The sequence below is a fragment of the Kitasatospora sp. NPDC036993 genome (assembly GCF_055607525.1).
Map to the genome: position 1 here is coordinate 453,154 of NZ_JBVJRP010000006.1, position 89,537 is coordinate 542,690.

65 protein-coding genes, 1 pseudogene and 1 riboswitch (1 of these 67 running past the window's edge) are annotated in these 89,537 nt (G+C 72.5%); of the genes and pseudogenes, 44 read left to right on the plus strand and 22 right to left on the minus strand.

Features of this window, described 5'->3' with window-relative positions; genetic code table 11:
- From glgB to ACZ7C5_RS15945, 4 genes are all read right to left on the minus strand, one after another.
- Positions 1-685, minus strand: partial view of a 1,4-alpha-glucan branching enzyme gene (gene glgB / locus ACZ7C5_RS15930; RefSeq protein WP_470322756.1) — the beginning only. The gene continues 1,751 nt to the left of window position 1, outside the view; 685 of the gene's 2,436 nt are visible here — the first part of the coding sequence; its start codon is at positions 683-685; the stop codon falls past the left edge of the window.
- Between the two features lie 138 nt (positions 686-823).
- Positions 824-2,314 carry a maltokinase N-terminal cap-like domain-containing protein gene (locus ACZ7C5_RS15935; RefSeq protein ID WP_188298304.1) on the minus strand — a complete coding sequence of 497 codons (1,491 nt, stop codon included), beginning with the start codon at positions 2,312-2,314 and terminating at the stop codon, positions 824-826.
- Positions 2,315-2,569: 255 nt separating this feature from the next.
- Positions 2,570-4,294, minus strand: a complete 1,725-nt coding sequence (gene treS, locus ACZ7C5_RS15940; RefSeq protein ID WP_401083625.1) for a maltose alpha-D-glucosyltransferase — start codon at positions 4,292-4,294, stop codon at positions 2,570-2,572.
- Complete coding sequence (locus ACZ7C5_RS15945) at positions 4,291-6,261, minus strand: alpha-1,4-glucan--maltose-1-phosphate maltosyltransferase (RefSeq protein WP_470322757.1); 1,971 nt, start codon at positions 6,259-6,261, stop codon at positions 4,291-4,293. Before ACZ7C5_RS15945 ends, treS begins: the two co-directional genes overlap by 4 nt.
- A gap of 1,129 nt (positions 6,262-7,390) precedes the next feature.
- On the opposite strand from ACZ7C5_RS15945, the gene glgP reads away from it, so the two are divergent.
- Entirely contained in the window at positions 7,391-10,057 is a 2,667-nt protein-coding gene (gene glgP / locus ACZ7C5_RS15950; protein WP_470322758.1) for an alpha-glucan family phosphorylase, read from the plus strand.
- Between the two features lie 157 nt (positions 10,058-10,214).
- Here glgP and ACZ7C5_RS15955 read toward each other — a convergent pair whose 3' ends face one another.
- Both ACZ7C5_RS15955 and ACZ7C5_RS15960 read right to left on the minus strand, forming a co-directional pair.
- The gene (locus ACZ7C5_RS15955; RefSeq protein ID WP_401083629.1) at positions 10,215-12,062 is read right to left on the minus strand and encodes an ABC transporter ATP-binding protein; all 1,848 of its coding nucleotides are present in this window, start codon (positions 12,060-12,062) and stop codon (positions 10,215-10,217) included.
- Positions 12,059-13,963, minus strand: a complete 1,905-nt coding sequence (locus tag ACZ7C5_RS15960) for an ABC transporter ATP-binding protein (protein WP_401083631.1) — start codon at positions 13,961-13,963, stop codon at positions 12,059-12,061. Before ACZ7C5_RS15960 ends, ACZ7C5_RS15955 begins: the two co-directional genes overlap by 4 nt.
- Positions 13,964-14,197: 234 nt before the next feature.
- On the opposite strand from ACZ7C5_RS15960, the gene ACZ7C5_RS15965 reads away from it, so the two are divergent.
- Positions 14,198-15,625, plus strand: a complete 1,428-nt coding sequence (locus tag ACZ7C5_RS15965; RefSeq protein ID WP_401083633.1) for a family 2B encapsulin nanocompartment shell protein — start codon at positions 14,198-14,200, stop codon at positions 15,623-15,625.
- A 29-nt stretch (positions 15,626-15,654) separates the two neighbouring features.
- On the opposite strand, the gene glgX is transcribed toward ACZ7C5_RS15965, so the two are convergent.
- Positions 15,655-17,907: a glycogen debranching protein GlgX gene (gene glgX, locus ACZ7C5_RS15970; RefSeq protein ID WP_470322759.1), complete on the minus strand. Its 2,253-nt coding sequence runs from the start codon at positions 17,905-17,907 to the stop codon at positions 15,655-15,657.
- Between the two features lie 350 nt (positions 17,908-18,257).
- On the opposite strand from glgX, the gene ACZ7C5_RS15975 reads away from it, so the two are divergent.
- The 4 genes from ACZ7C5_RS15975 (at position 18,258) to ACZ7C5_RS15990 (ending at position 22,912) form a co-directional block, all read left to right on the plus strand.
- Positions 18,258-19,334, plus strand: a complete 1,077-nt coding sequence (locus ACZ7C5_RS15975) for a L,D-transpeptidase (RefSeq protein ID WP_401083637.1) — start codon at positions 18,258-18,260, stop codon at positions 19,332-19,334.
- A 194-nt stretch (positions 19,335-19,528) separates the two neighbouring features.
- Positions 19,529-20,785 carry a L,D-transpeptidase gene (locus tag ACZ7C5_RS15980; RefSeq protein WP_401083639.1) on the plus strand — a complete coding sequence of 419 codons (1,257 nt, stop codon included), beginning with the start codon at positions 19,529-19,531 and terminating at the stop codon, positions 20,783-20,785.
- Between the two features lie 214 nt (positions 20,786-20,999).
- A complete protein-coding gene (locus ACZ7C5_RS15985; protein ID WP_470322760.1) occupies positions 21,000-22,217 on the plus strand; it encodes a L,D-transpeptidase in 1,218 nt (405 codons plus the stop codon).
- Between the two features lie 209 nt (positions 22,218-22,426).
- Complete coding sequence (locus tag ACZ7C5_RS15990) at positions 22,427-22,912, plus strand: ATP-binding protein (protein ID WP_470322761.1); 486 nt, start codon at positions 22,427-22,429, stop codon at positions 22,910-22,912.
- A 433-nt stretch (positions 22,913-23,345) separates the two neighbouring features.
- Here ACZ7C5_RS15990 and ACZ7C5_RS15995 read toward each other — a convergent pair whose 3' ends face one another.
- From ACZ7C5_RS15995 to ACZ7C5_RS16005, 3 genes are all read right to left on the minus strand, one after another.
- The gene (locus tag ACZ7C5_RS15995) at positions 23,346-24,215 is read right to left on the minus strand and encodes a hypothetical protein (protein WP_470322762.1); all 870 of its coding nucleotides are present in this window, start codon (positions 24,213-24,215) and stop codon (positions 23,346-23,348) included.
- 211 nt (positions 24,216-24,426) lie between these two features.
- Complete coding sequence (locus ACZ7C5_RS16000; RefSeq protein WP_470322763.1) at positions 24,427-24,675, minus strand: DUF397 domain-containing protein; 249 nt, start codon at positions 24,673-24,675, stop codon at positions 24,427-24,429.
- Positions 24,672-25,484 carry a helix-turn-helix domain-containing protein gene (locus ACZ7C5_RS16005; RefSeq protein WP_470322764.1) on the minus strand — a complete coding sequence of 271 codons (813 nt, stop codon included), beginning with the start codon at positions 25,482-25,484 and terminating at the stop codon, positions 24,672-24,674. Before ACZ7C5_RS16005 ends, ACZ7C5_RS16000 begins: the two co-directional genes overlap by 4 nt.
- A 161-nt stretch (positions 25,485-25,645) precedes the next feature.
- Here ACZ7C5_RS16005 and ACZ7C5_RS16010 point away from each other — a divergent pair, with 161 nt between their 5' ends.
- On the plus strand, positions 25,646-26,080 hold the full coding sequence (locus tag ACZ7C5_RS16010; protein WP_470322765.1) for an ATP-binding protein: 435 nt from the start codon (positions 25,646-25,648) through the stop codon (positions 26,078-26,080).
- A gap of 115 nt (positions 26,081-26,195) precedes the next feature.
- Here the strand turns inward: ACZ7C5_RS16010 and ACZ7C5_RS16015 are convergent, their stop codons facing one another.
- The gene (locus ACZ7C5_RS16015) at positions 26,196-26,720 is read right to left on the minus strand and encodes a MepB family protein (RefSeq protein ID WP_470322766.1); all 525 of its coding nucleotides are present in this window, start codon (positions 26,718-26,720) and stop codon (positions 26,196-26,198) included.
- A gap of 290 nt (positions 26,721-27,010) precedes the next feature.
- Here ACZ7C5_RS16015 and ACZ7C5_RS16020 point away from each other — a divergent pair, with 290 nt between their 5' ends.
- Positions 27,011-28,177 carry a methyltransferase domain-containing protein gene (locus ACZ7C5_RS16020; RefSeq protein ID WP_401083653.1) on the plus strand — a complete coding sequence of 389 codons (1,167 nt, stop codon included), beginning with the start codon at positions 27,011-27,013 and terminating at the stop codon, positions 28,175-28,177.
- Positions 28,178-28,427: 250 nt separating this feature from the next.
- On the opposite strand, the gene ACZ7C5_RS16025 is transcribed toward ACZ7C5_RS16020, so the two are convergent.
- Entirely contained in the window at positions 28,428-29,678 is a 1,251-nt protein-coding gene (locus ACZ7C5_RS16025) for a chymotrypsin family serine protease (protein WP_401083655.1), read from the minus strand.
- A gap of 424 nt (positions 29,679-30,102) precedes the next feature.
- Between ACZ7C5_RS16025 and ACZ7C5_RS16030 the strand changes: the two genes are divergently transcribed.
- Positions 30,103-31,038: a DMT family transporter gene (locus ACZ7C5_RS16030; RefSeq protein WP_470322767.1), complete on the plus strand. Its 936-nt coding sequence runs from the start codon at positions 30,103-30,105 to the stop codon at positions 31,036-31,038.
- 73 nt (positions 31,039-31,111) lie between these two features.
- Here the strand turns inward: ACZ7C5_RS16030 and ACZ7C5_RS16035 are convergent, their stop codons facing one another.
- Together ACZ7C5_RS16035 and ACZ7C5_RS16040 are read right to left on the minus strand one after the other, a co-directional pair.
- On the minus strand, positions 31,112-31,294 hold the full coding sequence (locus tag ACZ7C5_RS16035; RefSeq protein WP_401083659.1) for a hypothetical protein: 183 nt from the start codon (positions 31,292-31,294) through the stop codon (positions 31,112-31,114).
- A gap of 57 nt (positions 31,295-31,351) precedes the next feature.
- Positions 31,352-32,092 carry a TetR/AcrR family transcriptional regulator gene (locus ACZ7C5_RS16040; RefSeq protein ID WP_401083661.1) on the minus strand — a complete coding sequence of 247 codons (741 nt, stop codon included), beginning with the start codon at positions 32,090-32,092 and terminating at the stop codon, positions 31,352-31,354.
- A gap of 147 nt (positions 32,093-32,239) precedes the next feature.
- Here ACZ7C5_RS16040 and ACZ7C5_RS16045 point away from each other — a divergent pair, with 147 nt between their 5' ends.
- Both ACZ7C5_RS16045 and ACZ7C5_RS16050 read left to right on the plus strand, forming a co-directional pair.
- Positions 32,240-32,860, plus strand: a complete 621-nt coding sequence (locus ACZ7C5_RS16045) for an NADPH-dependent FMN reductase (RefSeq protein ID WP_470322768.1) — start codon at positions 32,240-32,242, stop codon at positions 32,858-32,860.
- A 32-nt stretch (positions 32,861-32,892) separates the two neighbouring features.
- Complete coding sequence (locus ACZ7C5_RS16050; protein ID WP_470322769.1) at positions 32,893-34,437, plus strand: MFS transporter; 1,545 nt, start codon at positions 32,893-32,895, stop codon at positions 34,435-34,437.
- 129 nt (positions 34,438-34,566) lie between these two features.
- Here ACZ7C5_RS16050 and ACZ7C5_RS16055 read toward each other — a convergent pair whose 3' ends face one another.
- The 4 genes from ACZ7C5_RS16055 to gcvT form a co-directional block, all read right to left on the minus strand.
- Positions 34,567-35,934 (minus strand): L-serine ammonia-lyase, encoded by a 1,368-nt coding sequence (locus ACZ7C5_RS16055; RefSeq protein WP_401083667.1) that lies wholly within the window; start codon positions 35,932-35,934, stop codon positions 34,567-34,569.
- Between the two features lie 161 nt (positions 35,935-36,095).
- The gene (gene glyA, locus ACZ7C5_RS16060; protein ID WP_401083669.1) at positions 36,096-37,364 is read right to left on the minus strand and encodes a serine hydroxymethyltransferase; all 1,269 of its coding nucleotides are present in this window, start codon (positions 37,362-37,364) and stop codon (positions 36,096-36,098) included.
- Between the two features lie 77 nt (positions 37,365-37,441).
- Positions 37,442-37,825, minus strand: coding sequence for a glycine cleavage system protein GcvH (gcvH, locus tag ACZ7C5_RS16065; RefSeq protein ID WP_401083670.1), 384 nt, complete (start codon positions 37,823-37,825; stop codon positions 37,442-37,444).
- A gap of 98 nt (positions 37,826-37,923) precedes the next feature.
- A complete protein-coding gene (gene gcvT, locus ACZ7C5_RS16070) occupies positions 37,924-39,045 on the minus strand; it encodes a glycine cleavage system aminomethyltransferase GcvT (RefSeq protein WP_401083672.1) in 1,122 nt (373 codons plus the stop codon).
- 246 nt (positions 39,046-39,291) lie between these two features.
- Positions 39,292-39,393, minus strand: a riboswitch (glycine riboswitch).
- Positions 39,394-39,602: 209 nt separating this feature from the next.
- On the opposite strand from gcvT, the gene ACZ7C5_RS16075 reads away from it, so the two are divergent.
- The 7 genes from ACZ7C5_RS16075 to ACZ7C5_RS16105 all read left to right on the plus strand — a co-directional run bounded on the left by ACZ7C5_RS16075 (position 39,603) and on the right by ACZ7C5_RS16105 (position 48,027).
- Complete coding sequence (locus ACZ7C5_RS16075) at positions 39,603-40,406, plus strand: enhanced serine sensitivity protein SseB C-terminal domain-containing protein (RefSeq protein WP_401083674.1); 804 nt, start codon at positions 39,603-39,605, stop codon at positions 40,404-40,406.
- Positions 40,407-40,522: 116 nt separating this feature from the next.
- On the plus strand, positions 40,523-41,458 hold the full coding sequence (locus ACZ7C5_RS16080; protein WP_401083676.1) for an enhanced serine sensitivity protein SseB C-terminal domain-containing protein: 936 nt from the start codon (positions 40,523-40,525) through the stop codon (positions 41,456-41,458).
- A gap of 446 nt (positions 41,459-41,904) precedes the next feature.
- Complete coding sequence (locus ACZ7C5_RS16085) at positions 41,905-42,894, plus strand: ABC transporter permease (RefSeq protein WP_188298332.1); 990 nt, start codon at positions 41,905-41,907, stop codon at positions 42,892-42,894.
- Between the two features lie 103 nt (positions 42,895-42,997).
- Complete coding sequence (locus tag ACZ7C5_RS16090; RefSeq protein WP_401083679.1) at positions 42,998-44,770, plus strand: ABC transporter substrate-binding protein; 1,773 nt, start codon at positions 42,998-43,000, stop codon at positions 44,768-44,770.
- 98 nt (positions 44,771-44,868) lie between these two features.
- Positions 44,869-45,879 (plus strand): ABC transporter permease, encoded by a 1,011-nt coding sequence (locus ACZ7C5_RS16095; RefSeq protein ID WP_401083681.1) that lies wholly within the window; start codon positions 44,869-44,871, stop codon positions 45,877-45,879.
- Positions 45,876-46,946, plus strand: a complete 1,071-nt coding sequence (locus ACZ7C5_RS16100) for an ABC transporter ATP-binding protein (protein ID WP_401083683.1) — start codon at positions 45,876-45,878, stop codon at positions 46,944-46,946. Before ACZ7C5_RS16095 ends, ACZ7C5_RS16100 begins: the two co-directional genes overlap by 4 nt.
- 34 nt (positions 46,947-46,980) lie before the next feature.
- Positions 46,981-48,027, plus strand: a complete 1,047-nt coding sequence (locus ACZ7C5_RS16105; protein WP_470322770.1) for an ABC transporter ATP-binding protein — start codon at positions 46,981-46,983, stop codon at positions 48,025-48,027.
- A gap of 181 nt (positions 48,028-48,208) precedes the next feature.
- On the opposite strand, the gene ACZ7C5_RS16110 is transcribed toward ACZ7C5_RS16105, so the two are convergent.
- Positions 48,209-49,531 (minus strand): acyltransferase family protein, encoded by a 1,323-nt coding sequence (locus ACZ7C5_RS16110; RefSeq protein WP_401083687.1) that lies wholly within the window; start codon positions 49,529-49,531, stop codon positions 48,209-48,211.
- A 170-nt stretch (positions 49,532-49,701) separates the two neighbouring features.
- On the opposite strand from ACZ7C5_RS16110, the gene ACZ7C5_RS16115 reads away from it, so the two are divergent.
- A complete protein-coding gene (locus tag ACZ7C5_RS16115; protein WP_188298343.1) occupies positions 49,702-50,361 on the plus strand; it encodes a trimeric intracellular cation channel family protein in 660 nt (219 codons plus the stop codon).
- On the opposite strand, the gene ACZ7C5_RS16120 is transcribed toward ACZ7C5_RS16115, so the two are convergent.
- Entirely contained in the window at positions 50,267-51,055 is a 789-nt protein-coding gene (locus ACZ7C5_RS16120) for an IclR family transcriptional regulator (protein ID WP_401083689.1), read from the minus strand. The two genes, ACZ7C5_RS16115 and ACZ7C5_RS16120, sit on opposite strands and share 95 nt — an antisense overlap.
- A gap of 229 nt (positions 51,056-51,284) precedes the next feature.
- Here ACZ7C5_RS16120 and ACZ7C5_RS16125 point away from each other — a divergent pair, with 229 nt between their 5' ends.
- The 4 genes from ACZ7C5_RS16125 to ACZ7C5_RS16140 all read left to right on the plus strand — a co-directional run bounded on the left by ACZ7C5_RS16125 (position 51,285) and on the right by ACZ7C5_RS16140 (position 55,002).
- Positions 51,285-52,466, plus strand: a complete 1,182-nt coding sequence (locus ACZ7C5_RS16125) for a cysteine desulfurase family protein (protein ID WP_401083691.1) — start codon at positions 51,285-51,287, stop codon at positions 52,464-52,466.
- A 50-nt stretch (positions 52,467-52,516) separates the two neighbouring features.
- Positions 52,517-53,653 carry a tRNA 2-thiouridine(34) synthase MnmA gene (gene mnmA, locus ACZ7C5_RS16130; RefSeq protein WP_401083693.1) on the plus strand — a complete coding sequence of 379 codons (1,137 nt, stop codon included), beginning with the start codon at positions 52,517-52,519 and terminating at the stop codon, positions 53,651-53,653.
- Between the two features lie 121 nt (positions 53,654-53,774).
- On the plus strand, positions 53,775-54,299 hold the full coding sequence (locus ACZ7C5_RS16135) for an LOG family protein (protein ID WP_401083695.1): 525 nt from the start codon (positions 53,775-53,777) through the stop codon (positions 54,297-54,299).
- A 13-nt stretch (positions 54,300-54,312) separates the two neighbouring features.
- Positions 54,313-55,002 carry an SDR family oxidoreductase gene (locus ACZ7C5_RS16140; RefSeq protein ID WP_401083697.1) on the plus strand — a complete coding sequence of 230 codons (690 nt, stop codon included), beginning with the start codon at positions 54,313-54,315 and terminating at the stop codon, positions 55,000-55,002.
- 509 nt (positions 55,003-55,511) lie between these two features.
- Here ACZ7C5_RS16140 and ACZ7C5_RS16145 read toward each other — a convergent pair.
- Positions 55,512-55,637: a hypothetical protein gene (locus ACZ7C5_RS16145; RefSeq protein WP_401083699.1), complete on the minus strand. Its 126-nt coding sequence runs from the start codon at positions 55,635-55,637 to the stop codon at positions 55,512-55,514.
- A 7-nt stretch (positions 55,638-55,644) separates the two neighbouring features.
- Here ACZ7C5_RS16145 and ACZ7C5_RS16150 point away from each other — a divergent pair, with 7 nt between their 5' ends.
- The 21 genes from ACZ7C5_RS16150 (at position 55,645) to cimA (ending at position 89,355) form a co-directional block, all read left to right on the plus strand.
- Complete coding sequence (locus ACZ7C5_RS16150) at positions 55,645-57,570, plus strand: right-handed parallel beta-helix repeat-containing protein (protein WP_470322771.1); 1,926 nt, start codon at positions 55,645-55,647, stop codon at positions 57,568-57,570.
- A gap of 98 nt (positions 57,571-57,668) precedes the next feature.
- Positions 57,669-58,679, plus strand: a complete 1,011-nt coding sequence (locus ACZ7C5_RS16155; RefSeq protein WP_470322772.1) for a methionine synthase — start codon at positions 57,669-57,671, stop codon at positions 58,677-58,679.
- A 19-nt stretch (positions 58,680-58,698) separates the two neighbouring features.
- Entirely contained in the window at positions 58,699-60,987 is a 2,289-nt protein-coding gene (ligA, locus tag ACZ7C5_RS16160; RefSeq protein ID WP_470322773.1) for an NAD-dependent DNA ligase LigA, read from the plus strand.
- A gap of 311 nt (positions 60,988-61,298) precedes the next feature.
- Positions 61,299-63,122 (plus strand): putative bifunctional diguanylate cyclase/phosphodiesterase, encoded by a 1,824-nt coding sequence (locus tag ACZ7C5_RS16165; protein ID WP_470322774.1) that lies wholly within the window; start codon positions 61,299-61,301, stop codon positions 63,120-63,122.
- Between the two features lie 275 nt (positions 63,123-63,397).
- On the plus strand, positions 63,398-63,694 hold the full coding sequence (gatC, locus tag ACZ7C5_RS16170; protein WP_030057414.1) for an Asp-tRNA(Asn)/Glu-tRNA(Gln) amidotransferase subunit GatC: 297 nt from the start codon (positions 63,398-63,400) through the stop codon (positions 63,692-63,694).
- A 5-nt stretch (positions 63,695-63,699) separates the two neighbouring features.
- Positions 63,700-65,208 (plus strand): Asp-tRNA(Asn)/Glu-tRNA(Gln) amidotransferase subunit GatA, encoded by a 1,509-nt coding sequence (gene gatA, locus ACZ7C5_RS16175; RefSeq protein ID WP_188298354.1) that lies wholly within the window; start codon positions 63,700-63,702, stop codon positions 65,206-65,208.
- Entirely contained in the window at positions 65,205-65,465 is a 261-nt protein-coding gene (locus ACZ7C5_RS16180) for a hypothetical protein (protein ID WP_401083709.1), read from the plus strand. The genes gatA and ACZ7C5_RS16180 overlap by 4 nt, the downstream gene beginning before the upstream one ends.
- A 171-nt stretch (positions 65,466-65,636) precedes the next feature.
- The gene (gatB, locus tag ACZ7C5_RS16185; RefSeq protein WP_401083766.1) at positions 65,637-67,139 is read left to right on the plus strand and encodes an Asp-tRNA(Asn)/Glu-tRNA(Gln) amidotransferase subunit GatB; all 1,503 of its coding nucleotides are present in this window, start codon (positions 65,637-65,639) and stop codon (positions 67,137-67,139) included.
- Between the two features lie 300 nt (positions 67,140-67,439).
- Positions 67,440-67,598, plus strand: coding sequence for a hypothetical protein (locus ACZ7C5_RS16190; RefSeq protein WP_188298359.1), 159 nt, complete (start codon positions 67,440-67,442; stop codon positions 67,596-67,598).
- 152 nt (positions 67,599-67,750) lie between these two features.
- Positions 67,751-70,795, plus strand: a complete 3,045-nt coding sequence (locus tag ACZ7C5_RS16195; RefSeq protein WP_470322775.1) for a helix-turn-helix transcriptional regulator — start codon at positions 67,751-67,753, stop codon at positions 70,793-70,795.
- 451 nt (positions 70,796-71,246) lie between these two features.
- On the plus strand, positions 71,247-74,300 hold the full coding sequence (locus tag ACZ7C5_RS16200) for a putative bifunctional diguanylate cyclase/phosphodiesterase (RefSeq protein WP_470322776.1): 3,054 nt from the start codon (positions 71,247-71,249) through the stop codon (positions 74,298-74,300).
- 332 nt (positions 74,301-74,632) lie between these two features.
- The gene (locus tag ACZ7C5_RS16205) at positions 74,633-76,486 is read left to right on the plus strand and encodes an acetolactate synthase large subunit (protein WP_188296762.1); all 1,854 of its coding nucleotides are present in this window, start codon (positions 74,633-74,635) and stop codon (positions 76,484-76,486) included.
- Positions 76,487-76,571: 85 nt separating this feature from the next.
- Complete coding sequence (ilvN, locus tag ACZ7C5_RS16210) at positions 76,572-77,096, plus strand: acetolactate synthase small subunit (RefSeq protein ID WP_188296763.1); 525 nt, start codon at positions 76,572-76,574, stop codon at positions 77,094-77,096.
- 134 nt (positions 77,097-77,230) lie between these two features.
- Entirely contained in the window at positions 77,231-78,229 is a 999-nt protein-coding gene (gene ilvC / locus ACZ7C5_RS16215; protein WP_188296764.1) for a ketol-acid reductoisomerase, read from the plus strand.
- A 243-nt stretch (positions 78,230-78,472) separates the two neighbouring features.
- The gene (gene serA / locus ACZ7C5_RS16220) at positions 78,473-80,062 is read left to right on the plus strand and encodes a phosphoglycerate dehydrogenase (RefSeq protein WP_188296767.1); all 1,590 of its coding nucleotides are present in this window, start codon (positions 78,473-78,475) and stop codon (positions 80,060-80,062) included.
- A 329-nt stretch (positions 80,063-80,391) separates the two neighbouring features.
- Positions 80,392-80,553: a hypothetical protein gene (locus ACZ7C5_RS16225; protein ID WP_401083713.1), complete on the plus strand. Its 162-nt coding sequence runs from the start codon at positions 80,392-80,394 to the stop codon at positions 80,551-80,553.
- 235 nt (positions 80,554-80,788) lie between these two features.
- Positions 80,789-84,175: a S8 family serine peptidase gene (locus ACZ7C5_RS16230; RefSeq protein WP_470322777.1), complete on the plus strand. Its 3,387-nt coding sequence runs from the start codon at positions 80,789-80,791 to the stop codon at positions 84,173-84,175.
- A gap of 116 nt (positions 84,176-84,291) precedes the next feature.
- Positions 84,292-84,855 (plus strand): Uma2 family endonuclease, encoded by a 564-nt coding sequence (locus ACZ7C5_RS16235; protein ID WP_470322778.1) that lies wholly within the window; start codon positions 84,292-84,294, stop codon positions 84,853-84,855.
- A gap of 58 nt (positions 84,856-84,913) precedes the next feature.
- Positions 84,914-85,951, plus strand: coding sequence for a 3-isopropylmalate dehydrogenase (locus tag ACZ7C5_RS16240; RefSeq protein ID WP_401083719.1), 1,038 nt, complete (start codon positions 84,914-84,916; stop codon positions 85,949-85,951).
- A gap of 309 nt (positions 85,952-86,260) precedes the next feature.
- Positions 86,261-87,373: a branched-chain amino acid aminotransferase gene (locus ACZ7C5_RS16245; RefSeq protein WP_188297101.1), complete on the plus strand. Its 1,113-nt coding sequence runs from the start codon at positions 86,261-86,263 to the stop codon at positions 87,371-87,373.
- Between the two features lie 377 nt (positions 87,374-87,750).
- A complete protein-coding gene (gene cimA, locus ACZ7C5_RS16250; RefSeq protein WP_401083721.1) occupies positions 87,751-89,355 on the plus strand; it encodes a citramalate synthase in 1,605 nt (534 codons plus the stop codon).
- Positions 89,356-89,449: 94 nt separating this feature from the next.
- Here cimA and ACZ7C5_RS16255 read toward each other — a convergent pair.
- Positions 89,450-89,537, minus strand: a pseudogene (locus ACZ7C5_RS16255) (ATP-binding protein); the annotation flags it as partial.

An 89,537-nucleotide genomic window follows, 5' to 3' on the forward strand; every position in this document is an offset into this window, starting at 1 on the left:
CCCCGGCGGCGTTCGGCGCCCAGACCGCGAAGGCGGTGCCGGGCACCCCGTCGACGGTGCGCACGTGCGCGCCGAGTGCCCGCCACAGCTGCTCGTGGCGGCCCTCGGAGATCAGGTGCAGGTCCAGTTCGCCCAGCGTGGGCGGGGTGCGGTAGCCGTCGTGCTGGCGCAGCGGCTCGCTGCCCGGGTACGTCACCAGCAGGGTGTACTCCGGCGGTTCGCCGCCGGCCACCAGGCCGGTGAACAACCCGCCCTGCTGGTGGGTGAGTTCGGCCGGCCCCTGGGAGGTCTCGACGACCACCCGCTCGGCGAGGGGGCGCAGCACCCGGATCGCGGTGCCGCCGTGCACCGGGTGCGCGCCGAGCAGTGCGTGCGGGTCGTGGTGCTGTCCGCCCACCAGCCGGTCGACCTCGGCCGGCGGCAGCGGTGCCTCGGGCAGCCGCAGTGCCCCGGTGGGGGCCGGGCGTCCGGCTCCCCCGGGGTCCGCGGCCGCGGGCGGGAGCTGCGCGGGCGGGAGCGGCTCGGGGGGTTCCGCCCCGGGGTCGGCGTTCCCTCCCTCCTCGGTCGTCCGGCGCGCCTCGCGCTCCTGGCCGGCGCGCCCCCCTTCGGCGGGGAGCGGCCCGGCCAGGAAGGTGGCCGGTACGGGGCTGGGGGTGGGGCGGCCGGTCGGGTCGATCGGCGTCACGGCGGGGTCCTCCTGCGGCGGGGGTGGGCGAACTCCTGCGGGCGGGACAGGAAGCGGGGCGGGTCTTGTCAGGCGGGCGTTGTCGGACGGGCAGGGTCGGACGGGCGGGGTCGGACGGGCGGGGTCGGACGGGCGGGGTCAGACGGGCAGGGCCAGTCGGCTGATCGCGGCCAGCGGGATCGGCAGCCAGCTCGGCCGGTGCCGGGCCTCGTACACCACCTCGTACACCGCCTTGTCGATCTCCAGCGCCCGCATCAGCTCCGGCGAGGCCGCCGGGTCGGCACCGCCTCCCGCGGTGTAGCCGGCGCAGAAGGCGGTGCGGTTGCGCTGGGCCCAGGCGGCGGCCAGGTGGGCCAGCTCCGGATCGACCGGGCCGCCGGCCAGCAGGTGGGCGGCCGCGTAGTCGAAGGAGCGCAGCATCGCGGCGATGTCGCGCAGGGCAGGCTGCGGTTCGCGGCGCTCGTTGACCGACTTGGCCGGCTCGCCCTCGAAGTCCAGCAGCACCCAGCCGTGCGGGGTCCGCATCGCCTGTCCGAGGTGCAGGTCGCCGTGGATGCGCTGGACCGGCAGGCCGTCCGGGTGGGCGTCGGCGAGCTGCTGGAAGGCGGCGCGCAGTGCGGCCCGGAAGCGCAGCAGCCCGGGGACGGCGGCGACGGCGCTGTCCAGCCGGTCGGCCATCGCGCCGGCCAGCCGTCCGGTCTGGGTGCGGTCGAGTCTGGCCACCGGCATCGAGCGGGCCAGCACCCGGTGCACCTCGGCGGTGGCCCGGCCGAGCCGGTGCGCCTCGATGGCGAAGTTGCCGGGGGAGCGGTCGCCCTTGAGCCGGCCGACCTGGTCGAGGGCGAGTTCCCAGCCGTCCTCGGCGTCCGGCAGGTAGCGCTGCAGCAGCCCGAGGGTGGCGGGCTCGGCGCGCTCCATCCGGCTCTCGAACCAGGCGGCGACCCGGGGGATGCGGGTGGATCCGGCCCGGGAGAGCGCGAGCGAGAGTTCGAGGTCGGGGTTGGTGCCGGGGTGGATGCGGCGGAACAGCTTGAGGATGTACGAGGTGCCGTAGATGACCGAGCTGTTGGACTGCTCGGCGGTGGAGGCGCGGCCGGGGAGGTTGGCGGGCAGTCCGGAGCCCGGGGTGCGGCGGAAGGACAGGGCGCCGAAGCGGTCACCGGTGGCCAGGTGTTCCAGCAGTCGCCCGGTGAGCTCGGGGTCGTGCACCGCGTCGTAGAGGGTCGCGCCGTCGTACGGGCCCTGGCTGAGCCGGCCGAGCACGGCGCCGGGCCCGATGTCCCCGAGTCCGGCCGAGCGGATGCCGAGCAGCAGCTGGTAGATGTCGCCGTGCGGGGCGCCGGCCGTGGTGGCGTGCTCGACCCGCAGCAGCAGGTGCAGCAGGGCCGGGTCGCCGACCTGGAGGGGGGTGCCGACCACCGGGGTGAGGCCGGTGATGGGCCTCCCCTTCCCCGCGTACCAGCGCTGGCTGGGCAGCCACGCGGCGATCAGTGGCAGGGCCGCCTGGACGAGTTCGCTGACCCCCAGGGCGGTTCTCCTGGACCCGGTGGCCCGGGTGCCCGCCGGTGCGGCGGAACCGGTGGGGGCGTCGTCCTGGAGGTGGGCTTGAGAACGGGAGGTTTCGGACATGACTCCCTTTCCCCGGAAGCGCGCGCGGACTGCCCGACGGGTCGTGGCCGGGTCCGTCAGTCTTCCGGATTGCGGCGGCGCGGCGGTCGCGGCACGCGAGCACACGGCTCGGGTGTCACGCCTTCGTGTGGGTGGCCGTTGGGCTGTTCTCCGTACGCGGTGGTGCAGAGAACTCCGGGGGCGCGGGGGTTCAACTCGCGCCCCCGGAGGGTCTGGTGCTGCTGTTCACGCTGGTGTTCCGGGTGCGGCGGATCGTTACTTCGACCGCCTGGTCCCGCTCAGGCGCGGTGGCTGCCGGAGCTGGAACCAGTAGAAGCCGTGCCCGGCCAGGGTGAGCAGGTAGGGCCACTCGCCGATCGACGGGAAGCGCACCCCGCCGATCAGCTCGACCGGGTACCGTCCGCCGTACTGCCGGAGGTCCAGCTCGGTCGGCTGCGCGAACCGCGAGAAGTTGTTCACGCACATGACCAGGTCCCCCTCGTGCTCGCGCACGAAGGCCAGCACGGCGGGATTGCTGGAGGGCAGTTCGGCGTAGCTGCCGAGGCCGAACGCCGGATTGAGCTTGCGGATCTCGATCATGCGACGGGTCCAGTGCAGCAGTGAACTCGAACTGCTCTGCTGCGCCTCGACGTTGGTCACCTGGTAGCCGTACACCGGGTCCATGATGGGCGGCAGACTGAGCCTGCCCGGGTCGGCGGACGAGAAACCCGCGTTGCGGTCCGGGGTCCACTGCATCGGGGTGCGCACGCCGTCCCGGTCGCCGAGCCAGATGTTGTCGCCCATGCCGATCTCGTCCCCGTAGTAGAGGACCGGCGAGCCGGGCAGGGAGAGCAGCAGGGCGGTGAACAGCTCGATCTGGTTGCGGTCGTTCTCCAGCAGCGGGGCGAGCCGGCGGCGGATGCCCACGTTGGCGCGCATCCGGGGGTCCTTGGCGTACTCCGCGTACATGTAGTCGCGCTCCTCGTCGGTGACCATCTCCAGGGTCAGCTCGTCGTGGTTGCGCAGGAAGATCCCCCACTGGCAGCCGCCCGGGATCTGCGGGGTCTTGGCGAGGATCTCCGACACCGGGTAGCGGGACTCCCGGCGCACCGCCATGAAGATCCGGGGCATCACCGGGAAGTGGAACGCCATGTGGCACTCGTCGCCGCCGGAGGCGAAGTCGCCGAAGTAGTCGACGACGTCCTCCGGCCACTGGTTGGCCTCGGCGAGCAGCACCGTGTCCGGGTAGTTGGCGTCGATCTCCTTGCGGACCCGCTGGAGGAACTCGTGGGTCTCCGGCAGGTTCTCGCAGTTGGTGCCCTCGCGGGCGAACAGGTACGGCACCGCGTCCAGCCGGAAGCCGTCGATGCCGAGGTCGAGCCAGAACCGCAGCCCGGCGATCATCTCGGCCTGGACCCGGGGGTTGTCGTAGTTGAGGTCCGGCTGGTGCGAGAAGAAGCGGTGCCAGTAGTACTGCTTGCGGACCGGGTCGTAGGTCCAGTTGGACGTCTCGGTGTCGACGAAGATGATCCGGGCGTCCGGGTACTGCTTGTCGTCGTCGGCCCACATGTAGAAGTCGCCGTACGGCCCGTCCGGGTCCGACCGGGAGGCCTGGAACCACGGGTGCTGGTCGCTGGTGTGGTTCATGACGAAGTCGATGACGATGCGCATGCCGCGGGCGTGCGCGGCGTCGACGAACTCCATGAAGTCGGCGAGGTCGCCGAACTCCGGCAGCACCGAGGTGTAGTCGGACACGTCGTACCCGCCGTCGCGCAGCGGCGAGGCGAAGAACGGCGGGAGCCAGAGGCAGTCGACCCCGAGCCACTGGAGGTAGTCGAGCTTGGCCGTGAGCCCCTTGAGGTCCCCGACCCCGTCGCCGTTGCTGTCCTGGAAGGACCGCACCAGCACCTCGTAGAAGACCGCACGCTTGAACCACTCGGGGTCGAGCTTCTTCTTCGAGGTCTCGGGGAAGGTGTCGGGGACGGGCTCGTTCACTGTCACGCTGGGTTCCTCCGAACCGTGAGGAGGTGAGCCGGCTCGGCTGAGGGATCGAGCCGGACGTAGTTGTGCCGGCCCCAGGTGTAGACGGCGCCGGTGAGCTCGTCGTGCACCGCGTAGGGGCCGTCCGTGTCGTGCCCGGGGAGGGCGAGCGTGACGGTGGCCTCCTGGACGTGGTGCGGGTCGAGGTTCACCACGGTGATGACCTGGTCGGTGAGGCCCTCGGGGGTGGTCGCGGTCTTGGAGTAGGCGAGCACCTGGTCGTTGTCGGTGGGGTGGAAGCGCAGGTCGCGCAGCTGCCGGAGGGCGGGGTGGCGGCGGCGCAGCCGGTTCAGCACGGTCAGCAGCGGGGCCAGGGTGTCGGTGCGGCTCCAGTCGCGCGGGCGCAGTTCGTACTTCTCCGAGTGCAGGTACTCCTCGGAGCCCGGGTGGGCCGGCTCGTTCTCGTACAGCTCGTAGCCGGCGTAGACGCCGTAGCTGGGGGAGAGGGTGGCGGCGAGCACCGCGCGGACCGCGAAGGCGGCGCGGCCGCCGTGCTGGAGGTACGCGTGCAGGATGTCCGGGGTGTTGGCGAAGAAGTTGGGCCGCATGTAGGCGGCGGCGTCACCGCTGAGTTCGGTGAGGTACTCGGTGAGTTCCTGCTTGGTGGTGCGCCAGGTGAAGTACGTGTACGACTGGTGGAAACCGATCTTCGCCAGGGTGTGCATCATCGCCGGGCGGGTGAAGGCCTCGGCCAGGAACACGACGTCCGGGTCGGTGCGGGCGACGTCGGCGAGCACCTTCTCCCAGAACACCACCGGTTTGGTGTGGGGGTTGTCGACCCGGAAGATCCGGACGCCGTGCGACATCCAGAAGCGGAGGATCCGGATGCTTTCCTTGACGATTCCGTCCATGTCCTGGTCGAAGTTGACCGGATAGATGTCCTGGTACTTCTTCGGCGGATTCTCGGCGTACGCGATGGTGCCGTCCGCGCGGTGGTTGAACCATTCCGGATGCTTGTTCACCCACGGGTGGTCGGGGGAGCACTGGAGTGCGAAGTCCAGCGCCACCTCCAGGTGCAGCGCCTGCGCCTCGGCGACGAAGTGGTCGAAGTCCTCGATGGTGCCGAGGTCCGGGTGGAGCGCGTCGTGGCCGCCCTCGGGGGAGCCGATCGCCCAGGGCGAGCCGACGTCGTGCGGACCGGCCGTCAGGGTGTTGTCCGGGCCCTTGCGGAAGGCTCGGCCGATCGGGTGGACCGGCGGCAGGTAGACCACGTCGAAGCCCATCGCGGCGACGGCCGGCAGCCGCTCGGCGGCGGTGCGCAGGGTGCCGTGGCGCGGCGGCTCGACGCCGGCCGGGTCCACCACCGCGCCCTCCGAACGGGGGAAGAACTCGTACCAGGAGCCGAACAGCGCGCGCTCGCGGTCCACCTGGAGCGGCAGCGGGCGGGAGGCGCTGAGCAGCTCGCGCAGCGGGTGGCGGGCCAGCACGTCGAGCACTTCGGGGGCGACCGCGGCGGCCAGCCGGGACAGCGGCGGCAGCGACGGGTCGCGCAGCGCGTCGGCGGCGGCCAGGACGTCGGCGCGGCCCTCCTTCTTGGGCACCCCGGCCGCGGCCTGCTCCAGCAGCCGGGCGCCCTCCTCCAGGACCAGCGCGGTGTCGATCCCGGCGGGCAGCTTCACCGCGGCGGCCTTGCGCCAGGTGGCGACCGGGTCGCTCCACGCCTCCACCAGGTACGACCAGCGGCCGGGAGTGGTCGGGGTCACGTGCGCGCCCCAGCGGTCGGTGCCCTCGGCCAGCTCGCGCATCGGCGTCCACGGGCCGCTGCGGCCGCGCGGGTCGCGCAGCACCACGTTGGCGTTGACGGCGTCGTGGCCCTCGCGGAAGACGGTCGCGGTGACCGGGAAGGTCTCGCCGACGACGGCCTTGGCCGGGCGGCGGCCGGCGTCGACGAGGGGACTGACGTCCAGGACGGGGATGCGGCCGATCACGGTGTCGCTCTCTGTCGTCTTGCGGGCGGAGGGCTTGGCGGTGGCCTTGGCGGGGGGTTTGGCGGGGGTCCTGCCGGCGGCCTTTGTGGAGGACCTGCCCGCGGTCTTCCCCGCGGCTGCCCTCCCCGTGGGGGTTTCTCCCGCGGAGGCCTTGGCGGCGGACGTCCGGCGCGGCGCCGGATCGGCCCCGGCGCCGCCCTTCGGGGTGGTGGCCGACGCGGTGGCCGTGGTGCGGCGCGTGGTGGTGCGCCTGCGGGGTGCCGCGGTGCTGTCCTCCTCGGCCCCTGGGTGTCGGTCCGCCGGGGAGGGCCCGGCCGTGGAGGGCCGGGCTTCGGAGGATCCGCCACCGACCGCCCCGGACGCCCTCGGCGCCGGCATCGCCGGATCTGTCCGAGTGTCAGAATCCATCCGTCCGGCGGATTCCGCGACCGCTGCGTCGAGGGTGTCGGCCACCGGTGTGGACTGGTCCCGCGTGTCGCCGTGCATGCCAAGCTCCTGCCCGAGATCGGCGGCAGCTCCCCGCGGGCCGAGGCCGGGGGAGTACCGGGAAGACTGCTGGGTGGGGAGGACGTGCGACCGGAGCCTGCCCGCGCCGCTGTTCCCGGCAACCTGCCCGGCGCCCGCCGAGCCGGCGGCGGGGCGCCCCGGAGCCCGTGTGCGTCCCGGCGCACGCCTCCGCGGGGCACGCGTCTTGGGCGACCCGGTCCACCCGTGAACGAGCGGACCGGGCGCGAGGACACGCGTCCGTGCGCGGTGAGCGCCGAATGGGCCAAGAAGGACGGGAACGGTCAACGCGAAAAGGATTCGGACGTGCTGCTTCGAGGGGGACGCCACCCGTCGTCGCACTGCCCACAGCATCGAACGACCTTCGGCCATCCTCGCACCGGAGGCGGGGTTTTTGCAGCGGTACGACAGTAGTTTCGGGTCTTCTCCCGAGTGGATGAGCCATCGGAAATGGACCCGTACCGAAGAGTTCACGTATTGGTAGCGCAGGCCCCGGAAATGTGCGCCGCGCGCGCCCCCCGTGCAGACCAATGCGCCGAATGCGATCTCATCAATAGGCCGAACGGATGCCCAATAGTCCACTTGACGCTCTGTCGGACCGATCGCCGAGGCTACGCTTCACGCCGTGAAGGCAATCCGCAGATTCACCGTCCGCACCGTCCTGCCCGAACAACTCCAGCCGTTGCACGAGCTGGCCCTCAACCTGCGCTGGTCCTGGCACCCCGAGACCAGGGACCTGTTCCGGTCCGTGGACCCCGAGGTCTGGGCCGCGACCGGCGAGGACCCGGTGCGGCTGCTCGGGGAGGTCCCGGCCACCCGGCTCGCCGCGCTCGCCACCGACCGGCGCTTCCTGCGCAGACTCGGCGACCTCGCCGAGGACCTGCGCGAGTACCTGACCGGCCCGCGCTGGTACCAGACCCGTCAGGCGGCCGACGCCGCCCCGCTGCCCGCCGCGATCGCCTACTTCTCACCCGAGTACGGCATCGCCGCCGCGCTGCCCCAGTACTCCGGCGGACTCGGCATCCTGGCCGGCGACCACCTCAAGGCCGCCAGCGACCTCGGGGTGCCGGTCATCGGCGTCGGCCTGTTCTACCGGCACGGCTACTTCCGCCAGTCCCTGAGCCGGGACGGCTGGCAACAGGAGCGCTATCCGCTGCTCGATCCGGACGAACTCGCGGTCAGCCTGCTCCGGGAGGCCGACGGCACCCCCAGCCGGATCGACCTCGCCCTGCCCGGCGGCCGCACCCTGGCCGCCCACATCTGGAAGGCCCAGGTCGGGCGGGTCCCGCTGCTGCTGCTCGACTCCGACATCGAGGCCAACTCGCCGGCCGAGCGGGACGTCACCGACCGGCTGTACGGCGGCGGCAGCGAGCACCGGCTGCTCCAGGAGATGCTGCTCGGCATCGGCGGCGTCCGGGCGGTGCGCGCCCACTGCCGGCTCACCGGGCACCCCGCCCCCGACGTCTTCCACACCAACGAGGGCCACGCCGGCTTCCTCGGCGTGGAACGCATCCGGGAGCTGGTCGCCGAGGCCCCGGCGGGCCTCGACTTCGCCGCCGCGCTGGAGGCCGTGCGGGCCGGCACCCTCTTCACCACCCACACCCCCGTCCCGGCCGGCATCGACCGGTTCGACCGCGAGCTGGTCGCCCGCCACTTCGGCGGCGACGCCGCGCTGCCCGGTGTGCCGGTCGACCAGGTGCTCGCGCTCGGCGCCGAGAGCTGGCCCGACGGGGACCCGAAGCTCTTCAACATGGCCGCCATGGGCCTGCGGCTGGCCCAGCGCGCCAACGGGGTCTCCACCCTGCACGGCGAGGTCAGCCGCTCGATGTTCAACGGCCTGTGGCCCGGCTTCGACCCGGCCGAGGTACCGATCACCTCGGTCACCAACGGGGTGCACGCCGCCACCTGGATCGACCCGGCGGTGGTCAGGCTCGGCGCCGCCGAGATCGGCGCCGAGCGCGCCGAGGAGGCGATGACCACCGGGGAGACCCGGCGCTGGACCGGCCTGGAGCTGATCGGCAACACCGAGGTCTGGGAGCTGCGGCGAAGTCTGCGGGCGCAGCTGGTGGAGGAGGCCAGGCGCCGGCTGTACGCCTCCTGGCGCCGGCGCGGGGCCGGCGAGGCCGAACTCGGCTGGGTCTCCTCGGTGCTCGACCCCGACGTGCTGACCATCGGCTTCGCCCGCCGGGTGCCCTCGTACAAGCGGCTCACCCTGATGCTGCGCGACGCCGAGCGGCTGCGCGCCCTGCTGCTGCACCCCACCAGGCCGGTGCAGATCGTGGTCGCCGGCAAGGCCCACCCGGCCGACGACGGCGGCAAGCGGCTGATCCAGCAGATGGTCGCCTTCGCCGACGATCCGGCGGTGCGGCACCGGATCGTCTTCCTGCCCGACTACGACATGGCGATGGCCCAGCGCCTCTACCCGGGCTGCGACGTCTGGCTGAACAACCCGCTGCGCCCGCTGGAGGCCTGCGGCACCTCGGGGATGAAGGCCGCGCTCAACGGCTGCCTCAACCTGTCCGTCCTGGACGGCTGGTGGGACGAGTGGTACGACGGCCGCAACGGCTGGGCGATCCCCACCGCCGACGAGAGCGGCGGGGTGCTCGACCCGGACAGCGGCGAGGCCGAGCGGCGCGACGACATCGAGGCGGCCGCGCTCTACGACCTGATCGAGAACCAGGTCGCCGCCCGGTTCTACGACCGGGACGGGGACGGGCTGCCGCAGCAGTGGATCGCCATGGTCCGGCACACCCTGGTGACCCTCGGGCCCAAGGTGCTGGCCGGGCGGATGGTCCGGGAGTACGTCGAACGGCTGTACGCGCCGGCGGCGCAGGCCCAGCGGGAGCTGGCGGACCGGCAGGGCCGCAGCGCGCGCGAGCTGGCGGTGTGGAAGGCGAAGGTCAGGGAGGCGTGGCCGGCCGTCCGGGTGGAGCACGTCGAGGCGGACTGCCCGGCCGACGCGCAGGAGCTGGGCAGCTCGCTGGCGCTGCGGGTGCAGGTCGGGCTCGGGACGCTGGAGCCGGCCGACGTCGAGGTGCAGGCGGTCTCCGGCCGGGTCGACGAGCGGGACCGCATCTCGGACGCCTGCCTGCTCGCCCTCAAGCCGGTCGGCGGGCCCGACCTGGACGGCCGCACCCGCTACGAGGGCTCGCTGGAGCTGTGCCGGACGGGACCGTTCGGCTACACCGTCCGGGTGCTGCCCGCACACCCCCGGCTGGCCTCGCCGGCCGAGCTGGGGCTGGTCGCCCTGCCCGCCGAGTCGGCCGGGATGGACGCCGGGCTGCTGCGCTGACCCCCGGACGGCCGCCGGCGTGGGCGGCCGTCCGGGGCGGCCGTGAACCGTGCGCGCGGCCGTTCCCGTTCCGTCCCTCGGGAAGTGGGGTGGCCCGGCCGGGTGCGTGACGGCGCACCCGGCCGGGCACATTCGTGGGGCCGGGGACGGCCTGGTCCTAGACCAGGCTGTCCCGCCAGGCCCGGTGGAGGGCGGCGAAGCGGCCGGAGCCGCTGATCAGCTCCTGTGGGGAGCCATCCTCCACGATCCGGCCCCGGTCCATCACCAGGACCCGGTCGGCGATCTCCACGGTGGAGAGCCGGTGGGCGATGATCACGGCCGTCCGCCCGGCCAGGACGGTGCGCATGGCCCGCTGGACGGCCTGCTCCCCGGGGACGTCCAGCGAGCTGGTCGCCTCGTCCAGGATCAGCACCGCGGGGTCGGCGAGCAGGGCGCGGGCGAAGGCCACCAGCTGGCGCTGGCCGGCCGAGATCCGGCCGCCGCGCTTGCGCACGTCGGTGTCGAAGCCGTTCGGCAGGGCGGCGACGAACTCGTACGCGCCGATGTCCCGGGCGGCCTGCTCGACCTCCTCGCGGGTGGCGTCCGGGCGGCCGAGCGCGATGTTCTCGGCGACGGTGCCGGAGAACAGGAAGGACTCCTGGGTCACCATCACCACGCCGCGCCGCAGGTCGGGCGTGGCGAGTTCGCGCAGGTCCACGCCGTCCAGCCGGATCCGGCCGTCGCTCGGGTCGTAGAAGCGGGCCAGCAGCTTGGCGACCGTCGACTTGCCGGCGCCCGTCGCGCCGACCACCGCCACCGTCTGACCGGCGGGGATCAGCAGGTCGAAGGGCGGCAGCACCTCCTTGCCGGTGCGGTAGGTGAAGCGGGTGCCCTCGAAGGAGACCTCGCGGCCCTTCCCGGTGGCCCCGGGCAGCTCGGCGGGCTCGGCCGGCTCGGCGACCGTCGGCTCGTGGGCGAGCAGGCCGGAGATCTTCTCCAGGGCGGCGGCGGCCGACTGGTAGCTGTTCAGGAACATCGCCAGCTGGTCGATCGGGTCGAAGAGCCGGCGCAGGTAGAGCGCGAAGGCGGTGAGCACGCCCAGTTCGAGCGCGTCGTCCACGACCAGGTAGGCGCCGAGCACCACCACGCCGGTGGTCCACAGGTTGGCGGTGGCACGGGAGAGTCCGACGTAGCGGGCGATCTCCAGCAGGCCGTCCGCGGTCGCGGTGGCGGACTGTCCGTTGACCACGGCGAAGGCGGCGTCGTTGGCCTTCTCGCGGCGGAAGGCCTGCACCGGGCGGATGCCGTTCATGGTCTCGGTGAAGCGGACGATCAGCGAGGCGGCCGAGGTGCGCGAGCGCCGGTAGACCCGGCGCGAGCGGGTCCGGAAGGAGTGGGCGATCAGGGCCAGCGGCAGGAAGGCCGCCAGCGAGACCAGGCCGAGCTGCCAGTCCAGCACCACCAGCAGCAGCGAGATGTAGCAGACCGACAGGAGGACGGTCAGCAGCTCCTGGAGGCCCTCGGAGAGCAGCTCGCGCAGCGCGTCGATGTCGCTGGTGGCGCGGGAGATGATCCGGCCCGAGGTGTAGCGCTCGTGGAAGTCCAGGCTGAGCCGCTGGGCGTGGCGGAAGATCCGGCCGCGCAGCTCCAGCACGATGTCCTGGTTGACCCGGGCGCTGATCTTGATGAACACCCACTGGAGCACCGGGCTGAGCAGCGCGAAGAACAGGTAGGCCGCGACCACGGCGACCAGCGGCCCCGCGTCGTCGTCGCGCAGCGCCGGGATGCCGCGGTCCATCGCCACCGCGACCAGCAGCGGGCCGGACTGGAGGGCGGCCTGCTGGACCAGGATCACCACCATCGCGACGGTGATCCTGGCCCGGTGCGGGCCGAGCAGTGAGCGCAGCAGTGCCCGGGGCGCGCCGGGCGGGACGGGTATGTCCTCCTCGTCGGCCGGCGGGGCGGGCAGCTCCTCCTCGACCGGTTCGGCGGCCCCGGCCCTGGTGGGTTCGGCGGTGGTCGTCATGCGAGCCCTGCTTTCGACGTGAGGGGGCCCTCGGGGACCGGGGCGGCCTCGCCCGACATCAGTTCCCGGTAGTGCGCGCAGTCGCGCAGCAGCTCCTGGTGGGTGCCGACGGCCGTGATCCGGCCGTCCGCCAGCACCGCGACCCGGTCGGCGAGCAGCACGGTGCTGGGGCGGTGGGCGACGACCAGGGCGGTGGTGGTGCCGAGGACCTCGCGCAGCGCCCGTTCGACCAGTGCCTCGGTGTGCACGTCCAGGGCGGAGAGCGGGTCGTCCAGCACCAGGAAGGCCGGGTCGCCGACCACCGCGCGGGCCAGCGCGAGGCGCTGGCGCTGGCCGCCGGACAGGCTCAGGCCCTGCTCGCCGACCTCGGTGTCGTGGCCCTGCGGGAGCTTCTCGACGAAGCCCGCCTGGGCGGTGGCGAGGGCGGTGCGCAGCTGTGCGTCGCCCGCGCCGGGGGCGCCCATCAGGACGTTCTCCCGGACGGTGGCGGAGAACAGGGTGGGCTCCTCGAAGGCGACCGCGACGAGTTCGCGCAGCCGCTGCCTGGGCAGCTCGCGGATGTCCCGGCCGTCCAGCGTGATGGCGCCGGCGGTGGCCTCGTACAGCCGGGGGAGCAGCGCGGTGAGCGTGGTCTTGCCGCTGCCGGTGGTGCCGACCAGGGCCATCGTCTCGCCGCTGCGGATGTGCAGGTCGATGCCGTCCAGCAGGTCGGGGCTGTCCTCGGGGGCGTCGGGGTAGCGGAACCGGACGCCGGTGAAGCGGATGCCGTCCGGGGCGGCGAGGCCGGTGGCGGTGCCGGCGTCCGGGGTCTCCGGTTCGTCCAGCACCTCGAAGAAGCGGTCGGTGGCGGTGGCGGCCTCGTTGGCGTAGGCGAGCAGCCAGCCGAGCGACTCGACCGGCCAGCGCAGCGCGAGCGCGGTGGAGAGGAAGGCGACCAGGGCGCCGGCGCTCAGCTCGTCGTGGGCCACCAGGTAGGCGCCGACGGCGAGGGCGAAGGCGAGCGCGATCTCCGGCAGGCCGACGACGACCGCCCAGAGGTTGGCGAGCAGGTGCGCCTTGCGCAGTTCGGTGCGGCGCAGCTCCTGGGACTGGGCGCGGAAGCGCTCGGCCATCGAGCGGTGCCGGCCGAAGGCCTTGAGGACGCGGATGCCGAGCACGGACTCCTCGACCACGGTGGCGAGGTCGCCGTTCTGGTCCTGGGCGAGCCGGGAGGCGCCGGAGTAGCCGGCCTCGAACCGCCGGGTGAGCACGAACAGCGGGACGACCGGGACCAGGGTGATCAGGGCGAGCCGCCAGTCCTGGGTGAACATCACCACAGTGCCGGCCAGGAACATCACCGAGTTGACGATCAGGAAGACCAGCGGGAAGGCCAGGAACAGCCGCATGGTGTACATGTCCGCGGTGGCCCTGGAGAGCAGCTGGCCGGAGCCCCAGCGGTCGTGGAAGGAGACCGGGAGCCGCTGGAGCTTGGCGAAGAGGTCCCCGCGCATCGCCGTCTCCAGTCCGGACAGCGGGCGGGCCAGCACCACCCGGCGGGTGTAGAACAGCGCGGACTCGACCAGGCCCAGGAGGAGCAGCAGGCCGGCGAGCGGCCAGAGGCCGGCCAGGTCGTGCTCGGCGAGCGGGCCGTCCACGATCAGGCCGAGGACCACCGGGACGGCGAGCGTGCTCAGCATGCCCAGGGAGGCGGCCGTCACCGAGACGGTCAGCCGGCCGCGGACGGCGCGGGCGTACGGCCACAGGCGCAGCAGCGAGCGGACCGCGGAGTGCCGCGGCCCGGGCCCGCCGGCTCTCCCGGGCCCGCCGGTTCCGGTGGCTCCGGCGGTGTCGGTTCCGCGGGTGTCGTCGGCTGGGGGGCTTCCCGGGGTCGGGTTCTCGGGGTCCTGCCTGTTCTCGGCCATCGCGGTGAGAGTAGGCAGAGATCCCGTCACTTCTCATCCGGTTTTTCGCTCCTGTCGATGGTGCGCGGCGAGAACCGGCCACTCGAACGGGCGAGACGGGCGTGCGACAGGGGGCGCGTGCCGCCGTTCGTGCGGGGACGAGTGCGCCGCGCGCCTCTTGCGAGCGCCTGCTGATCGGCCGATTACATCTCCTGACGGATGCCCACTGATACACGAGTGAACAGGAGTGCACAGATGACGGTCGAAACCGAGCCCACCCCCGGACCCGGCTCAGCAGTGGTGCAGGTACGGGCCCAGCTCAGCCTCAGCACGACCGCGGCCCGGAACCTCGCGACGACGACCAAGTCCAAGCCGCAGATGCAGGAGATCACCTCCCGCTGGCTGTTGAAGATGCTGCCCTGGGTGCAGGTCAGCGCGGGCACCTACCGGGTCAACCGGCGGCTGAGCTTCGCCCCCGGGCGCGGCCGGGTCAGTTTCGCCAAGACCGGCTCCGCGGTGACGGTGATCGCCCCCTCGCTGGCCGAGGTGCCGGCGCTGCGCGGTTTCGAGGACGAGGAGGTGCTGGCCGAGCTGGCCCGCCGGTTCGTGCAGCGGGACTTCGCGCCGGGTGACGTGCTGGTGCAGGAGGGTGCGCCGATCGAGGAGGTGTTCCTGGTCGCGCACGGCAAGGTGGACCGGATCGGCACCGGCAAGTACGGCGAGCAGACCGTGCTCGGCGGCCTCGCGGACGGTGACTCGATCGGCGACGAGTCGATCACCGAGGGCGGCGGCAACTGGCCGTACACCGTGAAGGCGAGCACCTCCGGCGTCGTGATGGCGCTGTCCTGGGGGGTGCTCCAGGAGCTGATCGGTCGCTCCGAGTCGCTGCGCGAGCAGCTGCTGGGCTTCGCCGCCGACGCCGCGCAGGCGCAGAACGAGCACGGCGAGGCGGAGATCGACCTCTCGGCCGGCCACCAGGGCGAGTACGAGCTGCCCGGCGCCTTCGTGGACTACGAGCTGAAGCCGCGCGAGTACGAGCTGAGCGTCGCGCAGACCGTCCTCAAGGTGCACTCCCGGGTCGCGGACCTCTACAACAAGCCGATGAACCAGACCGAGGAGCAGCTGCGGCTGACCATCGAGGCGCTGCGGGAGCGGCAGGAGCACGAGATCATCAACAACCCGGAGTTCGGGCTGCTCAGCAACGCCGACTTCGACCAGCGGATCCAGACCCGCACCGGGGCGCCCACCCCGGACGACCTGGACGAGCTGCTGAGCCTGCGGCGTGACACCGACTACCTGTTCGCCCACCCGCGGGCGATCGCGGCCTTCGAGCGGGAGTGCAACCGGGCCGGCCTCTACCTGCCCACCGCCGACGTCCTCGGCAAGCACCGGCCGACCTGGCGCGGGGTGCCGATCTTCCCGTGCAACAAGATCCCGGTGTCCGGCCAGCAGACCACCTCCTTCATCGCGATGCGTGTCGGCGAGGACAACCAGGGCGTGGTGGGTCTCACCCAGATCGGCATCCCGGACGAGGTCGAGCCGGGCCTGAACGTCCGGTTCATGGGGATCGACGAGAAGGCGATCGCCTCGTACCTGGTCAGCACCTACTACTCGGCGGCGGTGCTGGTGCCGGACGCGATCGGGGTGCTGGAGAACGTCGAGGTCGGGCACGCCGGCAGCTAGGCGCGTCTTTCCGTCCGGCGGTCCGGCGGTCAGGCGGCGGGGGCGGGCGCGCGCAGCAGTCGCAGCGAGCGCCCGCCCAGGACGACGGTGCCGTGCGGCCGGCCAGGATCCGGGCCAGGGTCCGGACCCTGGCCGGCCGTGTCGATCACGGTCTCGTACGGGGCCTCCGGCGCGGCCCAGGGCTCGCCGGGCAGGGTGAACACCACCGGGTCCGGGCCCGCGTTGAGCAGCAGCAGGAAGCTGTCGTCGCTCAGCGGCCGCCCGGCCCCGTCCCGTTCGGACATCGCGGTGCCCGAGAGCAGCATGCCGAGGCAGGCGGTCGGCGCGAACCAGTCGGCCTCGGTCATCTCCCGGCCCAGCGGGGTGAACCAGGCGAGGTCGGGCTGGCCGCCCGGGGTGGCGGCCCGGCCGGAGAAGAACGCCCGCTGCCGCAGCACCGGGTGGGCCCGGCGGAGCCGGACCAGCCGGGCCGTGAGCGCGCACAGTTCCTGCCAGCCGGGCTCCGCCAGCAGCGACCAGTCCAGCCATCCGACCTCGTTGTCCTGGCAGTAGGCGTTGTTGTTGCCGCCCTGGGTGCGGCCCAGCTCGTCCCCGGCGGTGAGCATCGGGACGCCGGCGGAGAGCAGCAGGGTGGCCGTCAGGTTGCGCAGTTGGCGCAGCCGCAGCGCGGTGACCTCGGGGTCGGCGGTCTCGCCCTCGGCGCCGTGGTTCCAGGAGCGGTTGTCGTCGGTGCCGTCCCGGTTGTCCTCGCCGTTGGCCCCGTTGTGCTTGTGGTCGTAGGAGACCAGGTCGCGCAGGGTGAAACCGTCGTGCGCCGTCACGTAGTTGACCGAGGCGTACGGGCGGCGGCCGGCCCGCTGGTAGAGGTCGGAGGAGCCGGAGAGGCGGTAGCCGAGCTCGCGCACGTCGGGGCGGGCGCCGCGCCAGAAGTCCCGTACGGTGTCGCGGTACTTGTCGTTCCATTCGGCCCACAGCGGGGGGAAGCCGCCGACCTGGTAGCCGCCGGGGCCGACGTCCCAGGGCTCGGCGATCAGCTTCACCCGGCTGAGCAGCGGGTCCTGGGCGACGGCGGCGAGGAAGGGGTGGTCCGGGTCCACGGCGTCGCCGCCGTGCGGGCCGCCGCGGGCCAGGGCGGCGGCCAGGTCGAAGCGGAAGCCGTCCACGCCCATCTCGGCGACCCAGTACCGCAGCGAGTCGGTGATCAGCCGGATCACCTGGGGGCGGCGGGTGTCCAGGGTGTTGCCGCAGCCGGTGTAGTCGGCGTAGCCGCGCGGGCGGTTCGGCGGGAGGCGGTAGTAGGCGGCGTTGTCGATGCCGCGCAGGGAGAGCGCCGGGCCCAGTTCGCCGCCCTCGGCGGTGTGGTTGAACACCACGTCGAGGATCACCTCGATCCCGGCGGCGTGCAGGGCGCGGACCATCCGCTTGAACTCGCCGACCTGGCCGCCGCGGGAGCCGGAGGCGGAGTAGCCGGCGTGCGGGGCGAAGTAGCCGATCGTGTTGTAGCCCCAGTAGTTGACCAGGCCGCGGGCCTGCAGGTGGTCCTCGCTGGCGTGCTGGTGGACCGGCAGCAGTTCGACGGCGGTCACGCCGAGGCGGGTGAGGTGGGCGACGGCGGCGGGGTGGGCGAGGCCGGCGTAGGTGCCGCGCAGGGGCGGGGGGATGTCGGGGTGGCGCATGGTGAAGCCGCGCACGTGCAGCTCGTAGAGGACCGTCTCGGCCCAGGGGGTCTTCGGGCGGTGGTCGTCGTACCAGTCGTCGTCGTCGTGGACGACCACGGACCTGGGGACGTACGGGGCGGAGTCGCGGTTGTCCCTGACGGTGTCGGCGACGTCCGCCTCGGGCCAGTTGCGGACGGCGGAGCAGGCGGCGTCGTGGGAGGCGTAACAGCCGTCGATGGCACGGGCGTACGGGTCGAGCAGCAGCTTCGCGGGGTTCCAGCGGGCGCCCGTCCACGGGTCCCAGCGGCCGTGGACGCGGAAGCCGTAGCGGGTGCCGGGGCGGACGCCGGGGAGGAAGCCGTGCCAGATGTGGAAGTCCTGTTCGGTGAGGCGGTGGCGGCTCTCCCGGCCGTCCTCGTCGAAGAGGCACAGGTCGACGGCCTCGGCGCCGGCGGCCCAGAGCGCGAAGTTGGTGCCCGGGGGCCCCGGTCGGCCCGGCGGCCCCGGGGGGCTCCGGTGGGTGGTGTGGGCGGTCCGGTAGCGGGCGCCGAGCGGTTGCCAGCTGCCGGGCCACGGAGGGGTGTCCGGTCGTACCCCGGCTTCCAGCTTCTGCCCTGACGCCATGGCCGTACCTCCCTGGGCGGGGTGTCCTGGGCCCCGTTCAGCTTTTCTTTCCCGGATTGGGGAGGGCGGAAGCCGTTGAACGGGGGCTTACCGGCGGATGGCGGGTGGGATTCCCGGGGATCGGCGTGTCCCGTGCCGGTGCTCCTCGTTGTCCCGGGTGTCGGACGTGAACAGTGGGAGGCCCCGGGATGCGGCGCCGAGGATGGGTGTGGGCTCGGGGTGCGGCGGCGGTGGGCTGCTGCCTGGCCGTTCTCACGGGGTGTGGTGGTGGCGCCTCTCCGGGGGCGTCCGCCGGCGACGCGGCGACGCCGGGTGGGCACAGCGCCCCGCCGGCGCCCTCCCGCGCGGTGGTGACGGCGCAGCCGGCCGACCGCGCGCAGGACGTGCAGCCGGCCGGGGCGGTCCGGGTGGCCGTCGCGCAGGGGCGGCTGGTGTCCGTGCGGCTGGCCGACACCAAGGGCGGTGAGGTGCCCGGCACGATCAGCGCGGACGGCGGCGCGTGGGTGCCGGACGGGCCGCTGCCGCTCGCCACCGCGTTCACGCTGGACTCCGTCGCCGAGGACGATCAGGGGCAGAAGGCCGCCCAGCACTCGGAGTTCACGACGATGACTCCGGCGCACACCTTCGTGGCGTTCTTCACCCCGGAGGACGGGTCGACGGTCGGCGTCGGGATGCCGGTCTCGCTGCGCTTCAGCCGTCCGATCGCGGACCGGGCGGCGGTGGAGAAGGCCGTCCAGGTCACCGCCGACCCGCCGGTGCCGGTGGCCGCGCACTGGTTCGGCAACCAGCGGCTGGACTTCCGCCCCGAGCAGTACTGGGCGGCCGGCACCAGGGTGACGGTGGCGCTGCGGCTCAAGGACGTCCAGGGCGCGCCGGGGGAGTTCGGCACCCAGAGCAGGGACCTGCACTTCACCGTCGGGCGGGCGCAGGTCTCCACCGTCGACCTGGACGCGCACACCCTGACCGTCCGGGCGGGGCAGGGCGGCAAGGTGGTCCGGGTGCTCAAGGTCTCCGGCGGCAGCCGCGGCCACTCCACCTACCGGGGGGTGATGGTGGTGTCGGAGAAGTACCCGGTGACCCGGATGAACTCGCAGACCGTCGGCATGGGCGACGAGTACGACATCAAGGACGTCCCGCACGCGATGCGGCTGACCACCTCCGGCACCTTCGTGCACGGCAACTACTGGGCGGCCCCGGGGGTGTTCGGCTCGGCCAACACCAGCCACGGCTGCATCGGGCTGGCCGACGCCAAGGGCGGGGCGAGCAAGGACTCCCCGGCGGGCTGGCTGTTCGAGCACACCATCCCGGGGGACGTGCTGGACGTGCGGGCCTCGTCCGGGGACTTCGTGCCGCCGCAGAACGGGCTCAACGGCTGGAACGTGCCGTGGGAGCAGTGGCTGGCCGGGAGCGCCCTGCGCCGACCGTAGGGGCCTTTCACCCCGTTTGACCCGTCTTCACAGCGTTTTCACGCCCGCTCCACGGGACTCCTCCCAGGATTCACCCGGATGGCTTGGCTATCCTGCTCCGGCGCGTCCGGGCCCGCCCGGAAAGATCGGCGGGCGGTGCAACTCATGGGGGCACTCAACGCGTCAAGTGAGTGAATACCGGGAGGGGAGAAACCGTGAAGACGGGTAAGACGGCCGGGGCCGCGATACGCACCAGCAACCGCTACGGGCGCAGGGGTGCGATGGCGCTGGTCATGGGTGGGGTCCTGCTGCTCACCGCCGCGTGCGGCGATGACAAGGGCAGCGACGCAGGGGGGTCCGGGGGTGCCGGCGGCAACGCGGCGTCGGCGCCGGCCGCGGGGGACGGCGGCGGGTCGTCGACGCCGAAGCCCTCGGCCGCGGTGCTCGCCGTGGAGCCGAAGGACGGTGCCCAGGACGTCGCGCCGAACGGGCTCCAGGTGTCCGTCGCCAACGGCAAGCTCACCACGGTCGAGGTGACGGACAAGAACGGCAAGCCCGTCGAGGGGGCGATCACCCCGGACGGTGCCGGCTGGAAGCCCGCGGGGGCGCTCGCGGTCGGCATGGCGTACAAGGTGAACGCGCAGGCCAAGGACGGCGAGGGCCTGGTGGCCGCGTCCACCACCTCGTTCACCACGCTGACGCCGGAGAAGAAGGTCTCCACCAACGACAACATCAGCGACAACGCCACCTACGGCGTCGGGATGATCGTCTCGGTGGAGTTCAACAAGCCGGTCAAGAACAAGGAAGCGGTCGCCAACGGCATCACCTTCGAGACCAGCAACGGCACGGTGGTCAAGGGCCACTGGTTCAGTGACAAGCGGGTGGACTTCCGTCCTGAGCAGTACTGGGCGCCGGACACCAAGGTGACGGTCAAGTACCGGCTGAAGAACGTCGAGGTCTCCCCTGGCGTCTACGGCGACGTGGACAAGGACGAGCCGTTCACCATCGGCCGCTCGATGATCTCCACCGCGGACGCCAAGTCGCACCAGATGACGGTCGAACGGGCCGGGCAGAGCACCACCGTGCCGGTCACCCTGGGCGCGGACGCGACGCCGTCCTGGGGCGGGACGATGGTCGTCATGTCCAAGGAGAAGGTCACCCGGATGAACTCGCAGACCGTCGGTCTCGGCGGCGAGTACGACATCAAGGACGTCCCGCACGCGATGCGGCTGACCACCTCCGGCACCTTCGTGCACGGCAACTACTGGGCCAGCCCGTTCGGCAAGACGAACGCGAGCCACGGCTGCGTGTCGATGCAGGACCTGAAGGGCGGCAGCGACTCCTCCGTCGCGGGCAAGTTCTTCAACGACTCGATGGTCGGTGACGTCATCAAGGTCGTGAACACCAAGGAGAAGACCGTCTCGCCCTCCAACGGGCTCGGCGGCTGGAACGTGGACTGGGCCGGCTGGTAGGCCCTGTCCGGAGGCCGGCCCGGGTGCTCCGGGGCCTCCGGTGATTCTTCCGTCGTGCGGCCCGGTCCTCACCCGTTGGGGTCGGGCCGCCGCGGTTTCCGGGGCGGCGAACCCCGGTCATGGCGCAACCTTTCCGGTGGCCGGGTGCGTGTACCGCTCGGGTCCGTCGGGTCCACGGGGAGTTTCTCGGGTTTTCTGAGGAAGGGAATCGGCGTTGAGATCGATACGCACAGTGGTGGCGGCCGGCCTGGTCGGCGGGGCGATGGTGCTGACGGCCGCCTGTGGCGGGGGCGGCGGGGGCGGCAGCGCGGTCAGGGCGGACCTCGGGGCGGGTGCGGCGGCCACCGCCAAGCCCGCGGCGGCGCCCACGAGTTCGGTGCCGAAGGTCTCCACGGCGGCGGTGAGCATCGAGCCCGCGGCCGGTTCGGTGGACGTGGCGCCGAACGCGCTCAAGGTGGGCGCGAGCGGGGGCCGGCTCACCACCGTCAAGGTGAGCGACCGGACGGGCAAGGAGGTCCCCGGCACCATCGCCGCCGACGGCCTCAGCTGGACGCCGTCGGCCGGCCTGGAGGTGGGCACCGCCTACCAGGTCAGCGCGATGGCCGCGGACGCCGCCGGCGCGGTCGCCACGGCGGACAGCAGCTTCACCACGCTGACCCCGACGGCGCTCGCCAAGGCCGCCGACAACGTGGACAACGGCGCCACGTACGGCGTCGGCATGATCGTCTCGGTGAACTTCAGCAAGGACGTCGGGAACCGGGCGGAGGTCGCCAGGGGCATCACCTTCGAAACCGACAACGGCACCGTGGTGAAGGGCCACTGGTTCGACGACCGGCGGCTGGACTTCCGCCCGGAGCAGTACTGGAAGCCCGGGACGAAGGTGGTCGTGCACTACCGGCTCAAGAGCGTCGAGATCGCCCCGGGGGTGTACGGCGGGGACCGGGACGAGCCCTTCACGATCGGGCGGTCCCAGATTTCGACGGTTGACGCCGCGGCGCACAAGATGACGGTCGTACAGGGTGAACAGACGAACGAGATCGACATCACCTCGGGCTCGCCGGAACACCCCACCTGGAACGGCACGATGGTGGTCATGTCCAAGGAGGGCGTGGTGCGGATGCAGTCCAGCACGATGCCGGGGATGACCGGTTCGCCGTACGACCTCCAGGTGCCGCACTCGATGCGGCTCACCGAGTCCGGGACGTACGTGCACGGCAACTACTGGAGCGACGCCTTCGGTGAGGACAACGTCAGCCACGGCTGCGTGGGCCTGAAGGACGTCAAGGGCGGTGGGGACGCCACCACGATGGGCAGGTTCTACGACGGCTCGCTGGTCGGGGACGTCATGGTGGTGAAGAACTCGACGAAGAAGGAGACGCTCGACCCGGCGAACGGACTGAGCGGCTGGAACGTGCCGTGGAGCACCTGGTAGCCGGCAGCTGACGGGCGGTGGGGTCAACCGGGATTGACGAAAGTCGGCCCGGTCGGCCCCTTCTTGCTTCCGGCATATGCCGACGCGGAGAGATCGTTTGCTCATTGTCCGTACGCGGCCGCTTGCGTTCCGCAATGATGGTCCGCATGGCGGGTTGGGGCGAAGCAGATCAGTCGTCGGTATCCGGGGCCGGTGCGGTGGCCGCCGAGGTGTCCTTCCTCGATGTACGGGAAGGGCTCCCGGCGCTGGAGCGGCTCACCTCCGAGGAACTGGAGGAGATGTACTCCGGCAGACTCTGCGACCAGTCCGCGCCGAACGAGGTGCGGCTGCCGTCCCGGCCGGAGTCGGGCCCGGTGGCCCGCCGGCTGGTGCTCTCCGTCCTGGAGTCCTGGGAGCTCCACCAGCACCTGGAGGTCGGCGAACTGCTCACCGGCGAGCTGGTGGCCAACGCGGTGCGGCACGCGGCCGGGCGCACCATCGGCCTGCACGTGAGCCGCAAGCCCGGCTGGCTGCGGATCGAGGTCCGCGACTCCTCCCGGGCCCTGCCCTGCATGATCCTCGCCGAGGCCAGGCCGGTGAACGAGCGCGGGCGGGGGCTGAGGATCGTCGACGACCTCGCCGACCGCTGGGGCGCGAACCTGCTGCCGCGGGGCAAGGGCGTCTGGTTCGAGCTGAAGGTGCGCGAGCGGGGCTGAGGGCTCCCGGGCGGCGGGGCCCCGGGAAACACGCAGGGTCCGGGAAACACGCGGGGCCCCCGGATTCGCCGTGGTCCGGCGGATGGGGGCCCCTGCAAGTCATCGCGCCGGCCAAGGGGGTGCGTGCCGCGCGATGGGCGTCGGCAGTGCCAGGTCGGGCCCGCCGAAGTCATCGGCCCAGGGCGGCGTGCGGTGTCGCCCGCCGTTGGGCTGCCTTGACTATCGCATGGATCTCAGCATGTGGGCAAACCAGATGACTTCGAATGCAAGGCGTGTTACCTAGTTCACCTTTGGAATTTGCATAGGTTAACGCCATTGCCTGTGAATATTCATGATCGCGATGGCGCTGCTCACCCTGTGCTCGCCGAATGGTCACGCAGTGGGAGTGCCGGGTGTCGGCATGGAGGCGGTGCGGACCTTCGCGGGCCCCCGGTCACGTTCGTCCGGCGCCCGTCCGTGACGCGTCGCGGCTCAGCGCGCCCCGGGCGCGGGCGGCGTGGGCGTGGACGGCGGTGGGGGAGAGGCGGTCGGGGCGGTGGGGCGGCGGGTTCGTGGGGGTGCCGCCGTGGCAGGTGCGGCAGAGGCCGCCGAGGAGGGCGTGGGGGCGGCAGGGGGTGCGGCAGGCCGTGCATTCGAGGATGCGGGCGGGCTGTGGCTGCTGCTGGGGCTGCGGGCGTTCCGGGGGCAGCTTGTCGATCAGGCGGCGGCGGGTGAAGGCCGCCGGGCTGTGGACGCCGTCCCGGGGCAGGCCCGCGGTGAGGGCGGCGGTGAAGAGGGCCGGGGTGGTGCCCCGGGCCAGCCACTCGGCGGCGAGCGGTTCGAGCGCGGCGCAGTCGGCGGCGGAGAGGGCGAGGCGGGGGTCGGCGAGGCCGAGGCCGGCGAGGGCGGCGTAGGCGGCCGAGACGGGGGAGGTGCGGTTGCGCGTTCGCACGTCGGGGGGATCGGGGGCGGCCGGCGTTGACGCCTCGCCGGTGGCGAGGAAGCCGGCCCACCAGGCGTCGGGGCGGGGGGTGCGGGAGAAGTAGGTGTGGAACACCCAGCGGCAGTCGGTGGAGCTGAGGCGTTCGCGGACGCGGCGCAGGTGACCTGCGGTGGAGAGCCTGGTGAGGGCGGTGCGGCAGGCCATCTGCCCGTAGTGGGGCTGGAGGACGGCGAGGGTCTTGACGTCCATGGCGGCGCCGTCGGGGAGGTGGTCGATGAGCGAGGCGAGGTAGGCCTCGCGGGCCGGGAGGTGGGCGAAGTCTGTGGCGGAGCGGGGGAGTTGCTCCGGGGCGGACTGCTTGCCGTATCCGGGCGCGGCCATGGCGGTATTGTCGTGGGTAGCCACAGGATCGAGGTCCGTTTCGATCGTGCCGGTCAGACCCCCGTTCGGTGTTGGTAGCACCGGCGGGGGTTGTTTCGTTGGTGCGCACGCTACACGGGGGAACCGGCTGTGGTGTAGTCGTGACGATAAGTCATATGTGCTGCGCGCGGGGGTGGTTGGAAGGTTCTTACCCGCCCATTCCGTTAAAGGGTCACTCGGCCCGTGGCACTTGAGCTTCGGAGGCGAAGGAGACGAAGGTCGACCAGGCCTCGGGGGAGAAGGTGAGGGTCGGGCCGGCCTTGTCCTTAGAGTCGCGGACGTGGACGGTGGAGGCGGAGGAGGCGACCTCGACGCACTCGTCACCTTCGTGGTTGCTGTAGCTGGACTTGGTCCAGGAGGCGGCGACCTCGACGCAGTTGCCGCCCTGGGTGTCGCTGTAGCTGGACTTGAACCACTTCATAGCTGCTCCACCATTGTTCTGATGAGTGCCTCCGACTCCTCAATACTGAGGGCCTGCGAGCGGATCATGCCATGGCGTTGCACGAGGATGCTCACCTTCTCGATGTCGGCGGACAGGAATCCCGCGTACTGCCCTTCCACGTAGCCGAGTTGATCGTGCTCTGGCGTCTCCAGGATCACCATTGGTCCCTCCAATGCGACATGGGCCACCCGGTCGACCGGCAGCACCTGGATGGTGACGTTCCGCAGTTCGCCGACCTCAAGTAGGCGTTCCAGCTGCCGCTTCATGACGCCTTCACTGCCGACGAGCGCTCGGAACGCGGCCTCGTAGATGACGAAACCGAAGAACACGGTGGGCGAGCGACGCAGCTTCTCCTGCCTCTCCATGCGACTGGCCACCCGAGCCTCGACGGTCTCGTCGTCCAGCGGCGGGTACGAGTGGCTGATCAGCTCTCTGGCGTACTCCTCGGTCTGAAGCAGCCCGGGGATGAACAAGGCTTCGTATGAGTGGATCGCGATGGCCTCGACCTCGGCGTCCGCATAGCCCCTCGAATAGGACGCGAACTTCTCCGGTGCCAGGAAGTTGGTCGCCCCCACCAGTAGGCCCTTCGCGTCGCACAGTTCGTCGGCCGCCTGAAGCAACTTGAGCGACGGCCTTCTCCTCCCCGCCTCCATCGACCGCACGCTCTCGATGTCGTAGTGGGATTCCGCGGCCAACTGCTCCCGGGTCACGCCCGCGAGGGTGCGCCACCGCTTGAGCTGATCGCCGCAGTACTTCCACGACATCGGGTTTTCCTTCGGCAGGCTCACGGCCTTGCGCCCCTCCCTGCCCTGGTCGCAGGGCGGTTCAAGCTCTCGCTGTACAAATGGCGTTACTGCTGAGGCTATGCCCGGCTGTCGACCCTTGAAGGGTGAAATGGCCGAACTCAGCCCTCACGAGTGAAGCCCCCGTACACCCCCCAAGGACTCTGATGCTCACTCAGCCCGTCGACCTCGTCGAGTGGATGTTCCCCCGCCTCCCCCGCAGCGCCGGCCGCGCCCGCGTCCGCTTCATCCGGCAGGTCTTCGAGTGGGAGGTGCCGATCGACTCCGCCGAGACCGGCCTGATCCTCCTCAGCGAACTCGTCACCAACGCCTGCCGTCACGCCCGTTCCCAGCGTGACCGGATGATCGGCGTGCGCGTCGTCCTCCCCACCGACTCCCTTCTCCGGATCGAGGTCTCCGACGGGAGCACCGACCTCCCGAGGATCCGCCGCACCACCCCCGACGACGAGTCCGGCCGTGGCCTCGAACTCGTCGCCGCCCTCGCCACCTCCTGGGGCGCCCACCTCCGGGGCGAGGGCTACGCCGGCAAGACCGTCTGGTGCGAACTCGCCCTCCCCACCCCGGCCAACCCCCACGACTGACCCCGCCGCCCCACACCGCCACCCCACCCCGCGCGCGAGAAGTCGACCCCGCCGACTTCTCGCGCCGGGCCCCGCCGGGTGGGGCGGTCACGTGGGCCTGACGGTGAACCCGGGCCTACGGGTGGTAGAGGGCCCGGGCCCGCGCGAGGTCGACCGGCCCGCCCTCTCCGAGGTGCAGGAAGTACTCCACCTGCCACGCCTGGGTGCCGTGGGCCTGGCGACTGGTGGTGGTCACCCAGGGCGGGTAGACGCGGAACGCCCGCTTCCCGCCGGTGCGGTTCCGGGACACGATGCCGCGCTCGCACAGCACGTCCCGCGGGAACACGAACTGGCCGACGCGGTCGCCGTCGCGACTGCTGACGACGAAGAGGTCGACCCCGTCGCTCGTGTCGAAGGGCCGGATCGGCCCCTCGTCGGACCGCAGCCAGAAGGTGACGAACTGGCCGGCCTTCGTCGGAGTCGTCTTGGCCACGCGGAACCGCACCGAGAGCCGGTCGAGCGTGAACCCGTGAGCCACGTACTCGGCACTCTCCGGTTCGGGCACGGGCTGTGAGCAGCTGAAGCCGCTCGGGTCGTACACCGATGCCTTCGCCGCCAGCAGGTCGCCGTGAAGTCCCGCCCACGGCCGATTCGTCGACATCCCCGCATCCTGCCACCACCGAATCGCAGGGCTCACCTGCGACCTGCGCGAGAAGTCGACCCCGCAGACTTCTCGCGCATGCGCCCCCGGCCCGCTTCCGCACGCCGGTCGACTCGGATGCGGTGCGGCGCCAGGATGGCAACCGGTTGTGTCCGTCTCATCATCAGGAGGGGCAGCATGGGAGAACACTCGAAGCCGCCGCAGGACCCGAGCCAGGGGACTCCCCCGCCGAACAACGCCGATGGGAAGGTCACCCCGCCGCCGCCGAGCGACGGCAAGCACAAGAAGTGATGCCGAGCGACGACGGGAGCCTGACCGGGTACCGGGCAGGCCTGCACGTGGAGATGGAGCGGCGCGGGGCGTGGCCGGAGGACTCGCCGTGGCTGCGCGAGGCCTTCGGCGCGCTGCCGCGCGACCGGTTCGCGCCGGACCGGTTGTGGAGGTGGGACGGTTGGGCCTACGTGCCGGTCGACCGGGAGGACGACCCGGGAGGGTGGGCCGCCGAGCTGTACTCCGGCGTCGACGCGCCGGCCGTCACCCAGCTCACCGGCGGCCTCCCGTCGTCGTCGCTGTCCGCGCCCTCCGTGGTGTCGGACATGCTGGACAGCCTCAGGGTGGAGCCGGGGCACCGGGTGTGGGACGTCGGCACCGGCCAGGGCTGGTCAGCGGCGCTGGCCGCCTGGCGGGCCGGGCCTGGCCTGGTGGTCACCACCGAGGTGGACGAGCACCTGGCCGCGTTCGCCCGGGCCAGGCTCGCGGACGCCGGACTCGACGTCGAGGCGGGGGCGGGCGACGGCACCGGCGGCGGGTTGCCCGGTGGCGGCCGGGTCGACCGGCTCCACGCCACCTACGCCGTCGAGATCGTCCCGTGGTCCTGGGTGGAGGCGGTGCGCCCGGGTGGACGGATCGTCTACCCCTGGGGACGACTCGGATACGTCGCCCTCACCGTCGCCGACGACGGCGCGGCGCACGGCTGGGTCCACGGCCTGGCCCAGTTCATGGGCGACCGGCACGGTCCGGCCCAGCCGAGCAGTGGGCCCGCCGCGTACGCGCAGGTGCGTGGCGGCGCCGAACCCGAGGCCTGCCGGCCGCTGGACCGAGACCCGGCGGGCCTGGAGGACTGGCACCTCAGGTTCGCGCTGCGCGTCGCCGTCCCGGACGCCGTGCTGTTCACCGACCGGAGCGAGGGCGGGCCGGCCACCGTGGTCCACGACGGAGACCGTTCGTGGGCCGAGATCCGTCAGGACGGGGATGGCGGGCCCTCGTTGTCGCAGGGCGGTCCGCGCCGCATCGGCGACGAACTGGTGGCCGCCTGGTCCCAGTGGGAGGAACTCGGCCGCCCCGAACTCTACGACTACGGCGTCACCGTCACCTCCGACTCCCAGTGGGCGTGGCAGGGCGACCAGGACACCGGCCCGCGCTGGCCGATCGGAGGCCTGAACCCGGGCGCGCGGTGACTGGTCCCGGATCCTCCGGCCGAACGGTGTGGACGGCCGCGCCACCGCCCGCAGCCGAGCCGGCGAAGGCGCGGCCTCGCGGGCGTCATGAGCGGCCGGCCCCGCCTCGGCCCCGTCCGCAAGACCGACTGACGCCGCGCGAGAAGTCGGCCCGGCCGACTTCTCGCACCGGCGGTCGGCTGCGCGTCGGGGCGGAGCAACCGGCTGAGTCAGGGGGTGAGCACGAGGCCGGCCCGTCCGCCGGCCCTGGTCAGGAGAGCGAGAAGCCCAGCTTGTTCACCACCGGGGTCATCGGCACGTACATCACCTGCGAGTAGCAGGTCGTCGTGTGCGCCGTCGAACCGGCCGGGCAGCCGACCTCGGACCGGGCGGCCACGATCACGCCGCGGGCCTCCATGTCGCCGTTCGCGCCGGACGGGTTCGCCACGGCCGGGCCGCCGCTGTCGCCCTTCGCGGCGATCGCCCGCCGGTCGCCGCCCTTCGACTCCACGACGTCCACCGGCTTGATCTTCGTGCCCGCGTCGTTCGTCGTCTCCACGTCGACCCTCTTGATCTGCACGTCGCACTTCCACCCCGACTGGGCGCCGCTGAGGCAGACGAGGTCCCCGACGTTGTTCCGCCCGATCCCGTAGGTGTGCCGGGACGAGCCGCCGCCGTCCGACCAGGGGCCGTCGTAGAACCGGCCGCCGCCGTTGCCGTTGACCGCGATCGTGCCGACGTCCAGGCCGTCGCCGGTCGCGGACAGGTCGCCGATGTAGCTGCCGGTGCCGTTGTAGTACCGGCCGCCGCCGCAGTGCGCGGCGGTCAGCACCACCTTCGCGCCGCCCTTCCAGCCGCTGAACGCCGTCGAGCAGAACGACGCCTTCGCGGTGTTCACCTCGGCGCCCGCGTAGTACGGCGCGCCGTCGGAGTGCCGGCTGCCGGACAGCGCCACCGGCGTTCCCTCTACGCCGGCCGTCACCGGCATTCCGGCGATCTCGGCGGCCCGTGAGGAGTACGCCTGCTGGGTCGTGTCGCCGCCGGTCAGCCGCGCCGCCTTCGCCTGCGCGTACGTGATCGTGATGGCGGCGCCGTCCTCCTGCGGGCCGATCGACGTCCACGCGTCGCGGGCGACGGCGGCGGTGAACCGGTCGATCGCGGCGCGCATCTCCGCGCGGGAGTGCGGGCTCCGGTGGACGTCGACGGTGTAGCCGGGGCCGGCGTTCGCGTCGAGCAGGGCCCTGACCCTGGCCGGGGCCTCGCCCTTCCAGTAGATGTCGGCGTGCTGGTTCGACGCGTCGATCACGGTCCCGGCGTAGCCGGCCGCCGCCGGGTCCCCGGACTCCACCCAGTCCTGCACCGGGTCCGTCATGTGGTGGAGCAGCTGCTGGGCCTGCGGGTCACGGAGCACCGGCAGGCTGACGGACGGGATCGGCCCGTCGCGCACGACGTCGGCGGCGACCAGGGCGGAGGCGACCACGGTGGTCAGGGCCAGGGGCAGCACGAGACGGGAGCGGCGCATGAGCGGGTCCTTTCGGTGAGCCGATGGGCCGACACTCAGCGTAGGGACCAATGGACGATCCGCTACGACCGGAAGCCGCTCATCGGGCCACCAGTCGTTGTGCGCGAGAGACAACGCGCCCCCGGGCGGGGCTGGACAACGCCCCGGAGACCGGTGGGGCGCCTGTGCCCCGACTACCGCTCCGGGGTGGCCGCGTGAGAAGTCGGACCGGCCGACTTCTCACGCCGGCCAGTCGGTACCATCGACCCGTGAACCTGTACTGGCACGTCGTGCTGCCACCGCTCAGCGCCTGATCGGGCGCGCGCTCCGGTGGCTTGATCCCCTGCGACCCCGGCTCGGCCCGATGAGGGCCGCCGAGGGCTGATGGCGTGCGCCCGTTCTCGAAACCCCCTCTGACGGTCTTCGACGACGGAAGTTCACGACTGTGCCGAATCGTTTGTCCTCACCTGCCCGCTCCCTGTCCGCGACTCCCCGGCGCGCCCGTCCGCGCGGCGGCGCGGTGCCGATCCTGATCGCCGCCGTGCTCTGGGGCACCACCGGGACGGCCGGTTCGCTGGCGCCCGGGGGCGCCCCGGCGGCCGGGATCGGGGCCGCAGGGCTGGTGCTCGGCGGGCTGCTGCTGTTCCTCACCGACCGATCGGCCCCGGCGCTGCCCCGGGCCTGCGGGCCGCGCGAGCGGTGGCTGCTCGCGGCCGGCGCGGTCGCGGTGGCCGGGTACCCGCTGACCTTCTACCCGGCGGTGAGCCGGACCGGGGTGGCGGTGGCCACCGTGATCGCGCTCGGCAGCGCGCCGGTGTTCACCGGGCTGCTCGGGTGGCTCGCCCGGCAGGGGCGGCCCGGCGGGCGGTGGGCCGGGGCCACGGCGCTCGCCGTGCTCGGCTGCGTGCTCCTGGTGCTGGGCCCCGAACTCGCCGGTGGCGGTGGGGCGGTGGACCCGCTGGGCGTGCTGCTGGCGGCGCTCTCCGGGCTCTCGTACGCCGTGTACTCGCTGATCGGCGGACGGCTGATCTCGCACGGGCACCCCTCGGGCGGGGTGATGGGGGCGATGTTCGGCGGCGGTGCGCTGATCGTCCTGCCGGTGCTGCTCGCCGGTGACCTGGGGTGGCTGGCCTCGGCGCGCGGGGCGGGAGTCGTCCTGCACCTCGCGGTGATCACCACCTTCCTCGCGTACTGGCTGTTCGGCCGAGGCCTGCGGCACACCACCGCCCAGACGGCCACCACGCTGACCCTCGCCGAGCCCGCCGTCGCGGCGGTCCTCGGCGTGGCCGCCCTCGGCGAGCGCCTGCCCGCCGTCTCCTGGTGCGGACTCGCCGTCCTGGCCGGGGGATTGGCCTTCCTCGCCCTCCCCGGAAAGCGGTAGTCGCACAGCCCGCACGGGACGTCGGCCGGGCCGACGTCCCGTGCGGGGGTGATCGGTTGGCTCGCTGCTGCGGCTACTTGACGAAGACGCTGGAGCCGAACTCCTGGGTCGTCTGCTCACCGGGAGGGACCACCGCGATCACGTGGCCGGTGCAGTTCCGGCCGTCGTACACGAGGGCGTACCCATCGCTCTGGTTCCGCGGGACGAGCGGGTAGACGGGAGCGCTGTAACAGCCGCTCGGGTGCTCGATGACCATGTCGGGGGAGATGTAGAGCGCCCCGTCGGCCGCGAAGGCCGCGTTGGGCCGGGCCGGTCAGAGGCCGAAGTGGGCGGCGATGCCGGCCAGGACGCAGTCGAGGCCGGTCTCGAACTGCCAGTCGGGGTCGTCCTTGCGGGTGGCCTCCTGGAGGTAGCGCTGGTAGCCGGGGTAGCGGCCGGTGCCCATCAGCCAGCTCATCCGGGGGGCGAGGCCGGCCCTGGTCTGGTCGCCGTCGGACCAGCCGCGCTCGCGGCGCAGGGCGTCCAGGGTGACCTCGGCGGTGACCGAGCCGTGGACGTAGCCGGTGACGGTGCGGAACACCGCCATCGTGGTGTCGGCGTCCAGGCCGTGGCCCGCCAGGGCGGCGAAGGCGCGCTCGGGGACGGCGAGCTGGTGGGGGCTGAGGGCGAACGGGGTGGCCGCCCGGACGGTCCACGGGTGGGCCAGGTGCATGGCGCGCAGGTGGACGGCCAGGGCGCGCATGGCGTCCCGCCAGCCCTCCGCGGGGGCGTCCAGCGGGAGTTGGCCGTACACGAAGTCGACCATCAGCTCGATGAGTTCGTCCTTGCCGGAGACGTACCGGTAGGCGGCCATCGGGGCGACGCCGAGGGCGGTGGCCAGCCGGCGCATGGTGACGGCGTCCAGGCCCTCGGCGTCGGCGATGGCGACCGCGGCCTCGGCGATCCGGTGCGGGGTCAGGGTGGTGCGCGGCGCGGGGGCCGGGCGCTCCAGGCGCTCCCAGAGCGAGACCTGGGGTTTGTCGCTGGCGCCACTGGGGGCCTGCTGGGCGGGCATCGGGCGGGCTCCTTCCGGCCGGGGACGCTCTCACCGTAGCACTCACGGTGTACGGCGTATCGGCAGTGGACGGCGTACGCGTCGCTGTGTACGTTGTATCCACGACGGATACGTCGTACACAGCAGTCATCCCGGAGGGGGATCCCCATGTCCACGGAGCAGAAGCCCGCGGAGCAGAGCGCGGAGCAGGGCCTGAAGGTCGCCGTCCTCGTCGGCAGCACCCGAGAGGGCCGCTTCGGCCCGGTCGTCACCGACTGGCTGCTCGGCCACCTCGAAGCCCACGGCGGTCTGACCGCCGACCGGATCGACCTGGTGGAGACCCCGCTGCCCACCACCTTCCCGTCCTTCGGCGGTGAACTGCCGCCGGGCGACGCCGAGTTGCTGGCCGCCGTGTCGCCCCGGCTGGAGGCGGCCGACGCCTTCGTGATCGTCACGCCCGAGTACAACCACAGCTTCCCGGCCCCGCTCAAGAACGCCATCGACTGGCACAACCGGCAGTGGCACGGCAAGCCGGTCGGCTTCGTCTCGTACGGCGGCCTGTCCGGGGGCCTGCGGGCGGTCGAGCAGCTCCGGGTGGTGATGGCCGAGCTGAACGCCGCCACGATCCGCAACACGGTCAGCTTCCACGGCGCCGCGCAGTGCTTCGACGCCGACGGAAGGGCGACCGACCCGGCCGCGGACGCCGCCGCGAAGACCATGCTCGACCAGCTCACCTGGTGGGCCCGGGCGCTGCGGGACGCCCGGCAGGCCCGCCCGTTCGCGGCCTGAGCCCGGTGGAGGGGGACGGAGGGGGAACGCACATGGCCGCGGAGCCGGTCGAGGACAGGCCCAGGCCGCCGCTGCTCGGCGTGATCGGCCTGATGCTCGGCATCTTCCTGGCGGCCCTCGACGGGCAGATCATCGGCACCGCGCTGCCGACCGTCGTCGGGGACCTCGGCGGACTGGAGCACCTCTCCTGGGCGGTCACCGCCTACCTGCTGACCTCCGCCGCCGCCACCCCGCTCTGGGGCCGGCTCGGCGACCTGTACGGGCGCAAGGGCGCCTACCAGTGGGCGGTGGTGCTCTTCCTGGCCGGCTCGATGCTGTCCGGACTGGCCCAGGACATGGGGGAGTTGATCGCCTTCCGGGCGGTGCAGGGGGTCGGCGCGGGCGGGCTGATGGTCGGCGCCCTCTCGGTGATCGGGGTGCTCGTCCCCGCGTCCGACCGGGGGCGGGTGCAGTCGGTGATCGGCGTGCTGATGCCGATCGCCATCATCGGCGGGCCGCTGCTCGGCGGCCTCCTCACCGACCGGCTCAGCTGGCGCTGGGCGTTCTACGTCAACGTGCCGGTGGGCCTGCTGGCACTGCTCGCGGTCGGCACGGGGGTGCGGCTGCGGACGGAACGGGTGCGGGCGCCCTTCGACTGGGCCGGGGTCGCCCTGCTGACCACCGGCATCACCGCGCTGACCCTGGTGGGCAGCTGGGGCGGCACCGCGTACGCCTGGACCTCCCCGTGGATCCTCGGGACGGCGGCGGTGGCGGTGGCCGCGCTCGGCTGGTTCGCCCGGACCGAGCTGCGCGCCCCCGGGCCGCTGATCCCGCCCGCGCTGTTCCGCAACCGCGACTTCACCGTCGCCCAGGTGCTCGGCTTCCTGGCCGGCGCGCTGATGATCGCCCTGGTCGGCTACCTGCCGCAGTACCTCCAGCTGGCCCGGGGCGCCTCGCCCACCGCCGGCGGCCTGCTCCTGCTGCCGCTGATGCTCGGCATGCTGGGCGCCCAGCTGGTGACGGCCCGGCTGATGGGCCGGCCGGGCGGCGAGCGGCGCTACCCGCTGCTGGGCGGGGGGCTGGCCCTGGCCGGCTCCGCGCTGCTGCTGCTCCTGCGCGCCGACACCCCGACCGCCCTCGCCTCCGCCCTCACCACCGTCGCCGGGGTCGGCCTCGGCCTGGTGCTGCAGAGCACCATGCTGACCTCGATGAGCGCCGTCCCGCCCCGGGACATGGGCGCCGCGATGGGCGTGGTCACCCTGCTGCGCGGCATCGGCGGCTCGCTCGGCATGGCCGCCCTCGGCGCGGTCTACACGGCCCGGCTCACCGGTTCGCTCGCCGCCCGGCTGGGCTCCGACGAGGCGGCCCGGCTCACCGGCGGTGGCGGCCTGACCCCGGCCGCCCTGACCGGGCTGCCCGGCACCGTCCGGGAGGCCGTCGGCACGGCGGTGACGGCGGGCCTGCACGGGGCGGTGGCCGGCGGTGTGCTGCTGGCGGCCGTGGCCACCGCGGTGGCCTGCCTGGCCCGCCCGCGGCGGGAGGAGCCCCTGGAGCCGGCGAAGGCCGCCGCACCCGCGGAGGCGGGCACGGCGCGGTGATCCGGGGAGCGCCCGGGGAGGATCCGGGGCAACGCGACGGCCCCCGGGCGGAGGGGAACTCCGCCCGGGGGCCGTCCGGCCGTCAGGAGGTCCGCGCTCGATCAGGCGGTCGGCACCCGGATCAGGCGATCAGCACTCGATGACGTTCACGGCGAGGCCGCCGCGCGAGGTCTCCTTGTACTTGATCTTCATGTCGGCCCCGGTCTCCTTCATCGTCTTGATCGCCTTGTCCAGCGAGACGTGGTGCCGCCCGTCGCCGCGCAGCGCCATCCGGGCCGCGGTGACGGCCTTCACCGAGGCCATGCCGTTGCGCTCGATGCAGGGGATCTGGACCAGGCCGCCGACCGGGTCGCAGGTGAGGCCGAGGTTGTGCTCGATGCCGATCTCGGCGGCGTTCTCGACCTGCTCGGGGCTGCCGCCGAGGACCTCGGCGAGGCCGCCCGCGGCCATCGAGCAGGCGGAGCCGACCTCGCCCTGGCAGCCGACCTCGGCGCCGGAGATGGAGGCGTTCTCCTTGAACAGCATGCCGATGGCGCCGGCCGCGAGCAGGAAGCGGACGATGCCGTCGTCGTCGGCGCCCGGGATGAAGTTCAGGTAGTAGTGCAGGGTGGCCGGGATGATCCCGGCGGCGCCGTTGGTCGGCGCGGTGACCACCCGGCGGCCGGAGGCGTTCTCCTCGTTGACCGCCATCGCGTAGAGCGTCACCCACTCCATCGCGTTGGCGGGGCCGATCCCCTCGGCGCGCAGCGCCCGGGCCGCGGCCGCCGCCCGGCGGCGGACCTTGAGGCCGCCCGGCAGGATGCCCTCGCGGGTCATGCCGGCCCGCACGCACTCCTGCATCACGGACCAGATCTCCAGCAGCCCGGTGCGGATCTCCTCCTCGCTGCGCCAGGCCTTCTCGTTCTCCAGCATCAGGCCGGAGATCGACAGCCCGGTCTCCCGGCTGAGCCGCAGCAGCTCGTCACCGGTGCGGAAGGGGTACTTCAGCGCGGTGTCGTCGGGCTTGACCCGGTCCGCGCCGATCGCGTCCTCGTCCACCACGAAGCCGCCGCCGACCGAGTAGTAGGTCTTCTCCAGCAGGGCCGAGCCGTCCGCCGCGTACGCCCACAGGGTCATGCCGTTGGCGTGGTACGGAAGCGAGCGGCGGCGGTGCAGGACCAGCTGGCTGTCCGGGTCGAAGTCGATGGTGTGCTCGCCGAGCAGGCTGAGCCGCTTCTCGGCGGTGATCCGCTCGACGTCCTTGTCGGCCCGGTCGACGTCGACGGTACGGGGCGAGTTGCCCTCCAGGCCCAGCAGGACGGCCTTCGGGGTGCCGTGGCCGTGGCCGGTGGCGCCGAGCGAGCCGTACAGCTCGGCGCGGACGGCCGTCACCCCGTCCAGCAGGCCTTCGGAGCGCAGTCGGCGGGCGAACATCCGGGCGGCACGCATCGGACCCACGGTGTGGGAGCTCGACGGGCCGATGCCGATGGAGAAGAGGTCGAAGACGCTGATGGCCACGGGGGACGTCCTTGTCTGGTCTCGTGGAAGGACTTGCAGGCAGGGGAGGCGGACACGGGACGGGGCACCGCACGCACTGTCCAGTGTGCGCGGTGCCCCGGGGTCCGAGGTACGCCGGCGGGGTGAGGCCGATCACCCCTCCCGAACGGTCACCGGAGTGATCAGAGGTTCGGGTACAGCGGGTACTTCGCGGCGAGGGCGGTGACCCGGGCCTTCAGCGCGTCGGCGACGGTCTCGTCGAAGGCGGGCTTGAGCGCCTCGGCGATGATGTCGGCGACCTCGCGGAAGTCCTCGGCCTGGAAGCCGCGGGTGGCCAGCGCCGGGGTGCCGATGCGCAGGCCGGAGGTGACCATCGGCGGACGCGGGTCGTTCGGGATGGCGTTGCGGTTGACGGTGATGCCGACCTCGTGCAGCCGGTCCTCGGCCTGCTGGCCGTCGAGCTCGCTGTTGCGCAGGTCGACCAGGACCAGGTGGACGTCGGTGCCGCCGGACAGCACGGACGCGCCGGCCTCGGCCACGTCGGCCTGGAGCAGGCGCTCGGCGAGGATGCGGGCGCCGTCCAGGGTGCGCTGCTGGCGCTCCTTGAACTCCTCCGAGGCCGCGACCTTGAAGGCGACGGCCTTGCCGGCGATGACGTGCTCCAGCGGGCCGCCCTGCTGGCCGGGGAAGACCGCGGAGTTGATCTTCTTGGCGTACTCGGCCTTGGACAGGATGACGCCGCCGCGCGGGCCGCCCAGGGTCTTGTGGGTGGTGGTGGTGACCACGTCCGCGTAGGGCACCGGGTTGGGGTGCAGCCCGGCGGCCACCAGGCCGGCGAAGTGCGCCATGTCCACCATGAGCAGCGCGCCGACCTCGTCGGCGACCCGGCGGAACGCGGCGAAGTCCAGCTGGCGCGGGTAGGCGGACCAGCCGGCGATGATCAGCTTCGGCTGGTGCTCCTTGGCGAGGCGCTCGACCTCGGCCATGTCGACCTGGCCGGTCTTCTCGTCCACGTGGTACGCGGCCACGTTGTAGAGCTTGCCGGAGAAGTTGATCTTCATGCCGTGGGTCAGGTGACCGCCGTGGGCCAGGGACAGGCCCAGGATGGTGTCGCCCGGCTGGATCAGCGCGAACATCGCGGCGGCGTTGGCCTGCGCGCCGGAGTGCGGCTGGACGTTGGCGTGCTCGGCGCCGAACAGGGCCTTGATGCGGTCGATCGCGATCTGCTCGACCACGTCGACGTGCTCGCAGCCACCGTAGTAGCGGCGGCCGGGGTAGCCCTCCGCGTACTTGTTGGTGAGCACCGAGCCCTGGGCCTCCATGACCGCCACCGGGGCGAAGTTCTCGGAGGCGATCATCTCCAGGGTGGTCTGCTGGCGGTGCAGCTCGGCGTCGACCGCGGCGGCGATCTCCGGGTCGAGGGCGTGCAGGGACTGGTTCAGAACCGTCATGGTGGTGGTCTTCCCGGGAGGAGGAGGGAAAGGGGCCGGGCGGGGCGGCCGCCGCGCGACCGCCCCTGTCAGGGGGCTCAGCCCTGGGGGTTGATGAGCGCGTCGTACTCGTCCGAGCCGAGCAGCGCGTCGGTGGCCTCGACGCGCACCTTGAACAGCCAGGCGGCCCCGAACGGGTCGGCGTTCACGGCGGCCGGGTCGGCGACGACGTCCTCGTTGATCTCGGTGACCTCGCCGGTCACCGGGGAGAACAGGTCGCTGACCGACTTGGTGGACTCCAGCTCGCCGCAGGTCTCACCGGCGGTCACGGTGGAGCCGACCTCGGGCAGCTGCACGTAGACGATGTCACCGAGGGCGGTGGCGGCGTGCTCGGTGATGCCGATGGTCGAGACACCGTCCGCGTCCGCGGCGGTCAGCCACTCGTGCTCCTTGGTGTACTGCAGGTGCTGGGGGTTGCTCATGGCGTCATTCTCCAGGATGGGAAGCGGGCACGGCGAAGCGGGCCGTCACTCGGACGGCTGCGACGTGCGGGTACGGGGGGAAAACGGGCCCGAGGGCCTCAGCGGGCGCGCTTGTAGAACGGCAGCGCCACGACCTGGACCGGCTCGTGCTTGCCGCGCACGTCCACCGCGACGGTGCTGCCGGGGGTGGCGTGGGCGGCGTCGACGTAGGCCATCGCGATCGGCTGCCCCAGGGTCGGGGACGGCGCGCCCGAGGTGATCCGGCCGATCGGCTCGCCCTCGGTGGAGACCACGGTGTACTCGGCGCGCGGCACCCGCTTGCCCTCGGACACCAGGCCGACCAGCACCTTCGGCGGGTTGGTCTCGGCCGCGGCGGCGGCCTGCTCCAGCGCCTTGCGGCCGACGAAGGCGCCCTCGTTGGTGGTCTTGTCGAAGCGCACGACCCGGCCCAGACCGGCGTCGAACGGGGTGAGGTCGGTGGACAGCTCGTGCCCGTACAGCGGCATGCCGGCCTCCAGGCGCAGCGTGTCGCGGCAGGACAGGCCGCACGGGACCAGGCCGCGGCCCTCGCCGGCGGCGGTCAGCGCCTGCCAGACCGGCTCGGCGTCGACCGGGTGGCAGAAGATCTCGAAGCCGTCCTCGCCGGTGTAGCCGGTGCGGGCGAGCAGCACCTCGCGGCCGGCCACCAGGGCCGGGAGGATCGCGTAGTACTTCAGGCCGGGCAGGTCGGCGTCGGTGGTCTCCGCCAGGATGCCGGTGGCCTCGGGGCCCTGGACGGCGATCAGCGCGTAGGTGTCGCGGTCGTCGGTGACGACGGCGTCGAAGCCCTTGGCACGGGCGATCAGCTCGTCGAGGACCAGCTGGGCGTTGGAGGCGTTGGCGACCACCAGGAAGGCGTCCTCGCGCAGGCGGTAGACGATCAGGTCGTCCAGGATGCCGCCGTCCTCGGCACAGATCATGGTGTAGCGGGCGCGCAGCACACCCAGCGCGGAGACGAAGCCGACCAGCGCGTGGTCCAGCATCTCGCCGGCCTGCGGGCCGGTGACGGTGATCTCGCCCATGTGCGAGAGGTCGAACAGGCCGGCCTTGGTGCGGACGGCGAGGTGCTCCTCGCGCTCGCTGCCGTAGCGCAGCGGCATGTCCCAGCCGGCGAAGTCGGTCATGGTCGCGCCGAGGGCGCGGTGCAGCGTGTCGAGCGCGGTCAGGCGGGGGGACGACATGGCCAGGAACTCCTCGGTCGGGGCACTCAGGGGTGCGCGCGCCGGAACGGACCCGCTCGGGGGCCGACCCCGCGCGCGGGCATGCGGCGGCGTGGGTCTCCCCATCTGTCGTCGAACCTGAGAGCTTCACCGCCCACCTGCCCGCAGCCGTTCCAGCGTCGGGCTGGTTCCAGCTTGGGGGACAGCATGGCGGCTTGCACCGTGGGTGGGCGCACGACAGGGCCGGGCGCCGCTTTCCAGATGTGCCTAACCCGTGCGGTAGGGGTGCCTGAGAGATTCCGGGGAGGACTTGCTCCTTCGGCGCCGGCTGTGCCTGATCGGCACTCCGGGCTCTCCCGCGCGGGTTCGAGCGGCCGGTATGGAGTTGTGGGGGCCCGCGGCGCATGCCGTCGGACGCGCACATCATGGCACGTCCGGGACGACGAGGGGAGAGGGGACCCGGTCACATCACCCGGTACCGAACACGAGCCCCAAGGCGATCGGGCCGGGGGCCCTAGACTGCTGCGCGTCGGCGCAGCAGAGGGCGGCCGACCGGCAGAGGGCGGAATCGGCGGCGCATGGGGTACCCGGTGGAGCAGCAGCAGGGGTGGGGCGGACCGGAGGAGGCGCCGTCGGGCGGCTCCTGGCCGGCCAACGAGCTGGAGCAGGTGCTGACCGCGGCCCTGGGAGACCCGGGCGCGACGCCCCGGGTGATCGAGGTGCTGGCCCGTAGCCAGGTGTGGGTGCCGCTGCCGGCCGGGGCCGACCCGCAGGGGCAGTCGCTGGACCTGCCGACCGTCGAGCTGGGCGGCGACCCGTACGTGCCGGTGTTCTCCTCGCAGGAGGTGTTCCTCCAGCAGGCGCCGGGAATGGCCTTCGCGATCGCGCCGGTGTGGGAGTTCGCCCGCGGGCTGCCGCTGGGCCTGGGCATCGCGGTGAACCCGGACGCGGCGGTGGGCATCCCGGTGCCGCCGCAGGGGGTCGCCGAGCTGCGCCGCGGTCCGCGCGAGGACCGCTGGGAGGCCGCCGGCGACGCCGCGGAGCCGACCGGCGGGCGGGTGGCGCTGCGCGAGCCGGTGCCGGGCGAGGACCCGGAGCACTTCCTGGCCGCCTGCCGCGGCGAACTGTCGGCCCTGCCCGGAGTGTTGACCGCGCGCAGGGCGCTGGCCAGCGTCGAGGGCGAGCCGACCGTGATGTTCGTGGGCGTCCAGCTGGACCCGGCGGCGCCGGCCGATCCGGCCGCGGTGAACGACGCGCTCGGCCGAGCGCTGGGAACCGCGCCGCTGCCCGGCGGCGTCCACCTCGTACTGCTCGACCTCGCCGACGACCCGGTGGTCGAGTGGCTGCTCACCCGGGTGATGCCTTTCTACGCGCGGGTGTGAGCGGGGTCCGGATCAAGGCACGTCGCCGTGGCGGTGGCCGGTGCCGCGCCATAGGGTGCGTGCAGACGGCCGACGGGCCGGCGGGTTGAGGGAAAGAGGCGCGGCGAGGTGGGCGCATGAGTGCGGGAGCGGGAGCGGGCGGTGTGCCGGGGCCCTGGGGCCAGGCACCGGCCGGGCACCCGGGAGCTGACCCGGGCGCGCTGGAGCGCGCCCTGCGCGACGTCGCGCCGGAGCGCTACGACGCGTACGAGCGGCTGCTGCACGCCCTGGCGGACGGCAAGGTCTGGATGCTGCTGTGGCACGGCACCCCGGGCAGCCCGGACGCGCAGTACGGGAACATGGAGATCAGCGGCCACGGCTACGCGCCGGCCGTCACCTCGCCCGAGCAGCTGACCTCCTCCGGCTGGGCGCGGGCCCACGAGGTCATCTCCGGCCGGGAGATCGCCGCCTCGCTGTACCGCACCCGCTGGGGTCTGTGGCTCAACCCGCACGCGCCCGGCGGTGGCGTCGGGGTGCCCTGGGCGGACCTCAGACGCGTCGCCGCGGGCCTGGACCGGCTGCCGGCCGGGCCGTTGAAGCTCAGCGAGCCGCAGCTGAACGCCCAGCCCTTCTTCGCGCTGCTGGAGCGGCAGGCCGGCGAGGTGCGAGCGGTACGGGCGCTGCGCCGGGCCTGGGTGCAGCCCGCGGTGGGGGAGCCGTACCTGGCCATCGGCCTGGACCTGTACGAGAGTTCGCCGCCGGCGGTGGAGGCGGTGCGGGCGCTGATGCAGCGCGCGATCGCGGTGGCCCCGGAGGGGCTCGCGGTGTCCACGGTGGCGATGTCGGACGAGTACGACCCGGTGGCGCTGTGGATGCGCGCCAACGCGCGGCCGTTCTTCGACCGGGAGGCGGGACGCCCGCCGACCGGCCCGTACCCGCCGGTGCCCCCGCCGCCCTACCCCGGGCAGTCGGTGCCCGGTTACGGCTACGGCACCCAGCCGCCGGCGCAGGGCTGGCAGCAGCAGTCACCGCAGCACCCGCAGCGGCCGTGGCCCGGATACCCCGGGCGCTGATTCCCAAAACCCATTCCCCGAAGCCGACTTGATTGTCCGTCAAGTCGGCTTCGATGCTTTCCGGACGAATTTCCGGAAGTGTGACCCGATCATCTTGACATGGCAGTTACAGCCATGTGAAGAGGTATATGCCGAAGATCGGGGAGGTGCATGTACGCAGATCACAGTTGGGCATCTGTCGGTTGTCAGGGCTGGCGCAAGCCAGTTCGGATGGCAGAGAGTTCTGCGCAACGCACCGCGTGTACTGGAACCCCACAAAGGTGAGCGCGGACGCCGACAGCCAGTCCGCGCGACGCCCATCCCGCGTGGTGGCAGTGCCTGTGCACGACGCACTGCCGTCAACACCCGCTCCTGCCAAGCACCTCCGCACGTCCGCAGCCGCACCGCCGAAGCCGGCGACCGGCACCCGTGGGGCCGGCCACCGTCGGCGAGGGGACCAACTGACCATGACCGCATCCGTGACCACCGCCGGGAACGATCCGGAGACCTCCTCCGCCACGAGCCCGGCCAAGAAGATCGAGGGCCGCTCCCTCGGCCAGATCGCCTGGACCCGCTTCAAGCGGGACAAGGCCGCCGTCGCCGGCGGTGTCGTGGTGATCCTCCTGATCGCGCTCGCCGTGCTGGCCAAGCCGATCGAGTCGCTGTTCGGGCTCAACCCGGACGCCCTCAACCAGGACCTGCTGGACGCCGACCTCGGCGGTCTGCCGCTCGGCGACTGGGGTGGCATGAGCTGGGACCACCCGCTCGGCGTCGACCCGCTCCAGGGCCGTGACCTGCTCACCCGCGTCATCGAGGGTTCCTGGGTCTCCCTGCTGGTCGCCTTCGGCGCGACCCTGCTCTCCAACACCATCGGCACCGTGCTCGGCATCATGGCCGGCTACTACGGCGGCTGGGTGGACACCCTGATCAGCCGGGTGATGGACGTCTTCCTCGCGTTCCCGCTGCTGCTCTTCGCGATCGCGATCTCGACCTCGCTCCAGGGCGGGGCGTTCGGCCTGCACGGCCTTCCGCTGCACATGCTGGTGCTGATCTTCGTGATCGGCTTCTTCAACTGGCCCTACATGGGCCGGATCGTGCGCGGCCAGACGCTGTCGCTGCGCGAACGGGAGTTCGTCCACGCGGCCCGCAGCCTGGGGGCGCGCGGCCCGTTCATCCTGTTCAAGGAACTGCTGCCCAACCTGGTCGGTCCGATCCTGGTCTACTCGACCCTGCTGATCCCGACCAACATCCTCTTCGAGGCCGGGCTGAGCTTCCTCGGAGTCGGCATCCAGCCGCCGCAGGCCTCCTGGGGCGGGATGCTTCAGGACGCGATCCGGTACTACCAGGTGGACCCCCAGTACATGGTGGTCCCCGGCCTGGCGATCTTCGTCACCGTGCTCGCCTTCAACCTGCTCGGCGACGGGCTGCGCGACGCCCTCGACCCCAAGAACAACTGACTTCACGGCTCCCTGATCCGGCGTCATGCTGACTGCACATCACATGACCCGACGTCAAAGCTCCCTCCATCGCCTCCACATCCTCTAGGGGTTGATCTCACCCATGCGTAGGTCCCGTACCGTCGCCCTGACCGCCGCGGCCGCTGCCGTGGTCCTGGTCGTGACCGGCTGCACCAGTTCGTCGAAGAGCGGAGGGTCCTCCTCGGCCTCCGGTGACGCCGCGGGCGGCTCCGGCGCCAACGCCGCCACCAAGGGCGTCGTCAACGCCTCGGACAAGAAGGGCGGGACGGTGACCTTCGAGATGAAGGGCACCCCGGACTCGCTCGACCCGGGCAACACGTACTACGCGTACATCTACAACTTCTCGCGCCTGTACGCCCGTCCGCTGACCACCTTCAACCCGGCGCCGGGCGAGGAGGGCAACAAGCTCGTCCCCGACCTCGCCGAGTCGATGGGCCAGCCCAGCGCCGACGGCCTGACCTGGACGTACAAGCTGCGCAAGGGCCTGAAGTACGACGACGGCACCCCGATCAGCTCGAAGGACGTCAAGTACGCCGTCGAGCGCTCGAACTACGCGCTGGACGTGAACTCCAACGGCCCGGTCTACTTCCACGACCTGCTGGTGGACAACGCCACGCCGTACGCCGGCCCGTACAAGGACAAGGAGGGCGGCCTCAACTCGATCGAGACGCCCGACGAGACCACGGTCGTCTTCCACCTGAAGCACCCCTTCGCCGACTTCGACTACCTGGTCAGCGCCCCGCAGACCGCGCCGGTCCCGCAGGCCAAGGACAGCGGCTCGGAGTACGTGAAGCACATCGCGTCCTCGGGCTCCTACAAGTTCGAGTCCTACGAGGACGGCAAGCAGGCCGTCCTGGTGCCGAACACCAACTGGGACCCGAGCACCGACCCGATCCGCAAGCAGCTCGCGGACAAGCTCCTGCTCAAGTTCAACATCGACCAGGCCACCATCGACAAGGACCTGCTGGCCGGCAACGCCCAGGTCGACCTGGTGGGCGGCGGCGTCGACCCGCAGACCCAGGCGCAGATCCTGCAGAACCCGAAGCTGAAGGCCAGCACCGACAACGCCTACGGCGGCCGCCTGGTCTACATGGCGATCAACTCCAAGCTCGCGCCGTTCGACAACGTCGAGTGCCGCAAGGCCGTCCAGTACGCGATCGACAAGGTCTCGGTGCAGACCGCGGTCGGCGGCCCGATCCGCGGCCAGATCGCCAACACGGTGCTCCCGCCGGACATCGCGGGCCACCAGGACTTCAACACGTACGAGACCAAGGACAACAAGGGCGACGAGGCCAAGGCCAAGCAGGCCCTGAAGGCCTGCGGCAAGGAGGGCGGCATCAACACCGTCCTCTCGGCCCGCACCGAGCGCGCCACCGAGGTCGCCGCGGCCACCTCGATCCAGGCCGCGCTGAAGAAGGTCGGCATCAACGCCGAGATCCAGCAGTACCCGCAGGGCAAGTACCTCCAGGACAGCGCCGGCTCGCCGCAGTTCGCCGCCGAGCACAACATCGGCCTGATGATGATGCAGTGGGGCGCCGACTGGCCGACCGGCTACGGCTTCCTCCAGCAGATCGTCGACGGCCGCACGATCAAGCCGTCCGGCAACAACAACCTCGCCCAGCTGGACGACCCGGCGGTCAACAAGCTGATCGACGACGCCGCGATCAACCCGGACAAGACGGCCCGCGAGAAGATCTACAGCGAGATCGACAAGAAGGTCATGGACCAGGCGGTCTACGTCCCGCTGACCTACTTCAAGGTCTTCCTGTACCGCCCGGACAACGCCACCAACATGGTCTCCACCTCGGCGTTCTCGGGTGAGTACGACTACCTGAACATCGGCACCACCAAGTAAGAGCCTGGCTCCGCATCCCTGAAGGCAGGTGAAGGCAGCGGCGCCCGCCGCCGTCCGGTAGACCCCGGACGGCGGCGGGCCGCCGGAGCCGCCCAACTGTGTTTGCCTACATCATCCGCAGGATCATCGCGGCGGCGATACTGCTGCTGGTCGTCAGCGCTGTCACCTTCGCGATCTTCTTCCTGCTCCCGCGCCTCGCCGGAGAGACGGCCGACCAACTGGCCGCCCAGTACATCGGGAAGAACCCCTCACCCGACGCGATCGCCGCGGTCAAGAAGAACCTCGGTCTCGACCAGCCGCTGTACTCCCAGTACTGGAACTTCCTCAAGGGACTGGTCAGCGGCGCCGAGTACAACTTCGGGCCCGAACCGGCCACCTGCCACGTGCCCTGCTTCGGCTACTCCTTCAAGAACCACCTGGAGGTCTGGCCCGAGCTGACCAAGCGCATCCCGACCACCATGTCGCTCGCCGCCGGCGCGGCCGTGCTCTGGCTGGTCTCCGGCGTCGCCACCGGCGTCGTCTCCGCCCTCAAGCCGCGCTCGATCTTCGACCGGCTCTCCATGGGCGTCGCGCTCGCCGGCGTCTCGCTGCCGGTCTTCTTCACCGGCGCGCTGCTGCTCACGGTGTTCAGCTACGAGTGGCCGATCCTGGACAACCTGCACTACGTCGACTTCACCGAGAACCCGCTGATGTGGGCCCGCAACCTGATCCTGCCCTGGATCTCGCTGGCCTTCCTCTACTCCGCGCTCTACGCCCGGCTCACCCGCGCCGGAATGCTGGAGACCATGAGCGAGGACTACATCCGCACCGCCCGGGCCAAGGGCCTGGCCGAGAGCAAGGTCGTCACCCGGCACGGGCTGCGCGCCGCGCTCACCCCGATCGTCACCATCTTCGGCATGGACCTCGGGCTGCTGCTCGGCGGCGCGCTGATCACCGAGCAGGTCTTCTCGCTCCAGGGCGTCGGCCAGTTCGCCGTCCAGGCGATCTCCGACAACGACCTGCCCAAGATCCTCGGCGTCACCCTGCTCGCCGCCTTCTTCATCGTCGCCTGCAACCTCGTGGTCGACCTCCTGTACGCCCTCGTCGACCCCCGCGTGAGGCTCTCGTGACCGAGCTCAAGAAGACCACGGCGGACGCCGCGCAGACCCCGCCCGGCGACCCCTTCCTCTCGGTCCGGGACCTGCGGATCCACTTCGACACCGACGACGGCCTGGTCCGCTCGGTGGACGGGGTCAGCTTCGACCTGCACAAGGGACGCACCCTCGGCATCGTCGGCGAGTCCGGCTCCGGCAAGTCCGTCACCTCGCTGGGCATCATGGGCCTGCACCGCTCCAAGCGGGCCCGGATCAGCGGCGAGATCCGGCTGAACGGCGAGGACCTGATCGCGGCCGGCCCGGACCGGGTGCGCCGGCTGCGCGGCCGGGAACTGGCGATGATCTTCCAGGACCCGCTGACCGCGATGCACCCGTACTACACGGTGGGGCAGCAGATCGTCGAGGCGTACCGGGTGCACCACCCCCAGGCCTCCAAGAAGCAGGCCAGGGCCAGGGCGGTCGAGATGCTCGACCGGGTCGGCATCCCGCAGCCCGACCGCCGCGTGGACGACTTCCCGCACCAGTTCTCCGGCGGCATGCGCCAGCGCGCGATGATCGCCATGGCGCTGGTCAACGACCCCTCGCTGCTGATCGCCGACGAGCCCACCACCGCCCTGGACGTCACCGTCCAGGCGCAGATCCTGGACCTCATCCGCGACCTCCAGCAGGAGTTCGGCTCCGCCGTCATCATCATCACCCACGACCTCGGGGTGGTCGCCGAGCTGGCCGACGACATCCTGGTCATGTACGGCGGCAAGTGCATCGAGCGCGGACCGGCCGAGACCCTCTTCGACGCGCCCGAACACCCGTACACCTGGGGCCTGCTGGGCTCGATGCCGCGACTGGACCGGGAACTCCAGGACCGGCTGGTGCCGGTCAGGGGCACCCCGCCCAGCCTGATCAACGTGCCGTCCGGCTGCGCCTTCCACCCGCGCTGCCCGTACGCCGCCCTCACCGAGGGGCGCTCCACGGGCGAGGTCCCGGTGCTGGCCGAGGCCGCGCCCGGGCACTTCGCGGCCTGCCACCTGGCGGCCGGCGAACGGCACCGCATCTTCGCCGAAGAGATCGCGCCCCGGCTGTGAGCCCGGCCTCGTACCACCTTTCTGGAGAGAACCGATGACGGACACTCAGACGACCGGGACCCCGTCGCCGGCACCCGCCCCCGGCCGCGAACCGCTGCTGAAGGTGACCGGCCTGACCCGGCACTTCCCGATCCGCAGCGGGCTGCTGCGCCGCCAGACCGGCGCGGTGCGGGCCGTCGACGGCATCGACTTCACGGTCAACGCCGGCGAGACGCTGGGCGTCGTGGGCGAGTCCGGCTGCGGCAAGTCGACCATGGGCCGACTGGTCACCCGGCTCGACGAACCCACCGGCGGGGCCATCGAGTTCGAGGGCACCGACATCACCCACCTGAGCGTCGGGGCGATGCGGCCGCTGCGCCGCGACATCCAGATGATCTTCCAGGACCCGTACTCCTCGCTGAACCCCCGGCACACCGTCGGCACCATCGTCGGCGCGCCGTTCAGGCTCCAGAACGCGGTGCCCGCGGGCGGCCTCAAGAAGGCCGTCCAGGAACTGCTGGAACTGTGCGGACTCAGCCCCGAGCACTACAACCGCTACCCGCACGAGTTCTCCGGCGGCCAGCGCCAGCGCATCGGCATCGCCCGCGCGCTCGCGCTCAAGCCGAAGATGATCGTCGCGGACGAGCCGGTCTCCGCGCTGGACGTCTCGATCCAGGCGCAGGTGGTCAACCTGCTGGACGACCTCCAGCGGGAACTCGGGCTGACCTACCTGATCATCGCGCACGACCTCTCGGTGGTCCGGCACGTCTCGGACCGGGTCGCGGTGATGTACCTCGGCAAGATCGTGGAGATCGCCGACCGGGACGCGCTCTACCGCAGCCCGATGCACCCGTACACCAACGCGCTGATGTCCGCGGTGCCCGTCCCCGACCCGCGCCGGCGCCACAGCGGGGGCCGCGAGCGCATCCTGCTCAAGGGCGACGTCCCCTCGCCGATCAACCCGCCCAGCGGCTGCCGCTTCCGCACCCGGTGCTGGAAGGCGCAGGACGTGTGCGCGAGCCAGGAGCCGCCGCTGGTGGCGCTGGAGTCGGGGCACCAGGTGGCTTGTCACTTCCCCGAGCGGAGCGAGGGGAACGACTAGCGCAGTCCCGAGCGGAGCGAGGGGAACGACTAGCGCAGTCCCGAGCGGAGCGAGGGGAACGACTGACGCAGTCCGGAAAACGCGCCGGCCGGCGCTGCCGCGTCCTGACCGCCGGGGCTCGTACGAGAGAGGCCGCCCGCCCCGGGATTCCGGGGCGGGCGGCCTCTTCCGTGTCCGGGTGTCAGGCGCCGGCGGCCGGCTCCGGCTCACGCTCCGGCTCACGCGGGCCCGGGGCCTGCTCGGCGGCCGGTCCGGTGTGCAGTGGGGCGGCCGGGAAGCGGCGGTTCAGTGCCTTGACCGCCTTGCGGCCGAGGTTCTGGAACGGGATCTCGACCAGCCGGTACGAGAGGTAGCCGAACACGACGAGTGCCGCGAGGTAGCCGGCGGTGAGGACGGCCTGCCCCTTGTGGCCGACGATCGGCGGGTAGCTCTGGAGCTTCCACCCGATGAAGTACATCAGCGGGCCGTGCAGCAGGTAGACCGAGAAGCTGATCGTGCCGAGCCCGCTGAGCCAGCGCGGGAAGCGGCGGTGGCGCAGCAGCATGGCGCCCCCGAACAGCGCCCAGGCGGCCAGGTAGGCGTACGAGAAGGACTGCCACGAGGGCGTCCAGGTGTGCCACAGCGCGGTGTCGCGGTTGTACAGGTAGCCGACCGAGACGCCGGCCACCACGACGAAGGCGCAGCAGAGCAGGGCCGGGACCTTGTCGATCTGGCCGTGCTCCAGCCGGTACAGCACCGTGCCGGCGAACATGGTCGCGAAGATCAGCATGGTCTCGAAGCCGGTGGTGCGGGTGTTGAGTACGGCCAGGGCCAGGCCCAGGCCGCCGAGCAGCGTCGCGCCCCAGCGGACCAGGTCGGGGCGGGCGGTGGCGATGCAGGCCAGCGCCATCAGCACCACGATCCCGGTGGCGGCCACCAGGTGCCTGGTCGCCGTCAGGTCCACCGAGAGGGCGCTGACCGGCAGCCAGGCGCCGAGCACCAGGGCGACGGACGCGAAGCCGATCGTGATCGGCGCGCTGTGCCGGTGCCAGCCCCGCACGAAGAGGGCCGAGACGAAGTAGTAGAACACCATCTCGTAGGCGAGCGACCACATCACGCCGAGTGTGCCGGGCACCCCGAGCAGGTCCTGGAGCAGCAGGCCGTTGGCGCCGAGCGACAGGGCGGGGTGGTCGAAGCTCCAGCCCTGGATGATCTGGTTGCTGCGCGGCAGCACCAGCAGGCTCACCACCACCGCGACGATCACCGCGGGGTAGATGCGGAAGAACCGGCCGGCCCAGAACGCCCGCACATCGCCGCGCCGTTCCAGCGAGGCCGGGATGATGTACCCGCTGACCAGGAAGAACAGCATCACGCCGAAGAATCCGAGGTCCAGGTACTGCGGCACCTTCGCCCCGTGCGGGATCTTGTCGAGCAGCCCGAAGTGGTGCATGGCGACGGCGAGGGCGGCGATGCCGCGTAGGGCGTCCAGCCAGCCGAGCCTGGCGGAGGAGGGGGGCTTGGGCATCGGCGTCGACCTCGGTGTCGGCCTGGGCTTCACGAGCTTCACAGGGCGGAGGCTAGCGGAATACGTTCGGCCGCACCGGGGGGGATTGTCCGTTCGGGCCCAAGACGGACGTCCGTATCCCGACCGTGACCGTTCACCGGACAAGTCTGCGCATCGGGTACACATGGACGGTGACATCCCAGCTCTTCCCGACCGACGTGCAGCAGTCGCTGGACCTCGTCGGCATCTTCGTCTTCGCCCTCTCCGGGGGTCTGCTCGCCGTCCGCAAGAACATGGACATTTTCGGGATCTGTGTGCTGGCGGAGGTCACCGCGCTCGGCGGCGGGGTGATGCGCGACCTGGTGATCGGCGCGACGCCGGTCGCCGCGTTCACCAACCTCGGGTACTTCGTGACCCCGCTGGGTGCCGCGCTGGTGGTGTTCTTCCTGCATCCGGAGGTCGAGCGGATCAACCGGGCGGTGCAGACCCTGGACGCGCTCGGGCTCGGGCTGTTCTGCGTCACCGGCACCGCCAAGGCGCACGACTTCGGGCTCGGCGCGGTCGCCGCGATCGCGCTCGGCATGGTCACCGCGGCCGGCGGTGGTGTGATCCGCGACGTGCTGGCCGGGGAGATCCCCTCGCTGCTGCGCTGGGACCGGGAGATCTACGCCGTCCCGGCCCTGGTCGGCGCCACCATGGTCGCGCTGCTGATCGCGGTCGACCGGCTCACCGGTGTGACCGGCACCGCCGCCGCGCTCACCGCGTTCGTGCTGCGGATGCTCGCGCTGAAGTACGGCTGGCGCGCGCCGCGGGCCTGGCACCGCAACGGTTCTCGCACCAGCGAGGAGTAGGCGAGCCGCCGTACGCGAGCGAGATCGCCTCGGCGGTGCAGAGCAGTTCCGGCACCATCCGGGCCAGCTCGGCCGGCGGCACCAGGCCGGCCGGGGCGCTCAGCGCGCAGGCCGCCACCGCCCGTCCGCCGCTGCCCGCCACCGGCGCGGCCACGCAGGTCACCGGCTCCCGGTGCTCGGCGGACTCCGCCGCCCAGCCCCGGCGGCGCACCGCCGCCAGCTCGTCCGACAGCTGGTCCGACAGCTCCTCGGTGAGGGCGCCGTCCGCGGGCAGCCCGGCGAGCAGCACCCGGCCGACCGCCGTACCCGTCACCGGGGCCCGGCGGCCGATCCGGGACGGTTCGGCTCCCGCGGGACCGGCCACCTCGTCCAGGTAGAGCACCTCGCCGTCGTGCAGCACGGCGAGCCGGACGGTGTAGCCGCAGCGGGCGTTGAGCGCGGCCAGGTACGGCGCGGCGACCTGCCGGACGTCGAAGTCCTCCAGCGCGCGGTGGGCCAGCGAGAGCACCCGGCCGCCGATCCGGTAGCGCAGGTCGGGCTGGCGGCGGGCGAAGCCGTGCTCCTCCAGGGTGCGCAGCAGCCGCAGGGCGGTGGACTTGTGCACCCCGAGGCTGCTGGCGGCCTGCTCCAGCGAGAGCGGCGCGTCGCCGAGTGCGTCGAGCAGGGTCAGCGCGCGGTCGACCGACTGCGACATGGCGTTTTCCCGTGGATCCGGCTGACTGGTGGCGTCAGGCTAACCGCTGGGTGGCTCAGTGGTACAAACCAGTGCCGGACGCGGCCGTCCGGCCGTGGTGCACCGGGAGGGCACCGTGACGCGTCGGACGGGCGGCAGCGGTGCGCCGGGCCGGTGCGGGCGGCAGGTGGCCGGATCAGTGCGCAGCCCTGGAGGAGTGCCCGGCGCCGCGCTCTACAATCGGATGGTTATGCCATACCTGGACCATGCGGCGACCACGCCGATGCTGCCCGAGGCGATCGCCGCGATGACGGCGCACCTGGGGGTGGTCGGCAACGCCTCGGCCCTGCACGCGGCCGGCCGACGGGCCCGCCGGGTGGTCGAGGAGTCCCGGGAGTCGCTCGCCGATTCCCTGGGTGCCCGTCCGAGCGAGATCGTGCTCACCGGCGGCGGCACCGAATCCGACAACCTGGCGGTCAAGGGCCTGTACTGGGCCCGCAGGGACGCCGACCCGGCCAGGACCAGGGTGCTGTGCAGCCCGGTCGAGCACCACGCGGTGCTGGACGCGGTGCACTGGCTCTCCGAGCACGAGGGCGCCGAGGTCGAGTACCTGCCGGTGGACCCGCTGGGCCGGGTGCACCCCGCGGAGCTGCGCGCGGCGATCGAGCGCGATCCGGCGTCGGTCGCGCTGGTCACCGTGATGTGGGCCAACAACGAGGTCGGCACCGTCCAGCCGGTGCACGAACTGACCGCGGTGGCCGCCGAGTACGGCATCCCCGTGCACGCCGACGCGGTGCAGGCCCTCGGCCAGGTCCAGGTCTCCTTCGCGGAATCCGGCCTCACCGCGCTCACCGTCACCGGGCACAAGATCGGCGGCCCGTTCGGCATCGGCGCGCTGCTGCTCTCCCGGGGTGCCGCGCCCGTACCGCTGCTGCACGGCGGCGGGCAGGAGCGCGACGTGCGCTCCGGCACCCTCGACGCCCCCGGTGCGGCCGGCTTCGCGGCCGCCGCGGCGCTCGCGGTGGAGCGCCGGGCCGAGCACGCCGTCACGCTGGGCACGCTGCGGGACGAGCTGGTGGCCTCCGTCCTGGCCGCCGTCCCGGACGCGGTGTACAACGGCGACCCGGCGGCCGAGGGCCGGCTGCCCGCCAACGCGCACTTCTCCTTCCCCGGGTGCGAGGGCGACGCGCTGCTGATGCTGCTGGACGCCCAGGGCATCGAGTGCTCGACGGGTTCGGCCTGCTCCGCGGGGGTGCCGCAGCCCAGCCACGTGCTGCTCGCGATGGGCGTCGACCCGCTGCTGGCGCGCGCCTCGCTGCGGTTCTCGCTCGGGCACACCTCGGTGCGGGAGGACGTCACGGAGCTGGCGAAGGCCATCGGGCCGGTCGTCGAGCGGGCCAGGAACGCGGGACTGGCCTCCGTGCGCCGGTAGTCCCTCGCGTGGGTGGGCATGTCCGGCGGCCCCGTAGGCTTGTACCCACCATGACTGACTTCCCGGGTGCCCCGACCACTCCGTCCACCGGCCGTCTGCGCGTGCTCGCGGCGATGTCCGGCGGAGTCGACTCCGCCGTCGCCGCCGCCCGCGCCGTCGAGGCGGGGCACGAGGTGACCGGCGTCCACCTGGCGCTGTCGGCCAACCCGCAGTCCTTCCGGACCGGCGCGCGCGGCTGCTGCACGATCGAGGACTCCCGGGACGCGTGGCGCGCGGCCGACGTGATCGGCATCCCCTTCTACGTCTGGGACCTCGCCGAGCGCTTCCGCGAGGACGTGATCGACGACTTCGTCGCCGAGTACGCGGCCGGGCGCACGCCCAACCCCTGCCTGCGCTGCAACGAGAAGATCAAGTTCGCGGCGCTGCTGGACAAGGCGGTCGCGCTGGGCTTCGACGCCGTCTGCACCGGCCACTACGCCCGGATCGTCGACCTGCCGTCCGGGGACCGCCAGTTGCACCGGGCGGTCGACGCGGCGAAGGACCAGTCGTACGTGCTCGGTGTGCTGGACGCGGACCAGCTCGCCCACTCGCTCTTCCCGCTCGGTGACACCACCAAGGAGGAGATCCGGGCGGAGGCCGAGCGCCGCGGCCTGGCCGTCGCCAAGAAGCCCGACAGCCACGACATCTGCTTCATCGCCGACGGCGACACCCAGGGCTTCCTGGCCAAGCACCTCGGCACCGCGACCGGCGACATCCTCGACGCCGACGGCACCAAGCTCGGCGAGCACGACGGCGCGTACGGCTTCACCATCGGCCAGCGCAAGGGCCTGCGGATCGGCCGCCCGGCGGCCGACGGGAAGCCGCGGTACGTGCTGGACATCTCCCCGGTGAACAACACCGTGACCGTCGGCCCGGTCGAGGGCCTGGACGTCACCGGGCTGACCGCCATCCGCCCGCGCTGGTGCGGCACCGAGCCGCTGGCCGACGGCCGCTACACGGCCCAGCTGCGGGCCCACGGCGAGGAGGTGCCGGTGCACGCCTCGGTGGTCGAGGGCGAGCTGCGGGTGCGGCTCGACACCCCGGTGCGGGGCATCGCCCCCGGCCAGGCCGTGGTGGTGTACGACGGCACCCGCGTCGTCGGTTCGGCGACCATCGCGAGCACGGAGCGTCCGGCCGTCACCGCCTGAGCGGCAGGACGTTCGCGGGCCCGCCGAAGCACTGGCCGGCGTCCGGCGATCCGTCCCAGGAGCCCGCCCGGGGCAATTCCGGTGAGCGGGTGGCCGGGCGCGTGATAGACCAGACGACATTATGAACATCTCTGTCTTCTGCTCCGCGTACTCGCTCGACGACCGCTACTCCGCCCCCGCCGCGGAGTTCGCCCGGCTCCTGGGGGAGGGCGGGCACACCCTGGTGTGGGGCGGCTCGAACGCCGGGCTGATGGGGCTCCTCGCCGACGAGGTGAAGGCGGCCGGCGGCCGACTGGTCGGTGTGATGGTCGAGATGCTGAGGCACAAGGCGTACGTCGGCGCCGACGAACTCGTCTGGACGGCCGACCTCCCGGAGCGCAAGCGGGAGCTGGCCTCGCGGGCGGACGCGATCGTCGTCCTGGTCGGCGGGCTGGGCACCCTGGACGAGGTCACCGAGGTGCTGGAGCTCAAGAAGCACGGGATGTTCGACAAGCCGGTGGTCGTGCTGGACACCGAGGGCTTCTACTCGGGCCTGCGGACCCAGATGGAGCGGATGGACGCCGAGGGCTTCCTGCCCCGCCCGCTCGCCGAGCTGATCACCTTCGCGCAGACGCCCGCCGAGGTGTTCGCCCAGCTCAAGGCCTGAGAGGATCGCAACCATGGCTGCACATCTGATCACCGGCGCCGGCTCCGGCATCGGCGCCGTCCTCACCGAGAAGCTCGCCGAGCGCGGGGAAGAGCTCTGGCTGCTGGCCCGCGACGCCCGTCGGGCCGCCGAGCTGCGCGAGCGCTTCCCCGGGGCGAAGACGCTGGCCGGCGACCTCGGCGACCCGGGCAAGCTGTCCTGGGCCTTCGGCCACCAGCAGCTGCCCGTCCGGCTGGACTCGCTGCTGCACGTCGCGGGCGTGGTCGAGCTCGGCCCGGTCGGCGACCTGACGCCCAAGGCCTGGCAGGAGACGCTCAACGTCAACCTCGTCGCCCCCGCCGAGCTGACCCGGCTGCTGCTGCCGTCCCTGCGGCTCGCCAAGGGGCACGTCGTCTTCGTCAACTCCGGTGCCGGCCTGCGCGCCGACGCCGAGTGGTCGGCGTACGCGGCCAGCAAGCACGGCCTCAAGGCGCTCGCCGACTCGCTGCGCGTCGAGGAGCACGCCAACGGGGTCCGGGTCACCTCGGTCTACCCCGGCCGGACCGCCACCGCGATGCAGGTCAAGGTGCACCAGCAGGAGGGCAAGGAGTACGACGCGGACCGCTGGATCGAGCCCGAGTCCGTCGCCAAGGCCGTCCTCGCCGCCCTCGACGCCTCCCGGGACGCGGAGATCACCGACATCACCGTCCGCCCCGGACGGTAGCGCGCCGCACGGGACGTCGGCCCGGCCGACTTCCCACGCGTTCGCCGCGGGGTCGTGGTCCCGCCCGGCCCGGCTCCCATGGCAACCGGCCCCCGTGTCCGAGCCCCGCGCTCGGACACGGGGGCCGTTCGCATGCGGTCCGTTGGCCTGCGGAAAGACGTTGTCGCAGCCCATTCGGTTGTGGAATGATCCGCTCCGCCCTCCAGTCGATCACTTTCGGACACAGGAGGGGCAGAAAGCGCCATCGGCGCTTCAGAGTGCCAGGGGGCTCCCATTTCCAGATTCCGCACAGCCCTCGCTGTCGGTGCGACGCTGCTCGGGGCGGTCGGCCTGCCGGCCGTCGGCGCGGGTGTCGCGGCCGCGGCGGGCGGCACGCTCCACGTCAACAACGCCGCGGGTGCGAACTGCACCGACAGCGGCAGCGGCGCCCAGCCGGCGCCGTTCTGCACGATCGGCGCTGCGGCGGCCGTCGTCCAGCCGGGACAGACGGTCGAGATCGCCGACGGCGTCTACGCCGAGAACCTGACCTTCACCCGGTCGGGCACGGCCGAGGCGCCGATCACCTTCCGTGCCAGGAAGGAGGAGTTCTCCCCGGGCGGCGGCGCGAGGATCGGCGACTGGAACAAGCCGGTCAACGGCCTCGTGGTCAAGGGCGCCGGCTACCTCCGCTTCGAGAACCTCATCGTCAACTCCGCCTTCCAGAAGCCGACGGTGCTGGTCGACGGCGCCCACGACGTGTCGTTCGACAACATCGACGTCTCGGGCGGCAACGGCATCCGGATCACCAACGGTTCGGACAAGGTCCTCTTCGGCCGCGGCGCTTTCGGCTACGTGCAGGGTCCGGCGGTCACCGTGGACGGCGGCTCCACCGGCACGGTGGTGACCACCAACCAGGTCCAGGCCAACTACGTGCCGGAGATGACCGGCATCCTGGTCAAGGACGCCCCGAACACCGTCGTGGTGAGCAACAGTGTCACCTCCTCCTGCTTCGCCGGGATCGTGCTGGACGGCACCTCGACCGGCGCCGTGGTCGAGAACAACGTGGTGAACACCGCGAAGAACCAGAACTCGGCCTGCGCCGACCCGGCCACCGCCACCGGGATCACCGTCGGGGCGAACGCCGTCGCGGGCACCAAGGCCGACTACAACCTGATCGACCCGAGCAGCGGTGCCGCGGCCTACAAGTGGGCCGGCACGCCGTACACCACCCAGGCCGCGTTCACCGGGGCCACCGGCCAGGGGACGCACGACTTCGTCGCCTCGACCTGGGTGCAGAAGGGCCCGGACGCGCCCGTCGACCACCGGATCGACTCGGCCGACGAGAACGCCCCCGGCATGCTGCCGTCCGACCGCGGCGCCTGGGCCCCGGTCGACAACCCGACGATCGCCAACACCGGTACCGGCAGCGGCATCCGCGACCGCGGCGCCTACGAGGACCTCGACACCGGCAGCGCGTTCACCCCGGCCGGTCCGACCCGGCTGCTGGACACCCGCGCGCCGATCGGCGTGCCGACGGCGCGGGCCGTCCCGGCGTTCGGCACCGTCGACCTCCCGGTGACGGGCGTCGCCGGCGTTCCGGCGGAGGGCGTGACGGCCGTGACGCTGAACGTGACGGTGACCGACCCGCAGCAGGACGGGCACCTCACCGTGTACCCGCACGGTGACGAGGCACCGACCGCCTCCAACCTCAACTGGACGGCCGGGCGGACGATTCCGAACCTGGTGACGGTGCCGGTGAAGGACGGCAAGGTGTCGTTCTACAACGCCTCCGGCGGCACCACCCACGTGATCGCCGACCTGGAGGGCTACTTCAGCCCCAAGGGTTCGCTGTTCCACCCCCAGGGCCCGACCCGGCTGCTGGACACCCGCGCGCCGATCGGCGTCCCGGCCGCCCAGGCCGTGCCCGCCTGGGGCACCGTCGACCTCCCGGTGAGCGGTGCCGCGGGCGTCCCGGCGTCCGGTGTCACCGCGGTGACGATGAACGTGACGGTGACCGACCCGAAGCAGGAGGGCCACCTCACCGTCTACCCGCACGGTGACGCGCCACCGAGCGCCTCCAACCTCAACTGGACGGCGGGGCGGACGATCCCGAACCTGGTGACGGTGCCGGTGAAGGACGGCAAGGTGTCGTTCCACAACGCCTCCGGCGGCACCGTGCACGTGATCGCCGACCTCGCCGGCTACTACGCCACCGACGGCAAGCTCAGCTACCGCCCGGCCGGTCCGTACCGGGTCCTCGACACCCGCCAGGACACCTACTGGGAGTCGGGCACCCGCCCCGCGGGCACCGTCCCGGCGTGGGGCACGCTGGACGTCCCGTTCGAGGTCCCCGGCGCCACGGCGCTGACCCTCAACGTGACGGTCACCGAGCCGGGCACCGAGGGCCACCTCACCGTGTATCCGCACGGCGGCGCGGCGCCGAACGCCTCGAACCTGAACTTCCTGCCCGGCGAGACCATCCCCAACCAGGTGGTCGTCCCGATCAAGGACGGCAAGGTCTCGTTCTACAACGCGAGCGGCGCTCCGCTGCACCTGATCGTCGACCTGTCCGGCTACCAGGCGTACTGATCCCGCCGGCGAACGAACGGCCCCGGTACCGAGCCCCGCGCCCGGTACCGGGGCCGTCGGCGTGAGCGGGCCCCGCCCGGCTGAGTAGGCTCGGGCGGGTGAGCACCCCACATCCCTTCCCCGACCTGCGCGGCGCCGCCACCGGCGTCGGCTCGCTGCCCGGCACCGACGCCCGGGAGGCGGCCAAGACCGCCACCGGCGCGCTGGAGCACCTGCCGTTCCTGCCCGAGCTGCCCGCGCGCGGGCCCGGCGCCGACATGATCGGGCGCGGCGCCGGCCTCCTGGTCGAGCTGTTCGCGCAGACCGAGCCCAGCGGCTGGCGGTTCGCCGACCGTCCCGGCCGGGACACCCGGCGGGCCCACTCCTGGCTCGGCGAGGACCTGGACGCGCTGGAGGAGTTCACCCAGGGCTACCAGGGCGCGCTCAAGCTCCAGGCCGTCGGCCCCTGGACGCTGGCGGCGAACGTCGAGCTGAAGCACGGCGAGAAGGCGCTGTCCGACCACGGGGCCTGCCGCGACATCGCGGGCTCGCTCACCGAGGGCTTGCGCCGCCACCTCGCGGACGTCCGCGGGCGGGTGCCGGGCGCGCAGCTCGTCCTCCAGCTGGACGAGCCCTCGCTGCCCGCCGTCCTGTCCGGGTCGGTGAAGACCGCCAGCGGCTTCCAGCGGCTGCGCGCCGTCGACCGGCAGGTCGCCGAGGAGGTGCTGCGGGAGGTGATCCGGAGCCTCGACGTGCCCGTGGTGGTGCACAGCTGTGCCCCGGACGTCCCGGTCCCGCTGCTGCGCCGCGCCGGAGTCGCCGGGATCTCCCTCGACTTCTCCCTCCTCACCGAGCGCCAGGACGACGACCTGGGCGAGGCCGTGGAGGCGGGCACGGCGATCCTCGCTGGTGTCGTTCCCGCCACTGACCAGGCAGTGTCCGACCCTGCCGGTAGTGTCCAGGGTGTCAGGACCCTGTGGCGCAGGCTCGGGTTCGCCCCGGAGCTGCTGGGCCGCCGCGTGCTGGTGACGCCGACCTGCGGGCTGTCCGGGGCCTCCCCGGCGTACGCGCGCAAGGCGCTGTCGCTCGCGTCGCGGGCGGCACAGAGCCTGGTGGACAACCCGGAATGAGAACGTAGGAGGGCTTGCGGTGACGGCTGTCGAGGGCTGGGAGGACGTCCCGGCGGAGGTGCGCAGGCGGCACGCCGAGCTGGCACAGGAGATCACCGACCACCGCGCCCGGTACTACGAGCAGGACGCCCCGATCGTCAGCGACGCCGAGTTCGACGCCCTGATGCGGGAGCTGGAGGTGATCGAGGCCGAGCACCCGGCCCTGGTCACCCCGGACTCGCCGACGCAGAAGGTCGGCGGCGACGTCGCGGAGGGCTTCACCAAGGTCGAGCACCGGGAGCGGCTGCTCAGCCTCGACAACGCGATGGACGACGAGGAACTCGCCGCCTGGGCCGAGCGGGTCGCCCGCGAGCTGGACGGCATCGACTACCACTACCTGTGCGAGCTCAAGGTGGACGGCCTGGCCGTCAACCTCACCTACGAGCGCGGCGAGCTGGTGCTCGCCGCGACCCGGGGCACCGGCCGGGTCGGCGAGGACATCACCGCCAACGTCCGCACCATCAAGGAGATCCCGCACCGCCTCAAGGGCGAGGACATCCCCGAGCTGGTGGAGATCCGCGGTGAGGTGTTCCTCCCGACCGAGGCCTTCGAGGAGCTGAACGCCTCGCTCGCGGCCGAGAACGAGCGCCGCAGGGCGGAGAACGAGGCGCGCGCCGAGGAGGGCAAGCGCCCGCAGGCCCTCCTCAAGCTGTTCGCCAACCCCCGCAACGCCGCCGCCGGTTCGCTGCGCCAGAAGGACCCGCACGTCACCGCCTCCCGTCCGCTGCACATGGTGGTGCACGGCATCGGCGCCCGGACGGGGTTCGACATCGACTGCCAGTCGCACGCCTACGACCTGCTGCGCGCGTGGGGCCTGCCGACCGCCCGGCACAACAGGGTGGTCGGGACCCTCGACGAGGTGCGGGAGTTCATCCGGCAGTTCGGCGAGCAGCGGCACTCGGTCGAGCACGAGATCGACGGCGTCGTGGTCAAGGTGGACGAGATCGCCCTCCAGGGCCGGCTCGGATCCACCTCCAAGTCCCCGCGCTGGGCGATCGCCTGGAAGTACCCGCCGGAGGAGGTCACCGGCAGGCTGGCGCAGATCCGGGTCGGCATCGGGCGCACCGGCCGGGCGACCCCGTTCGCGGTGCTGGCCGAGCCGGTCAAGGTCGCCGGTTCGATGGTGCAGTACGCGACGCTGCACAACCAGGAGATCGTCAAGGCGAAGGGCGTGCTGCTCGGCGACACGATCGTGCTGCGCAAGGCCGGTGACGTGATCCCGGAGATCCTCGGGCCGGTGGAGGACCTGCGGGACGGCACCGAGCAGGAGTTCGTGATGCCCTCGCACTGCCACGAGTGCGGGGCCGAGCTGCGTCCGATGTCCGAGGGCGACATCGATCTGCGATGCCCCAACGCCCAGTTCTGCCCGGCCCAGATCCGGGAGCGGATCGCCTTCCTGGGCGGCCGCTCCTCGCTGGACATCGACGGCCTCGGCTACGTCGCGGCCACCGCGCTGACCCAGCCGCTGGAGCCGGCCGAGGCGCCGGTGAAGGACGAGGGCGACATCTTCGGGCTGACCATGGAGCAGCTGCTGCCGATCCAGGTGCTGGTGCGCGACCAGAAGACGGGCATGCCGAAGCTGGACGACCGGACCGGCAAGGAGAAGAAGGCCACCTTCTTCGCCAACCAGAAGGGCGAGCCCAAGAAGACGGCCGGTCTCCTGCTGGAGAACCTGGAGAAGGTCAAGGAGCGTCCGCTCTGGCGCTTCCTCAACGGGCTCTCGATCCGGCACGTGGGGCCGGTCGCCGCGCAGGAGCTGGCCCGGGAGTTCCGAGACCTGGACCGGATCTTCTCGGCCACCGAGGAGGAGCTGGCCGCCGTCGAGGGGGTCGGGCCGATCATCGCCCGGTCCGTGGTCGAGTGGTACCAGGAGGAGTGGCACCGCGACATCCTGGAGAAGTGGCGCACCGCCGGCGTCCGCTTCACCGAGGAGTTCGCGGACGAGGAGGAGGCGGACCGTCCGCTGGAGGGCCTGACCGTCGTGGTGACCGGCACCCTGGCCGGCCACACCCGGGACGGCGCCAAGGAGGCGCTGACCTCGCGCGGAGCGAAGGTGACCGGTTCGGTTTCGAAGAAGACCGATTTTGTGGTCGCCGGTGACAATCCAGGGTCCAAGTATGACAAGGCCGTTCAGCTCGGCCTGCCGGTCCTGGACGACGCCGGGTTCGCCGTGCTGCTCGCCGACGGGCCGGCCGCCGCCCGTGCCCACCTGGGACTTCCGGAGCCGGAGGGGGCGGAGGAGGCGAAGAAGGAGCCCGTCGAGGACTGACCCGGGCGGCCGGTGACCGGATCGGTGTTGTTATCGTCCTGATGCAGCGTCATCGGGTGCCGCCCTGTGAAAGCGGGCATTGTGTCACTGTGCGACACCCGGGCGCGGTGGCGCGTTTCCGGTTGTCCGAAAGTCTGCCCACCGGGTGGACCCCGGCATACCCTGGAGCGCAACAGAGTGTCAGCAGGGGTGGGGGCACCGGCTGGGCCGGTGTTCCGCGGGGTCGCTCCATGCCCGGCAGCTGTCGGTACCGGCACGGTGCCTCACCGTAAGGCGGCCTGACGGGGCGGGCCCGACGGAGGACAGGGCTTATGGATCGTACGACCGGCGGTGCGCCCACACGCCCGCCGCAGGGGGTGGCGGGGGCGGTCCTGCTGCTCGGCGTGCTGCTGGCCGGAGCCGCGCCGCTCATCCCGCTGGCCGTCCTGGTCTACCGGTACGAACCCGAGTTGCTGCCGCTGTTCGCCGTGCCCCTGGCGGTGCTGGTGGCGGCCTGGCGGATCGCCCGGGACCGCGCCCGCGACCAGCTGACCGATCCCCTGACGGACCTGCCCAACCGTCAGGCCCTGCTGCTGGCCGCCCAGGAGGCGATCGCGGAGTGTGAACAGGGCTACAGCGTCGGTCTCATCCTGCTCGATCTCGACCGCTTCCGGTCGCTCAACGACACACTCGGTCATACGGCCGGCGACCGGCTGCTGGTTCACATCGCCCGCCGGCTGCACCGGGCACTGCGCTCCGGCGGTCCGGCCGGCAGCGCCACCCGGGAGTCCATCGACGACGTCTTCGCCGGCCTGCCCAGGCACTACCGCCGCGGCCGTCCGATGGTGGCCAGGATGGGCGGCGACGAGTTCGCCGTCCTGCTGCCCGGCATCAACTGCCCGGACAGCCTGGAACGGGTCGCCAAGGCGCTGATCGCCGAACTCGCCGCCCCGATCCGGCTGGACGGACTGCTGCTCGTCCTGGAGGCCAGCGGCGGCGTCTGCGTCTACCCGCAGCACGCCCAGGACGCCGAGTCGCTGCTGCGCCGGGCCGACGTCGCGATGGGCCACGCCCAGCGCGGATGCAGCGGCGTGGCCCAGTACGACGAGACCCAGGACGCCGACACCCCGTACCGGATCGGTCTGCTGGGGGACCTGCGCCGGGCGCTGGAGGCCGGCGAGGTGCAGCTGCACTACCAGCCGAAGGTGGCCTTCGACGGCCGGGTGGTCGGCCTGGAGGCGCTGCTGCGCTGGGAGCGGCCAGGGCAGGGGAAGGTCTCGCCGGACGAGTTCGTCGGGCTCGCCGAGTCCAGCGGCCTGATGCCCCGGCTCACCGACTACGTGCTGGAGGCGGCCGTCGGCCAGCTCGCGTACTGGCGCGAACAGGGCCTCCAGGTGCAGGTCGCGGTCAACGTCTCGCCGCGCGACGTGCTCAACCCCGGCTTCGCCCAGCGGGTGGCCGGGCACCTCGTGCGCCACCAGGTGCCCGCCCACGCGCTCCAGCTGGAGATCACCGAGCGGCTGCTGCTGGACGACTCCCGGCGGGCCGCCGACACCCTGGCCGAACTGCGCGGCTACGGCGTCGGGATGTCCCTGGACGACTTCGGCACCGGGCACTCCTCGCTGGTGCGGCTGCGCAGCCTGCCGGTCGGCGAGCTGAAGATCGACCGCTCCTTCGTCTCCCGGATGGTCGCCGACGACCACGACGCGGCGGTGGTCCGCTGCTCGGTGGAGCTCGCCCACTCGCTGGGCCTGACCGTGGTCGCCGAGGGCGTCGAGGACGACGAGACCTGGGAGCGGCTGCACTGCATGGGCGTGGACGCCGTCCAGGGCTGGCTGGTGTCGGCGGCGCTGCCGGCCGAGCAGGCCACCGCCTGGCTGCGGGTGCACCGCACCGGCGCCCCGCCGGTGGAGCGGCTCGGCGTACCGCCCCAGCTGCACGCCGGCTTCCAGCCGGCCCAGGGCACCAGGCCGATCGCCCAGCCCGTCAGGCCGCCGGTGCTGCCGGTGCTGCCGCCGACGCTCCCGCCGTGCCGGCCGCCGGTCATCCCGCCCACGCTGCCGCCGGTGGCGCCGGTGGCCCAGGTGGCGCAGGTGGCGCAGGCCGCCCACATGGAGATCAATCCGCAGGGCTGGGCCCGCACCAGGCCGCAGTAGCACCAGACCGCGGCTGCACCAGGCCGCGGCGGAACCCGGCGGACGGCGCGGCCGGGGGCACCCGCAGGACGTCGCGCCGGGGCGGTGACGGGGTGGTGACGGGGCGGTGACGGGCGCCTCGGTTCACGCGTTGGCCGGTGGCCGGTCCCGGCCCCATAGGATGGGGTCCAAAGACCACGAGGACGGAGCGTCGAACCCGGCTGCTCCGACCCGGGCCCGGCACCGTCCGCAAGGCACCGCCGGGCCTCACCAGAACTCACCCTGAGGATCGCTGCATGCCTGGCATCACGCGCGAGGAGGTCGCCCACCTCGCCCGGCTGTCGCGTCTTGAGCTGAAGCCCGAAGAGCTGGACCACTTCGCCGAGCAGCTCGACGTGATCATCGGCGCGGTCGCCCGCGTTTCCGAGGTCGCCGGACAGGACGTCCCGCCGACCTCCCACCCGCTGCCGCTGACCAACGTCATGCGCGCGGACGAGGTACGGCCGTCGCTCACCCCGGAGCAGGCGCTGTCCGGCGCCCCCGCCGCCGAGGAGCAGCGATTCCGTGTGCCGCAGATTCTCGGGGAGGACTGACCGAAATGACCGAGCTGATCCCCACGCCGATCATCAAGTGGACGGCCGCCGAGACCGCGGGTGCCATCGCCAAGGGCGAGGTGTCCGCCGTCGAGGTCGCGCAGGCCCACCTGGACCGCATCGACGCGGTCGACAAGAAGGTCAACGCCTTCCTGCACGTCGACACCGAGGGCGCGCTGGCCGCGGCCAGGGCCGTCGACGAGAAGCGCGCCAAGGGCGAGGAGCTGGGCCCGCTGGCCGGCGTCCCGCTCGCGCTCAAGGACGTCTTCACCACCAAGGGCATCCCGACCACCTGCGGCTCGAAGATGCTCGAAGGCTGGATCCCGCCGTACGACGCCACGCTGACCGGCCGTCTCAAGGACGCCGGCGTGGTCATCCTCGGCAAGACCAACATGGACGAGTTCGCGATGGGCTCCTCCACCGAGAACTCCGCGTACGGCGTGACCGGCAACCCGTGGGACCTGTCCCGCATCCCCGGCGGCTCCGGCGGCGGTTCGGCCGCCGCGCTGGCCGCCTTCGAGGCCCCGCTGGCGATCGGCACCGACACCGGCGGCTCGATCCGCCAGCCCGGCGCCGTCACCGGCACCGTCGGCGTCAAGCCGACCTACGGCTCGGTGTCCCGCTACGGCCTGGTGGCGTTCTCGTCCTCGCTCGACCAGGGCGGCCCGTGCGCCCGCACCGTGCTGGACGCGGCGCTGCTGCACGAGGCCATCGCCGGGCACGACCCGCTGGACTCCACCTCGATCGACGCGCCCGTCCCGGCCGTGGTCGAGGCCGCGAGGATGCGCGACGTCCGCGGCATGCGGATCGGCGTCGTCAAGGAGTTCGCCGGCGAGGGCTACCAGGCCGGCGTGATGCAGCGCTTCGACGAGTCGGTGGAGCTGCTGCGCGAGCTGGGCGCCGAGGTCGTCGAGGTCTCCTGCCCGTCCTTCACCCTGGCGCTGCCGGCGTACTACCTGATCGCGCCCAGCGAGTGCTCCTCCAACCTGGCCCGCTTCGACGCCATGCGCTACGGCCTGCGGGTCGGCGACGACGGCACCCGCTCGGCCGAGGAGGTCACCGCCCTGACCCGCGAGGCCGGCTTCGGCCCCGAGGTGAAGCGCCGCATCATCCTGGGCACCTACGCCCTGTCCTCGGGCTACTACGACGCCTACTACGGCTCGGCCCAGAAGGTCCGCACGCTCATCTCGCGCGACTTCGACGCCGCCTTCGCGGGCGTGGACGTGCTGGTCTCGCCGACCACGCCGACCACCGCCTTCCCGATCGGCGAGCGCGCCGACGACCCGATGGCGATGTACCTGGCAGACCTGTGCACGATTCCGTCGAACCTGGCGGGCAACGCGGCCATGTCGCTGCCGGTCGGCCTGGCCCCGGAGGACAATCTCCCGGTCGGCCTCCAGATCATCGCACCCGCGATGGCGGACGACCGCCTGTACCGCGTGGGCGGCGCCGTCGAGGCCGCACTCAACGACAAGTGGGGGCACACCCTGCTGGAGGAGGCACCGGCACTGTGAGCAAGATCGAGAAGGCGAAGTCCCAGTCCGCTTCGCTCAAGGGGTGGAAGCACTCGAAGCCCGGCCTGTGGCTGTCCATCGGCACCAGCGCGTTCGGCGCGATCTCCATCGCCAAGGACGTCCGCAAGGCCCGCGCGGAGAGCGACACCCTCAAGCTGGTCAACGCGCTGGTCGGCGCGGCCGCGCTGGTCACCGGCACCGCCCTGCTGGTGCGCGAGCTGCGTCACCTGGGCTCCGACGACGTGCTGCTGGGCTAGCAGCCGTGGCGGGCCCGGGCTGACGGCCCGGGCCCGCCGTGCCCACGGGGAAGAACAAGGACGTCCGCCCAAACACATCGGCCTTGAGCTTCTCTCCCAGCTGCCGTCGTACCAACGATGGCGTGTGGACACCGAAGACGCACTGAAGACGAAGGGATTCCTGTGAGCACCATGAATCTGGTGTCCTACGACGACGCACTGGCCTCCTACGACCCGGTGATGGGCCTTGAGGTCCACGTCGAGCTGGGTACCAAGACCAAGATGTTCTGCGGCTGCTCGACCGAGCTGGGCGCCGAGCCGAACAGCCAGACCTGCCCGACCTGTCTGGGCCTGCCGGGCTCGCTGCCGGTGGTCAACGCGACCGGCGTGGAGTCGGCCGTCAAGATCGGCCTCGCGCTGAACTGCGAGATCGCCGAGTGGTGCCGGTTCGCGCGGAAGAACTACTTCTACCCGGACATGCCCAAGAACTTCCAGACCTCGCAGTACGACGAGCCGATCGCCTTCAACGGCTACCTCGACGTGCAGCTGGAGGACGGCACGACCTTCCGGGTGGAGATCGAGCGCGCCCACATGGAGGAGGACACCGGCAAGTCCAGCCACGTCGGCGGGGCCACCGGCCGCATCCACGGCGCCACCCACTCGCTGCTCGACTACAACCGGGCCGGCATCCCGCTGATCGAGATCGTCACCAAGCCGATCGAGGGGGCCGGCGAGCGCGCCCCCGAGGTCGCCAAGGCGTACGTCGCCGAACTGCGCGAGCTGATCAAGGCGCTGGGCGTCTCCGAGGCCCGGATGGACAAGGGCCAGATGCGCTGCGACGTCAACCTGTCGCTGCGCCCGAACGGCACCGAGACCTTCGGCACCCGCTCGGAGACCAAGAACGTCAACTCGCTGCGCAGCGTGGAGCGGGCCGCCCGGTTCGAGATCCAGCGGCACGCCACGGTGCTCACCGACGGCGGCACGATCATCCAGGAGACCCGTCACTTCCACGAGGAGGACGGCAGCACCACCTCGGGCCGGATCAAGGACAACGCCGAGGACTACCGCTACTTCCCCGAGCCGGACCTGGTGCCGGTGGCCCCCGCCCGGGAGTGGGTCGAGGAGCTGCGCGCCGCCCTGCCCGAGCTGCCGCGGGTGCGCCGCGCCCGGCTCCAGGCCGAGTGGGGCCTGTCCGACAAGGACATGCAGTCGGTGCTCAACGCCGGTGCGGTGGAGTCGATCCAGGAGACCATCGCGGCCGGCGCCCCCGCCGACCAGGCCCGCAAGTGGTGGATGGGCGAGCTGGCCCGCCGCGCCAACGAGACCGGCACCGAGCTGAGCGAGCAGCCGATCACCCCGGCGCAGGTCGCCCGGGTCGCCGCGCTGGTCGCCGAGGGCAAGCTGAACGACAAGCTGGCCCGCCAGGTCATCGAGGGCGTGCTGGCCGGCGAGGGCGAGCCGGACGAGATCGTCGGGAAGCGCGGCCTGGCCGTGGTCTCGGACGACTCCGCGCTGGGCGCCGCCGTCGACCAGGCCATCGCCGAGAACGAGGCGATCGCCGCCAAGATCCGCGACGGCAAGGTCGCCGCGGTGGGCGCGCTGGTCGGCGCGGTCATGAAGGCCACCCGCGGCCAGGCCGACGCGGCCCGGGTGAAGGATCTGATCCTGGAGCGGCTTGCCGTGGAAGGACAGTAGGCACAGCCCGGAAAGCTGGGCGCCTCCGACTGAGATGCTCCTCAGGCTGTCAACCCTGTCTTCCTAAGGCATCTAAGCCATCTAAGGCCCTCTAAGTAAGGCCTAAGGCCCGGTCTCACCTCTGTAATGGGGTGAGGTCGGGCCTTAAACCTTCTCCCGCGCCCGATCTGCCCCCGATCTAAGGCCTCCGGGCCCCGGAAGATGCGGCACGCTCCCGATGCGGCACCCCCCACTGGCGGAGGAAGCTCTTACTCGTCAGCAGGACGGCGAAACGCAGTGAGACCCGCAGGGGGAGCAGAGATGATCGAGTACCAGACCTTCCAGCAACAGGCCCACGAGCTCGTGGCCCGCGCCGAGCACGAGCGCCTGGTGCGCGAGGCCAAGGAGGCGAGCCGGCTGCGGCAGCGTCCGGTGGCCACCCGCTTCCAGCGGCGCCCCGTGCGTCAGCCCGAATGCTGACGGTCCGGCACCCGGACGGTGCCGACGGAGTCCCGGAGGGGGAGACGCTGCGAGTGAGCGTCTCCCCCTCCGGGCGTTCGGGCCCCGCACCCCGTTCGCGCTGGGAGATAACCCCTCGGCCGGTCCCCACCGGCTATGGCATGCTCGCCTCCATGCAGCACACATCGGTCAGCCCCGTCTTCGTCGGCCGTGGCAACGAGATCACCGAGCTGACCGACGCGCTGCGCCGCGCGGGCACCGGCAGCCCGCAGGCCGTCCTGATCGGCGGCGAGGCGGGCGTCGGCAAGACCCGGTTGCTGGAGGAGTTCCTGGAGCGCGCCGCCGCCCGGGGCGCGGTCACCTCGCTCGGCGGCTGCCTGGAGGTCGGCGCCGAGGGGCTCCCGTACGCGCCGCTGGCCACCGCGCTGCGCAGGCTGCACCGCTCGCTGGGCGCCGAACTGGAGGCCGCCGCGGCCGGCAGCGAGGGTCATCTCGCCCTGCTGCTCTCCGAGTTCGGCGAGGTGGACGGCGAACCCAACGACGAGTACAGCCGGGCCCGGCTGTTCGAGCACACCGCGAGGCTGTTCGAACGGCTCGGCGCGGACCGTACCCTCGTCCTCGCCGTCGAGGACCTGCACTGGTCCGACCGTTCCACCCGCGAGCTGCTCGCCTTCCTGGTGCGCACCCTGCACCGCTCCCGGGTGCTGCTGGTCGCCACCTACCGCACCGACGACCTGCACCGCCGGCACCCGCTGCGCCCCTTCCTGGCCGAGCTGGAGCGGCTGCGCACCGTCCAGCGACTGGAGCTCGCCCGGTTCGACCGTCGCGAGGTCGCGGCCCAGCTGGCCGGCATCCTCGGCACCACCGCCCCCGACCGCCAGCTGGTGGACCGCATCCACCGCCGCTCGGAGGGGAACCCGTTCTTCGTCGAGGAGCTGGCCACCGCCTTCGAGGACGGCTGCGGCGCCGGGCTGACCGACTCGCTGCGGGACATCCTGCTGGTACGGGTCGAGGGCCTGGCCGAGGACGCCCAGCGGGTGGTGCGGATCGCCGCCGAGGGCGGCTCGCACGTCGAGCACGCCCTGCTGGCCGCCGTCCTGGACGACGACGAGGAGGCGCTGATCGAGGCCCTGCGGGTGGCCGTCGGCGCCAACATCCTGCGCCCGGACAGTGAGGGCGAGGGCTACCGGTTCCGGCACGCGCTGGTCCGCGAGGCGGTCTCGGACGACCTGCTGCCCGGCGAACGGCACCGGATCAACCGCAAGTTCGCACTCGCCGTGGAGGCCCAGCCGCAGCTCGTCCCCGGTGACGCGCTGCCCGCCAGGCTGGCCAACTACTGGTACCACGCGCACGATCCGGCCCGCGCCCTGCCGACCGCCCTGGACGCCGCCCGCGCGGCCCGCCGCCGCAACGCCTTCGCCGAGCAACTCGGCATGCTGGAACGGGCCCTGGAGCTGTGGGACCTGGTCTCCGAGGAGGTGCTGGCGCACACCCTGCGCCCGTACGACTGGGCCGAGACCTACCCGCCGGGCTCCTGCGACCACAGTGGCGCGGACGAGGACTGCGGCCGGATCCAGCTGGTCGACGTGCTGGCCGAGGCGGTGGTCGCGGCCCGGCGCAGCGGCGACCGCGAGCGCGGCCTGAGCCTGGCCAAGCGCGGCATCCGGCTGGTCGACGAAGCCGAACACCCGGTGCGGGCGGCCTGGTTCCGGATCAACCGGGCCCGGATGCTGGGCAGTCTGCGCCGCTCCGGGGACGACGAGGAGATCGCCCACGCGCACCGGCTGGTGGAGCACCTGGCGCCGTCCGCCGTGCAGGCCGAGGTGTTCGCCCTCGGCGCCGGGTCCGCCATGCTCAAGAAGCCGGGCCCCGAGCACGTCGGGCTGGCCGAGCGGGCGATCAGGACCGCCCAGGAGGTCGGCGCCCACTCGGTCGAGGTGCACGCCAGGATGACCCTCGGCAGCCTGCGCTACGAGTTGCAGGGCGACGCCGAGGGCGGGCTGGCCGAACTCGCCGGCGCGGTCGAGCGGGCCCGCCTGCTGGGCGTGCCCGACCTGCTGCTGCGCGGCATCAACAACCTGGCCAGCATGCAGCGCGGGCTGGGCCGGTCAGAGGAGGCCGTCGCCCTGAGCAGGGAGGGCCTGGACTTCGCCGACGGCAAGGGCCTGCTGCGCAACATCGGCACCATCCTGACCGGCAACCTGGTCGAGGCGCTGACCGACCTCGGGCGGGTGGGGGAGGCCGCCGAGGTGCTCGCCGCCTGCGAGCTGACCAGCCTGACCGGCACCCACGCCGAGTTCCTGGACCGGATGCGCGGCGAACTCGCCCTGCTGAAGGGCGACCTGCCCGTCGCGGCGACCATGCTGGCGCAGGCCAGGGCGGCCAACCGGGTCGGCCAGGTCCAGCACAGCGTGCCGATCAGCCGGCTGGCGGTGCGGCTCGCGGCGCTCGGCGGCCGGCCGCTGGAGGCCAGGGCCGAGCTGCTCGCCGCGCTCGCCGAGGAGGGGCGCAGCGGCAACGAGTCCGACGTCTACCCGCTGCTGGCCGAGGCCGCCGCGGTGGAGGCGGACAGCCGGGGCCTGCCACAGGCCGAGGCGGGCCGGGCGGGGGCGCTGGCGGCGATCGCCGCGGCCGCCGCCGAACTGCGGCCGAGGGCGCCGCTGCACCACGGCTGGGCCCGGCTGCTGGAGGCCGAACTGGCGCGCGCCGAGGGTGCGGACACCCCGGAGGGCTGGGCCGCCGCGGTCGAGACACTGCGGCCGACCGGCCTGCCGTACCCGCTCGCGCTCGCCCTGCTGCGGGCCGGTGAGGCCGCGGTGCAGGCCGGGCGGCGCGAGGCCGGCGCCGAACTGCTGCGCGAGGCGGCCGAACTGGCGGCCGTCCGGGACGACCGGCTGCTCGGCGGGCAGATCGCCGCCCTGGCCGAACGGGCCGGGCTGAGCCTCGCCCCGGCCGGGCGGACGGCCGCCGCGGTACCGGTCCAGAGCGCCGGGGACTCCTTCAACCTCACTCCCCGTGAGCGCGACGTGCTCCGGCTGCTCGCGCGCGGCTGGACCAACCGGCAGATCGCCGGGGAACTGTACATCTCTCCGAAGACCGCGAGCGTGCACGTCTCCAACATCCTCGGCAAGCTCGCCGTCGGCGGCCGGGGCGAGGCGGCCGCGCTGGCGCACCGGCTGCGGCTGTTCCCGGACGACCTGGCCCCCTCCGGCCGCTGAGACACGCCCCGCCACGGGCCCGGACCGGCTTCGACCGGTCCGGGCCCGCCGTTTCGCCTGCCCGGCACCGTCGCTCCGCATCGTCGTCGCGCCTGCCCGGCACCGCCGTTCGTCCGTCCTGGAACCGGTGTTCGGGCGCCGCCTCATGCTCCCGTGCGCGCCGCGTGAGCCCCCGCCCGCGCGCCGCCGCCAACCGGGCCTATCCGTAGGAATCAGGGGCATTTCCCCACCCTTTCGCCATTACTCTAAGTTGAGTGTGCGTGTCATTGAGTGACGGAATTGGTGTAGGGTCCATTTTGGGAGCATCGGTACGGTGTGGCGGTCGGAAGGCCGCCCACCCCCTGGGCCACCGCCCTGACGGGGCGCCAGGCCACCGCGCACGGCCGAGAGGTGCGCGGCCGGTGGCCCGTGGCCGGGGCGCGAGGCCCCGGGCCGGAGGGGGAGAGGCCGAGTGAGCTCCACCGAAACGGTGCTGCCCGGAACCGGACGGCCGGACGCACCGCACACCGACACGTCCGCCGCCGACGTGCCCGCGCCGGCCCGTCGCTGCCCGCTGTGGCGGTTCCGGGAGAGCCGCACGCTGCCCGGCCTCGTCCTGGGCGTGCTCTGCCTGGCCTACGCCAGCGGCGCCGCGGCCGGCTGGGGATCGCACCAACTGTCCGTCTTCATGGGCGACTTCGGCCTGGCCGCGGCGGCCCTGGCGGCCGCGCTTTCGTGCCTGGTGTACGGCTGCACGGCCGCCGGGCACGCCCGCCCTGCCTGGCTGCTGTTCGGCCTCTCCTCGTTCATGGTGGCCTTCGGCAACGGCACCTGGGGCTGGTACGAGCTGGTCGAACGCACCCCGCTGCCCAAGGACTCGCTCGCCGAGTACGCCTTCCTGCTGTTCGCCCCGCTCGCCATCACCGGCGTCCTGGTGCTCGCCAAGCACCCGCGCACGGCGGCCGGCTGGCTCTGCCTGCTGCTCGACGGCTGGCTGATCGCCGGCTCGCTGTTCACCCTGAGCTGGAGCCTGGCGCTCGGCCGGATCGCGGCCGGCGAGGACGGCTCCCCGCTGCGGCTGGCCCTCAACCTGGCCTACCCGGTGCTGGACATCCTGCTGGTCAGCCTGGTGGTGGGACTGCGTTTCGGGGGCCGGGACGGCAACCGGGCCGCGGTGCACACCGCGATGCTGGCGCTCGCCGTCACCGTCACCTGCGACGCCCTGTTCACCTCCCCTGAGCTGCGCAGCAGCTACCACTCGGGCGAACTCCTGGACGCCGGCTGGTTCTCCGGCAGTCTGCTGCTGGCCTGGGCGCCGTGGTCGCCGCGCCGGCGCCGCCCGCTGCGCGAGCACCCCTCGGCCGGCGGCCTGCCGCGCCGCCGGGTGGCCACCACCTTCAGCGCGCTCACCCCGTACGCCGCCGCCGCGGTCTGTACCGCCGGCATCCTCTACAACGCCCTCGGCGGGCGGGAGTTGGACCGGGTGGTGGCGGCCGCCGCCTGCACCGTCGGGCTGGCGCTGATCCTCCGGCAGGGCGTGATGCTGCTCGACAACCTGTCGCTGGCCCAGGAACTCGCCCACAAGGAGGCGCACTTCCGCTCCCTGGTGCAGGGCTCCAGCGACGTCATCATGATCGCCGGCGCCAACGGCGTGCTCTCGTACGTCTCCCCGGCCGCGCTCGGCGTCTACGGGCGGGACCCGGAGGAGCTGGTCGGCGGCAACCTGCTGGACCTGGTCCACCCCGAGGACGTCGGCCGGGTGCTCTCCGAGGTCCGCCGCTACGTCGCCAGGGTCCGGCTCACCACCCACCGCGGCCCCGGCAACGCCGAGCTCTCCACCCGGGTCGAGTGCCGGATCAGCTCCGGCTCCGGGGAGTGGCTGCACGTCGAGTCCACGATCAGCCGGCACCGCGACGGCCTGCTGCTCAACAGCCGGGACGTCACCGAACGCGTCATGCTCCAGGCCCAGTTGCAGCACAACGCCTTCCACGACCCGCTCACCGACCTGCCCAACCGGGCGCTGTTCACCCAGCGACTGAGAGCCGCCCTCGGCGCCCGTGGCCAGCTGGGCGACACGGGCGCCGGGATCGCCGTGCTCTTCATCGACCTGGACGGCTTCAAGGCGGTCAACGACACCGCGGGGCACCAGGTCGGCGACGAGCTGCTGGTGCAGGCCGCCCGCAGGCTCCAGAACGCCGTCCGCTGCGGGGACACCGTCGCCCGGTTCGGCGGCGACGAGTTCGCCGCCCTGGTCTGCGGCCCGCTGGGCCGCCTCCAGGTCCAGGAGCTGGCCGAGCGGCTGCGGCTCGCGCTCTCCGACCCGTACTGGATCGGCGGCGCCGAACTCGGTGTCGCCGCCAGCATCGGCATCGCCTTCGGCACCCCCGAGCGCGGCGCGGCCGCCGACCCCAGAGCCGCCGCCGACGAGCTGATGCGCAACGCCGACCTCGCGATGTACCGGGCCAAGTCCGAGGGCAAGGGCCGGGTGGTGCTCTACGCCCCCGCGATGCGGGCCGACCTGGAGCGCCGCACCGAGCTGGAGGAACGGCTGCGGCTGGCCGTCCGGGAGGGCGGCTTCACACTGCTCCACCAGCCCGTGGTCGACCTCTCCAGCGGCACGGTGACCGGCGTCGAGGCACAGGCCCGCTGGCGCTCGCTGGGCGGCCTGCTGCTCACCCCGGCCGAGTTCCTGCGCTCGACCGAGCACGGCGACGCGGCCACCCGGTTCTCCCGCTGGCTGGTCCTGGAGGCGGTCACCGCGGCCGCCGAGCGGCGCGGCCTGCCGGGCAGGGGCCGCGTCGCGCCGGAGCCCGTCCCGGTGGCCGTCCGGCTCTCCGTCGAACGGCTCTGCTCGCCCGGCCTGTACGAGACGGTGGCCGCGGCGCTGCGCGACAGCGGACTGCCCGCCGACGAGCTGGTGATCGAGGTGGCCAGGATGGGCCCGGACTCGCTCGCCGACGAACTCGGCCGCCGGCTCTCCGCCCTGCGCGGCCTCGGCGTCTCCACCTGGCTGGCCGGGTACGGCGCCGGCGGCGGTTCGCTCGGCGCGCTCGCCCGGCTGCCGCTGGACGGGCTCAAGCTGGACCGCACGCTCGTCCAGGACCTCGGCGAGTCCCCGCTCAGCCGTACCCTCGCCGGGCACGCGCTGCGGCTCGGCCGCGACCTCGGCATGGCCACCGCCGCGGAGGGCGTGGACCTGCCCCGGCAGGTCGCCGCGCTCCAGGACCTGGGCTGCGGGCAGGCCCAGGGCTCGGCCTTCGCCCCGCCGCTGGACGAGCCCCGGCTGCGCCGGGCGCTGGCCCGCCGGAGCTATCCGCTGCCCACGCCGCCGGGCCCGCTCTCCGCCCGGCGCCCGTACCCGGCCGCCGCCGCCGACACCCGGGCGGGTGGCCGGGCGGGTGCCAGGACGGACGCCACGCCGGGACGTGGCGCACATCACCACGGCGGTCCTGACCTGCCCGAACGCCGTGCCGCCACCGGCCCGTCCGGCGGTCCGCATGGCGAGACGGTCATCCCACCTGCTTGACATGCCGCCCCGCACGGGAGGAAGGTCGTTGCCATGCGCACCCGAATTCTCGTACTTGGCGGGCGCGTCGGCTGAGTGGGCTCGAACGCCCTGCTCGTGACAGACCGACGCGCCACCCCTCGCATGCCCTTGGGCACGAGGGGTTTTTTGTTGCACTGACGCTGTTCCACCTCCGCAAGACCCCTGGCCTCGGCCGCCCGAGCACGTCCGACGTACCGGACCAGAGCGGGACGATCGAGGCAGAGCCGGCGATCGACCCGGACCGGGACCCCTCCCTCGCAGCACCGGGGCCCGCAGCACCGAGTCGGCAAAACCCGAGAAGAGACAGGCAGATGACCGAGCACGCCGCATCCCCCCGCCGCGGGGACAACCCGGCCGCGAACGCTCCCGCTCCCCAGCACGTCGTCGAGACCATGACCGGCGCCCAGTCGCTCATCCGCTCCCTGGAGGCCGTGGGCGCGGACACCGTGTTCGGCATCCCGGGCGGCGCCATCCTTCCCGCGTACGACCCGCTGATGGACTCCGTCAAGGTGCGCCACATCCTGGTCCGGCACGAGCAGGGCGCCGGTCACGCCGCCACCGGCTACGCCCAGGCCACCGGCCGGGTCGGGGTCTGCATGGCGACCTCGGGCCCGGGCGCGACCAACCTGGTCACCCCGATCGCCGACGCGTACATGGACTCGGTGCCGGTCGTCGCGATCACCGGCCAGGTCTCCTCCAAGGCGATCGGCACCGACGCCTTCCAGGAGGCGGACATCTGCGGCATCACGATGCCGATCACCAAGCACAACTACCTGGTCACCGACCCGGCCGAGATCCCCCGGGTGATCGCCGAGGCCTTCCACATCGCCTCCACCGGCCGCCCGGGCCCGGTCCTGGTCGACATCGCCAAGGACGCGCTCCAGGCCACCACCACCTTCCGCTGGCCGGTCGAGACCGCGCTGCCCGGCTACCGCCCGGTGACCAAGCCGCACGCCAAGCAGATCCGCGAGGCCGCGAAGCTGCTGGTCGGCGCCAAGCGCCCGGTGCTGTACGTCGGCGGCGGGGTGATCAAGGCGCAGGCCACGGCCGAGCTGCGGATCCTCGCCGAGCTGACCGGCGCCCCCGTGGTCACCACCCTGATGGCGCTCGGCGCCTTCCCGGACAGCCACCCGCAGCACCTGGGCATGCCGGGCATGCACGGCTCCGTCCCGGCCGTCACCGCGCTCCAGAAGTCCGACCTGCTGTTCACCCTCGGCGCCCGCTTCGACGACCGGGTCACCGGCAAGCTGGACAGCTTCGCCCCCAACGCCAAGGTCGTCCACGCCGACATCGACCCGGCCGAGATCGGCAAGAACCGCCCGGCGGACGTGCCGATCGTCGGCGACGCCCGGGAGGTCCTCGCCGACCTGATCGTCGCCGTCCAGGCCGAGTTCGACGCCGGCCACAAGGGCGACTACACCGAGTGGTGGGAGCGGCTCGACGAGTGGAAGAAGACCTACCCGCTCGGCTACGAGCCGGCCCCGGACGGGCAGCTCTCGCCGCAGCAGGTCATCGAGCGGATCGGCCGGCTGGTCGGCCCCGAGGCGATCTACGCCGCCGGGGTGGGCCAGCACCAGATGTGGAGCTCGCAGTTCATCGGCTTCGAGAAGCCGGGCACCTGGCTCAACTCGGGCGGCGCCGGGACGATGGGCTACGCCGTCCCCGCGGCGATGGGCGCCAAGGCCGGCCGCCCGGAGAGCGCGGTCTGGGCGATCGACGGCGACGGCTGCTTCCAGATGACCAACCAGGAGCTGGCCACCTGCGCCCTGAACGACATCCCGATCAAGGTCGCGGTCATCAACAACGGCTCGCTCGGCATGGTCCGGCAGTGGCAGACGCTGTTCTACAACCAGCGCTACTCCAACACCGTGCTGCACTCCGGCCCCGGCCACGACGGCATCGAGCCGCCGGCCCAGGGCACCAGGATCCCCGACTTCGTCCTGCTGTCCGAGGCGATGGGCTGCGTGGGCCTGCGCTGCGAGCGCCCCGAGGACCTGGACGCGGTCATCCGGCAGGCGATGGAGATCAACGACCGCCCGGTCGTCATCGACTTCATCGTCCACCAGGACGCCATGGTCTGGCCGATGGTCGCGGCCGGCACCAGCAACGACGAGATCCAGTTCGCCAAGGGCGTGCGCCCCGACTTCGGCGACGACCTCGACTGACGCCCCCTGCTACCCACCCGTCGCCCGCCACCGCCCTTCTCGGGACCGGCTACGCCGGACCCCTCCTGAGCGACTGAGGAATCCCATGGCCAAGCACACCCTCTCCGTCCTGGTCGAGAACAAGCCCGGCGCGCTCGCCCGCATCGCCGCGCTGTTCTCCCGTCGGGGCTTCAACATCGACTCCCTCGCCGTCGGCTCGACCGAGCACCCGGACGTGTCCCGGATGACGATCGTGGTCAACGTCGAGGACCTCCCGCTGGAACAGGTCACCAAGCAGCTCAACAAGCTCGTGAACGTGATAAAGATCGTCGAACTCGACCAGTCCGCTGCGATCCAGCGGGAACTGGTCCTGGTGAAGGTCCGCGCCGACAACGAGACCCGGTCGCAGATCGTCGAGATCGTCCAGCTGTTCCGTGCCAAGACCGTCGACGTGTCGCCGGAAGCGGTGACCATCGAGGCCACCGGCAGTTCGGACAAGCTGGAGGCCATGCTCCGGATGCTGGAGCCTTACGGCATCAAGGAGTTGGTCCAGTCCGGCCTGGTCGCCATCGGCCGCGGCGCGCGTTCCATCACGGACCGCTCGCTGCGCGCCCTGGACCGCAGCGCGTAAACAGCGCGCGTCTCGCCCGCCACCGCCTTTCAAGGGCGCGCGGCACCTTTCAAGCAAAGACCCCACACCACGTCGCGTGCGCATACGGTGAACACCGCGTACCCGGCATCCATCACGCAAGGAGAAGTACCCCCGTGGCCGAGCTGTTCTACGAAGACGACGCCGACCTGTCCATCATCCAGGGCCGCAAGGTCGCGGTCATCGGCTACGGCAGCCAGGGCCACGCCCACGCGCTGTCGCTGCGCGACTCCGGCGCCGACGTCCGGGTCGGCCTGAAGCCCGAGTCCACCTCCCGTGCCAAGGCGGAGGAGGCCGGCCTGCGCGTCGTCACCCCGGCCGAGGCCGCGGCCGAGGCCGACGTCATCATGATCCTGGTCCCGGACCCGATCCAGGCCGACGTCTACGAGGCCGACATCGCCCCGCACCTGAAGGCCGGCGACGCCCTGTTCTTCGGTCACGGCCTGAACATCCGCTTCGGCTTCATCAAGCCCCCGGCGGACGTCGACGTCTGCATGGTCGCCCCGAAGGGCCCGGGCCACCTGGTCCGCCGCCAGTACGAGGAGGGCCGCGGCGTCCCCGCGATCGTCGCGGTCGAGCAGGACGCCTCGGGCAAGGCCTTCGACCTGGCGCTGTCGTACGCCAAGGGCCTGGGCGCCACCAAGGCCGGCGTCATCAAGACCACCTTCACCGAGGAGACCGAGACCGACCTGTTCGGTGAGCAGGCCGTCCTCTGCGGTGGCACCGCCGCCCTGGTGAAGGCCGGGTTCGAGACCCTGGTCGAGGCCGGCTACCAGCCGGAGATCGCCTACTTCGAGTGCCTGCACGAGCTGAAGCTCATCGTCGACCTGATGTACGAGGGCGGCCTGGAGAAGATGCGCTGGTCGGTCTCCGAGACCGCCGAGTGGGGCGACTACGTCACCGGCCCGCGGATCATCACCGACGCCACCAAGGCCGAGATGAAGAAGGTCCTCACCGAGATCCAGGACGGCACCTTCGCCAACACCTGGATCGCCGAGTACAAGGCGGGTCTGCCCAAGTACAACGAGTACAAGAAGGCCGACGAGGACCACCTGCTGGAGACCACCGGCAAGAAGCTGCGCTCGCTGATGAGCTGGGTCAACGAGAACGCCTGACCTCCTCCGGGCCGTTTTCCCGGCCCCGGTTTTGTTACGTCCTTGTACAAGTAGGCTGCTCTCGTCCGGGTGATTTCGCCGGACGGGAGCAGCCCGCTACCCACCCCGTCGATACACTCCGAGTGCGCGTCAGGCCCACAGCGTCGTGCGTCTACTCACGCGGCATGCCACCTTCCCCCGCCCTCCACGCCACCTACGTGCCCGGGGGGACCGGACAGTTAAGGACCCACTGTCGTGAGCACTGTGACCACTGCGAAGACCGGCGTCGTACTGATCGCCGAAGAGCTTTCGCCCGCCACCGTCGACGCCCTCGGCCCCGACTTCGAGATCCGCCACTGCAACGGCGCCGACCGCACCGAGCTGCTCACCGCGATCGCCGACGTCGACGCGATCCTGATCCGCTCCGCCACCAAGGTCGACGCGGAGGCGCTGGCCGCCGCCCGCAAGCTCAAGGTGGTCGCCCGGGCCGGCGTCGGCCTGGACAACGTGGACGTCGCCGCCGCCACCAAGGCCGGCGTGATGGTCGTCAACGCGCCGACCTCCAACATCGTGACCGCCGCCGAGCTGGCCTGCGGCCTGCTGGTCTCCGTCGCCCGCAACATCGCGCCGGCCAACGCCGCGCTCAAGCAGGGCGAGTGGAAGCGCAACAAGTACACCGGCGTCGAGCTGAGCGAGAAGACCCTCGGCGTGGTCGGCCTCGGCCGGATCGGCGTCCTGGTCGCGCAGCGGATGTCCGCGTTCGGGATGAAGATCGTCGCGTACGACCCCTACATCCAGGCCGCCCGCGCCGCGCAGATGGGCGTCAAGCTGGTCTCGCTGGAGGAGCTGCTGGAGGTCTCGGACTTCATCACCGTCCACCTCCCGAAGACCCCGGAGACCATCGGCCTGATCGGCGACGAGGCGCTGCACAAGGTCAAGCCGACCGTCCGCATCGTGAACGCCGCCCGTGGCGGCATCGTGGACGAGGAGGCGCTCGCCAGCGCCCTGCGCGAGGGCCGGGTGGCCGGCGCGGGCCTGGACGTGTACGCCAAGGAGCCGTGCACCGACTCCCCGCTGTTCGCCTTCGACAACGTGGTCGCCACCCCGCACCTGGGCGCCTCCACCGACGAGGCGCAGGAGAAGGCCGGCATCGCGGTCGCCAGGTCGGTGCGCCTGGCGCTGGCCGGCGAGCTGGTGCCGGACGCGGTGAACGTCCAGGGCGGCGTGATCGCCGAGGACGTCCGCCCGGGCCTGCCGCTCGCCGAGAAGCTCGGCCGGATCTTCACCGCGCTGGCCGGCGAGGTGGCCGTCCGCCTCGACGTCGAGGTCCGCGGCGAGATCACCCAGCACGACGTGAAGGTGCTCGAACTGTCCGCGCTGAAGGGCGTGTTCGAGGACGTCGTGGCGGAGACGGTGTCCTACGTCAACGCCCCGCTGTTCGCCCAGGAGCGCGGCGTGGAGGTCCGTCTGACCACCTCCAGCGAGAGCGCCGAGCACCGCAACGTGATCACCGTCCGCGGCACGCTCTCGGGCGGCGGGGAGATCGCCATCTCCGGCACGCTGGCCGGCCCCAAGCAGACCCAGAAGATCGTCGGCGTGGACGCCTTCGACGTGGACGTCGCGCTCACCGACCACATGGCCTTCTTCAAGTACGAGGACCGCCCCGGTGTGGTCGGCGTGCTCGGCCGCCACCTCGGCGACGCGGGCATCAACATCGCCGGCATGCAGGTCGCCCGCGACGGCGGCGACGCGCTGGCCTCCATCACCGTGGACACCGAGATCCCGCAGGAGGTGCTCTCGGCCATCGCCGCCGAGATCGGCGCCCGCTTCGCGCGCTCGGTCGACCTGGGCTGAGTTCGCACGCTCCTCCGGGGCCCGGACCACCGTTCGCACGGTGGTCCGGGCCTCGCCGCGTTCCCCCGGGTGACGCCCGTCTCAGATAGTAGGAAATCCAAGTATTCGTGCAGACACGGCCGGGACGGGGTCGTACCGTGGAAGGGCCATACGGTGTGCCGCCCCTGTAGCCAGGGCTCGCGGCCCGTGTGCGCGTGCGCCCTCCGAGCAGGCGATCCCTGCTCCGCGCGTACCCTCCGCCGCCCGTCGGCGCCCGTCCCGGGGCGCTGCGCGCGGCACCTCCCTCCCCCTCGCGCTGCTCGCGCAGCGCCGCTTCCGAGGAGCCCGGTATGTCGCCGACCGCCGCCGACCGCCACGCCACGTCCACCCCCGCCGCCACCGCCGTCCGCGCCCCGCGCCGCCGCCGGGCCGCCGAGCGGAACCCCTTCGCGGCCGCCGCCCTCCAGCGCTCGCTGGACCGCCGGGACAACGGCGGCGTGACCGGCCACTGAGCGCCCGGCTCCCATCGTCGGGGCGACGCTGGCGTTCATCGGTCGAATGGGCCGTACGGGGTGGCCGGCCGTCACCCAGTAGAGTGCAACCCCGTTCCATCCGAGGGAAGTTGCTCGTCCCCGTCGGCGCGATCATCCTAATTTGGGGCCTCCGGGAGGGGTGATCGACGTCCGCACGGGCGGGCGTCAGCGACACGGAGTGCGGATCAGTCCCCCTGCCGGGGGAGAGGGCCCAGTGCGTCTGCCACCCGTCCGCCGACCCGCCGCCCGGATCGGCCTCACCCTGGCCCTGCTGGCCGGGAGCGCCGTCCTCGCCGCCACCCCGGCGGCGGGCGGCCCACCGTCCGCGGGCCCACCGTCCGCGGGCCCACCGTCCGCGGGGCCACCGGCCGCCGGACCTCCGGGGGCCGGCCGAACGGCCTCCGTCCTGCTCGAACTCACCACCGAGGCGGCCGGTCCGGCCTGGCGGCGCGCCGCCGACGGGGCCCGGCGGGCCCAGCGCTCCCCGGAGGCCGTCCACCGGGAGGCCGCCCGGGCCGGCGCGGCCCAGCGCTCCTCGGCCGGGGACGCGCTCGACCGGCTCGCCGGGGCAGTCCACCGCGCGGCCCCCGCCGCCCGGGAGCTCTACCGCACCCGGACCGTGCTCACCGGCCTCGCGGTCGACGCGCCCGCCGACCGGCTGCCCGCGCTGCGGGCGCTGCCCGGCGTCCTGGCCGTCCACCCGATCGTCGTCAAGCGGCGCGACAACGCCCACTCCGTCCCGCTGACCGGCGCCCCGCGGGTCTGGGCCGGCGACCCGGCCACCGGGACCGGCCGGGGCACCCGGATCGGGATCGTCGACAGCGGCATCGACTACACCCACGCCGACTTCGGCGGCCCGGGCACCGAGGAGGCGTTCCGCTCGGTCGAGCGCGGCAGGCCGGCGCCGCCCGCGCTGTTCCCCAACGCCAAGGTGGTCGGCGGCAAGGACCTGGTCGGCGACGACTACGACCCCGATCCGGCCTCCCCGCACCACCAGCCGGTGCCGCACCCCAGCGACAACCCGATCGACTGCGTGCGCAACGGGCACGGCACCCACGTGGCCGGCACCGCGGCCGGGTACGGCGTCACCGCCGACGGCCGGCCGTACACCGGTCCGTACGGGCCGGGGCTGGACCCGGCCGCCTTCCGGATCGGCCCCGGCACCGCCCCGGGCGCCCAGCTGTACGCGATCCGGGTGTTCGGCTGCGACGGCTCCACCGACCGGGTCACCGAGGCGCTCGACCTGGCCGCAGACCCGAACGGGGACGGCGACCTGAGCGACCGGCTGGACGTCGTCAACCTCTCGCTCGGCAGCCGCTTCGGCAGCACCGACGACACCGACGCCCTGGCCGTCGACCGGCTCGCCGAACTGGGCACCGTCGTGGTCGCGGCGGCCGGCAACGACGGCGACGTGTACGGCATCGGCGGCAGCCCGGGCACCGCCGCCCGGGCGATCACCGTCGCCGCCTCGGTGCACGGACACGCCGACGTGGACGGCATCACCGTGCTCGCCCCCGCCGCGCAGGCCGGGGTCGTCCCGGCGCACTGGAGCGAGCGCTACCAGGGCTGGTCCACCGCCGACGTCAGCGGCGAACTCGCCCTGCCCGCAGACCAGTCCGACGGCTGCGCCGACTTCAGCGAGGCCGACAGACGGCGGCTGGCCGGACGGATCGCGCTGCTCACCTGGCGCACCCGGGAGGCCGACCGGGCCTGCAACTCCGGACCGCGCGCCGACCACGCCGCCGACGCGGGCGCGATCGGCGCGCTGTACGCCGCGGACTCCGACCACCTCGCCGAGATCGCCGGCAACGACCGCGTCCCGGCCGTCCTGCTGGCGCGCGCCGACGGCGAGCGGCTGCGGCAGGCCTCGGCCGCCGGGCCGGTGCGGGTGCGGCTCGCCGCGCCCGGCAACACGCTGCACGGCTCCGTCCCGCAGGACCAGCCGGCCAGGGCCGACACCCTGACCGACTTCACCTCGCGCGGCATCGGCGTGCCCGGCGTGGTCAAGCCCGACCTGGCGGCCCCCGGCGAGAGCATCTGGTCCACTCTGGTCGGCAGCGGCTCCGGCGGCCAGCGCGAGAGCGGCACCTCGATGGCCACCCCGCACGTGGCCGGGCTCGCCGCGCTGGTCCGCGCCGCGCACCCGGACTGGCCGGTCGAGCAGGTCAAGGCCGCGCTGATGAACACCACCGTGGACACCTACCTCGACGACGACCACGGCGGGCCGGTCTACGGGCCCGAGCGCACCGGGGCCGGACGGGTCCGGGTGGACCGGGCGGTCCGCACGCCCGCCGTCGCCTACGCGGCGGGGGAGGGCGCGGTGGAGGGCGGCGTCGGGGTCTCCTTCGGACCGGTCGAGGTGGGCGGGCCGACCGCGTCGACCCGGGAGATCGAGGTGCGCAACACCTCGGGAACGCCGCTGGGCTACCGCACCTCGTACGCGGCGGCCACCGAACTGCCCGGCGCCTCCTACCGGGTGGCCCCGGCCCGGGTGGACGTCCCGGCGGGCGGCACCGCGCGGGTGCGGGTGACGCTGTCCGTCCCGGGGGAGCTGGGGCGCGTGCCCGACCCGACCATCGACACCGTGCAGGGCGGCCGGGCCCGCAGCTACCGGGGCGAACTCTCCGGCCGGGTGCTGCTCACGCCGGTCGGGGACGACGGGCCGCCGCAGCTGCGGATCCCGGTGCTGGCCGCCCCGCGCCCGACCGGCGACCTCACGGCGGCGGCCACCGTCCGCACCGCCAGGGACGGCACCCTGGTCGCCCTCGGCGGCCGCGCCGCGCCGGGCGAACAGTCCGGGCTGGTCAGCGCCCTCGCGCTCGGCGGCGAGGGGCCCCGCCGGCCCGACTGCCAGGCCGCCGGCAGCGGCGCGGCGGCCCGGCCGGGCGCGGGCATCCGGCCCGCGGACGCGGGGGAGGGGACGGACCAGGCGGAGGAGGAGACCTGCGTCGAGCACCCAGGCGAGCGGTCCGCCGACCTGCGCGCGGCGGGCGCCGCCGTCGACTCCGAACTGCTGTACGTGGGAGCGCAGTTGTGGGAGCCCGCGGTGACGCCGGTGGGACTGTACGGGGTGCGGGTGGCGCTGGACACCGACGGCGACGGCAGCACCGACGTCATCCTCAAGGCCGACCGGCAGCGCGGCGGCGACGTCCTGGTCTCCCGCGCCCTGGACGCCCGTACCGGGGCCGAACTCGACGTCCAGCCGCTCAACGCCCGCCGGGGCGACACCGACACCGGGCTGCTGGACAGCGACGTTCTGCTGCTGCCCGTCCGGCTGAGCGCCCTGCCCGGCATCACGCCCGGGCACAGCACCGTCCACTACGGCGTGTGGACCGGCTACACCGGGGGCGGCACACCGGACGTGGCCGAGGCCCTCTCCGCCATCGGGCTGGACGGCACCCGCCCGTCCGTCCCCCTGGACGTCCTGCACCCGGCGCTCACCGCGCGGTCCGGCCTCACCGGCCCGGCCGCCGTGATGGCCCCGGCGGGCCCCGGCGCCGTCCTCGCCGCGCGCCGGGCGGAGGGCGACCCCACGCGGCTCCTGCTGCTGTACCACCTCAACCCGGCCGGCCGGCGGGCCCAGGTGCTCGACCTGCCGTGACCGCCGCGCCGGGGGCGCCCCACCGTCCCCGGCGCGCTCCCTCGAAAGACTGGTTCCAGGGACGGTTTCGCCGAGTAGCCTGGAACGGCCGCCGGAATCCCCGTATGGGAGGAACCATGAGCATCGCGCCGTACCCCGACTGGATTCGGCCTCCTGCTGGTGGCTACACCGCAGAGGATCTCGACCGGCTGCCTGATCTCCCGCCGCACACCGAACTGCTCGACGGGAGCCTGATCTTCGTGAGTCCACAGACAAAGTTCCACGTGCGAGCGAAGCGAGTGCTGGAGCGAGGGCTGGAGGCCGCGGTTCCGGAGGGCTGGGAGGTGCGGCCCGAGATGACGGTCACGCTCGACCGCCGGAATCGACCGGAGCCCGATCTGCTGGTGGTCCACGAGGACTCCGACACCGGCTATCGCCAGACGGGCCTATCCGCCGAGCACGTTCTTCTGGCGGTCGAGGTGGTCTCCGAGGAGTCCCGCGAGCGTGACCGGGAGATCAAACCGCGTAAGTACGCGGCTGCCGGCATTCGCCACTTCTGGCGCGTCGAGTGCAACGAGGGCCGTCCCGTGGTTTACACGTTCGAGCTTGAACCGGCCTCCAAGCGGTACGTCCCGACCGGGATCCACCACAAGCAACTGAAGGTCGATCAGCCCTTCGACATCGAGATCGACCTGACCTGAACGTCCGGATCGTGGACGCGTGGTGTCAGTACCTGGGACGGCGGAGTAGGGTCCGAGCATGTCTCGCACCATTCGTCTCGCAGTTGTTCCCGGTGACGGCATCGGCCAGGAAGTCGTGGCCGAAGGCCTCAAGGTCCTGGGTGTCGCGCTTCCCTCCGACGTGAAGCTGGAGACCACCGAGTACGACCTCGGGGCCCGGCGCTACCACCGGACCGGCGAGACCCTCCCGGACGACGTGCTGGCGGAGCTGAAGTCCCACGACGCGATCCTGCTGGGCGCCATCGGCGACCCGAGCGTGCCGTCCGGCGTGCTGGAGCGGGGGCTGCTGCTCAAGCTGCGGTTCGCCTTCGACCACCACATCAACCTGCGTCCCGGCCGGCTCTTCCCCGGCGTGCAGTCCCCGCTGGGCGGTCAGCCGGAGATCGACTTCGTGGTCGTCCGCGAGGGCACCGAGGGCCCGTACGTCGGCAACGGCGGCACGCTGCGCACCGGGACGCCGCAGGAGGTGGCCACCGAGGTCAGCCTGAACACCGCGTACGGCATCGAGCGCGTGGTGCGCGACGCCTACCGCCGGGCGCAGGCGCGGCCGCGCAAGAAGCTCACCCTGGTGCACAAGAACAACGTGCTGGTGCACGCCGGGCACCTGTGGACGCGGATCTTCGCCGAGGTCGGCGCGGAGTTCCCCGAGGTCACCACCGACTACCTGCACGTGGACGCGGCGACCATCTTCTTCGTCACCCAGCCGGAGCGGTTCGACGTCATCGTCACCGACAACCTCTTCGGCGACATCCTGACCGACCTGGCCGCCGCCGTCACCGGCGGGATCGGCCTGGCCGCGAGCGGCAACATCAACCCGAGCGGCGAGTTCCCGTCCATGTTCGAGCCGGTGCACGGTTCGGCGCCGGACATCGCGGGCCAGGGCAAGGCCGACCCGACCGCCACCGTGCTGTCGGTCGCGATGCTGCTGGAGCACCTCGGCTTCGCCGCCGAGGCCGCCAAGGTCGAGGCCGCCGTCGCCGCGGACCTGACCGAGCGCTCCGGCGCCCGCAGCACCTCGCAGGTCGGCGACGCGCTCGTCGCCCGAGTATCCGGCTAGCGGGCCGGATCCGAGAGCGGGGTTCCGGCTAGCGGGCCGGATCCGAGAGCGGGGTTCCGGCTAGCGGGCCGGATCCGAGAGCGGGGTTCCGGCTAGCGGGCCGGACCCGACAAGGTTCCGGCCCGGCGGGCCGGACCGCATATCCGCAGCGTGCCGCCCTGAAACAGGGCGGGCAGCTGTTCGGCACGGCCCTCTGGATGCGAGTATCGACAGTGGGCCGTGCCGTTCTGCGTCCGTTTCGGTGATCTTTGCCGAAAGTATCCGCAGGCGGTGGCGGCCCGGACCAACCCCACGGTGAAGGAAACAGCCATGAGCACGGCCACCCAGGCGCCCATCACGTTCGACCTCAAGCCTTCCGCCCACCCGCTGCCCGCAGCGGAGCGCGAGGCCCGGCTGGCCAACCCCGGCTTCGGCCGGGTCTTCACCGACCACATGGTCACCATCCGCTGGACCGAGGGCGTGGGCTGGCACGACGCCCAGCTGGCGCCGTACGCGCCGCTGGAGATCGACCCGGCGAACATGACCCTGCACTACGGTCAGGCGATCTTCGAGGGTCTGAAGGCCTACCGCCAGGCCGACGGCTCCATCGCCACCTTCCGTCCGGAGGCCAACGCCGCCCGCTTCCAGGCCTCGGCCCGCCGCCTGGCGATGCCGGAGCTGCCGGTGGAGACCTTCGTCGAGGCCGTCGAGCTGCTGGTCCGCCAGGAGCAGGAGTGGGTCCCGAACGAGCCGGAGCAGAGCCTCTACCTGCGCCCGTTCATGTTCGCCACCGAGGTCGGCCTGGGCGTCCGCCCGGCGAACTCCTACCTGTTCATGATCATCGCCTCGCCGGCCGGCGCCTACTTCCAGGGCGGCATCAAGCCGGTCTCGGTCTGGCTCTCCAAGGAGTACGTCCGGGCCGCGCCCGGCGGCACCGGCGCCGCCAAGTGCGCCGGCAACTACGCCGCCTCGCTGGTCGCCCAGGCCCAGGCCGCCGAGAAGGGCTGCGACCAGGTGGTCTGGCTCGACGCCGCCGAGCACCGGTGGGTCGAGGAGATGGGCGGGATGAACCTGTACTTCGTCTTCGGCGAGGGCAAGGACGCCAGGATCGTCACCCCGGAGCTGTCCGGCGCCCTGCTGCCCGGCATCACCCGTGACTCGCTGCTCCAGCTCGCCTCCGACCTCGGCTACGCCGTCGAGGAGCGGAGGATCTCCACCGACGAGTGGCAGCAGGCCAACGCCGACGGCACCCTCACCGAGGTCTTCGCCTGCGGCACCGCCGCCGTCATCACCCCGGTCGGCTCGGTGAAGTCCGCCGCCGCCGACTGGACCGTCGGCGCCGGCGAGCCCGGCCCGGTCACCATGGAGCTGCGCCGGGCGCTGCTGTCGATCCAGGGCGGCCAGACCCCGGACACCCACCGCTGGCTGCACAAGATCGTCTGAGTCGGCACCCCGCCCGGCCTGCCCCGTTTCGCATCGCGAGACGGGGCGGGCCGGATCCCGGAAGCTGTGCCAGACTGCGAGCGTGTCCACGCTGTCGATGATTATTAGCAGCAGGCGCGCCGGTCCGCAGTGACCGCTCCCGCAGGACCCGATGCGGAGCGACCACGAGCGTCCAGACCCGCGCGCAGACCTCTCGCACCCGCGAGGGGTCTTTTGCTTTTTGGGCACCGCCCCATCGAGCACCTCCCCCGGACCGGCCGAGGGCCCCCACAAGGGGCCCGGGGACACCGGGACCGCGCGCGGGATCCTGGACAGTGGAGCCGGGACGACATCCGGCAGAGCAGTACCAACCTCCCCGAAACGGAGAACCAGGGGTCATGACCGAGGTCACCCGTACCGACGACAGTTTCCACGTCTTCGACACCACGCTGCGCGACGGAGCACAGCGGGAGGGCATCAACCTGACGGTGGCGGACAAGCTGGCCATCGCCCGGCACCTGGACGAGTTCGGGGTCGGCTTCATCGAGGGCGGCTGGCCCGGGGCCAACCCGCGCGACACCGAGTTCTTCGCCCGCGCCGCCGCCGAGCTGGAGCTGGAGCACGCCCGGCTGGTCGCCTTCGGCGCCACCCGCAGGGCCGGCGGCAAGGCCGCGGAGGACCCGCAGCTGGCCGCGCTGGTCGCCTCCGGCGCGCCCGTGATCACCCTGGTGGCCAAGGCGCACGACCGGCACGTGGAGCTGGCGCTGCGCACCACCCTGGACGAGAACCTGGAGATGGTCAGGGACAGCGTCGCGTTCCTGCGCGCCCAGGGGCGGCGGGTGTTCATCGACTGCGAGCACTTCTTCGACGGGTACCGGGCGAACCCCGAGTACGCCGTGGCGGTGGTCCGTGCCGCGCACGAGGCCGGGGCGGACGTGGTGGTGCTCTGCGACACCAACGGCGGGATGCTGCCGGGCGGCGTCCGGGAGATCGTCGCCGACGTGCTCGCCAGGACGGGTGCCAGGCTCGGCATCCACGCCCAGGACGACACCGGCTGCGCCGTGGCCAACACCCTGGCCGCGGTGGACGCCGGCGCGACCCACGTCCAGTGCACCGCCAACGGCTACGGCGAGCGGGTCGGCAACGCCAACCTGTTCCCGGTGGTCGGCGCGCTGGAGATCAAGTACGACCGCCGGGTGCTGCCCGCGGGCCGGCTGGCCGAGATGACCCGGATCTCGCACGCGATCGCCGAGCTGGTCAACCTGACCCCCGCCACCCACCAGCCGTACGTCGGCTTCTCGGCCTTCGCCCACAAGGCGGGCCTGCACGCCTCCGCGATCAAGGTCGACCCCGACCTGTACCAGCACATCGACCCCGAGCGGGTCGGCAACACCATGCGGATGCTGGTCTCCGACATGGCCGGCCGGGCCTCCGTCGAGCTCAAGGGCAAGGAACTCGGCTACGACCTCTCCAGCGACCGGGACCTGGCCGGCCGGGTGGTGGCCAAGGTGAAGGAGCAGGAGAACCTCGGCTACACCTACGAGTCCGCCGACGCCTCCTTCGAGCTGCTGCTGCGCGACGAGGTGCGCGGCAGCCGGGACCGCTTCTACACCCTGGAGTCCTGGCGGACCATCAGCGAGCAGGGCCCGAAGGGCTTCGCGGGCAACGAGGCCACCGTCAAGCTGTGGGCCAAGGGCGAGCGCCGGATCGCCACCGGCGAGGGAAACGGCCCGGTCGACGCGCTGGACCAGGCGCTGCGCGCGGCCCTGGAGGGCATCTACCCGCCGCTGGCCGGCTTCGAGCTGGTGGACTACAAGGTCCGCATCCTGGAGGGGCAGCACGGCACCGGGTCCAAGACCCGGGTGCTGATCGAGTCCACCGACGGCACCACCACCTGGTCGACGGTGGGTGTGGCCGACAACGTGATCGCCGCCTCCTGGCTGGCGCTGGAGGACGCGTACACCTACGGCCTGGTCAGGGCGGGCCTGGAGCCCACCGAGTAGCCGCTCCCGGGAACGCCCGTGGCCCGTCGGACTCCGCGTGGAGTCCGACGGGCCACAGGTGCTCGCGCGCTTCCCGCAGGCTCGGCGCCCGCGGTCACCGGAGTCGGGCGAGGAGGGCGTGTTCGACGAGGGTGATGAGGGCGCTTTTGGCGCTGTCGCGGCGGCGGGCGTCGAGGGTGACG

Excerpts from the sequence above, each read along its gene's own strand:
- ACZ7C5_RS15935 (WP_188298304.1), bottom strand. The coding sequence starts at position 2,314 with ATGTCCGAAACCTCCCGTTCTCAAGCCCACCTCCAGGACGACGCCCCC.
- ACZ7C5_RS15955 (WP_401083629.1), bottom strand. The coding sequence starts at position 12,062 with ATGACGACCACCGCCGAACCCACCAGGGCCGGGGCCGCCGAACCGGTC.
- ACZ7C5_RS15960 (WP_401083631.1), bottom strand. The coding sequence starts at position 13,963 with ATGGCCGAGAACAGGCAGGACCCCGAGAACCCGACCCCGGGAAGCCCC.
- ACZ7C5_RS15965 (WP_401083633.1), top strand. The coding sequence starts at position 14,198 with ATGACGGTCGAAACCGAGCCCACCCCCGGACCCGGCTCAGCAGTGGTG.
- glgX (WP_470322759.1), bottom strand. The coding sequence starts at position 17,907 with ATGGCGTCAGGGCAGAAGCTGGAAGCCGGGGTACGACCGGACACCCCT.
- ACZ7C5_RS15995 (WP_470322762.1), bottom strand. The coding sequence starts at position 24,215 with ATGGCCGCGCCCGGATACGGCAAGCAGTCCGCCCCGGAGCAACTCCCC.
- ACZ7C5_RS16000 (WP_470322763.1), bottom strand. The coding sequence starts at position 24,675 with ATGAAGTGGTTCAAGTCCAGCTACAGCGACACCCAGGGCGGCAACTGC.
- ACZ7C5_RS16010 (WP_470322765.1), top strand. The coding sequence starts at position 25,646 with ATGCTCACTCAGCCCGTCGACCTCGTCGAGTGGATGTTCCCCCGCCTC.
- ACZ7C5_RS16015 (WP_470322766.1), bottom strand. The coding sequence starts at position 26,720 with ATGTCGACGAATCGGCCGTGGGCGGGACTTCACGGCGACCTGCTGGCG.
- ACZ7C5_RS16020 (WP_401083653.1), top strand. The coding sequence starts at position 27,011 with ATGCCGAGCGACGACGGGAGCCTGACCGGGTACCGGGCAGGCCTGCAC.
- ACZ7C5_RS16025 (WP_401083655.1), bottom strand. The coding sequence starts at position 29,678 with ATGCGCCGCTCCCGTCTCGTGCTGCCCCTGGCCCTGACCACCGTGGTC.
- ACZ7C5_RS16035 (WP_401083659.1), bottom strand. The coding sequence starts at position 31,294 with ATGGTCATCGAGCACCCGAGCGGCTGTTACAGCGCTCCCGTCTACCCG.
- ACZ7C5_RS16040 (WP_401083661.1), bottom strand. The coding sequence starts at position 32,092 with ATGCCCGCCCAGCAGGCCCCCAGTGGCGCCAGCGACAAACCCCAGGTC.
- ACZ7C5_RS16045 (WP_470322768.1), top strand. The coding sequence starts at position 32,240 with ATGTCCACGGAGCAGAAGCCCGCGGAGCAGAGCGCGGAGCAGGGCCTG.
- ACZ7C5_RS16050 (WP_470322769.1), top strand. The coding sequence starts at position 32,893 with ATGGCCGCGGAGCCGGTCGAGGACAGGCCCAGGCCGCCGCTGCTCGGC.
- glyA (WP_401083669.1), bottom strand. The coding sequence starts at position 37,364 with ATGACGGTTCTGAACCAGTCCCTGCACGCCCTCGACCCGGAGATCGCC.
- gcvH (WP_401083670.1), bottom strand. The coding sequence starts at position 37,825 with ATGAGCAACCCCCAGCACCTGCAGTACACCAAGGAGCACGAGTGGCTG.
- gcvT (WP_401083672.1), bottom strand. The coding sequence starts at position 39,045 with ATGTCGTCCCCCCGCCTGACCGCGCTCGACACGCTGCACCGCGCCCTC.
- ACZ7C5_RS16075 (WP_401083674.1), top strand. The coding sequence starts at position 39,603 with ATGGGGTACCCGGTGGAGCAGCAGCAGGGGTGGGGCGGACCGGAGGAG.
- ACZ7C5_RS16080 (WP_401083676.1), top strand. The coding sequence starts at position 40,523 with ATGAGTGCGGGAGCGGGAGCGGGCGGTGTGCCGGGGCCCTGGGGCCAG.
- ACZ7C5_RS16085 (WP_188298332.1), top strand. The coding sequence starts at position 41,905 with ATGACCGCATCCGTGACCACCGCCGGGAACGATCCGGAGACCTCCTCC.
- ACZ7C5_RS16090 (WP_401083679.1), top strand. The coding sequence starts at position 42,998 with ATGCGTAGGTCCCGTACCGTCGCCCTGACCGCCGCGGCCGCTGCCGTG.
- ACZ7C5_RS16105 (WP_470322770.1), top strand. The coding sequence starts at position 46,981 with ATGACGGACACTCAGACGACCGGGACCCCGTCGCCGGCACCCGCCCCC.
- ACZ7C5_RS16110 (WP_401083687.1), bottom strand. The coding sequence starts at position 49,531 with ATGCCCAAGCCCCCCTCCTCCGCCAGGCTCGGCTGGCTGGACGCCCTA.
- ACZ7C5_RS16120 (WP_401083689.1), bottom strand. The coding sequence starts at position 51,055 with ATGTCGCAGTCGGTCGACCGCGCGCTGACCCTGCTCGACGCACTCGGC.
- ACZ7C5_RS16125 (WP_401083691.1), top strand. The coding sequence starts at position 51,285 with ATGCCATACCTGGACCATGCGGCGACCACGCCGATGCTGCCCGAGGCG.
- mnmA (WP_401083693.1), top strand. The coding sequence starts at position 52,517 with ATGACTGACTTCCCGGGTGCCCCGACCACTCCGTCCACCGGCCGTCTG.
- ACZ7C5_RS16135 (WP_401083695.1), top strand. The coding sequence starts at position 53,775 with ATGAACATCTCTGTCTTCTGCTCCGCGTACTCGCTCGACGACCGCTAC.
- ACZ7C5_RS16140 (WP_401083697.1), top strand. The coding sequence starts at position 54,313 with ATGGCTGCACATCTGATCACCGGCGCCGGCTCCGGCATCGGCGCCGTC.
- ACZ7C5_RS16165 (WP_470322774.1), top strand. The coding sequence starts at position 61,299 with ATGGATCGTACGACCGGCGGTGCGCCCACACGCCCGCCGCAGGGGGTG.
- gatC (WP_030057414.1), top strand. The coding sequence starts at position 63,398 with ATGCCTGGCATCACGCGCGAGGAGGTCGCCCACCTCGCCCGGCTGTCG.
- gatA (WP_188298354.1), top strand. The coding sequence starts at position 63,700 with ATGACCGAGCTGATCCCCACGCCGATCATCAAGTGGACGGCCGCCGAG.
- gatB (WP_401083766.1), top strand. The coding sequence starts at position 65,637 with ATGAATCTGGTGTCCTACGACGACGCACTGGCCTCCTACGACCCGGTG.
- ACZ7C5_RS16190 (WP_188298359.1), top strand. The coding sequence starts at position 67,440 with ATGATCGAGTACCAGACCTTCCAGCAACAGGCCCACGAGCTCGTGGCC.
- ACZ7C5_RS16195 (WP_470322775.1), top strand. The coding sequence starts at position 67,751 with ATGCAGCACACATCGGTCAGCCCCGTCTTCGTCGGCCGTGGCAACGAG.
- ACZ7C5_RS16205 (WP_188296762.1), top strand. The coding sequence starts at position 74,633 with ATGACCGAGCACGCCGCATCCCCCCGCCGCGGGGACAACCCGGCCGCG.
- ilvN (WP_188296763.1), top strand. The coding sequence starts at position 76,572 with ATGGCCAAGCACACCCTCTCCGTCCTGGTCGAGAACAAGCCCGGCGCG.
- ACZ7C5_RS16225 (WP_401083713.1), top strand. The coding sequence starts at position 80,392 with ATGTCGCCGACCGCCGCCGACCGCCACGCCACGTCCACCCCCGCCGCC.
- ACZ7C5_RS16235 (WP_470322778.1), top strand. The coding sequence starts at position 84,292 with ATGAGCATCGCGCCGTACCCCGACTGGATTCGGCCTCCTGCTGGTGGC.
- ACZ7C5_RS16240 (WP_401083719.1), top strand. The coding sequence starts at position 84,914 with ATGTCTCGCACCATTCGTCTCGCAGTTGTTCCCGGTGACGGCATCGGC.
- ACZ7C5_RS16245 (WP_188297101.1), top strand. The coding sequence starts at position 86,261 with ATGAGCACGGCCACCCAGGCGCCCATCACGTTCGACCTCAAGCCTTCC.
- cimA (WP_401083721.1), top strand. The coding sequence starts at position 87,751 with ATGACCGAGGTCACCCGTACCGACGACAGTTTCCACGTCTTCGACACC.